The organism is Enterobacter cloacae complex sp. I1M, assembly GCF_014982425.1.
Classification (GTDB): Bacteria; Pseudomonadota; Gammaproteobacteria; order Enterobacterales; family Enterobacteriaceae; genus Enterobacter; species Enterobacter intestinihominis.
Map to the genome: position 1 here is coordinate 51,852 of NZ_JADCLG010000008.1, position 90,161 is coordinate 142,012.

General features: G+C 54.8%; 94 protein-coding genes, 1 tRNA gene and 1 other RNA gene (1 of these 96 only partly in view). 36 read left to right on the plus strand and 60 right to left on the minus strand.

Annotated features, from left to right (window positions below; all coding sequences use genetic code 11):
* Together phoQ and INF86_RS03675 are read left to right on the plus strand one after the other, a co-directional pair.
* Window positions 1–630, plus strand: the final stretch of a protein-coding gene (gene phoQ / locus INF86_RS03670; RefSeq protein WP_022647768.1) for a two-component system sensor histidine kinase PhoQ. Its footprint begins 834 nt before the window's first position; the window shows 630 of its 1,464 coding nt (coding positions 835–1,464); its start codon lies beyond the left edge, outside the window; its stop codon occupies window positions 628–630.
* Window positions 631–721: 91 nt separating this feature from the next.
* Window positions 722–1,843: a cupin domain-containing protein gene (locus INF86_RS03675; protein WP_022647767.1), complete on the plus strand. Its 1,122-nt coding sequence runs from the start codon at window positions 722–724 to the stop codon at window positions 1,841–1,843.
* 92 nt (window positions 1,844–1,935) lie between these two features.
* On the opposite strand, the gene INF86_RS03680 is transcribed toward INF86_RS03675, so the two are convergent.
* Together INF86_RS03680 and pepT are read right to left on the minus strand one after the other, a co-directional pair.
* On the minus strand, window positions 1,936–2,427 hold the full coding sequence (locus INF86_RS03680) for a transposase (RefSeq protein ID WP_022647766.1): 492 nt from the start codon (window positions 2,425–2,427) through the stop codon (window positions 1,936–1,938).
* Window positions 2,428–2,527: 100 nt separating this feature from the next.
* Window positions 2,528–3,751 carry a peptidase T gene (pepT, locus tag INF86_RS03685; RefSeq protein WP_032624465.1) on the minus strand — a complete coding sequence of 408 codons (1,224 nt, stop codon included), beginning with the start codon at window positions 3,749–3,751 and terminating at the stop codon, window positions 2,528–2,530.
* Window positions 3,752–3,988: 237 nt separating this feature from the next.
* Between pepT and potA the strand changes: the two genes are divergently transcribed.
* The 4 genes from potA to potD are packed head-to-tail and all read left to right on the plus strand — an operon-like array spanning window position 3,989 to window position 7,797.
* Window positions 3,989–5,137, plus strand: coding sequence for a spermidine/putrescine ABC transporter ATP-binding protein PotA (gene potA / locus INF86_RS03690; protein WP_164715803.1), 1,149 nt, complete (start codon window positions 3,989–3,991; stop codon window positions 5,135–5,137).
* Window positions 5,121–5,978: a spermidine/putrescine ABC transporter permease PotB gene (gene potB / locus INF86_RS03695; RefSeq protein ID WP_126314776.1), complete on the plus strand. Its 858-nt coding sequence runs from the start codon at window positions 5,121–5,123 to the stop codon at window positions 5,976–5,978. The genes potA and potB overlap by 17 nt, the downstream gene beginning before the upstream one ends.
* Window positions 5,975–6,760, plus strand: a complete 786-nt coding sequence (gene potC, locus INF86_RS03700) for a spermidine/putrescine ABC transporter permease PotC (RefSeq protein WP_063149004.1) — start codon at window positions 5,975–5,977, stop codon at window positions 6,758–6,760. Before potB ends, potC begins: the two co-directional genes overlap by 4 nt.
* 2 nt (window positions 6,761–6,762) lie before the next feature.
* A complete protein-coding gene (gene potD, locus INF86_RS03705; protein WP_126314775.1) occupies window positions 6,763–7,797 on the plus strand; it encodes a spermidine/putrescine ABC transporter substrate-binding protein PotD in 1,035 nt (344 codons plus the stop codon).
* 34 nt (window positions 7,798–7,831) lie between these two features.
* Here potD and cobB read toward each other — a convergent pair whose 3' ends face one another.
* Genes cobB through lolC form a run of 5 tightly spaced genes read right to left on the minus strand, consistent with a single transcriptional unit; the run spans window position 7,832 to window position 12,771 of the window.
* A complete protein-coding gene (gene cobB / locus INF86_RS03710) occupies window positions 7,832–8,653 on the minus strand; it encodes a Sir2 family NAD+-dependent deacetylase (protein ID WP_022647760.1) in 822 nt (273 codons plus the stop codon).
* A 14-nt stretch (window positions 8,654–8,667) separates the two neighbouring features.
* The gene (nagK, locus tag INF86_RS03715; protein ID WP_023299807.1) at window positions 8,668–9,579 is read right to left on the minus strand and encodes an N-acetylglucosamine kinase; all 912 of its coding nucleotides are present in this window, start codon (window positions 9,577–9,579) and stop codon (window positions 8,668–8,670) included.
* A 54-nt stretch (window positions 9,580–9,633) separates the two neighbouring features.
* Window positions 9,634–10,878, minus strand: a complete 1,245-nt coding sequence (gene lolE, locus INF86_RS03720; RefSeq protein WP_022647758.1) for a lipoprotein-releasing ABC transporter permease subunit LolE — start codon at window positions 10,876–10,878, stop codon at window positions 9,634–9,636.
* Window positions 10,878–11,579 carry a lipoprotein-releasing ABC transporter ATP-binding protein LolD gene (gene lolD, locus INF86_RS03725; RefSeq protein ID WP_032624471.1) on the minus strand — a complete coding sequence of 234 codons (702 nt, stop codon included), beginning with the start codon at window positions 11,577–11,579 and terminating at the stop codon, window positions 10,878–10,880. The genes lolE and lolD overlap by 1 nt, the downstream gene beginning before the upstream one ends.
* Window positions 11,572–12,771, minus strand: a complete 1,200-nt coding sequence (gene lolC / locus INF86_RS03730; protein ID WP_017384712.1) for a lipoprotein-releasing ABC transporter permease subunit LolC — start codon at window positions 12,769–12,771, stop codon at window positions 11,572–11,574. Before lolC ends, lolD begins: the two co-directional genes overlap by 8 nt.
* 256 nt (window positions 12,772–13,027) lie before the next feature.
* On the opposite strand from lolC, the gene INF86_RS03735 reads away from it, so the two are divergent.
* The 3 genes from INF86_RS03735 to INF86_RS03745 all read left to right on the plus strand — a co-directional run bounded on the left by INF86_RS03735 (window position 13,028) and on the right by INF86_RS03745 (window position 18,803).
* Complete coding sequence (locus tag INF86_RS03735; RefSeq protein WP_022647756.1) at window positions 13,028–14,101, plus strand: acyltransferase family protein; 1,074 nt, start codon at window positions 13,028–13,030, stop codon at window positions 14,099–14,101.
* A gap of 145 nt (window positions 14,102–14,246) precedes the next feature.
* Window positions 14,247–17,693, plus strand: coding sequence for a transcription-repair coupling factor (gene mfd, locus INF86_RS03740; RefSeq protein ID WP_023305875.1), 3,447 nt, complete (start codon window positions 14,247–14,249; stop codon window positions 17,691–17,693).
* A gap of 144 nt (window positions 17,694–17,837) precedes the next feature.
* Window positions 17,838–18,803, plus strand: a complete 966-nt coding sequence (locus tag INF86_RS03745; RefSeq protein WP_193543244.1) for a L,D-transpeptidase family protein — start codon at window positions 17,838–17,840, stop codon at window positions 18,801–18,803.
* A gap of 76 nt (window positions 18,804–18,879) precedes the next feature.
* Here INF86_RS03745 and bhsA read toward each other — a convergent pair whose 3' ends face one another.
* The gene (gene bhsA / locus INF86_RS03750) at window positions 18,880–19,137 is read right to left on the minus strand and encodes a multiple stress resistance protein BhsA (RefSeq protein ID WP_006809234.1); all 258 of its coding nucleotides are present in this window, start codon (window positions 19,135–19,137) and stop codon (window positions 18,880–18,882) included.
* Between the two features lie 245 nt (window positions 19,138–19,382).
* On the opposite strand from bhsA, the gene INF86_RS03755 reads away from it, so the two are divergent.
* Entirely contained in the window at window positions 19,383–20,018 is a 636-nt protein-coding gene (locus INF86_RS03755) for a TetR/AcrR family transcriptional regulator (protein ID WP_023305873.1), read from the plus strand.
* Window positions 20,019–20,079: 61 nt separating this feature from the next.
* Here the strand turns inward: INF86_RS03755 and INF86_RS03760 are convergent, their stop codons facing one another.
* The 8 genes from INF86_RS03760 to hinT form a co-directional block, all read right to left on the minus strand.
* Entirely contained in the window at window positions 20,080–20,619 is a 540-nt protein-coding gene (locus INF86_RS03760; protein WP_017384715.1) for a glycine zipper 2TM domain-containing protein, read from the minus strand.
* A 194-nt stretch (window positions 20,620–20,813) separates the two neighbouring features.
* Entirely contained in the window at window positions 20,814–22,118 is a 1,305-nt protein-coding gene (locus INF86_RS03765; RefSeq protein ID WP_017693633.1) for an NAD(P)/FAD-dependent oxidoreductase, read from the minus strand.
* Between the two features lie 236 nt (window positions 22,119–22,354).
* Window positions 22,355–22,897 (minus strand): alpha/beta hydrolase YcfP, encoded by a 543-nt coding sequence (ycfP, locus tag INF86_RS03770; RefSeq protein WP_022647750.1) that lies wholly within the window; start codon window positions 22,895–22,897, stop codon window positions 22,355–22,357.
* A 31-nt stretch (window positions 22,898–22,928) separates the two neighbouring features.
* Window positions 22,929–23,954: a beta-N-acetylhexosaminidase gene (gene nagZ, locus INF86_RS03775; protein WP_193543245.1), complete on the minus strand. Its 1,026-nt coding sequence runs from the start codon at window positions 23,952–23,954 to the stop codon at window positions 22,929–22,931.
* 11 nt (window positions 23,955–23,965) lie between these two features.
* Entirely contained in the window at window positions 23,966–24,790 is an 825-nt protein-coding gene (thiK, locus tag INF86_RS03780) for a thiamine kinase (RefSeq protein ID WP_023305871.1), read from the minus strand.
* Window positions 24,771–25,415, minus strand: coding sequence for a penicillin-binding protein activator LpoB (lpoB, locus tag INF86_RS03785; RefSeq protein WP_085929697.1), 645 nt, complete (start codon window positions 25,413–25,415; stop codon window positions 24,771–24,773). Before lpoB ends, thiK begins: the two co-directional genes overlap by 20 nt.
* A 13-nt stretch (window positions 25,416–25,428) precedes the next feature.
* Window positions 25,429–25,803 (minus strand): YcfL family protein, encoded by a 375-nt coding sequence (locus INF86_RS03790; protein WP_022647747.1) that lies wholly within the window; start codon window positions 25,801–25,803, stop codon window positions 25,429–25,431.
* 1 nt (window position 25,804) lies between these two features.
* A complete protein-coding gene (hinT, locus tag INF86_RS03795; protein WP_006809243.1) occupies window positions 25,805–26,164 on the minus strand; it encodes a purine nucleoside phosphoramidase in 360 nt (119 codons plus the stop codon).
* A 353-nt stretch (window positions 26,165–26,517) separates the two neighbouring features.
* On the opposite strand from hinT, the gene fhuE reads away from it, so the two are divergent.
* On the plus strand, window positions 26,518–28,707 hold the full coding sequence (gene fhuE / locus INF86_RS03800) for a ferric-rhodotorulic acid/ferric-coprogen receptor FhuE (RefSeq protein ID WP_032622149.1): 2,190 nt from the start codon (window positions 26,518–26,520) through the stop codon (window positions 28,705–28,707).
* Window positions 28,708–28,846: 139 nt separating this feature from the next.
* Here fhuE and ptsG read toward each other — a convergent pair whose 3' ends face one another.
* From ptsG to yceD, 14 genes are all read right to left on the minus strand, one after another.
* A complete protein-coding gene (ptsG, locus tag INF86_RS03805) occupies window positions 28,847–30,280 on the minus strand; it encodes a PTS glucose transporter subunit IIBC (RefSeq protein WP_006809245.1) in 1,434 nt (477 codons plus the stop codon).
* Window positions 30,281–30,578: 298 nt separating this feature from the next.
* Window positions 30,579–31,373 carry a metal-dependent hydrolase gene (locus INF86_RS03810; protein ID WP_023299800.1) on the minus strand — a complete coding sequence of 265 codons (795 nt, stop codon included), beginning with the start codon at window positions 31,371–31,373 and terminating at the stop codon, window positions 30,579–30,581.
* A 10-nt stretch (window positions 31,374–31,383) separates the two neighbouring features.
* Entirely contained in the window at window positions 31,384–32,388 is a 1,005-nt protein-coding gene (holB, locus tag INF86_RS03815) for a DNA polymerase III subunit delta' (RefSeq protein WP_022647744.1), read from the minus strand.
* Window positions 32,385–33,026, minus strand: a complete 642-nt coding sequence (gene tmk / locus INF86_RS03820) for a dTMP kinase (RefSeq protein WP_045622620.1) — start codon at window positions 33,024–33,026, stop codon at window positions 32,385–32,387. The genes holB and tmk overlap by 4 nt, the downstream gene beginning before the upstream one ends.
* On the minus strand, window positions 33,016–34,038 hold the full coding sequence (gene yceG / locus INF86_RS03825; protein ID WP_038415832.1) for a cell division protein YceG: 1,023 nt from the start codon (window positions 34,036–34,038) through the stop codon (window positions 33,016–33,018). Before yceG ends, tmk begins: the two co-directional genes overlap by 11 nt.
* A gap of 2 nt (window positions 34,039–34,040) precedes the next feature.
* Window positions 34,041–34,850 (minus strand): aminodeoxychorismate lyase, encoded by an 810-nt coding sequence (pabC, locus tag INF86_RS03830; protein ID WP_154051620.1) that lies wholly within the window; start codon window positions 34,848–34,850, stop codon window positions 34,041–34,043.
* A 120-nt stretch (window positions 34,851–34,970) separates the two neighbouring features.
* Window positions 34,971–36,212, minus strand: coding sequence for a beta-ketoacyl-ACP synthase II (fabF, locus tag INF86_RS03835; protein WP_022647740.1), 1,242 nt, complete (start codon window positions 36,210–36,212; stop codon window positions 34,971–34,973).
* Between the two features lie 91 nt (window positions 36,213–36,303).
* Window positions 36,304–36,540 carry an acyl carrier protein gene (gene acpP / locus INF86_RS03840; RefSeq protein WP_003857954.1) on the minus strand — a complete coding sequence of 79 codons (237 nt, stop codon included), beginning with the start codon at window positions 36,538–36,540 and terminating at the stop codon, window positions 36,304–36,306.
* 154 nt (window positions 36,541–36,694) lie between these two features.
* Complete coding sequence (gene fabG, locus INF86_RS03845) at window positions 36,695–37,429, minus strand: 3-oxoacyl-ACP reductase FabG (RefSeq protein WP_022647739.1); 735 nt, start codon at window positions 37,427–37,429, stop codon at window positions 36,695–36,697.
* A 12-nt stretch (window positions 37,430–37,441) separates the two neighbouring features.
* On the minus strand, window positions 37,442–38,371 hold the full coding sequence (gene fabD / locus INF86_RS03850; RefSeq protein WP_193543246.1) for an ACP S-malonyltransferase: 930 nt from the start codon (window positions 38,369–38,371) through the stop codon (window positions 37,442–37,444).
* A 15-nt stretch (window positions 38,372–38,386) separates the two neighbouring features.
* Window positions 38,387–39,340: a beta-ketoacyl-ACP synthase III gene (locus INF86_RS03855; RefSeq protein ID WP_032624477.1), complete on the minus strand. Its 954-nt coding sequence runs from the start codon at window positions 39,338–39,340 to the stop codon at window positions 38,387–38,389.
* A gap of 6 nt (window positions 39,341–39,346) precedes the next feature.
* Window positions 39,347–40,381, minus strand: coding sequence for a phosphate acyltransferase PlsX (gene plsX / locus INF86_RS03860; protein WP_152811225.1), 1,035 nt, complete (start codon window positions 40,379–40,381; stop codon window positions 39,347–39,349).
* Between the two features lie 81 nt (window positions 40,382–40,462).
* Window positions 40,463–40,636, minus strand: coding sequence for a 50S ribosomal protein L32 (gene rpmF / locus INF86_RS03865; protein WP_003857964.1), 174 nt, complete (start codon window positions 40,634–40,636; stop codon window positions 40,463–40,465).
* Window positions 40,637–40,652: 16 nt separating this feature from the next.
* Window positions 40,653–41,174, minus strand: coding sequence for a 23S rRNA accumulation protein YceD (gene yceD, locus INF86_RS03870; RefSeq protein WP_003857966.1), 522 nt, complete (start codon window positions 41,172–41,174; stop codon window positions 40,653–40,655).
* A gap of 140 nt (window positions 41,175–41,314) precedes the next feature.
* On the opposite strand from yceD, the gene INF86_RS03875 reads away from it, so the two are divergent.
* Window positions 41,315–41,899, plus strand: coding sequence for a nucleoside triphosphate pyrophosphatase (locus INF86_RS03875; RefSeq protein WP_032622147.1), 585 nt, complete (start codon window positions 41,315–41,317; stop codon window positions 41,897–41,899).
* A gap of 79 nt (window positions 41,900–41,978) precedes the next feature.
* Here INF86_RS03875 and rluC read toward each other — a convergent pair whose 3' ends face one another.
* A complete protein-coding gene (gene rluC / locus INF86_RS03880; RefSeq protein WP_041907418.1) occupies window positions 41,979–42,926 on the minus strand; it encodes a 23S rRNA pseudouridine(955/2504/2580) synthase RluC in 948 nt (315 codons plus the stop codon).
* 570 nt (window positions 42,927–43,496) lie between these two features.
* On the opposite strand from rluC, the gene rne reads away from it, so the two are divergent.
* A complete protein-coding gene (rne, locus tag INF86_RS03885; protein ID WP_063841144.1) occupies window positions 43,497–46,604 on the plus strand; it encodes a ribonuclease E in 3,108 nt (1,035 codons plus the stop codon).
* Window positions 46,605–46,644: 40 nt separating this feature from the next.
* Here rne and INF86_RS03890 read toward each other — a convergent pair whose 3' ends face one another.
* On the minus strand, window positions 46,645–47,583 hold the full coding sequence (locus INF86_RS03890; protein WP_022647733.1) for a LysR family transcriptional regulator: 939 nt from the start codon (window positions 47,581–47,583) through the stop codon (window positions 46,645–46,647).
* Window positions 47,584–47,692: 109 nt separating this feature from the next.
* On the opposite strand from INF86_RS03890, the gene INF86_RS03895 reads away from it, so the two are divergent.
* Window positions 47,693–48,904: an MFS transporter gene (locus tag INF86_RS03895; protein WP_022647732.1), complete on the plus strand. Its 1,212-nt coding sequence runs from the start codon at window positions 47,693–47,695 to the stop codon at window positions 48,902–48,904.
* 75 nt (window positions 48,905–48,979) lie between these two features.
* On the opposite strand, the gene flgL is transcribed toward INF86_RS03895, so the two are convergent.
* The 11 genes from flgL to flgB form a co-directional block, all read right to left on the minus strand.
* Window positions 48,980–49,933: a flagellar hook-associated protein FlgL gene (flgL, locus tag INF86_RS03900; protein WP_022647731.1), complete on the minus strand. Its 954-nt coding sequence runs from the start codon at window positions 49,931–49,933 to the stop codon at window positions 48,980–48,982.
* A gap of 16 nt (window positions 49,934–49,949) precedes the next feature.
* Entirely contained in the window at window positions 49,950–51,590 is a 1,641-nt protein-coding gene (flgK, locus tag INF86_RS03905; protein WP_154051624.1) for a flagellar hook-associated protein FlgK, read from the minus strand.
* 75 nt (window positions 51,591–51,665) lie between these two features.
* The gene (gene flgJ / locus INF86_RS03910) at window positions 51,666–52,619 is read right to left on the minus strand and encodes a flagellar assembly peptidoglycan hydrolase FlgJ (protein ID WP_063152019.1); all 954 of its coding nucleotides are present in this window, start codon (window positions 52,617–52,619) and stop codon (window positions 51,666–51,668) included.
* On the minus strand, window positions 52,620–53,717 hold the full coding sequence (locus tag INF86_RS03915) for a flagellar basal body P-ring protein FlgI (RefSeq protein ID WP_022647728.1): 1,098 nt from the start codon (window positions 53,715–53,717) through the stop codon (window positions 52,620–52,622).
* Window positions 53,718–53,729: 12 nt separating this feature from the next.
* Entirely contained in the window at window positions 53,730–54,428 is a 699-nt protein-coding gene (gene flgH, locus INF86_RS03920; RefSeq protein WP_108367746.1) for a flagellar basal body L-ring protein FlgH, read from the minus strand.
* A gap of 57 nt (window positions 54,429–54,485) precedes the next feature.
* Window positions 54,486–55,268 (minus strand): flagellar basal-body rod protein FlgG, encoded by a 783-nt coding sequence (flgG, locus tag INF86_RS03925; protein WP_000625853.1) that lies wholly within the window; start codon window positions 55,266–55,268, stop codon window positions 54,486–54,488.
* A gap of 11 nt (window positions 55,269–55,279) precedes the next feature.
* Window positions 55,280–56,035, minus strand: a complete 756-nt coding sequence (locus tag INF86_RS03930) for a flagellar basal body rod protein FlgF (RefSeq protein ID WP_022647727.1) — start codon at window positions 56,033–56,035, stop codon at window positions 55,280–55,282.
* A 20-nt stretch (window positions 56,036–56,055) separates the two neighbouring features.
* Window positions 56,056–57,264: a flagellar hook protein FlgE gene (gene flgE, locus INF86_RS03935; RefSeq protein WP_045622627.1), complete on the minus strand. Its 1,209-nt coding sequence runs from the start codon at window positions 57,262–57,264 to the stop codon at window positions 56,056–56,058.
* Window positions 57,265–57,290: 26 nt separating this feature from the next.
* Window positions 57,291–58,001, minus strand: a complete 711-nt coding sequence (gene flgD / locus INF86_RS03940; RefSeq protein WP_003857994.1) for a flagellar hook assembly protein FlgD — start codon at window positions 57,999–58,001, stop codon at window positions 57,291–57,293.
* 11 nt (window positions 58,002–58,012) lie between these two features.
* On the minus strand, window positions 58,013–58,417 hold the full coding sequence (gene flgC, locus INF86_RS03945; RefSeq protein ID WP_003857997.1) for a flagellar basal body rod protein FlgC: 405 nt from the start codon (window positions 58,415–58,417) through the stop codon (window positions 58,013–58,015).
* A gap of 3 nt (window positions 58,418–58,420) precedes the next feature.
* Window positions 58,421–58,837: a flagellar basal body rod protein FlgB gene (gene flgB, locus INF86_RS03950; protein ID WP_022647724.1), complete on the minus strand. Its 417-nt coding sequence runs from the start codon at window positions 58,835–58,837 to the stop codon at window positions 58,421–58,423.
* A gap of 157 nt (window positions 58,838–58,994) precedes the next feature.
* On the opposite strand from flgB, the gene flgA reads away from it, so the two are divergent.
* The 3 genes from flgA to flgN all read left to right on the plus strand — a co-directional run bounded on the left by flgA (window position 58,995) and on the right by flgN (window position 60,471).
* Window positions 58,995–59,654 carry a flagellar basal body P-ring formation chaperone FlgA gene (flgA, locus tag INF86_RS03955; protein WP_022647723.1) on the plus strand — a complete coding sequence of 220 codons (660 nt, stop codon included), beginning with the start codon at window positions 58,995–58,997 and terminating at the stop codon, window positions 59,652–59,654.
* A gap of 93 nt (window positions 59,655–59,747) precedes the next feature.
* Window positions 59,748–60,041: a flagellar biosynthesis anti-sigma factor FlgM gene (gene flgM, locus INF86_RS03960; RefSeq protein WP_003858002.1), complete on the plus strand. Its 294-nt coding sequence runs from the start codon at window positions 59,748–59,750 to the stop codon at window positions 60,039–60,041.
* A 4-nt stretch (window positions 60,042–60,045) separates the two neighbouring features.
* The gene (gene flgN, locus INF86_RS03965) at window positions 60,046–60,471 is read left to right on the plus strand and encodes a flagella biosynthesis chaperone FlgN (protein WP_022647721.1); all 426 of its coding nucleotides are present in this window, start codon (window positions 60,046–60,048) and stop codon (window positions 60,469–60,471) included.
* 58 nt (window positions 60,472–60,529) lie between these two features.
* Here flgN and murJ read toward each other — a convergent pair whose 3' ends face one another.
* The 4 genes from murJ to rimJ all read right to left on the minus strand — a co-directional run bounded on the left by murJ (window position 60,530) and on the right by rimJ (window position 64,365).
* Window positions 60,530–62,065 carry a murein biosynthesis integral membrane protein MurJ gene (gene murJ, locus INF86_RS03970; protein WP_193543247.1) on the minus strand — a complete coding sequence of 512 codons (1,536 nt, stop codon included), beginning with the start codon at window positions 62,063–62,065 and terminating at the stop codon, window positions 60,530–60,532.
* Window positions 62,066–62,194: 129 nt separating this feature from the next.
* Window positions 62,195–63,118 carry a Gfo/Idh/MocA family protein gene (locus INF86_RS03975; RefSeq protein WP_193543248.1) on the minus strand — a complete coding sequence of 308 codons (924 nt, stop codon included), beginning with the start codon at window positions 63,116–63,118 and terminating at the stop codon, window positions 62,195–62,197.
* A 2-nt stretch (window positions 63,119–63,120) separates the two neighbouring features.
* A complete protein-coding gene (locus INF86_RS03980) occupies window positions 63,121–63,771 on the minus strand; it encodes a YceH family protein (RefSeq protein WP_045307934.1) in 651 nt (216 codons plus the stop codon).
* A gap of 9 nt (window positions 63,772–63,780) precedes the next feature.
* Entirely contained in the window at window positions 63,781–64,365 is a 585-nt protein-coding gene (gene rimJ / locus INF86_RS03985) for a ribosomal protein S5-alanine N-acetyltransferase (RefSeq protein WP_161177296.1), read from the minus strand.
* Window positions 64,366–64,601: 236 nt separating this feature from the next.
* On the opposite strand from rimJ, the gene mdtH reads away from it, so the two are divergent.
* From mdtH to INF86_RS04030, 9 genes are all read left to right on the plus strand, one after another.
* Window positions 64,602–65,810, plus strand: a complete 1,209-nt coding sequence (mdtH, locus tag INF86_RS03990) for a multidrug efflux MFS transporter MdtH (RefSeq protein ID WP_063146117.1) — start codon at window positions 64,602–64,604, stop codon at window positions 65,808–65,810.
* A gap of 120 nt (window positions 65,811–65,930) precedes the next feature.
* Window positions 65,931–66,491 carry a lipoprotein gene (locus tag INF86_RS03995; RefSeq protein ID WP_022647717.1) on the plus strand — a complete coding sequence of 187 codons (561 nt, stop codon included), beginning with the start codon at window positions 65,931–65,933 and terminating at the stop codon, window positions 66,489–66,491.
* A gap of 128 nt (window positions 66,492–66,619) precedes the next feature.
* Window positions 66,620–67,669 (plus strand): dihydroorotase, encoded by a 1,050-nt coding sequence (pyrC, locus tag INF86_RS04000; RefSeq protein WP_063146118.1) that lies wholly within the window; start codon window positions 66,620–66,622, stop codon window positions 67,667–67,669.
* Window positions 67,670–67,744: 75 nt separating this feature from the next.
* Window positions 67,745–67,990, plus strand: coding sequence for a DNA damage-inducible protein I (gene dinI / locus INF86_RS04005; RefSeq protein WP_022647715.1), 246 nt, complete (start codon window positions 67,745–67,747; stop codon window positions 67,988–67,990).
* Between the two features lie 274 nt (window positions 67,991–68,264).
* Window positions 68,265–68,519 (plus strand): biofilm formation regulator BssS, encoded by a 255-nt coding sequence (gene bssS, locus INF86_RS04010; RefSeq protein ID WP_023299782.1) that lies wholly within the window; start codon window positions 68,265–68,267, stop codon window positions 68,517–68,519.
* Window positions 68,520–68,633: 114 nt separating this feature from the next.
* Window positions 68,634–69,752, plus strand: coding sequence for an N-methyl-L-tryptophan oxidase (gene solA / locus INF86_RS04015; protein WP_063146119.1), 1,119 nt, complete (start codon window positions 68,634–68,636; stop codon window positions 69,750–69,752).
* Between the two features lie 50 nt (window positions 69,753–69,802).
* Window positions 69,803–69,916, plus strand: coding sequence for a YceO family protein (locus INF86_RS04020; RefSeq protein WP_022647713.1), 114 nt, complete (start codon window positions 69,803–69,805; stop codon window positions 69,914–69,916).
* Window positions 69,917–70,142: 226 nt separating this feature from the next.
* Entirely contained in the window at window positions 70,143–70,709 is a 567-nt protein-coding gene (locus tag INF86_RS04025; RefSeq protein WP_058647108.1) for a cytochrome b, read from the plus strand.
* Window position 70,710: 1 nt separating this feature from the next.
* Window positions 70,711–71,289 (plus strand): YceI family protein, encoded by a 579-nt coding sequence (locus INF86_RS04030; RefSeq protein ID WP_063146121.1) that lies wholly within the window; start codon window positions 70,711–70,713, stop codon window positions 71,287–71,289.
* Between the two features lie 38 nt (window positions 71,290–71,327).
* On the opposite strand, the gene INF86_RS04035 is transcribed toward INF86_RS04030, so the two are convergent.
* Entirely contained in the window at window positions 71,328–72,377 is a 1,050-nt protein-coding gene (locus INF86_RS04035; protein ID WP_063146122.1) for a rhodanese-related sulfurtransferase, read from the minus strand.
* Between the two features lie 218 nt (window positions 72,378–72,595).
* Here INF86_RS04035 and INF86_RS04040 point away from each other — a divergent pair, with 218 nt between their 5' ends.
* From INF86_RS04040 to INF86_RS04050, 3 genes are all read left to right on the plus strand, one after another.
* Window positions 72,596–73,522 (plus strand): Kdo(2)-lipid IV(A) acyltransferase, encoded by a 927-nt coding sequence (locus tag INF86_RS04040; protein WP_023305852.1) that lies wholly within the window; start codon window positions 72,596–72,598, stop codon window positions 73,520–73,522.
* 141 nt (window positions 73,523–73,663) lie between these two features.
* Complete coding sequence (mdtG, locus tag INF86_RS04045) at window positions 73,664–74,899, plus strand: multidrug efflux MFS transporter MdtG (protein WP_193543249.1); 1,236 nt, start codon at window positions 73,664–73,666, stop codon at window positions 74,897–74,899.
* A gap of 79 nt (window positions 74,900–74,978) precedes the next feature.
* Window positions 74,979–75,353: a MysB family protein gene (locus INF86_RS04050; RefSeq protein WP_193543250.1), complete on the plus strand. Its 375-nt coding sequence runs from the start codon at window positions 74,979–74,981 to the stop codon at window positions 75,351–75,353.
* A gap of 7 nt (window positions 75,354–75,360) precedes the next feature.
* Here the strand turns inward: INF86_RS04050 and INF86_RS04055 are convergent, their stop codons facing one another.
* The 3 genes from INF86_RS04055 to mdoG all read right to left on the minus strand — a co-directional run bounded on the left by INF86_RS04055 (window position 75,361) and on the right by mdoG (window position 79,747).
* Entirely contained in the window at window positions 75,361–75,588 is a 228-nt protein-coding gene (locus INF86_RS04055; protein WP_003858030.1) for a YceK/YidQ family lipoprotein, read from the minus strand.
* A gap of 84 nt (window positions 75,589–75,672) precedes the next feature.
* Window positions 75,673–78,201, minus strand: a complete 2,529-nt coding sequence (mdoH, locus tag INF86_RS04060) for a glucans biosynthesis glucosyltransferase MdoH (RefSeq protein WP_022647707.1) — start codon at window positions 78,199–78,201, stop codon at window positions 75,673–75,675.
* A complete protein-coding gene (mdoG, locus tag INF86_RS04065; RefSeq protein WP_032622136.1) occupies window positions 78,194–79,747 on the minus strand; it encodes a glucans biosynthesis protein MdoG in 1,554 nt (517 codons plus the stop codon). Before mdoG ends, mdoH begins: the two co-directional genes overlap by 8 nt.
* A gap of 255 nt (window positions 79,748–80,002) precedes the next feature.
* On the opposite strand from mdoG, the gene mdoC reads away from it, so the two are divergent.
* Window positions 80,003–81,142: a glucans biosynthesis protein MdoC gene (mdoC, locus tag INF86_RS04070; RefSeq protein WP_022647705.1), complete on the plus strand. Its 1,140-nt coding sequence runs from the start codon at window positions 80,003–80,005 to the stop codon at window positions 81,140–81,142.
* A gap of 41 nt (window positions 81,143–81,183) precedes the next feature.
* On the opposite strand, the gene ymdB is transcribed toward mdoC, so the two are convergent.
* The 5 genes from ymdB to csgB all read right to left on the minus strand — a co-directional run bounded on the left by ymdB (window position 81,184) and on the right by csgB (window position 83,614).
* Window positions 81,184–81,720 carry an O-acetyl-ADP-ribose deacetylase gene (ymdB, locus tag INF86_RS04075; RefSeq protein ID WP_038415816.1) on the minus strand — a complete coding sequence of 179 codons (537 nt, stop codon included), beginning with the start codon at window positions 81,718–81,720 and terminating at the stop codon, window positions 81,184–81,186.
* An 80-nt stretch (window positions 81,721–81,800) separates the two neighbouring features.
* A complete protein-coding gene (locus tag INF86_RS04080; RefSeq protein ID WP_063146125.1) occupies window positions 81,801–82,121 on the minus strand; it encodes a type 1 fimbrial protein in 321 nt (106 codons plus the stop codon).
* 153 nt (window positions 82,122–82,274) lie between these two features.
* Window positions 82,275–82,607 (minus strand): curli assembly chaperone CsgC, encoded by a 333-nt coding sequence (gene csgC / locus INF86_RS04085; protein ID WP_023299776.1) that lies wholly within the window; start codon window positions 82,605–82,607, stop codon window positions 82,275–82,277.
* A gap of 56 nt (window positions 82,608–82,663) precedes the next feature.
* Entirely contained in the window at window positions 82,664–83,119 is a 456-nt protein-coding gene (csgA, locus tag INF86_RS04090) for a curli major subunit CsgA (RefSeq protein WP_003858043.1), read from the minus strand.
* 39 nt (window positions 83,120–83,158) lie between these two features.
* Entirely contained in the window at window positions 83,159–83,614 is a 456-nt protein-coding gene (gene csgB / locus INF86_RS04095; protein WP_023299774.1) for a curli minor subunit CsgB, read from the minus strand.
* Between the two features lie 743 nt (window positions 83,615–84,357).
* Here csgB and csgD point away from each other — a divergent pair.
* From csgD to csgG, 4 genes are read left to right on the plus strand one after another with little or no spacing between them, the layout of a single operon-like run.
* Window positions 84,358–85,008, plus strand: coding sequence for a biofilm master transcriptional regulator CsgD (csgD, locus tag INF86_RS04100; RefSeq protein ID WP_006809293.1), 651 nt, complete (start codon window positions 84,358–84,360; stop codon window positions 85,006–85,008).
* 4 nt (window positions 85,009–85,012) lie between these two features.
* Window positions 85,013–85,402, plus strand: a complete 390-nt coding sequence (gene csgE, locus INF86_RS04105) for a curli production assembly/transport protein CsgE (protein ID WP_003858052.1) — start codon at window positions 85,013–85,015, stop codon at window positions 85,400–85,402.
* A gap of 26 nt (window positions 85,403–85,428) precedes the next feature.
* A complete protein-coding gene (csgF, locus tag INF86_RS04110) occupies window positions 85,429–85,845 on the plus strand; it encodes a curli production assembly/transport protein CsgF (protein ID WP_003858054.1) in 417 nt (138 codons plus the stop codon).
* A 26-nt stretch (window positions 85,846–85,871) separates the two neighbouring features.
* Window positions 85,872–86,705, plus strand: coding sequence for a curli production assembly/transport protein CsgG (gene csgG, locus INF86_RS04115; protein ID WP_023299773.1), 834 nt, complete (start codon window positions 85,872–85,874; stop codon window positions 86,703–86,705).
* 43 nt (window positions 86,706–86,748) lie between these two features.
* Here the strand turns inward: csgG and INF86_RS04120 are convergent, their stop codons facing one another.
* The 4 genes from INF86_RS04120 to ghrA all read right to left on the minus strand — a co-directional run bounded on the left by INF86_RS04120 (window position 86,749) and on the right by ghrA (window position 89,662).
* Window positions 86,749–87,231 carry a DUF1097 domain-containing protein gene (locus tag INF86_RS04120; RefSeq protein ID WP_074169601.1) on the minus strand — a complete coding sequence of 161 codons (483 nt, stop codon included), beginning with the start codon at window positions 87,229–87,231 and terminating at the stop codon, window positions 86,749–86,751.
* 96 nt (window positions 87,232–87,327) lie between these two features.
* Entirely contained in the window at window positions 87,328–87,882 is a 555-nt protein-coding gene (locus INF86_RS04125; protein ID WP_045307924.1) for a molecular chaperone, read from the minus strand.
* 19 nt (window positions 87,883–87,901) lie between these two features.
* The gene (locus tag INF86_RS04130) at window positions 87,902–88,639 is read right to left on the minus strand and encodes a phosphatase (protein ID WP_022647697.1); all 738 of its coding nucleotides are present in this window, start codon (window positions 88,637–88,639) and stop codon (window positions 87,902–87,904) included.
* Window positions 88,640–88,723: 84 nt separating this feature from the next.
* Window positions 88,724–89,662, minus strand: coding sequence for a glyoxylate/hydroxypyruvate reductase GhrA (gene ghrA / locus INF86_RS04135; protein ID WP_063149018.1), 939 nt, complete (start codon window positions 89,660–89,662; stop codon window positions 88,724–88,726).
* A 229-nt stretch (window positions 89,663–89,891) separates the two neighbouring features.
* Between ghrA and INF86_RS04140 the strand changes: the two genes are divergently transcribed.
* Together INF86_RS04140 and INF86_RS04145 are read left to right on the plus strand one after the other, a co-directional pair.
* Window positions 89,892–89,979 (plus strand) — tRNA-Ser (locus tag INF86_RS04140).
* A gap of 44 nt (window positions 89,980–90,023) precedes the next feature.
* Window positions 90,024–90,160, plus strand: a non-coding RNA gene (locus INF86_RS04145) — RtT sRNA.
* Window position 90,161: the final 1 nt, after the last annotated feature.

Consider the following 90,161-nt stretch of genomic DNA (forward strand, 5'->3'; position numbering starts at 1 on the left):
CTGAAAACCCCGCTGGCAGTGATGCAAAGTACACTGCGTTCAATGCGCAGTTCGAAAATGAGCGTGGATGACGCCGAGCCGGTAATGCTGGAGCAAATCAGCCGTATTTCACAGCAGATTGGTTATTACCTGCACCGCGCGAGCATGCGTTCCGGAAGCGCCTTATTGAGCCGTGAACTGCACCCGGTAGCCCCGCTGCTGGATAACCTCACCTCTGCGCTGAACAAGGTTTACCAGCGTAAAGGGGTAAACATCAGTCTGGATATCTCACCGGAAATAAGCTTTGTTGGCGAGAAGAATGACTTTATGGAAGTGATGGGAAATCTGCTCGATAACGCCTGCAAATATTGTCTGGAGTTTGTCGAGGTGTCCGCGCGCGTAACGGATAACGAACTGCATATTATCGTTGAGGATGATGGTCCTGGCATTCCCCATAATAAACGCGAAGTGGTATTCGATCGCGGTCAGCGCGCCGATACGCTGCGCCCGGGCCAGGGTGTCGGATTATCCGTCGCCCGGGAAATTGTCGATCAGTACGAGGGCAAGATTGAAACCGGCGAAAGTTTGCTGGGCGGTGCCCGTATGGAAGTCATTTTTGGCCGCCAACAGCCCGTATTGAACGATAGTTAACCCGAAATGTGAAAAATACGCGGATCTCGCAGCCAGGGGTCGGTGCTTCCGTTATAATCCGTCTCAGTAAGAGCCTGCGGAATACAAAAATATGGATTATCAATTAACACTTAACTGGCCCGAATTTATTGAACGTTACTGGCAAAAACGCCCGGTCGTTCTTAAACGCGGGATCAGCAATTTTATCGACCCTATTTCTCCTGACGAACTCGCTGGTCTGGCGATGGAAAACGAGGTAGACAGCCGTCTGGTGAGCCATCAGGACGGGAAATGGCAGGTCAGCCACGGTCCCTTTGAAAGCTACGATCACCTGGGCGAAAGCAACTGGTCTTTACTGGTGCAGGCGGTCAACAACTGGCACGAACCCACCGCAGCCTTGATGCGTCCCTTCCGCGCCCTCCCAGACTGGCGAATGGACGATTTGATGATCTCCTTCTCTGTTCCCGGTGGCGGCGTGGGTCCGCATCTTGATCAGTACGACGTGTTTATCATTCAGGGTACCGGTCGCCGTCGCTGGCGAGTGGGCGAAAAAGTGCCAATGAAGCAGCACTGCCCGCACCCGGATCTGCTTCAGGTTGATCCGTTTGAAGGGATCATTGATGAAGAGCTGGAGCCAGGCGACATTCTGTATATCCCGCCAGGCTTCCCGCATGAAGGTTATTCCCTTGAAAACTCGCTAAACTATTCGGTTGGTTTCCGCGCGCCAAGCGGCCGCGAGATGATCAGCGGATTCGCTGACTATGTTTTACAGCGCGAGCTGGGCAGCCATCGTTACAGCGATCCGGATGTTCCGGCGCGTGAGCACCCGGCCGATATTCTGCCAGAGGAGCTGGATAAGCTGCGCGGTATGATGCTGGATCTGATCAACGAACCGGAGCACTTCAGACAGTGGTTTGGCGAGTTTATCAGCCAGTCGCGTCACGAACTGGACGTCGCGCCGCCAGAGCCGCCGTATCAGGCAGATGAAATTTATGATGCCCTCCAGCAGGGCGATAAGCTGGTTCGTCTGGGCGGATTACGTGTATTGCGCATTGGCGAAGAGGTATTCGTCAACGGCGAGCGCCTGGACTCTCCACACCGTCCGGCACTGGAAGCGATTGCCAGCCATATGGTGCTGTCTGCGGATACCTTTGGCGACGCGCTGGACGATCCCTCCTTCCTCGCCATGCTGGCCGCGCTGGTTAACAGCGGGTACTGGTTTTTTGAGGACTGAGTCATGATGTTTGCCGGGTGGCGGCTACGCCTTACCCGGCCTACAAAAGCCGTTCCCGTAGGCCCGGTAAGCGATGCGCCACCGGGCTTTTTTTACTTCCGCTCCCCCGCCGCAAAATCCTCAATCTCACCCGCCCAGTCTGCCGGATATAACCCCTCCCGCACGTCCCGATGAAACGTTGAATAGGGCCAGTCGACGACTTTCCCGACATAGCCATGCTTCAGCGGATTGATGTAGACGTAATCCATATGCCGCCGGTAATCCTGTTCATTGCGAATGGTGTGTTCCCAGAAACGCGGTTGCCAGACGTGGCGCATCTCAATGTTGCGGCTAAACATTTTTTTGATGTCGCGCCAGCGCGCCGAAAAGTCACTGTCCCCTTCCGGTAAGGTCCAGATACAGTGCATATGTTCAGGCAGGATAACCCAGGCGTTAATGGTGAAGGGCTTCGCATGCTTAACCGTGGCGGTAGCGGAACGCAAGCTGTCGATGTGGCGGGTAAGTAAATCGCTCTGGCGGTTTTGCAGATTGACGGTGAAAAACCAGGTTCCACCGGGGATGTAGTGGCGGCGGTAGTTTGACATTTGAACTCCCTGTTCATGTGCCGGGTGGCGGCTACGCCTTACCCGGCCTACAAAAGCCTTTACTGTAGGCCCGGTAAGCGCAGCGCCACCGGGCATTTTCTTACCGCTTCGCGGTTAACTCTGCTATCCGCACAATCACCTGCACCGCTTTTTCCATCCCTTCCAGCGTCACGAACTCATGCTTGCCGTGGTAGTTATATCCACCGGTAAACAGGTTCGGGCACGGCAGGCCCATAAATGACAGCTGCGAACCATCGGTTCCACCACGGATCGGTTTCATCACCGGCTCGATATCACAATCGCGCATCGCCTGCTGGGCGATATCAAGAATGTGCGGATGCTCCATCACCTTCTCGCGCATATTGTAATAGCTGTCTTCGATGATGAGCTCAATATAGCAATCCGGATGCAGCCCCTTGCCGACCTTTTTCGCGATCTCCATCATCTTACGCTTGCGCGCTTCAAAGGCTTTGCGGTCAAAATCGCGGACGATATAGTGCATCTGCGCGCTGTCCACGTTCCCCTTGATGCTGGTCAGATGATAAAAACCCTCATACCCTTCCGTCATCTCCGGGCTCTCTTCGGCAGGAACTTCCGCATGAATACGCGCAGCCAGCGACAGCGCATTCACCATCACCCCTTTCGCAGAGCCCGGGTGCACGTTATTCCCGACGATTTTGATCGTCACCGATGCCGCGTTAAAGTTTTCATACTCAAGTTCACCCACGCCGCCACCGTCGACGGTGTAGGCCCACTGAGCGTTAAACGCCTCGACGTCAAAATGTTTCGCGCCTTTTCCTACCTCTTCATCCGGCGTGAAGGCCACGCGGATATCGCCATGTGGGATATTTTTGCCCTTCAGCACCGCCAGCGCCGTCATGATCTCGGCGATACCCGCTTTGTCATCGGCCCCCAGCAAGGTTTTGCCGTCGGTGGTGATTAACGTCTGCCCCAGCAGCTGATGCAGTACCGGGAACATCACCGGCGACAGCACTTCGTCGCCAATGCCCAGCGCAATATCTCCGCCGCGGTAGTTTTCAACAATCTGCGGATTAACGTGTTTACCGCTAAAATCAGGTGAGGTATCGACATGAGAAATAAAGCCAATCGCCGGGATATCTCCCTCAACGTTGGCCGGCAGCGTTCCCATCACGGTCCCCTTTTCACTGAGCGTGACATCAACCAGCCCCATGGCCTCCAGCTGCTCTTTCAGCAGATTTAGCAGCTTCCACTGGCCTTCGGTGCTTGGCACCTGTCGGACCCCCGGCTTAGATTGGGTATCCAGCGAAACGTAATGTAAGAAACGCTCAAGTAGTTTATCCATGCAGTCACCCTCACTTTTTGTGACAACATTATCATTAAGCAGCAAAACGCAAATATTGCGTCAGGTCACTTTTATCCCGCAAACGAGAACTTTTTACGTTTATATCGTTCTGCGTTAATAAATGTAGCTTATGAATAAGTGAGAAGGATTGGCGATTCAATGGGTTTGCCGTAGAATGTCCGCCCTCATTACGAGTCACCAAGGTGGTTACACACAAACCCCGCTTCAGTCTGCTGCTTGAGGCGTCTATATGGGACAGCGCGAAAATTGAATACACAACCCCGTTCCCTTTCACCGCTGGTGCAACTGGAACGAATTCGTAAAAGTTTCGATGGCAAAGATGTCATTTCCGATCTTAATCTGACCATCAATGACGGTGAGTTTCTCACGCTGCTTGGCCCCTCCGGCTGCGGCAAAACCACCGTCCTGCGCCTTATTGCCGGGCTGGAAAGCGTCGATAACGGCCATATCCATCTTGAGAACCAGGACATTACCCAGGTCCCTGCCGAAGATCGCCACGTCAATACCGTCTTTCAGAGCTATGCCCTGTTCCCGCACATGACCGTGTTTGAGAACGTGGCGTTTGGCCTGCGGATGCAAAAAACACCCGCCAGCGAGATCCCGCCGCGCGTTACCGAAGCCCTGCGCATGGTGCAGCTGGAGGCATTCGCCCAGCGCAAGCCGCATCAACTTTCTGGTGGTCAGCAGCAGCGTGTGGCTATTGCCCGCGCCGTGGTCAACAAACCACGCCTGCTCCTGCTGGATGAATCCCTCTCCGCGCTGGACTACAAGCTGCGCAAGCAGATGCAGAACGAGCTGAAAGCGCTTCAGCGTAAGCTCGGCATCACGTTCGTGTTTGTCACTCACGATCAGGAAGAAGCGCTGACTATGTCAGACCGTATCGTGGTGATGCGTGAGGGCAAGATTGAGCAGGACGGCACGCCGCGTGAAATTTACGAGGAGCCGAAAAACCTGTTCGTCGCCAGCTTCATTGGCGAAATCAATATTTTCAACGCCACGGTGATTGAGCGTCTGGACGAGCAGCGCGTGCTCGCCAACGTGGAAGGCCGCGAATGCAACATCACGGTGAACTTTGCCGTGGAAAAGGGACAAAGGCTCAACGTTCTGCTGCGCCCGGAAGATCTTCGCGTCGATGAGATCCACGACACGGCTGACGCCGAAGGTCTGATCGGTTACGTTCGCGAACGCAACTACAAAGGGATGACCCTCGAATCCGTTGTGGAACTGGAAAACGGCAAAATGGTGATGGTTAGTGAGTTCTTCAACGAGGACGATCCGGACTTCGACCACTCGCTGGATCAGAAGATGGTAATCAACTGGGTAGAAAGCTGGGAGGTTGTACTGGCTGATGAAGAACACAAGTAAGTTCCAGAATGTGGTGATTGCCACGATCGTCGGTTGGCTTGTGTTGTTTGTCTTTCTTCCCAACCTGATGATCATCGTAACCAGCTTCCTGACCCGCGACGACGCGAACTTCGTCGCGATGGTCTTTACGCTGGACAACTACGCACGCCTGCTCGATCCGCTCTACTTTGACGTGCTGCTGCACTCGCTCAATATGGCGCTGATTGCCACCGTTGCCTGTCTGGTGCTGGGGTATCCGTTCGCGTGGTTCCTGGCTCGCCTGCCGCAAAAAGTGCGTCCGCTGCTGCTGTTTTTACTGATTGTGCCATTCTGGACCAACTCGTTAATCCGCATCTACGGGCTGAAAATCTTCCTCAGCACCAAAGGTTATCTGAACGAGTTTCTGCTGTGGCTTGGGGTTATTGATACGCCGATCCGCATTATGTTCACCCCGAGCGCGGTGATCGTCGGCCTGGTCTATATCCTGCTGCCGTTTATGGTGATGCCGCTTTACTCAAGTATTGAAAAGCTTGATAAACCACTTCTGGAAGCCGCGAGAGACCTGGGGGCCAGCAAGCTGCAAACCTTTATCCGCATCATTATCCCGCTGACCATGCCGGGCATTATTGCCGGATGTCTGCTGGTCATATTGCCTGCGATGGGTCTGTTCTACGTGTCGGACCTGATGGGCGGGGCGAAAAACCTACTGATCGGCAACGTGATCAAGAGCCAGTTCCTGAACATCCGCGACTGGCCGTTCGGCTCGGCCACCAGCATTACGCTGACGGTGGTAATGGGGCTGATGCTGCTGGTTTACTGGCGTGCCTCACGCCTGCTGAATAAGAAGGTGGAGCTGGAATGATCGGTAGACTGCTTCGCGGCGGTTTTATGACCGCCATTTATGCGTATCTTTATATTCCGATAATCATTTTGATCGTGAACTCCTTTAACAGTTCACGCTTCGGGATCAACTGGCAAGGGTTTACCACCAAATGGTATGGCCTGCTGATGAACAATGACAGCCTGCTACAGGCCGCTCAGCACTCGCTGACGATGGCGGTATTCTCTGCCACCTTCGCGACGCTGATTGGCTCGCTGACCGCCGTGGCGCTGTACCGCTACCGTTTTCGCGGTAAGCCGTTCGTCAGCGGTATGCTGTTTGTGGTGATGATGTCCCCGGACATCGTGATGGCCATTTCACTGCTGGTGCTGTTTATGCTGCTGGGCGTCCAGCTCGGTTTCTGGTCGCTGCTGTTTTCGCATATCACCTTCTGCCTGCCGTTTGTGGTGGTAACCGTCTACGCGCGACTGAAAGGATTCGACGTACGCATGCTGGAAGCGGCGAAGGATCTGGGAGCCAGCGAGATGACCATTCTTCGCAAAATCATCCTGCCGCTGGCGATGCCTGCCGTGGCAGCCGGATGGCTGCTCAGCTTTACCCTGTCGATGGACGACGTGGTCGTGTCCTCCTTCGTCACCGGGCCGAGCTACGAAATTCTGCCGTTGAAGATCTACTCAATGGTGAAAGTCGGTGTTTCACCCGAAGTGAACGCGCTGGCGACTATTCTGTTGGTGTTATCGCTGGTTCTGGTGATTGCCAGCCAGGTTATTGCTCGTGATAAAACAAAATCTCAGGGGACATAGAAATGAAAAAAATGCTTGCCGCTGCGGCACTGGTGCTCGGAATGGGTGCCGCGCATGCTGATGACAGCAAAACGCTCTATTTCTACAACTGGACCGAGTATGTGCCGCCGGGCCTGCTGGAGCAGTTCACCAAAGAGACGGGCATCAAGGTGATCTATTCGACCTACGAGTCGAATGAAACCATGTACGCCAAGCTCAAAACCTATAAAGATGGCGCGTATGACCTGGTGGTGCCGTCGACCTATTTCGTCGACAAGATGCGCAAAGAAGGCATGATCCAGAAGATCGATAAAACGAAGCTAACCTATTTTTCAAACCTCGATCCTGAGATGCTAAACAAGCCATTCGACCCGAACAACGATTATTCCATTCCGTACATCTGGGGCGCGACGGCAATTGGCGTCAACAGCGATGCCGTTGATCCAAAAACGGTTTCATCCTGGGCTGACCTGTGGAAGCCGGAATACAAAAGCAGCCTGCTGTTAACCGATGATGCGCGCGAAGTGTTCCAGATTGCGCTGCGTAAACTCGGCTACTCCGGCAACACCACCGATCCGAAAGAGATCGAAGCGGCGTATAACGAACTGAAAAAGCTGATGCCAAACGTGGCAGCGTTCAACTCGGATAACCCGGCTAACCCGTATATGGAAGGTGAAGTGAATCTGGGGATGGTCTGGAACGGCTCTGCGTTTGTGGCGCGTCAGGCCGGTACGCCGCTGGAGGTGGTCTGGCCGAAAGAGGGCGGCATCTTCTGGATGGACAGCCTCGCGATCCCGGCTAATGCGAAAAACGTCGATGGCGCCCTGAAGCTGATTAACTTCCTGCTGCGCCCGGATGTGGCAAAACAGGTGGCGGAAACTATTGGTTATCCGACACCAAACCTGGCCGCGCGGAAGCTGTTAAGCCCTGAAGTGGCGAATGATAAATCGCTTTATCCGGACGCTGAAACCATCAGCAAAGGGGAATGGCAGAACGACGTCGGTGACGCGAGCCGCCTGTATGAAGAGTATTATCAGAAGCTAAAAGCAGGCCGTTAATGCACAACGGGCGACGCAAGGTCGCCCGTTACCCTTACAGCCCCTTCAGGAGTTTATCCACAAAGGCTGGCACCACCTCGCTGGCCAGACCGTAATGCTTCTCTTCAAACTCACTCCCGACCTGGCTTGGCTCCAGATTAAGCTCCACCGTATGGGCACCTTGCAGTCGCGCTTCGTGAACAAACCCCGCCGCCGGATAGACATGCCCTGAGGTACCAATGGCGATAAAGACGTCCGCCATGGCCAGGGCGCTGTAGATCTCATCCATTCCCAGCGGCATTTCGCCAAACCAGACCACATGGGGACGCAGACGCGAAGGGAACTGACAGCAGTGGCAGCGGTCTTCGTCCAGCACGTCCTCTTTCCACTCCAGCACCTGCCCACTCCATGCACACCGCACCTTGAGCAGTTCGCCGTGCATGTGAATGATGTTGTGGTTTCCGGCTCTTTCATGAAGATTGTCGATGTTTTGCGTCACCAGCAGAAAACGATCCCCCAGCGCCTCCTCCAGCTTTGCCAGCGCCAGGTGCGCCGCGTTTGGCGCAATCTCCGGCTGCTGAAGCTGGCGACGACGGGCGTTGTAAAACGCCTGAACCAGCGCCGGATCGCGGGCGAAACCTTCCGGCGTCGCCACATCTTCTACTCGGTGTTCTTCCCACAGCCCGTCCGCCGCGCGGAAGGTCTGAATACCGGATTCGGCGGAGATCCCCGCCCCGGTCAACACCACCACTCTGGGTTTATCCATCGCTTCTGGCATCATCCTGTCTCTGAAAAAGATCCGCTGACGCAGGCGTTCACGTAAGCGGCGTTTATTTTTGCGAAAACGGCTGAGTCGACCCTGGCGACGCGACAGCATAGTAACCTCGTAAACTAATCGGTGAGATGAAGGAATGCGGCTCCGCGCATGCCTCCTGCGTCCCCGTGTCGCGCACGCTCAATGCGCGGCACGCGGGCGACCGGCAATAAATGTCGGGGCAAACGCCCGGACAGCTGTTCCGTAATCGCAGTGAAATTTGACAGCCCTCCCCCGATCACCAGCAGATCCGGGTCGACGATGGTCAGGATATTCCCCAGACACACCGCCAGCAAATCAAGATAGCGCTCAACGTGCTCACGCGCCTGCGCGTCTCCCTGCTCCCACAGCGTAATGATTTGAGGGGCCTCAAGTTTCTGATGATAGAAGTGTTCATAAAGCCATGCAAACCCGCGCCCTGAAAGGTAACTCTCAATGCAGCCGTGCTGACCACAGCCGCAGCGGGTAAGCGGGAAATCACGACCAACGACGTCCAGCGCATCCACCGGCAGACGGATATGACCAAATTCTCCGGTAATGTAGCTGCGCCCGGTAATGGGCTTACCGTTAATGACAATCCCGCCACCGACGCCCGTTCCGAGGATCAGCCCCATCACCAACGGATAGCGACGAAACTCGTCGTCCCAGGCCTCTGAGAGAGCAAAACAGTTGGCATCGTTGTCTAAGCGCACGTCGCGCTCAAGGAGAGCAGAAAGATCGGCACGCAGCGGTTTGCCGCTGGCAGCAGGAACGTTGGCGGCATACAGCGTGCCGTCGTCGGTTTCGGGCATACCCGGTATACCAATGCCGACGCTGCCTTTGACGCCAAAGCGTTCATCCGCCTGCGCCACCAGCGCGGCAATGGCGGTTAAAAATTCATCGTAGCTATCGCGCGGCGTAGGCACGCGGGTTTCCCATTGTAGCTTAAGGTCTTTATCGAACACGCCGAGCGCAATCTTGGTGCCGCCAATATCAAATCCGTAATACATGATGCATTCCTCTGTTTGATTCAGCGGCCAAAAGACCGCTAAACCATGACGAAATTACTGGCCACTTAATACCCTCGCCGGATCAATTCGGCTTGCGCGACGCGCCGGATACCAGCTTGCCAGCAGACTCAGTAAAAGTGCTGTAACCAGCACATAAATGACGTCCAGCCAGTGCAGTTCAGACGGCAGGAAATCAATAAAATAGATATCGCCTGACAGGAATTGATGGCCAATAAGCGCCTCAATCCCGTTGATAATCGGCGTCAGCTGAAGAGACACCACCACGCCGATGACCACGCCGCAGAGGCTACCAAACAGCCCCGCCAGCAAACCGTACCAGACGAAGATGGCGCGAATAAGACCGTCTTTCGCCCCTAAGGTACGCAGCACGGCAATGTCGCCGCTCTTGTCCTTAACGGCCATGACCAGCGTAGAGACGATATTAAAGCACGCCACGCCAATCACCAGCACCATCGCCAGATACATAATCGCGCGGATCATCTGGATATCACGGTACATATACCCGTAAGTGCCGATCCAGCTTTTGATGTAGACATAGTTATTGGTCACGCTGCCAGCGTCACGCACCAGAGTATTGGCGTTGAAAACGTCGTTAACCTTAATGGCAATGCCCGTCACGCTGTCGCTCATATCCAGATACTGGCGCGCATCTTCCAGCGGCACCATCGCGAAGCTGTGATCGAGCTGGCCGCTCAGCTGCAAAATACCGGTGACGTGCAGACGCACGCGCTTAGGCTGCTGCAATTTGTGATCAGCGCTGGCGTTCGGGATCATGATCGAGACCCAGTCGCCCTGCTTCACCTTCAGTGCATCGGCAACGCCTTTGCCCATGATGATCTGCTGTTCGCCAGCCTTAAAGTTTGCCCATGCGCCATTTTGCACATAGCGAGGCAGCGCGCTCAGACGCTCCTCCTGACGTGGATTCACCCCTTTCACCTGAATGGCGCGCAGGTTTACCCCGCTCTCTACCAGCCCGGTAAAGTTGATGTAAGGTGCAGCCGCCGCAATGCCGGGTACCTTTTCCACTTTGTTCAGGGCATCACGCCAGCTGGACCACGGCTGGTTAACCGGCTCGATTTCACCGTGGGGTACAACGGCCAGAATGCGGTTATTCAGTTCGCGCTCAAAGCCATTCATGGCGCTTAAGCCCACGATTAGAACCGCCACGCCCAGGGCGATACCGATGGTGGAGATCACGGAGATAAGGGAAACCATCCCGCTCCGGCGACGACCGCGGCTAAAGCGTAACCCAATGAGTAACGATAACGGTGAAGCCATTACTCCGCTCCCATCAGCGTCAGTTCTGCATTCAGACGACCGTCGCGCATTTCCAGCTGACGGCCCATCCGCTTAGCCAGCTGCAAATCGTGCGTGACCACCAGAAACGCGGTTCCCTGCGCGGCGTTCAGTTCGCCGAGAAGCTGGAAAATGCTGTCTGCGTTACGCGCATCGAGGTTACCTGTCGGTTCATCCGCCAGCACCAGGCGCGGGTTGTTGACCAGCGCACGGGCGATGGCCACACGCTGACGCTCGCCGCCGGAAAGCTCAGACGGACGATGATTCCCGCGATGACCCAGCCCTACCGCGTTTAGCATGTCGCTGGCGCGGGCATTGATTTCTGCGGGTTTCTTTTTACCAATCAGCAGCGGCATCGCCACGTTTTCCAGCGCCGTAAAGTCCGGCAGCAGGTGGTGGAACTGATAGATAAAACCCAGCTCACGGTTACGCAGCTCGGCTTTCGCCGTAGACGACATTTTACTCAGCGGCTGCCCGGAAAAGATCACATCGCCTTCGGTTGGCGTGTCCAGCCCGCCCAGCAGGTGCAGCAGCGTACTTTTGCCGGAGCCGGAGCTGCCGACAATCGCCATCATCTCGCCTTCACCCACGCTAAAGCTCACATTGTGCAGCACGTCGGTCTGCACAGCGCCTTCCTGATAGCGTTTGGACAGGTTGTCGCACTGCAACAGGATCTTATTCATAACGTAAAGCCTCAGCGGGTTGAGTGGCGGCAGCCCGCCAGGAAGGATAAAGCGTAGAGAGCAGCGCAATAGCCATCGCGGCCAGCGCAATACCGACCACCTGGAGCGGCTCGATAGCCACCGGCAGCGCCGCACCATCAAGCAGCGCGCCGATAATCGGCATGAGATTGTTGAGCTGGCTGGCGAGCAGCGCACCCAGCGCCGCGCCGAGCAGCGCGCCGATGATGCCAGCGCTGGCGCCCTGCACCATAAATACAGCCATGATCTGGCGCGGCGTCAGCCCCTGGGTTTGCAGAATGGCGACTTCGCCTTGCTTCTCCATCACCATCAGCCCGAGCGAGGTGATGATATTAAACGCGGCAACGGCCACGATCAGGCTCAGCAGCAGCCCCATCATGTTTTTCTCCATGCGCACGGCCTGGAACAGTTCGCCTTTGCGGTCGCGCCAGTCCTGCCATTTCGTTCCTTCCGGTAGCGTCTGCTGGCTAAGGGTATCCACCTTCAGCGGCGCATCAAGCCACAGACGCCAGCCGGTGATATTTCCCGCCGGGTAGCGCATCAGACGCGAGGCGTCCTGAATGTTAACCAGCATCTGGTAACCATCGACTTCGCTGTTCGCCGCAAACGTGCCAATCACGTTGAACAGGCGCTGGCTTGGCAGACGCCCCATCGGCGTAAACTGACTGGCTGAGGGCACCATCACGCGCAGTTGATCGCCACGGTTGACCCCGAGCTGCCCGGCAAGCTGCTCACCGAGGATGACGTTGTATTTACCCGCTTCCAGGTCGGTTTGTTTCACATTGACCAGGAACGGCGTCAGCGGATCTTTTTGCGCCGGATCGATACCCAGCATCACCCCGACCGCCACGCTGCGGGCGCTTTGCAGCACCACATCACCCGTCGTGAGGGGCGCAACGCGCGTGACACCCTGTAACTTCACCGCGCTTTCCGGCAGCTGTTGCGGGTTAACGGAGCCCTGAGTGGAAGAGAGAACGGCCTGCGGCATCAGCCCCAGGATATTGTTTTGCAGCTCGCGCTCGAAGCCGTTCATGACGGAAAGCACCGTCACCAGAGCCATCACGCCAAGCGTAATGCCAATAGTCGAAAGCCAGGAGACAAAGCGACCGAAGCGGTCCGCGGCGCGCCCACGCATGTAACGTAAGCCTATGAAGAGTGCGACAGGTTGATACATGAAATCCGTCTGTTTGCTGATAGCAGACCCACGAGTATATAAGCGAATCCGCTAAGCGTAAATGACTGAAACCGTAAGATTCGGTAATCATTTTTCCGAAAAATTCAGATAAATCATCATGCTACTGACTGAACTTCCGCCATACAGCCTCCACCTTTTCCGAAAATCGTCCTGATACAGACTGTTACCCGTTACATCGGGGTTTCATTTTACAACAATCGACCTTTCGTTTATGGCAACAAGGTCGTCACGCACAATGAAACAAAAAGCATTATGGATTAACCAGATAAAAGGGCTGTGCATCTGCCTGGTGGTGATTTACCACTCGGTGATCACCTTTTATCCTCACCTGGACGGGCTACAGCATCCGTTATCGGGCCTGCTCGCCAAATGCTGGGTCTACTTTAATCTTTACCTCGCACCGTTCCGTATGCCGGTGTTTTTCTTCATCTCCGGCTATTTGATTCGTCGATATATTGACGAGGTGAACTGGCGCACCAGTCTCGACAAGCGGATCTGGAGCATTGTCTGGGTGCTGGCCCTGTGGGGCGTCCTGCAATGGCAGGCGCTGACCCATCTGAATGCCTGGCTCGCCCCCGAGCGTGAACTGGCGACAGCATCCAATGCGGCCTACGCCGATTCCGTTTCAGGGTTTGTACTGGGAATGCTCACGGCCAGCACCAGCCTGTGGTACTTGTACGCTTTAGTGGTCTACTTCACGCTCTGTAAACTGCTGAGCCGCTGGAAACTGCCGATGCTGGGGCTTCTGGCGCTGGCAAGCATCGCCATTAACTTCCTGCCTTTACCATGGTGGGGAATGAACAGCGTGGTGCGCAACATGATCTACTACAGCCTCGGCGCATGGTACGGCGCGCAGTTGATGACGTGGATGAAAGGGATGAATTTGCGCCGCAGCTGGCTGGTACTTATCGCCTCTGGCGCGGTGTCGGTAGTGCTGTGGTTCGCTAATGTTCCTCTGCCGCTCTCACTGCTGTCGATCGTGGTCATCATGAAGCTCTTTTACAGCTTCGAGCAGCGTTATGCCGTTCATCCCAATAATCTGCTGAACGTCATCGGTTCAAACACCATCGCGATTTATACCACTCACCGCATTTTAATTGAGGCGTTTAGCCTGCTCCTGATTCGCGAAATGAATGCGGCGTACTGGCCGATCTGGGCGGAGTTAACGCTGATTCTGGTCTATCCGTTCGTCAGCCTGCTCGTCTGCACGCTGGTTGGACTGGGCGCACGTAAGCTCTCGACCGCCCTCTTTGGCGACCTTTTCTTCTCCCCTCCCGCACGGCTTACGCCACAGCTCGCCAGCCGCTAACCTACCCTGCCCCCATCCGGGGGCACTTTTCCTCTTGTGCGGTTACGATTTGCTTATGCATAACGATCGAGGATAATAAAGACATTGCGTATCAGTGATATGCCCCAATACTGTTGGTATATCCCCAAGAGACCCTGACATAGCCATGCCTGAACACTATCGTTTTTCCTTGCCTGTAAAAGCAGGTGACCAACGCCAGCTGGGCGAACTGACAGGCGCGGCCTGCGCTACGCTGGTGGCGGAAATTGCCGAGCGCCATCCGGGGCCGGTGGTGCTGGTTGCCCCGGACATGCAAAACGCCCTGCGCCTGCACGACGAAATTCGTCAGTTCACCGACAGTCTGGTATTCAGCCTGGCCGACTGGGAAACGCTTCCCTACGACAGTTTCTCTCCGCACCAGGAGATCATCTCCTCACGCCTGTCGACGCTGTATCAGCTCCCCACCATGCAGCGCGGCGTGCTGATTGTGCCGGTGAATACCCTGATGCAGCGCGTCTGTCCGCACAGCTATTTGCACGGCCATGCGCTGGTGATGAAAAAAGGCCAGCGCCTGTCGCGCGATGCCCTGCGCGTGCAGCTTGACGGAGCCGGTTACCGCCATGTCGATCAGGTGATGGAGCACGGCGAATACGCGACGCGCGGTGCGCTGCTGGATCTCTATCCGATGGGCAGCGACCAGCCGTATCGTCTGGATTTCTTCGATGATGAGATCGACAGCCTGCGCGTGTTCGACGCCGACACCCAGCGCACGCTGGAGGAAGTGGACTCCATTAATCTGCTGCCCGCCCATGAGTTCCCGACGGATAAAACCGCCATCGAACTGTTCCGCAGCCAGTGGCGCGACAGGTTCGACGTGAAACGTGATGCCGAACATATCTACCAGCAGGTCAGCAAAGGCACCCTTCCGGCCGGGATCGAGTACTGGCAGCCCCTGTTCTTTAACGAACCGCTGCCGGCGCTGTTCAGCTACTTCCCGGCCAATACGCTGATTGTTAACACCGGGGATATCGACGCCAGCGCCAGCCGCTTTGAAAGCGAAACGCGCGCCCGCTTTGAAAACCGGGGCGTTGACCCGATGCGTCCGCTGCTGCCGCCGGAAATGCTGTGGCTGCGTACCGACGAGCTCAACGCCGAGCTAAAACGCTGGCCGCGTATGCAGCTCAAAACCGATTCGCTTGCCGATAAGGCGGCGAACACCAATCTCGCGTTCCGGACGCTGCCCGATCTGGCCGTCCAGGCGCAGCAGAAATCCCCGCTCGATAACCTGCGCAAGTTTCTTGATTCCTTCACCGGGCCAGTGGTGTTCTCCGTTGAGAGTGAGGGTCGTCGTGAAGCGCTGGGCGAACTACTAGGACGGATCAAAGTTGCGCCGAAGCGCATTCATCGCCTGAGCGAAGCGACCGGAAATGGTCGTTACCTGATGATCGGCTCCGCCGAGCACGGATTTATTGATACGCTCAATAACCTGGCCTTGATTTGTGAAAGCGACCTGCTGGGCGAGCGCGTGGCGCGCCGTCGTCAGGACAGCCGTCGCACCATCAACCCGGACACCCTGATCCGCAACCTGGCCGAACTGCACCCCGGTCAGCCGATCGTTCACCTGGAACACGGTGTGGGTCGCTATCAGGGAATGACCACCCTCGAAGCAGGCGGCATCAAAGGTGAATACCTGATGCTGACCTACGCGAACGACGCCAAACTGTACGTGCCAGTGTCGTCCCTGCACCTTATCAGCCGCTACGCCGGTGGCGCGGAAGATAACGCGCCGCTGCATAAGCTGGGCGGCGACGCCTGGTCACGCGCGCGGCAGAAGGCGGCGGAAAAAGTGCGCGACGTGGCCGCCGAGCTGCTGGACATTTACGCCCAGCGCGCGGCCAAAGAGGGTTATGCGTTTAAGCATGATAAAGAGCAGTACCAGCTGTTCTGCGACAGCTTCCCGTTTGAAACTACGCCGGATCAGGCTCAGGCCATAAATGCCGTGCTGAGCGACATGTGCCAGCCGCTGGCGATGGATCGCTTAGTCTGCGGCGACGTGGGCTTCGGTAAAACCGAGGTAGCAATGCGTGCCGCTTTCCTGGCGGTGGAAAACAACAAGCAGGTGGCGGTGCTGGTGCCGACTACCCTCCTCGCCCAGCAGCACTTCGACAACTTCCGCGACCGCTTCGCCAACTGGCCGGTACGCATTGAGATGCTGTCGCGTTTCCGCAGCGCCAAAGAGCAGACGCAAATCCTGGAACAGGCAAGCGAAGGCAAAATTGACATTCTGATCGGCACCCACAAGCTGCTGCAAAGCGACGTGAAGTGGAAAGATCTGGGGCTGCTGATCGTCGATGAAGAGCACCGCTTTGGGGTGCGCCACAAAGAGCGCATCAAAGCGATGCGCGCCGACGTCGACATTCTGACCCTGACCGCCACGCCGATCCCGCGCACCCTGAATATGGCGATGAGCGGCATGCGCGATCTGTCGATTATTGCCACCCCGCCGGCGCGCCGTCTGGCGGTGAAAACCTTTGTTCGCGAGTACGACAATCTGGTGGTTCGCGAGGCGATCCTGCGTGAAGTGCTGCGCGGCGGCCAGGTATATTACCTGTATAACGACGTTGAAAACATTCAGAAAGCCGCCGACAGGCTGGCAGAGCTGGTGCCGGAAGCGCGCATCGCCATTGGTCACGGCCAGATGCGCGAGCGCGAGCTGGAGCGGGTGATGAACGACTTCCACCATCAGCGTTTCAACGTGCTGGTATGTACCACCATCATTGAGACCGGGATCGACATTCCGACGGCGAACACCATCATCATCGAACGCGCGGATCACTTCGGCCTGGCCCAGCTGCATCAGCTGCGCGGGCGCGTCGGGCGTTCGCACCATCAGGCCTACGCGTGGCTGCTGACGCCGCATCCGAAGGCGATGACCACCGACGCGCAAAAGCGTCTGGAAGCTATCGCCTCGCTGGAAGATCTGGGTGCTGGTTTTGCGCTGGCGACGCACGACCTGGAGATCCGCGGCGCCGGTGAGTTGTTGGGTGAAGACCAGAGCGGCTCCATGGAAACCATCGGTTTTTCTCTGTATATGGAGCTGCTGGAAAATGCCGTCGACGCGCTTAAAGCCGGACGTGAACCGTCTCTGGAAGATCTCACCAGCCAGCAGACCGAAGTGGAACTGCGCATGCCTTCCCTGTTGCCGGATGATTTTATTCCTGACGTGAATACCCGTCTGTCGTTCTACAAACGCATTGCCAGCGCGAAACGCGAAGGCGAGCTGGAAGAGATTAAAGTCGAACTGATTGACCGTTTTGGGATATTGCCCGATGCGGCGCGCAACCTGCTGGATATTGCCCGCCTGCGTCAGCAGGCGCAAAAGCTGGGCATTCGTAAGCTTGAAGGCAACGAGAAAGGCGGCGTAATTGAGTTTGCCGAGAAGAACCACGTCGATCCGATGTGGCTGATTGGCCTTCTGCAAAAACAGCCGCAGCATTTCCGTCTTGATGGCCCGACGCGTCTGAAATTTACTCAGGATCTGACGGAACGTAAAATCCGCATGGACTGGGTGCGTAACTTTATGCGTCAGTTGGAAGAGAACGCCATCGCATAACGGTTTCCCCCGCCAGCGCCCGGCTGGTGGGGGACAATTTACAAACTCTTTGCACTTCGCCCGATCTTCCCGACCATACATTCGCCATAATTATCATTAACGCCTTATAAAACAATAACCTTATCATTTGTATGGATTATGATAATGATGATTTCTTCGCGTTTTACCCGCTGGTTAACTGTGGTTGCGCTGGCCGCGACGGTTGCCGTCGCGCTCCCTGCTCGCGCCAATACCTGGCCTCTTCCGCCCGCCGACAGCAACGTCGTAGGTGAAAACCGCTTTCACGTGGTTGAAAACGATGGCGGTTCGCTGGAAGCGATTGCTAAAAAATATAACGTCGGGTTCCTGGCGCTGTTGCAGGCCAACCCGGGCGTAGATCCCTATGTGCCCCGGGCGGGCAGCGTACTGACGATTCCGCTGCAAACCATCCTGCCGGACGCGCCGCGTCAGGGGATTGTGATAAACCTCGCCGAGCTGCGTCTGTATTACTACCCGCCGGGCAAGAACGAAGTGACCGTTTACCCTATCGGTATTGGTCAACTGGGGGGCGATACGCTGACCCCTACCATGGTCACCACCGTCTCTGATAAGCGCGCTAATCCAACCTGGACCCCGACGGCAAACATTCGCGCCCGTTATAAAGCTCAAGGTATCGACCTGCCTGCCGTGGTGCCTGCTGGCCCGGATAATCCGATGGGGCACCATGCAATTCGCCTGGCGGCATATGGTGGGGTTTATCTTCTGCACGGAACGAATGCGGATTTTGGTATCGGGATGCGCGTCAGCTCCGGCTGCATTCGCCTGCGCGATGACGACATCAAAACGCTCTACCGCGTGATCGCCCCTGGCACGAAAGTGAATATCATCAATACGCCGATTAAAGTGTCTGAAGAGCCGGGTGGCGTCCGTCTGGTTGAGATCCACCAGCCGCTATCGAAAAACATTAATGACGATCCGCAGACGCTGCCGATTAATCTGAATGCCTCGATGGTGAGCTTTAAAACGAATGCAAACACCGATGGCGCAGTGATGGAGCGGGCGATGGAAGCGCGCTCGGGGATGCCAACCGATGTCACGCGGCATCATGAGGTTGCTCAGCAGTCAATGTAGAACGGTAATAACGACAAACGCCCTGCATTAGCAGGGCGTTTTTTTTGCAGTGGCATAACGGAGGGTTGCGTTACGCTTATTTGTAGATAACTGCGGTACCGTGCAGGGTGTTAGGACCGGTCACAGAGGTGATGCGGAATGATTTCGCACCCATTTCGTCAGCTTTTTGTGCCAGCTGATCTTCCAGAGAGCCGAGGTTAGTCCCGGCAGTGGCAGAGATGGTACCGACTTTCTGCTGGTCTGCTGGAGTGGATTGCACTTCAACAGCAGCGAAGCTTGCGAAAGAGAGTGAACTCAGAACGGCGGCAGCGATGAGGGTTTTAACGTTTTTCATGATTTTATACCTTTGGGCAGATGATGTAGTGGTCGTTAGTTATTTAGTTAACGATCGATAGGTAAATGATAGATGTGATCCAGGTCACACGTCAACCCATTTTTATAATGGTCGTTAAATTAATTTCATTTTCCTTATATTTCATAAAGATAAAATTAAATTATTTTTAAGAAATCACCGCTGGTCGTCGCAGACGTTTATTTTTATAATGACTATTCAACAAAACAACAGAGGACCAACGGCACATGACAACCGATGTCACGCGTTGCGCAAAGAAAAGCCGTGGCCGACCAAAAGTGTTCGACAGGGATGCGGCGCTCGATAAGGCCATGACGCTCTTCTGGCAGCATGGGTATGAAGCCACGTCGCTCTCCGACCTGGTGGAAGCAACGGGCGCGAAAGCCCCTACCCTGTACGCAGAGTTCACCAACAAAGAAGGCTTATTCCGGGCCGTTCTGGACAGATACATCTCGCGCTTCGCGGCAAAACACGAAGCCCAGCTATTCTGTGAAGAAAAAACGGTTGAGCAGGCATTGCAGGATTATTTCTGCGCAGTCGCAACCTGCTTTACCAGTAAAGACACGCCCGCGGGCTGTTTTATGATCAACACCTCCGCGACCCTCGCGGCATCGTCGAAAGAGATTGCCAACACGGTCAAATCGCGCCATGCGATGCAGGAGGAGACGCTCAGCACGTTTCTGGCTCAACGCCAGCAGCGCGGTGAAATTCCGGCGCATTGCCGTCCGCAGGAGCTGGCCCAGTATCTGAGCTGTATTCTACAGGGGATGTCCATCAGCGCCCGTGAAGGCGCGACGCTGGAAAAACTGCAGGGGATTACGCAAATAACGCTGCGCCTGTGGCCTGAACTTCTTAAACTCTGACGCAAAAAAAAAAGCTCCTCAGCCTGAGCGCATGAGGAGCTAAGTTCAGAGAACATCTTTTTTACACTTTGTTATTCAGTATCAGCTGACCATTACTGTCGAGAGGGATCTGCGTACCAGGATCTTTATCCATGCGGATTTTGCCCTGCTGATCGCCAATTTTGTAGGTTACGTCGTAGCCCAACATTTTTTCAGACTTGTCATACACGGTTTTACAGCGCTGCTGCGTTGTGGTGTAGGTATCATTTTCCTGCATCGCGCCCTGCACCTGGTTACCGGCATAACCGCCACCCAGCGCACCAACTACCGTCGCGACATCCTTACCACGGCCACCACCAAACTGATGACCAATCACCCCACCAGCAACCGCGCCCAGCACGGAGCCAGCGATACGGTTTTCATCCTGAACCGGACGACGATGGGTGACAGAAACATTACGGCACTCCTGACGAGGCGTCTTGACCGTCTCTTTGATCGGTGTAGCGGAAACCACCTGCGCATACTGCGGGCCACGATCAAGTACGTTCAGACTGGCAACGGCAGCCACACCTAACGCAGCTGCGACGCCAATCCCTATACCCGCCAACATTGATTTATTCACGGGACTTCCTCCTTTGTTGCAATTGGTAGCAATTTTGCAGCGCAATAAACGCTTCGCCAATAAGATAAAGGATCAAAAAACCGCGGGATGAGCTGGGATAGTGTCTGTTTAAGAGAACTCTTAAGCGTCAGGAGCGAAATGCACAGCATGATGTGCTAAGAATTCCCTCCGGAGAGCCCGGAGGGAGGGAGAAGTTAGTGCAGCTTCAGGCGTGGGCGGATAACGCGGTTGATGCGGCCGACCAGCATCATCAGGCCGGTTTTGAAGTAGCCGTGCAGCGCAATCTGGTGCATACGGTACAGAGAAATGTACACGAAGCGGGCGATGCGCCCTTCCACCATCATGGAGCCGCGCATCAGGTTGCCCATCAGGCTGCCCACGGTGGAAAAGTTTGAGAGCGATACCAGAGAGCCGTGGTCTTTGTAGACATAGGCTTTCATCGGTTTGCCTTTCATCTGCGCCAGGATGTTATGCAGCACGAGGCTTGCCATCTGGTGCGCGGCCTGAGCGCGAGGAGGCACAAACCCGCCTTCCGGACGCGCGCAGGAGGCACAGTCGCCGATAGCGAAGATGTCCGGATCGCGCGTGGTTTGCAGCGTCGGCTCTGTCACCAGCTGGTTAATACGGTTTGTCTCCAGCCCACCGATATCTTTCATGAAATCAGGCGCTTTGATCCCCGCAGCCCAGACCATCAGGTCGGCCTGGATGTATTCGCCGTCTTTGGTATGCAGTCCGCCCTCATCCGCGCTGGTCACCATGGTCTGGGTCAGCACGCGCACGCCCAGTTTGGTCAGCTCGTTGTGCGCCGCGCCAGAAATACGCGGCGGCAGCGCAGGCAGAATACGTTCACCTGCTTCCACCAGCGTCACATTCAGCGCTTCATTAGTCAGTCCTTTGTAGCCGTAGCTGTGCAGCTGTTTGACCGCATTGTGCAACTCCGCCGATAATTCAACGCCCGTTGCGCCGCCGCCCACGATAGCAATGTTAACCTTGCCGTTAGCACCCATGTTGTTGGTGTACTTCAGGAACAGGTTAAGCATCTCCTGATGGAAACGACGCGCCTGATGCGGGTTATCCAGGAAGATACAGTGCTCTTTTACGCCTGGGGTGTTGAAATCATTGGACGTACTGCCCAGGGCCATCACCAGCGTGTCATAGGCCAGCTTGCGCTCAGGAACCAGCAGCTCGCCTTTATCATCACGCAGCTCAGCCAGCGTGATGGTTTTATTTTCACGGTTGATGTCCACCACCGAACCCAGCTGGAACTGGAAGTGGTGGTTACGCGCATGCGCCAGATAGCTGAGCGCATCCACGCCCTCATCCAGCGACCCGGTCGCCACTTCGTGCAGTAACGGCTTCCACAGATGGCTGTGGTTACGATCCACCAGCGTGATTTTGGCTTTCTTACCGCGACCCAGTTTCTTACCCAGCTGCGTCGCCAGCTCCAGCCCGCCAGCTCCACCGCCGACAATCACTATCTTTTTCAATGGCGTAGTCAACGTGACCCCCTCAAATTATTAACCAATTGTTAATTAAAAGTTATATAAATAACCCTTAATTAACAACAGGTTACTGCGCTGAAACCATTCAGATTCATTGAGAATAGCACGTCAGGCGCATTGGTCATACCAAAATTGATATGTATCAAGTTTTGATGGTTTAAAAGTAGACAACTCTGACAAAAAAGAGGCCCGGCACGCTTTCACGTACCGGGCCTTTGTCAGGTTCAGGGAGTTCAGCCCAGCGTTTTAAAGGCCTTAATACGCTGCAAGTGCGGGGAAATATTTTTGAACTTGTGGGTCTGCTCTTCGTCCCAGACAATTTCGTAGTAATGATGCAGAAGTTCGGCAGCGCGGGAGCTGTCCAGCGCTTCATCGTTGCGGGAGAGGATCGCCAGACACCGGTCGCGGTTCTTTTCGCGGAAATTGCTCACGCATTTTGTTGCGATATCGGCGTACTCTTCCGGACGGTCAATCTTGCCTTCCATGTTTTCGTTTGGAAACAGGTTAGGATTAAAAATGACCTGACGGATATCGCACAAAAAACCGATGCGCTCTGCCCAGTATCCCCCCAACCCCACGCCGCAAATCAGCGGGCGATCGTCGATATTGAGCTGCAACATTTTGTCCACTTCTTTAAGCAGATGCTGCATGTCATGTTTCGGATGACGCGTGCTGTAACTGATCAGCCGGACATCCGGATCGATAAACTGCAATTGCAGCACTTTCTCATGGTTACCAGGACTGTTTGAGTCAAAACCGTGTAAATAAATGATCATCGTCTCACCACGCTACGCCTTCCGGGATGAATTAAAGGGCTGCTTTATGTGCCTGCCAGCGCTCGTTCAGGGCTTCAAGCCGGGCGTTTACCGATTTCCAGCGCGCCGAGTCCATCAGCTCCTGACGACTAAATGAACCTTTATGATACAATTGTGTAACACGTTCAGCATTGATCGGCGACAGGTTATCCAGCACGCTCACCGCCCCTTTACGATTATTGCAGACGAGGATCATATCGCAACCTGCATCCAGCGAAGCCTGCCCACGTTCGGCATAGCTTCCCATGATCGCCGCCCCTTCCATGGATAAATCGTCAGAGAAAATAACGCCATTGAAGCTCAACTCCTGACGCAGCACGGTTTTAAGCCAGTGCGGAGAGCCGCTGGCCGGACGCGGATCAACGTCACTGTAGATGACGTGCGCAGGCATAATAGCGTCCAGCTTGTTATCGGTAATCAGCGAGCGGAAAACAGACATATCTTTAGCGCGAATGTCTGCTTCCGGGCGCGGATCGCGCGGGGTTTCTTTATGGGAATCCGCCGTCACCGCCCCGTGGCCCGGGAAATGCTTGCCGGTGGTTTTCATGCCCGCATCGTGCATACCGTCAATGAAGCGCGTCGCCATTGCCAGCGCGATACGTGGATCGTCATGATACGAACGCTCACCAATTGCCGCGCTAATGTGTCCTACGTCCAGCACCGGGGCGAAGCTGATATCGATATCCATAGCGATCATCTCGCTGGCCATCAGCCAGCCTGCGTCCTGCGCCAGTTGACCGCCCTCTTCAGCACCCAGCAGCGCAGCAAAAGATTGTGCGGCGGGTAAACGGGTAAACCCTTCGCGGAAACGCTGCACGCGTCCACCTTCCTGGTCGACGGCCACCACCAGGCGATTGCGTGACGCCGCGCGGATCTGGCGAACCAGCTCGCGCAACTGCGCCGGATCGTGATAATTGCGGGTGAAAAGAATCAGCCCCCCTACCAGCGGGTGCGCCAGAATTTCGCGCTCTTCCGCATCAAGCTCAAACCCTTCAACATCCAACATTACTGGACCCACACCAACCTCTCTTATCCTTTCGTTTGTAACTGACGCCAGGCATCATTTGCCAGCGCAATAAATTGTTCGTCATCTGTCTGCTGAAGTCGCATTTCAAACCATCCCGCCATCAGCATCAGCACCCACGGACGCCAGCGCGCGACCTGCCGCGCAAGGGTGAGTACATTTATGTTGGCGTTTCGGGCATAGGCGGTTATCAGCTGCACGCGCGAAGCCTCATCAGGCATCCAGACCGCAGCGAGTTCAAGAGCCACGTCACCGTCCCCGGCATATTCCCAGTCGATAAGTTTCTCGCCCGCCGTGGTATGAACGATATTCCCCGCATGGACATCCATATGCAGCGGCGCCAGACGTAACGCCTTCGGCTCTCCCGCTTTACGCAGCCGCTTAAGCTGCGCCAGCCAGAAGGGCGTGCGTCGTCCAGGCGCAGCCTGCTGCCAATAGCTATCCAGTAATGGAAGTAACGTCACCTGCCAGCCCAGACGCGGCTGTCGATGCAGATGATACAGCATGGCTGCCAGCGTGGGCGTATCGGGAAGCTCGCTTTTGATCTCACCCGCAATAAACGCCACCGCCATCCAGTCCCTGATAAAGAGATGAGGTTTCGGGGCAAGGTCGGCGGGAAGGCGCTTCAGGGCGCGGAACTGGCGACGAAAATGGGCGGCAGGCGCGGCGGCATCGTGATGCTGACGTAAAACCAGCCGATGGTCGCCACGCTCAATAATGCAACTCGCGCCGCCAAGCCCGACGGGGGCTTGCGGCGCGATAACACGGTACTGGGGGAAATAACGCGTCAGGACATCATGACGCGTGCGCTTATTGTTGCGTAACGGCACCTTTACCTGACCAGATAATTTCGCCGGTTTGAACCAGCATTAACTGCATCTGCAACGACGGCGTGTTCACGTTGCCTGTCGCGTTAGAATAAAGGACATACTGCGCACCAACGTTGCGGGCGATACCAATCGCTTTACTGCGCGAACCCAGGCTGTCCTGAGGCGACAGACCAAGCTGTTGCTTGGCGACCGCGAGCTGCTGGGCTGAGACCAGCGTAAATTTACCGTTGTTTGCCAGCGCGTTGCGCAGGGTTTCCGTCGCTTCTCCCGCATTCAGGGAACCGTTTGTACGGTTGTTCACGCTGTCCACCAGCAGCACACTGCCAGGCGTAACGCCCTGTGCCTGCAACATTTTGCCCACCATCGGCTGCATCGCGCCGTTCCAGTCATAGTGCCGCACTCGCGGCGCAGGCTGCGCGGTATCGTCCGGATGTTCGATCGGGCCAGGCTGCGCCGGAATAGTCGGTACAGACGGCACGGTTGGAACAGGTTGCGCCGGTGTTGTTGGCTGTTCCGTTCCCGGCTTCGCCTGATCCACCGGTGCAGGTTCTTCCGTTCGCGTCACACAGCCTGCCAGAAAGAGTGCGAACGCACTCAGGAGCGCATAACGGCTCATTGTTTTAATCAAGGTTCACTCCTTACAAATAAAGATAAAGTCTCACCTTATGTGCACCCAGATAGCTGGCGCTGCCGTAGAGCGTGACCGACGATCTTGCCGGGACCGTCACGCTACGCGGCGCCTCAAGCGGGTGCATCTCAAGACCTCTCACGTCATACCAGTAGAAGCGATAATGCACCGTCACTGGCTCTTGCCTTTCGTTATAGAGCGTAGAGGAGGCAGAAGACTGGATTTCGCTTATGGTCAACGAAGGATTTTCCGCCGTGATGCCCGCAGCAAGCACTGAGGACTCCATCACCAGCGTCTGTTCTTCACTGACCGGGATGGCGGGACGCGCGCTGCACCCAACCATAACCAGCGTCACGATCAGCGCTGCAATACGCCCAGTTAACATATTAAAGACCTTTATGTGCCAGCATCGGTCCCAGTGGACGTCCACCCAGAAGATGCATATGAATATGATAGACTTCCTGGCCGCCATGGCGATTACAGTTCATGATCAAACGGTATCCATCTTCAGCAATCCCTTCCTGCTCAGCAATTTTCGCGGCCACCGTAAGCATACGGCCCAGCGCCACTTCATGCTCGGTTTTAACGTCATTGACGGTCGGAATCAGAATATTGGGAATAATAAGGATGTGCGTCGGCGCCTGGGGAGAAATGTCGCGGAAAGCCGTGACCAGTTCATCCTGATAGACAATATCCGACGGAATTTCGCGGCGGATAATTTTACTGAAAATCGTTTCTTCAGCCATGACCTTTTCCTTTTAAGTTTAATCTGGCGTCGTGCGTCCGTTGTTAACACACATTGTCTGTTTTACTGTGTGACACAACACAAGAGTATGAGCGAGTTTCTCCTGTCCTTTCAACCTTCTCCCGTGATTTCTTTCCTGATTATCGCCCATCTGGCTGAAGAGGCATCGCTTTAGGACATTTCTTTTCTGAAACCTGATTTCAGTTCATCCCGAAACATCTGTTTACAGCGTTAATCACAATGCGTATATTTCGCATTTGCATTTTCATGCGCATTTTTAACATAGAAAACGACGTCAGCCCGTGCTAGCGGGACTGTCGCGCACTACCTTCACCATTCACTAAGGGTTTGATGATGTCTTTCATTAATCACACCAGGGATGGGCAACGTCAGCCTGCCGCAACACCTTCGTTGTTGGCCGCCTGCATTGCTATGGCATTGACGCCAACCACCGCTTTCGCTGCTTCAACAGCCGAAGATACCGTCGTCGTTGATGGGGGTTTTGATAACACACAGGATCTTTCTGCCAGCCAGGATCAGGATTACAGCGTAAAAACCACCACCACCGGCACCAAACTGTTGCTGGTTCCCCGCGACATCCCACAGTCCGTCAGCGTTATCAGCCAGCAACGTATGGCTGACCAGAATCTGCAATCCATCGGCCAGGTGCTGACGAACACCACGGGCATTACGGCGCAGGTGCAGGACAGCGATCGTACCGTATTTTACTCACGCGGATTTTTCGTCAGCAACTACGCCTATGACGACCTTCCAACGTCCATCAGTGAAGTGTGGAACTTTGGTGATACGGCCGCCGATACCGCAATTTATGACCGCATTGAAGTGGTCCGCGGCGCCACAGGCCTGATGTCCGGGACGGGCAACCCGGCGGCGTACGTTAATATGGTGCGCAAGCATGCGGACAGCCAGGAATTTAAAGGCAACGTTTCCGCCAGCTACGGCAGCTGGGACAAGCAGCGTTACGTGCTGGATCTCCAGGCGCCGCTGGTGGAATCAGGTAAGGTACGGGGTCGTCTGATCACGGGTTATCAGGACAACGACAGCTTCGTGGATAACTACCACTACCGGAAGAAATTCCTCTACGGCGTGATGGATGCAGATGTTACCGACAGCACGACCCTCTCGGTAGGGTATGAGTATCAGGAAAGCCATACCGCCGACCCAACCTGGGGTGGGCTGCCGACCTGGTACAGCGACGGAAGTAAGACCAACTACAATCGCAGCCAGACCGTCGCGCCTGACTGGGCCTATTCAGATAAAGACAGCACCCGCATCTTCGCTAACCTGACCCAGCGTTTCGATAATGGCTGGGAAGCGCACATCAACGGCATGCATGCTGAAACCAACTTTGACTCTAAGCTGATGTATATGTCCGGTTATCCGGATAAAGAGACCGGCGCTGGCCTGGTGGGTTACGGCGGCTGGAACCGCGGGGAACGTAAACAGGATGCGGTCGATGCCTTCCTGCGCGGCGGCTTCGATCTCTTTGGCCGTCAGCACGAGATGATGTTCGGCGGCAGCTTTAGCCGTCAGCGTAACCATTACGACAACACCATGCCGGATGCAGTATACGGCATGGTTGATGTCGGCAACTTTAAGAACTGGAACGGGAACATTGCCGATCCGCAGTGGACGCCGTGGAAACTCTACAGCAAGGATGATATTCGCCAGTCTTCAGCCTATTCCTCTGCGCGTTTCTCACTCGCCGATCCGTTGCATCTGATCCTGGGGGCGCGTTACACCCAATACAACATACGCTATAACCCCGCTGGTTCGCCGAATACCCGTCTGGAAAGCACCAAAGATGATGTCACGCCGTATGCCGGCCTGGTGTATGACATCAATGAGGACTGGTCGACCTACGTCAGCTATACCTCTATCTTCCAGCCGCAGGATAAGCGCAATGCCAGTGGACGTTATCTCGACCCTACCACGGGTAAAAGCTACGAAGCCGGGGTGAAGGCAGACTGGTTTAATACCCGCCTCACCACCTCGTTGGCGATTTTCCGCATTGAGCAGGATAACGTGGCCAGCAACACGTATACCTACATGCCGAGCGGTGAGTCGATTTATGAATCGCTGGACGGGGTGGTCAGCAAAGGGGTCGAGTTTGAGCTCAACGGTGCACTGACCGATAACTGGCAGCTGACCTTTGGCGCGACGCGTTACATTGCAGAAGATAAGAATGGCAACGCCGTCAGCTCCGATCAGCCGCGCACAACCATGAAGCTGTTCACCCGTTATCAACTGCCAATGCTGCCGGAACTGACCGTGGGCGGTGGCGTAAACTGGCAGAACAAAGTGTGGACGGACGTGGAAGGCGGTCCGGCAGGACGTTCCCGCGCGGAGCAAGGCAGCTATGGGCTGGTGAACCTGTTCAGTCGCTATCAGGTCACCAAAGACTTTGCTGTTCAGGCTAACGTCAACAACCTGTTCGACAAAGAGTATTACGACTACGTCGGATCGTATGTAGTGTATGGCGCGCCACTGAACGTTTCGGTGAGCGCGAGCTACGATTTCTGAGTATTAAGCCCGGTGGCGCTGCGCTTACCGGGCCTACCCATCACGTAGGCCGGGTTAGGCGCAGTCGCCACCCGGCACCACAAACCGCAATAATAAAAAAGGCAGCCAATCGGCTGCCTTAGTCTCCCCAGATCACAGCTTAGTTGTTGCGGATGTACTCATCCATTTCGGTTTTCAGGTTATCGGATTTCGTTCCGAAGATTGCCTGAACACCAGAACCTGCAACAACGACGCCTGCTGCGCCCAGTTTTTTCAGACCCGGCTGGTCGACTTTCGCAACGTCGGCAACGCTCACACGCAGACGAGTGATACACGCGTCCAGGTTAGTGATGTTCTCTTTACCGCCGAAAGCAGCAACCAGAGCAGGTGCCATTTCGCTGGTCACACCGGCTTTGCTGTCTTCCGTTGCATCTTCACGACCCGGCGTTTTCAGGTCCAGTGCTTTGATCAGCACGCGGAAGACGGTGTAGTACACCACTGCGTAGCCCGCACCCACGATAGGGAACAGCCACAGCTTGCTGCTGTTACCGGACAGAACGATGAAGTCGATCAGGCCGTGAGAGAAGGACGTACCGTCACGCATACCCAGCAGGATACAGATTGGGAATGCCAGACCTGCCAGTACCGCGTGGATGATGTACAGGATCGGCGCAACGAACATGAAGGAGAACTCGATCGGCTCGGTGATACCGGTCAGGAACGAGGTCAGCGCTGCGGAGATCATGATACCGCCCACTTTTGCACGGTTCTCTGGTTTAGCAGAGTGCCAGATAGCAATTGCAGCTGCCGGCAGACCGTACATTTTGAACAGGAAGCCACCAGACAGTTTACCTGCCGTTGGGTCGCCCGCCATGTAGCGTGGGATGTCGCCGTGGAACACCTGACCTGCTGCGTTGGTGTATTCACCAATCTGCATCTGGAATGGAACGTTCCAGATGTGGTGCAGACCAAATGGTACCAGGCAGCGCTCAATGAAGCCGTAGATACCGAACGCCACAACCGGGTTCTGGTAAGCTGCCCACTGAGAGAAGGTCTGGATTGCCGTACCGATTGGTGGCCAGATGAAGGACAGGACCACACCGGTGAAAATCGCGGCCAGACCAGAAATGATCGGCACAAAACGTTTACCCGCGAAGAAGCCCAGATACTCAGGCAGCTTGATGCGATAGAAGCGGTTAAACATATACGCTGCAATCGCACCGGAGATGATACCACCGAGAACACCGGTGTCCGCCAGGTGCTTAGCGGCAATCTCTTCAGCAGGTAAATGCAGTACCAGCGGCGCAACCACAGCCATGGTTTTCACCATGATGCCGTAAGCAACAACGGACGCCAGAGCGGAAACACCGTCGTTATTGGTGAAGCCCAGAGCAACACCGATAGCGAAGATCAGCGGCATGTTAGCAAAAACAGAACCGCCTGCTTCGGCCATCACGTGGGAAACTACGGCTGGCAGCCAGCTGAAGTTTGCAGAACCGACACCCAGCAGGATACCTGCGATAGGCAGTACGGATACTGGCAGCATCAGCGATTTACCGACCTTTTGCAGGTTAGCAAATGCATTCTTAAACATAATTGAGAGTGCTCCTGAGTATTTGTGCTTTTTTTTACGTTTTCACGCATTGGCCCGGGGGGAGTACCGCGCCGTGGACAGGACATCTAAGCGCCCTTTATTTATTACACAGAGTAAAATAATTCCCTCTGAGTTTGTTTGACGGCTATCACGTTTCAGTTCAAGACGGCCAAAAAACTTGCAGATATTTACATAAAGCATGTCTGGATGTGTCTAAAAACGCCATCACCGCCCCGAATGAGGCGGTGAACTTTACTCGCTTTACTTATTAATTACGAGCCTAAAAATAACAGGTGTATCAGACAGATTGCAGGCGGGCGGGGTCAATATGGAACAGGCTGGCGAAGTTTTCCGTTGTCACGCGAGCCAGTTCTTCAATACTGACACCTTTCAGAACGGCCATATACTCAGCGACATCCCGGGTCATCGCTGGCTGGTTCTCTTTGCCACGATGAGGCACCGGCGCCAGGTACGGGGAATCGGTTTCCACCAGAATACGATCCAGCGGAACATAGCGCGCCGCATCACGCAGTTGCTCAGCATTACGGAACGTGACAATCCCCGAGAACGAGATATAAAAGCCCAAATCAAGCAGCTTACCCGCCGTTTCTCTGTCTTCTGTGAAACAGTGTAGTACGCCACCGCAATCCGTCACCTTTTCTTCCCGCAGGATACCCAGCGTGTCGGCACGCGCATCTCGGGTGTGAACGATAACCGGCTTATTCAGTTCCCGGCCAATGCGGATGTGGTTACGGAAGGATTCCTGCTGGCGAGGTTTCGTTTCCGGAGTGTAGAAATAGTCCAGGCCGGTCTCGCCCATCGCCACTACGCCCTCTTCTGCGGCAAGACGGCGTAAATCCTCAACGTCGTACGCTTCATCCTGATTCAGCGGATGCACGCCGCAGGAGAAGACGACATTATCGCGCTCGCCTACCAATTCACGCATGGAGCGGTAACCCGGCAACGTGGTCGCCACGGCCAGGCAAAATTTCACATCGCGCGCGGCGGCTTTCGCCAGCACGTCGTCTACATTTTTATGCAGGGATTGATAATCCAGGCCATCGAGATGGCAGTGTGAGTCGACTAAAAACATAATGTCTCTCTCAGAGGTGGGAAACCGGCGGTATGACGCCCGGTTGCAGGTAGTGTTCAATACGCAGTAACTGGTCGGTCAGTAAAAGCTCGCGATTGAGACCGGTTACCGTCAAAAGTTGTTCACGACTCTGGCAGATATCATGAAGGATAGCGTGCAGCGACTGCCCTGACAGGCGATTCGCCAGCGTGGTGACCAGCGCCCACACGTCAGGGTTAGTCAGAAGCGTAGCCCCCTGCTGAATTTTGAGCGCATCCAGCAGCAGCGCGGCCAGCCAGTGCAGCCGTTCCGGAGCCTGATCGCTGTTCAGCGCTGGCAGCACGCTCAACCAGTCATGGCTGTCGAGGGCTGATTCAACCGCACGACACAGCGTTTCACGCTGGGACCACACCTCGGGCTGTAATAAGGCCAGCGCAGCCGCAGGCGCACCGCTGCACAGGCGCAACGCTGAGAGCGCCGCGTCTTGTGACACCGTCACTTCCCGCTCAAGCCAGGCGAGTGCCCAGGATTCCTGAGGGACTGCAAGGTGGTGAAGACGGCAGCGACTGCGCAGCGTCGCCAGCAAGCGTTCCGGCTCGCGGCAGGAGAGGAAAAACCAGGTGTTTTCTGGCGGCTCTTCCAGGGTTTTTAACAGCGCGTTGGCTGCGGCTTCCGTGAGCAGCGCGGCGTCTTTCAGCCACACCACTTTCGCCCCCCCCAGACGCGCATATTCGTACAGTTTCTCACTGACCTCACGCACCGCGTCGATACCGAGCGTATTTTTGCCCTTCTCAGGTTCGAGGGTGTAATAGTCAGGATGCGTGCCCGCCTGCATGAGCTGGCAACCCCGGCACTTACCGCAGCTTTTATGTCCTTCCGGCTGTTGGCACATCAGAAAGCGGGTTATGGCGTAAATCAACGCATCATCACCCATTCCCGGCAGCGCCTGGATCAGTAACGCATGATGCCCCCGACCAACCTGATAGCTGCCGATCAGCTGTTCAAAGTGTGGGCGCAACCATGGATACCATTTCATGCCTGCTGCTCCTGTAGCCACTGCGTAACGGTCTGCTGAATATCACATGTAACGTCTTCAAGGGATTGCGTCGCATCGATGGTACGAATGGTCTTGTCCTGCCCGGCCAGTTCCAGATAACGCGCACGGGTGCGGTTAAAGAAATCAAAAGACTCCTGTTCAATGCGGTCCAGTTCGCCGCGGGCACGGGCGCGCTTCAGGCCCACCTCAGGGGTCACGTCCAGATACAGCGTCAGGTCAGGACGGAAATCGCCCAGAACCGCGTCGCGAAGCGTAGCCAGCATGGTCTGATCGATACCCCGGCCACCGCCCTGATACGCCTGGGTTGAGAGATCGTGGCGATCGCCAATCACCCATTTGCCTTCTGCCAGAGCGGGTTTGATCACCGTCTCCACCAGCTGAACGCGCGCTGCATAGAACATCAGCACTTCCGCTTTGTCGGTAATAACTTCATCGCCAACGGATTTGATATCCAGAACCAGGCTGCGCAGTTTTTCCGCCAGCTGCGTACCGCCCGGCTCGCGGGTGAAGACCATGTCGGCGACGCCAAGCGATTTCAGCGTATCCACCACCACGTTACGGGCGGTGGTTTTGCCCGCCCCTTCGAGTCCCTCAATGACAATGTATTTACTGCGCATTTTTTTCCTTAAGTGCCTTCAGATAGTCCTGAACGGAGCGATTGTGACTGGCCAGGTTGGTATTGAACGTATGCCCCCCTTTTCCGTCAGCCACAAAATAGAGATACGGCGTTTTGGCCGGGTGCGCGGCGGCCTTCAACGATGCTTCACTCGGCGTCGCAATCGGTCCAGGCGGCAGGCCGCTAATCACGTAGGTATTATACGCCGTTGGCGTTTCCAGATCTTTTCTGGAAATCCTGCCGTTGTAGTTTTCGCCCATGCCGTAGATGACGGTAGGATCGGTTTGCAAACGCATGCCGATGCGCAGACGGTTAATAAACACCGAGGCAACCTGGTCACGTTCGGCAGCAACGGCCGTCTCTTTCTCGATGATCGAGGCCATCGTCATGAACTGGTTTTGATCTTGATAAGGCAGGCCCTCTGCTCGCCCTTTCCAGGCAGCGTCTACCGCCGCGACCATTTTGTTGTGCGCTCGCTTCAGAATTGCCACATCCGTCGTGCCTGCCGTATACATCCACGTATCGGGCCAGAACCAGCCTTCCACCCACTCGGGATGTTCGAATTTTAAGGCGTCTGCCACGGTCTGGTAGCGGTCATCTTTCAGCGTATGCTTGATGTACGGCGCGTCACGCAGTTGCCTGAGATAATCGCTCAGACGCATACCTTCCACAAAACGCAATGGGAACTGGGCTTCTTTACCACTCTCCAGCAGTTGCAGCATCTCGCGCACGGTCATGCCAGGGGTGAAACGATAGGTACCGGCCTTGAAATGGGACAGGTCCGGCTGAATACGCAGCAGCCACTGGAATACGCGTGGACGATTGATAATTTTGTCGTCATACAGCTGCTGACCAAGCGCCTGCCGCCCGGTCCCCGCTTTCAGGGTAAAAATCGTCTCGTCTTTAATCAGGATCTGACTTTCAGCCAGCTGACGGACTTTCCACACTCCCGCTCCGCCAGCGATTCCGAACGCAACGATAAGAAGGAGGACAAAGCGTAACATTTTCTTCATGACTACCTGGTTTGCTCACATAACGGGGCCAGAAACTGGAACAGCTCGCGGGATGACCAGCACTTGCGGTCATAAGCGCGAACGGGGACAACGGGCATCAGCGCATTGCAGATAACAACTTCTTCGGCAGCCAGCAGCGCCTCTTCCTTAGCGTTAACTTCGACAACGCGAAAGCCTGCGCGTGCCAGCTGTTGCAAACAAAATTGCCGCATAATGCCGTTGACTCCGGCCTGCTCCAGCGAAGGCGTGAATACGTCACTGCCCTTCCGCCAGAGTAAATTAGCCGCACAGCATTCCGTAATGTACCCTTCGCTGTCAAGAACCAGCGCCTCTCCGGCCTCCGTCTGCTCAAGATGAGTACGAATAAGCACCTGTTCAAGACGGTTAAGATGTTTTATGCCAGCGAGCATCGGGTTTCGCCCCAGACGTACCGGGCTAAGCGCCAGGACTACGCCCTCTTCACGCCAGTGCGCGTAATGGGAAGGATAATCTGAAACGGAAAGGATCCGCGCAGGATGCTGGCAGGCAGAACCGCTATAGCCCCGACCACCGCTGCCGCGGCTGATAATGACTTTCAGGACGCCGCTTGCTTTCTCTGACGCCAGCCGACGCATTTCATTTTCAAGAATGTCCCACTGCGAGAAGGGGATCAATAATGCTTCGCAGGCTTTTTGTAAACGAAGGATATGGGCCCCGAGCAGGCACACGCCACCGTCGAGAATACGCGCGGTCGTGAAACAGCCATCGCCAAACTGGGTCGCCCGGTCGCTTGCCGGCAGCATTTCTTGCTCAAGGCCATTAATTAAAAACATAGTGGCTCCTTATGCATGGAGGCTCAGTCTGGCAGGATGTGGGTTGCCGGACAAGGGGATATCACCTAATAAAAAAGGCCCGGCAAGCGGACCTTTATTATCGTCAGCGACTAACCAGACTCAGACCTTTTTGAAGATCAGAGAACCGTTAGTCCCACCGAAGCCGAAGGAGTTACACAGGGTGTACTCCATACCGCTAACCTGGCGCGCTTCGTGGGGAACGAAGTCCAGATCGCAACCTTCATCTGGATTATCCAGGTTGATGGTTGGCGGTACAGCCTGATCGCGCAGCGCGAGAATAGAGTAGATTGATTCTACTGCACCCGCCGCACCCAGGAGGTGACCGGTCATGGATTTCGTGGAGCTCACCAGTACACGGCTGGCAGATTCGCCGAAGATAGACTTAACCGCCTGCGCTTCTGCTTTATCGCCCGCAGGGGTAGATGTCCCGTGCGCGTTAACGTAGCCAATCTGTGCCGGCGTAATGCCCGCATCACGGATGGCGTTTTCCATCGCCAGCGCAGCACCTGCGCCGTTCTCTGGAGGAGACGTCATGTGGTAAGCATCGCTGCTCATGCCAAAGCCAACAACTTCAGCATAAATTTTCGCGCCACGTTTTTTCGCGTGTTCGTACTCTTCCAGTACGATCATGCCTGCACCGTCACCCAGCACGAAACCATCACGGTCTTTATCCCACGGACGGCTCGCCGCCTGAGGATTATCGTTTCGGGTAGAGAGCGCACGCGCTGCACCGAAGCCACCGACGCCCAGCGGGGTACTGGCTTTTTCAGCACCGCCCGCAACCATAGCATCTGCATCGCCGTACGCGATGATACGCGCGGCCTGGCCGATGTTATGCACGCCAGACGTACAGGCTGTCGCGATTGAGATGCTTGGGCCACGCAGGCCGAACATAATGGTCAGGTGACCTGCCACCATGTTTACAATCGTAGACGGAACGAAGAACGGGCTGATTTTACGCGGGCCGCCATTCACCAGAGATGTATGGTTTTCCTCGATCAGGCCAAGACCGCCAATCCCGGAGCCGATAGCAGCGCCGATACGGGTAGCGTTCTCTTCCGTAATCTCAAGGCCAGAATCCTGCATGGCCTGAACGCCAGCGACAATTCCATATTGAATGAAGGCATCCATCTTGCGCTGTTCTTTGCGCGAGATGATCTCTTCACAGTTAAAATCCTTTACTAAGCCAGCAAATTTCGTTGCATAGGCGCTAGTATCGAAATGGTCGATTAGGCTGATGCCGCTCTGACCGGCAAGGAGAGCTTTCCAGGTGGACTCTACGGTATTGCCGACAGGAGACAACATGCCAAGTCCGGTCACAACTACACGACGCTTAGACACGTTTGTCCTCCAGGGAGGGATAAAAAAAGAGATTCGTGGGACTACAAAAGATAAAACTCAGGCGGTCGAATGACCGCCTGGAGATGTTCACTTACGCCTGGTGACCGTTGATGTAATCAATGGCAGCCTGAACGGTGGTGATTTTCTCAGCTTCTTCGTCCGGAATCTCAGTATCAAACTCTTCTTCCAGAGCCATTACCAGCTCAACGGTGTCAAGAGAATCTGCGCCCAGGTCTTCAACAAAGGAAGCGGAGTTCACAACTTCTTCCTGCTTAACGCCCAGCTGTTCGCCGATAATTTTCTTAACGCGTTCTTCGATAGTGCTCATACTCTTAAATTTCCTATCAAAACTCGCTTTCGCGATGGTTTTCGTAGTGTATAAAATGTTGAAAAATTTGCAACTAAATCCCGGCAGGTCTTACCACGATTTTACGTTATTTTGAGGCCATTTGCCCAAATAACGCAAATATTTTCGATCGTGATTAAACCATGTACATCCCGCCGTTGACGTGGAGGGTTTCACCAGTGATGTAACCCGCTTCGTCAGAGGCTAAAAATGCAACCGCGCTGGCGATTTCTTTAGGGTCGCCAAGACGACCCGCTGGAACTGCCGCCAGCGTACCCGCACGCTGATCATCGGTCAGCGCACGCGTCATGTCCGTTTCAATAAAGCCCGGAGCAACAACGTTTACAGTAATTCCGCGGGACGCGACTTCGCGCGCCAGCGACTTACTGAAACCGATCAGACCTGCTTTCGCCGCAGCGTAGTTAGCCTGACCAGCATTTCCCATGGTACCAACCACAGAACCTACAGTGATAATACGTCCATGACGCTTTTTCATCATAGCGCGCATTACCGCTTTTGACAGACGGAATACCGATGACAGGTTGGTTTCGATAATATCGTTCCACTCATCATCTTTCATTCGCATCAACAGGTTGTCGCGAGTGATCCCGGCATTATTGACCAGAATATCCACTTCGCCAAACTCTGCGCGAATATTTTCCAGAACAGATTCGATAGATGCTGGTTCAGTCACATTCAGTACCAGACCTTTGCCGTTCGCACCCAGATACTCGCTGATGGCCTGTGCGCCATTCTCACTGGTCGCAGTCCCGATCACCGTCGCGCCGCGCGCAACCAGTGTTTCAGCAATAGCACGCCCGATACCGCGGCTTGCGCCGGTCACCAGGGCAATTTTTCCTTCAAAACTCATGGTATTCCTCTTTTATTGCGAGAGTGCCGCTTTCATTGCTTCCGGCTCGTTAATCGCCGAGGCAGTCAGGGTGTCTACAATACGTTTTGTCAGACCGGTAAGTACCTTACCTGGACCGACTTCATACAGATGTTCAACGCCCTGAGACGCCATAAATTCAACGGTTTTGGTCCACTGAACTGGGCTGTAGAGCTGGCGAACCAGCGCGTTACGGATAGCCTCCGGCGCGGTTTCGCACTTCACATCGACGTTATTCACAACGGAAATCGTCGGTGCGTTAAAGGTCATTTTTTCCAGCTCAACCGCCAGTTTATCGGCAGCAGGCTTCATCAGCGCACAGTGAGACGGCACGCTCACCGGCAGCGGCAGTGCACGTTTTGCACCCGCAGCTTTACAGGCAGCGCCTGCACGCTCAACCGCTTCTTTATGACCCGCGATAACTACCTGGCCTGGCGAGTTAAAGTTTACCGGAGAAACGACCTGACCTTCAGCAGATTCTTCACAGGCTTTAGCAATAGAAGCATCATCCAGACCGATGATGGCAGACATGCCGCCCGTGCCTTCTGGCACCGCTTCCTGCATAAACTTACCACGCAATTCAACCAGACGGACCGCGTCAGCGAAGGCAATCACCCCTGCGCAGACCAGCGCAGAGTATTCACCCAGGCTATGACCCGCCATCAGCGCCGGCGTTTTGCCGCCCTGCTGCTGCCATACGCGCCACAATGCGACGGAGGCTGCCAGCAGTGCCGGTTGAGTCTGCCAGGTTTTGTTCAGCTCTTCAGCTGGGCCCTGTTGGGTCAGCGACCACAGATCATAACCCAGCGCGTCAGAAGCTTCACGGAAAGTCTCTTCAATAACCGGATAGTTTGCTGCCATTTCAGACAACATCCCAACAGTTTGTGAGCCCTGTCCCGGGAACACAAAAGCAAATTGCGTCATTTTTTAATCCTTATCCTAGAAACGAACCAGCGCGGAACCCCAGGTGAACCCACCACCAAAGGCTTCAAGCAAGACCAGTTGGCCCCGTTTAATTCGTCCATCGCGTACCGCTTCGTCAAATGCGCACGGTACCGATGCCGCAGAGGTGTTGCCGTGGCGATCAAGCGTCACCACAACGTTATCCATAGACATGCCCAACTTCTTCGCCGTCGCGCTGATAATACGCAGGTTAGCCTGATGCGGTACCAGCCAGTCGAGTGCGGCGCGATCCAGATTGTTCGCTTCCAGCGTCTCATCAACAATGTGAGCGAGTTCGGTCACGGCCACCTTGAACACTTCATTACCCGCCATTGTCAGGTAAATCGAACTGTCCGGATTAACGCGATCGGCGTTAGGCAGCGTTAACAGCTCGCCGTAGCGACCGTCAGCGTGCAGGTGCGTGGAGATGATGCCTGGTTCTTCGGACTGCCCCAGCAGCACCGCGCCCGCGCCATCGCCAAAAATAATGATTGTGCCGCGATCGGTTGGATCGCAGGTACGCGCCAGCACATCAGCACCGATCACCAGCGCATATTTTACGGCACCCGATTTAACATACTGATCGGCGATGCTCAGCGCATAGGTGAAACCCGCGCACGCCGCTGCAACATCAAATGCCGGGCAGCCTTTGATGCCGAGCATGTTCTGCACCTGGCACGCTGCGCTTGGGAAGGCATGCGTGGCAGATGTTGTCGCCACCACAATAAGCCCGATCTGTTCTTTATCAATGCCAGCCATCTCAAGCGCTCGCTGAGCGGCTTCGTAGCCCATGGTGGACACAGTTTCGTCTGACGCGGCGATACGACGTTCACGGATACCTGTGCGCGTGACAATCCACTCGTCAGACGTATCTACCATTTTTTCAAGATCGGCGTTGGTACGCACTTGTTTTGGCAGGTAGCTGCCGGTACCTAAAATCTTCGTATACATGTACGCTCAGTCACTTTTAGCTAATACAGATCCCAGGCGAGCGGCAATCCTCTGAGGGACTTGTCGCTGCACCGCCTGCACTGCCTGTTCAATCGCGACGGTAAATGCTCGCTGATTGGCGGCGCCATGACTCTTAATCACGATGCCGCGCAATCCTAACAGACAGGCGCCATTATACTGGTCGGGGTTGAGGTGACTGAACCGCCGCGTCAGGCTTTTTTGTAACCAACGCTTTAATAAAATCAGCCACCAGGACCTTTTTTTACCTTCTCCCTGCGATTTCAGCAGAGAAAGGAACATTCGTACGACCCCTTCCATGGTCTTCAACGTCACGTTTCCGGTGAAGCCATCACACACTAATACATCCGTTTTGCCCGTCAGCAACTCATTGGCTTCGAGATAACCAATATAGTTGATGGAGGGAACCTGTTTGAGTATTTCCGCAGCGTCGCGGATACTGTCCAGGCCTTTGGTCTCTTCTTCACCAATATTCAATAACGCAACGCGGGGATTGGTAATCCCGACCACGTCTTCTGCCAGCACCGACCCCATCACGGCAAACTGAGCCAGCATTGTACTATCACAATCTACGTTAGCGCCCAGATCGAGCACCACCGTTTTGCCCTTCTGCTGATGCGGTAACACCGTCACCAGCGCCGGACGCTCAATGCCCTCAATCGGCTTGAGCAATAATTTCGACAGCCCCATCAGCGCGCCAGTATTTCCCGCGCTGACGCAAGCCTGCGCTCGCCCTTCTTTCACCAGCTCCAGCGCCATGCGCATAGAGCTGCCACGGCTATTACGAATAGCCTGCGATGGCCGGGCATCACTGGCAATAACTGACTGCGCAGGAATAATCTGCAGACGCGAACGTTGTTCAAAGTCAGCTTTTGCAAGTAATGGCGTGATTGTGTCGGGATTACCGACTAAAAGAAGTGTGAGTTGCGAATTAGAATTCAGTGCCTGCAATGCTGCAGGCACTGTCACGGTAGGGCCAAAATCTCCCCCCATGACATCTAACGCCAGGGTTAGACGTGTCAAGGTATCGTCGCAGCCTGGTTCGGTAAACTCCCCGTTTTCACGGGGAAGTTCCTCACTAAGCCTAATCACGCTGACGCGTGATTACTTAGTGATAACCTTGCGGCCGCGGTAGAAACCGTCAGCGGTGATGTGGTGACGCAGGTGTTTCTCACCAGAAGTCTTGTCTACAGACAGGCTGGTAACTGCGGTCAGCGCGTCATGGGAACGACGCATGCCACGTTTGGAACGGGTTGGTTTATTCTGTTGTACGGCCATGGACCTTACTCCTCAATTACTTACGCTTTAAGCTGGCTAATACGGCAAATGGATTTGGTTTTTGCGCTTCATCAGGCAGTTCCCCAAAGACCATGTCCGCCTCGGACACTTCACAGTGTTCAGAATCATGCACCGGAACGACTGGCAGGGAGAGGATGACTTCATCTTCAACCAGCGCCAGAAGATCGATTTCACCGAATTCGTTAACCTCAATCGGTTCATACGCTTCCGGGAGTGCTTCAGCCTGTTCGTCAGAACGAACCGGACTGAAACAATACGTTGTGTGAACATGCTGTACAAACGGTTTCCCGCAGCGCTGACATTCGAGCGTTACCGTCACCTTTGCATCACCGGTTAAAACGGCGAGGCGCTGGTTGTCGATAGCGAACGACATGGAGCACTCTACATCACTGTCCACACTGACTACAGATTCGGCAATACGCTCAGCCTGATCGGAAGAATAGATTCCTTCGTAATCGAGGCGTTTTTGAGCCGTACGAACCGGATCAAGAGTCAGGGGTAATTTTACCTTTTGCATAGGGCGCGCATATTAACTTTGTAACGTCATAGAGTCAAAGAAAAAGGCAACCAGAGCTGCCTTTTGCCAATTATTCGCACACATTGCGGCCTGTAGTTTAAAATGGCTGGCATCGATACGCTATATCTGGTGATAAAAATATGCCAAATCTCGTCCTTGCTTCCACTTCACCTTATCGCCGAATGCTGCTGGAAAAGCTCGGGATCCCGTTTGAATGCGCCGCGCCGGAGGTGGATGAAACGCCACAGCCGGGCGAGTCACCGCGTCATCTGGTGACCCGTCTCGCGAAAGAGAAAGCACAGTCGCTGGCCGTACGTTACCCCGCTCATCTGATTATAGGCTCCGATCAGGTTTGTGTGCTGGACGGCGAAATCACCGGTAAACCGCATACGGAAGAAAACGCCTGCCAGCAGCTTTTGCGTGCGCGAGGCAGTATCGTGACCTTTTATACCGGCCTGGCGCTTTATAATTCGGCCTCCGGTCATCTGCAAACCGAGTGTGAGCCATTTGATGTGCACTTCCGTCATCTCAGCGAGGAGGAGATTATGGATTACGTACGTCGGGAACGTCCTCTGAACTGCGCAGGGAGTTTCAAAAGTGAAGGGCTGGGAATTGCACTGTTCGACAAGCTGGACGGGCGGGATCCCAACACGCTGGTGGGGTTGCCGCTGATTGCGCTGTGCCAGATGTTAAGGCGAGAAGAGTGTAATCCGCTGACGATGTGATTTTTGCCCAGCGGCGCTTCGCTTGCATGGGCCTACGGATTTCGTAGGCCGGGTAAGCGCAGCGCCACCCGGCACATAATCAACCGCGCAGAACTTTCAGGCAGCGTTTCAACTGATCATCCAGCGGCGCTTCAATACGGATAACTTCACCGGTATTAGGATGGGTAAACTTCAGCGCTGCCGCATGCAGGAACAGACGCGACAGCCCCGTACCCGCCAACTGCTTATCAAACTCGCGATCGCCATAGCGATCGTCGAACGCAATCGGATGGCCTGCGAACTGGGTATGGACGCGAATCTGGTGAGTACGCCCCGTCACCGGACTACAGCGCACCAGCGTGGCGAATTCGTAGCGCTCTTCTACTTTAAATCGCGTCTCAGACGGTTTCCCTTCCTGATTAACACGAACAATGCGCTCACCGCTTTGCAGAATATTTTTCAGCAGCGGCGCCTGCACCACTTTCACGTGGGACTGCCACTGGCCGCGCACCAGCGCCAGATAATCTTTCTGCATCCCTTTTTCGCGCAGCTGTTCATGCAGGGAACGCAGTGCAGAACGTTTTTTCGCCACCAGCAGCACGCCTGAGGTATCACGGTCAAGACGGTGAACCAGTTCGAGGAAACGCGCTTCCGGGCGCAGCGCACGTAAACCTTCGATCACGCCGAAGCTCAGACCGCTCCCCCCGTGTACCGCCGTTCCGGACGGTTTATTCAGCACCAGAATGTGGTCGTCCTCATAAAGGATAACGTCACTCAGGGCCGCGACTTTTTGCAGCTTCGGAGAAACGACCTCTTCTTCACGCTCTGCAACACGTACCGGTGGAATGCGGACTTCATCGCCCGCCTCGAGCTTGTACTCGGGCTTCACACGTTTTTTGTTCACCCGCACCTCACCCTTACGCAAGATGCGATAAATCATACTTTTTGGCACACCCTTCAATTGGGTGCGCAAAAAATTATCGATACGTTGCCCCGCCTCGTCGTCGGCGATGGCAACCATTTTTACGGCTGGAGTCTCTGTTTTCATGGTTGGCGATTCTAAATAGCGTCTGACATTAGCGCCACTCATTTTTCTATGCTTATATTTACTTTTATCCGGACCACTCCCCTTTCGCGCAATCGATTTGGTGGTTATTAAACCAATCACCCCGTTGAAGTGAAGAAACTGTGAGTAACCGGGTGATAATTGGTAAAAGTCATCTTGCTATAACCCGGCGAGCAGTGGAATAATGAATCCGTTTTCCGCGTTAAATCCGGGTTTTGTAAGGATGTCGACGGAATGACCAATTTTGTCTGACCGATCATCCACGCAGCAATGGCGTAAGACGTATTGATCTTTCAGGCAGTTAGCGGGCTGCGGGTTGCAGTACTTCCCGGTATAAGGATTGTTCTCTGGAGAGTTTTCCCAGGCAATTCCCCTGATAATTGCGCTGTGTTTCCCTATGAAATACAGGCAACCGACACTCTGCGCCTCTTAAGCGAGCGACAACCGTGAGGTTGGCGACGTGAATAGACACGAGGCCATCGGTTCATACCCCGGAAAGCGTCACCTTGCCCGCAGCTTTGTCGTCAATGTAAGAATAACGAGTAAGTTACGATGAAAAGAATGTTAATCAACGCAACTCAGCAAGAAGAGTTGCGTGTCGCCCTTGTGGATGGGCAGCGCCTGTACGATCTGGATATCGAAAGTCCTGGACACGAACAGAAAAAAGCGAACATTTACAAAGGCAAAATCACCCGCATTGAACCAAGCCTTGAAGCTGCATTTGTCGATTACGGTGCTGAGCGTCACGGTTTCCTTCCTCTCAAAGAAATCGCCCGCGAATATTTTCCTGCAAATTACAACTCCCATGGCCGTCCGAACATCAAAGATGTTCTGCGTGAAGGTCAGGAAGTTATCGTCCAGATCGATAAAGAAGAGCGTGGCAACAAAGGCGCCGCGCTGACCACCTTTATCAGTCTGGCAGGAAGCTATCTGGTATTGATGCCAAACAACCCGCGTGCGGGTGGCATCTCTCGCCGTATCGAAGGCGATGACCGTACCGAGCTGAAAGAAGCACTGGCAAGTCTTGAACTGCCAGACGGCATGGGCCTTATCGTGCGCACCGCAGGCGTTGGCAAATCTGCCGAAGCGTTGCAGTGGGACCTGAGCTTCCGCCTGAAACACTGGGAAGCCATCAAGAAAGCGGCAGAAAGCCGTGCTGCGCCGTTCCTGATCCACCAGGAAAGCAACGTCATCGTGCGTGCCTTCCGTGATTATCTGCGTCAGGACATCGGTGAAATTCTGATTGATAACCCGAAAGTGCTTGAGCTGGCTCGCCAGCACATCGCCGCGCTGGGTCGCCCGGATTTCACCAGCAAAATTAAACTGTACACCGGTGAAATCCCGCTGTTCAGCCATTATCAGATTGAATCCCAGATCGAGTCTGCCTTCCAGCGTGAAGTGCGTCTGCCGTCCGGCGGTTCTATCGTTATCGATACCACCGAAGCGTTGACCGCCATCGACATCAACTCCGCGCGTGCAACCCGCGGCGGCGACATCGAAGAGACCGCCTTCAACACCAACCTTGAAGCCGCTGATGAAATCGCCCGCCAGCTCCGCCTGCGCGACCTGGGTGGTCTGATCGTTATCGACTTCATCGACATGACCCCGGTTCGCCACCAGCGTGCGGTTGAAAACCGTCTGCGTGAAGCGGTGCGCCAGGATCGCGCGCGTATCCAGATCAGCCATATTTCTCGCTTTGGCCTGCTGGAGATGTCCCGTCAGCGCCTCAGCCCGTCTCTGGGTGAGTCCAGCCATCACGTCTGCCCGCGCTGTTCCGGTACAGGTACCGTTCGTGACAATGAATCTCTCTCCCTCTCTATTCTGCGTCTGATTGAAGAAGAAGCGCTGAAAGAGAACACCAAAGAGGTTCACGCTATTGTTCCGGTGCCGATTGCCTCCTACCTGCTGAACGAAAAACGTGCAGCGGTGAGCGCAATCGAAGCGCGTCAGGGCGGCGTTCGCTGCATCATCGTGCCAAACGACGAGATGCAAACCCCGCACTATCATGTGCTGCGCGTGCGCAAAGGCGAAGAGACAAGCACCCTCAGCTACCTGCTGCCGAAGCTGCATGAAGAAGAAATGGCGCTGCCGTCTGATGAAGAGCCTGCCGAGCGTAAACTGCCTGAGCAGCCAGCTTTAGCGACCTTTATCATGCCGGAAGCACCGCCAGAAGCGACGCTGGAAAAACCAGCGGAAAAACCTGCTGTGCAGAAAGTGGCTCCTGCCGCGCCAAAAGCGCAGCCTGAGCAGCCTGGTCTCCTGAGCCGCATCATCGGTGCGCTGAAAAAAATGTTTGCCGCCGAAGAAGTTCAGCCTGAGGAGCCGAAAGAAGCGCCAAAAGAAGCGAAACCAGAGCGTCAGCAGGACCGTCGTAAGCGTCAGAACAACCGTCGCGACCGCAACGACCGTGGCGATCGTAATGAGCGCCGTGATAATCGTTCCGATAACAACGAAGGCCGTGAACAGCGCGAGGACAACCGTCGCAACCGTCGCGAGAAGCAACAGCAGAACGTTGAAGATCGTGAGATTCGCCAGCAGGCGGGCGATGAGTCCGAGAAGAGCAAACAGCGTGACGAGCAGCAGCCTCGCCGCGAGCGTAACCGTCGTCGTAACGATGACAAACGCCAGGCTCAGCAGGAAGTCAAAAACCTGAATCGCGAAGCGCCTGTAGAACAGCAGGACACTGAGCAGGAAGAGCGTACTCAGGTTATGCCGCGTCGTAAGCAGCGCCAGCTGACCCAGAAAGTACGTATGGGTGTTGTTCAGGCCGAAGAAAACGACGTTATCGCGGTTGAAGCGGCTGAAAGCACAACGGGTACTCAGGTTGCGAAAGTTGACCTGCCAGCCGTAGTGGAAAATCAGGTTGAGCAGGACGAAAGCAGCGAAAACCGTGATAACGCAGGTATGCCGCGTCGCTCCCGCCGTTCTCCACGCCATCTGCGCGTGAGCGGTCAGCGTCGCCGTCGTTATCGTGACGAGCGTTACCCGACCCAGTCTCCAATGCCAATGACCGTGGCGTGCGCGTCACCTGAGATGGCATCCGGTAAAGTCTGGATCCGTTATCCGGTTGCACGTCCGGAGCAGGCTGTTGAAGAACAGGCTGTTACCGAAGAGGTGATTGCACCGGTCGTCGCGGTGGAAGACGTCGTGACTGAAGCGGCAACCGTGGTCGAACCGCAGGTTGTTGAAACAGCGCCGCCGCAGGCTGTGGAAGTGGAAACGACCCATCCTGAAGTGATTGCTGCGCCGGTTGATGCCGCACCGCAGATCATTGCCGAAGAAGATACCGTGGTGGCTGAAGAAGTCGCGGAAGACGCTAAGCCTGTATCCGCAGCAGAAGAGCCCGCAGACGTTGCCGTCGAAACGGTGACGGAAGAGGTTGTTCAGGACGTCGAGATTCAGGTTGAACCTGTTGTCGAAGAGGTCAAAGCGCCTGAAGTGAAATCTGAGCCGGTTGAGATCGTTGAAGCTGTAGCGCCTGCTCACATTGCTACCGCGCCAATGACTCGTGCCCCGGCACCTGAGTACGTGCCTGAAGCACCACGCCATAGTGACTGGGTTCGTCCGGAATTCAACTTCGAAGGTAAAGGTGCTGCCGGTGGTCACAGTGCGACGCACATGGCTACTGCCCCAGCTACTCGTCCTCAGCCTGTTGAATAACGCACGCTAAGACTGAAAGCCGACCTTCGGGTCGGCTTTTTTATGGCTGTTGCAGGGGCTTTCTCATCCCGGTGACCTCCGGCATTATCTGCCGCATCAGCTCCAGAAAACGCCGCAAACGCGCCGGATAATAGCGTGACCAGGGATAAACCAGATGTACCGGTAGCGCTGCTGGCTGCCACTCTGGCAGTAAATGCACCAGTCGCCCTTCCCGAATATCATCCTGTACCGTCCAGCTGGATACCACCGCCACGCCTAGCCCGGTGAGTGCCGTATTGCGCGCTACATACAGGCTGTCGGTACTCAGGCGTGGCGTAATGGTAACTCTCGCCGGGGTGGGTGTTGCCTCATGGAAGAGTTCCACATGGCGTTGATAAAAAGAGCTGATGGCAATCCAGGGGAGATGTTGCAGATCGTCCGGCGTGTTAACCGCGGGAAAACGGGCCAGGAGTGCCGGTGACGCTACCACCGAGCGCGGCACTTCAGCCAGTAGCACAGACACGGTTGCCGGATCGACTTCCACGCCCACCCGAATAGCACAGTCAAGGTTGTCGCCGAGGAAATCAACCGAGCGATCGTTAAGCATCCACTCAACAGAAAGCTGGGGATAGCGCTGCAAAAATTGGGTTAACGGTTTTAGTAGCTGATCCTGGCCAAACGCGTGAGGCGCGCGCACCCTCAGCACCCCGACCGGTTCATCTTCCGTCTGCCCCACCTCGTCTTCCAGCGCCAGCCAGCTGTCAATTACCCGTCGGGCATGCTGATAGCAACGTTCACCGTCATCGGTAAGCCGTGTGGTATGGGTTGTGCGCAGCATCAGGCGCACGCCCAGCATGGTTTCAAGCGACTGCAACCGTCGGCTCACCGTGGCCTGGGTTGTTGCCAGCTGACGTGCCGCCGCAGAAAGGGACCCCGCCTCCACAATGCGAACAAAGGTTCGCATCAGTTCTACACGATCTATACGCTCAGTCCGTTTCATATCATTTGCACCTATACGCTACACGTATAAGCGTTTTACCACCGCGCCCGCTACCGTCGCAAGGCGTACTGATAAAAAATAGCCGCACACGACGAATGAGGAACATCTTATGAACACAACCACCACCCGGGCCGTAAGCCGCTGGGTAATCTTAATGCTGGCGCTCGGTGCGGGCTTCAGCGTGGCATCCATCTATTATGCCCAGCCTCTGCTGCCGCTGATGGGCTCAGACCTGCACCTGAGCATCGAAGGCATGGGCATGGTCCCGACACTCACCCAGGCGGGTTATGCCTTAGGCATCCTGTTTCTGCTCCCGCTCGGCGATCGTTATGACCGCAGAACGTTGATCCTGATAAAAAGTGCAGCTCTGGCGCTGTTCCTGCTGGGTTGTAGCCTGACCGGACAACTGCATTCCCTGCTGCTCACCAGCCTGCTGATTGGCATGGCCGCCACCATGGCGCAGGATATTGTCCCGGCCGCAGCGATCCTCGCGCCGGAAGGCAAACAGGGAAAAACGGTCGGCACGGTGATGACCGGCCTGCTGCTGGGGATTTTGCTCTCCAGAACCGTGAGCGGCGTGGTGGGTGAAGCCTTTGGCTGGCGAGTGATGTATCAGCTGGCCGCCGCAAGCATTGCCTTTATCGGCGTGGTGATGTGGGCCGTACTTCCCCGCTTCGCCGTTCATTCCACGCTGAGCTACCCGGCACTGATGCGCTCCATGGAACACCTCTGGCGTCGCTACCCGGCGCTGCGTCGGGCTGCGCTGGCTCAGGGTTTTCTGTCGATCGCTTTTAGTGCGTTCTGGTCGACGCTGGCGGTCATGCTGCTGGAACGGTATCACCTTGGCAGCGCCGTGGCGGGTGGTTTTGGTATTGCCGGAGCCGCAGGCGCGCTGGCCGCACCGCTGGCAGGCGGTCTGGCCGATAAGCTGGGCGCCGGTAAAGTGACCCAACTGGGTGCCGCGCTGGTGACCCTCTCGTTTGCCCTGATGTTCCTGATGCCAGCCCTGGGTGTACACGGCCAGTTGCTCCTGATTGCCCTCTCCGCGGTCGGTTTCGATCTCGGTTTGCAGTCCAGCCTCGTGGCGCACCAGAACCTGGTCTACAGCCTTGAGCCGCAGGCCCGTGGGCGCCTTAACGCCCTGCTGTTTACCGTCATTTTCATCGGAATGGCGCTGGGTTCGGCATTAGGCAGCAATATCTATACGCTGGCAGGCTGGACGGGCGTGGTAGCACTGGCAACTCTGTGTGGTGCCATTGCGCTGGCTATCAGAGTGATTGAAAGCGCCCGGGTGGTGTCCGCTCAGGCAGAAAGTGTGTAAAAAAAATGCCCAACCCGGACGGGTTGGGCAGTCAAAACATGCCCAGTTTCAAGACATGTCAAACAGGTCAGAGTCTTATCTGTTCATCTGGAACAAAGACATACCCTGCATATCGCTAAAGGCTTTATACGAGGCCTGCAACGCCGCCTGCTGCATGGTGTAGGACGAAATCACCGAGTTCCAGTCTACGTCAACCAGGTCGCTCATCTGCTGAGTCTGGCCCAGCGCGCGGTCTTCACCCAGAGAATCCAGCTTGCCCAGCTCGTCCAGCTTGATGCCGAGGTCCGCGCGAACGGTCAGCACGTTGTTGAGGGAGTTGCTCAGGCCACGGTTGGCTTTATCAATAGCCGCCGTAAATGCTTCAGCCTTCGTTTCGTCATCGCCAATCGGCTTATTCAGCGCTTCAATTGCGGAGTCGAGGATCTTGAACAAATTCGTTTCCGGCGTACTACCATCTGGCTCTGGCTTCGCATTGCTGGTGAAGCTATCGAAAACTTCAGTGCCCGTATGGCTGATTTGCATCGTGCGCGCAGAGTCAACCTGCTGGCTGATTGGCGTTCCGCCGCCCTTATAATCACCCGTAGCCTGGTCGAAAGCCGCCGCTTCGGTTTTGTAACCGGAAAAAATATAGCGACCGTTACCGTCCGTGCTGTTAGCCAGGTTCATGAGCTGATCGCGAATACCTTGCAGGTTCGTTGCCAGCGAAGCGCGGTCATCGTCACTTAACGTACCGTTGCCCGCATTGACAATCTTTTCCTGAGCAGCCTGGATAGCGGTTGTCACTTGCGATAACACGTTTTCTTCCAGCGAGACTTTCGTCGTAGCGAAGGAGCGCGCCAGCGCATACTGGCTATTTTGCGTTTGGGCCTGAGAGAGCACAACGGCCTGCGAAGCGGCAATCGGATCGTCAGACGGACGGTTGATACGCTTCCCCGTAGACATCTGCTCGCCGTAGCTGAGCCAGAGGCTTTGGGAGTTCGTCACGCCGCGCATGCTTTGCTCATACATCATTTGAGTACTAATACGCATTTTTTATGCCTCAGCCTTAGCGGATATTGATCAATGCATCAAACAGCGTGCTCGCCGTTTGCAGCACCTGCGCATTCGCCAGATAGTACTGCTGATAGCGTTGCAGGTTGCCATACTCTTCATCCAGGTTAACCCCGGAGATTGACTGCTGTTGTTTGGTCAGCTGCGTAACAACGTTAACTTTGGTTTCGCTGCTGGTTTTCAGCGACGCCGTGGTGCTGCCCACCGTACTGACCAACGCGGCATAAGCATCGTTAAAGGTTTTGTTCCCCCCCACCAGCTTGGCGCTCTGCAAATCCAGCAGCTTTTGGCCATTGGTATTGTCGCTTTCGCCGCTTCCTTTCGCGGAAGCCATCGCCAGTTTGGATTCGTCGCTGATCGCAACGTCCATATTCACGATAACGTCATTCACCGGCTTCACGATAAAGCTGTCTTTATTATTGGCCGAGCCGCTAATGTTGACGTTGAGGCCATCAAACGACAGATTACCGCTGGTATCCGGCATAGCCGTGAAGCTGGTGTTATCTGACAGACGGGTGATGGTCCAGTCAGTACCGTTATACTCAACTTTGTAGTTTGTCGCCTGGACCTTGGTACTGTCCGTCATCGTTGCCGTCACGGACGCGCTTCCGGTGTTCTTACCGTTACTCAGCACTGCCGGGGAGCCAAAATCAAACAGCTTGCCGCCTTTATCCCCGTTGGCATCAAAGCCCGCCTGGTGCTGGGTATTCATGGCATCCGCAAACGCCAGCGCCATCTGGTTAAGCGTATTTCGCGCCTGATCCAGATCCTGAGAACGGAACGTTAACAGCCCCCCAAGCGACCCTGTGGTGATCTGTTTTTCTGAGATCTCCACGTTGCCTGCTGCGGCATCCACATACGCAATCGTTGTACGTGCAGGGTCCGCGCTGGATTTCACCGCAGCCAGCTGGCTGGCGTTGCTGCCCTGGACCAGGGTGTAGCCGTTGGCGATAGAGATGTTGTAGGTGCCGCTGTCCTGTACGGTCACGTCCACACCGACAATTTTGTTCAGTTCGCTCACCAGCTGATCGCGCTGATCGAGCAGTTCGTTCGGGGATGCGCCCGCCCCTACGCCAGTCAGCCGGGAAATCTGATCGTTAAGGTTGGCAATCTGCTTCGCATAGTTATTGATCTGATCGACGCTGGTAGAAATCGCCGTATTGACCTGCGCATCCTGATCGCGGAGATATTGATCGTTAGTTTTGAACTGGTTTACCAGACCATCTGCCTTCCCGAGTACCGTCTGGCGTGCAGCCGGATCTTCTGCGTTACTCACCAGCGTTTGCAGGCTTTTAAAGAAATCCTGGAGGTTGGCAGAAAGCGAGTTCGTGGTATCCGACAGCACGTCGTCAATTTTCGACATCTGCTGGTAGCGCGTGGTCAGGCCGCTGCTCTGGTTCTGCGCCGCGCGCAGCTGGTTGGTAATAAACGCATCATATTCACGCTGAACGCCGGAGACATAGACCCCGTTACCCACCCAGCCGCCGCCGGTCAGGGTGCTGTTTGATGCGCCCAGAATGGTAGTCTGGCGGGTATAACCTGCCACGTTGTAGCTTGAAATATTATTACTGACGGTATTGAGTGCCGACTGCGCAGCACTGAGGCCACTCATGGCGCTGTTAATCAAACTGGACATGGGGGTTCCTTTTATACGTTCAGACACGAGTCCTGATGAAGGTTATCGGCAACCTCCACCGGGACTTGAGAACTTTCAGAACAGATTTTCGAGATCTGTGCTATACGCTTTGCTGACCTTCTCAGACATGGATTTCAGCTGTTGGATCATGCTGGTCAGCTTGCGTGCATAGTTTGGATCGGTCGCGTAGCCGGCATTCTGCAATGCCTGAGCGCCCTGCTCTGGCGTGGTGGCCTGGGTCACGGCGGTGTAGCGCGGATTCCGGCTCAACAGCCCGACATAATCCGACAACGCTTCCAGATACGAGCTGTAGACGCGGAATTTGGCTTTCACCTTCACTGCCGCACCGTTCTCATATTCGGTGGTGGTAATTTCCGTGGTCGGCCCCTTCCAGCTGGAGGTGGCCTTCACGCCAAAGATGTTGAAGCTCGGCTCGCCGTTCTCCCTGCGGATCTGGCGTTGCCCCCAGCCTGACTCCAGCGCCGCCTGCGCCAGAATCAGATGGTGTGGCACGCCGCTTTCTTCACTGGCAAGACGCGCCGGCAGGGAGAGCTGCGCCAGGAAGTCTTGGCTGTCGCCGGAGAGCGGCTCGTCACGCGTTTCTGTCGGCTTCGGCATCGCCTTACGCACCATCTGCGTCAGCGCCTGATTTTGATAACTGGTCACCTTTTCCAGATCAAACTTCAGCGGCACCTGCGGCGGAGCCTCTTCAGGTGGCAGCCCCTGAGCGGCTGCGGTCTGTTTCACAATCATGTCCGCCAGGCCGAGCCCCTTTCCGGCGGTCATTTGCTGGGCAATCTGCTGATCGTACATGCTGGTGTAAAGCCGTGTGGAATCGCTGCTGAACATGCCATCTTTCGGCAGGGTTTCACGCATGCTTTTCAACATCATCTGCACGAACATGCCTTCCACCTGACGGGCAACCGGGCGGATATTCGCCGCCGGATCCTTGCCCGCTTTGGTTTTCAGCTCGTTGAGCGACTGGGCATCCCAGGCGGCACTGGTCAACAGTTTGCTATCGGTCAGCATTTAGATGATTTCCAGTTTAGCGCGCAGGCAGCCTGCACTTTGCATGGATTGCAGAATGGACATCAGATCCATTGGCGTTGCACCCAGCGCGTTCAGGGCACGCACCACGCTGTTCAGGTTGGCGCTGGAGCGCACGCTCTGCAACGATCCGCCGCTCTGTCGTAAATCAATCTGCGTTTGCGGGGTCACTACCGTCTGACCGCCACCAAACGGGGTATCCGGCTGGCTGACGTTGGCCGAGCGGTTAACCGTGACGGAGAGATTGCCCTGCGCCACGGCGCAGCTGTCCAGCGTCACTTCGCGGTTCATCACCACCGATCCGGTACGGGAGTTGATAATGACTTTTGCATCCTGCACCGACACGTTCACTTCCATATTCTGGATATCGGCCAGCATCCGCACCTGGTTGCTGCTACCGGTTGACGTGCGGATCTGCACGGTACGGGCATCCAGCGCGGTGGCGCTGCCGTAACCCCGGCTGCGGTTGATGGTGTCAGCAATCTGCTGCGCCATCGTGAAGTCTTCGTTATTCAGTTGCAGGTTAATGGTGTTGCCGGTGCCGAACTGGGTCGGCAGCTCACGTTCGATGATCGCGCCGTTAGTAATACGTCCCCCGTTCAGCTGGTTCACCTGCACGCTGCTGCCGCCCGCCGACGCACCTGCCCCGCCAACCAGAATGTTGCCCTGCGCCAGAGCATACACCTGGCTGTCGACGCCTTTCAGCGGCGTCATCAACAACGTACCGCCGCGCAGGCTTTTGGCGTTACCCATCGACGAGACAACCACGTCGATGGTTTGCCCCTGACGCGCAAAGGCCGGATAAGACGCGGTCACCATCACCGCCGCCACGTTTTTCAGCTGCATGTTGGTCCCCGCCGGTACGGTAATACCGAGCTGAGAGAGCATGTTGTTCAGGCTCTGGGTGGTGAACGGCGTCTGGGTCGTCTGGTCACCCGTCCCATCCAGCCCCACCACCAGGCCGTAGCCAATCAGGGAGTTTTCGCGCACGCCCTGCACGCTGGTGAGATCGCGAATGCGATCGGCCTGCGCAACGGTAGCGACCAGCGACAGCGCCACGGCGAAGAGAAATTTATACATAGGTCACCTCGCTTACATCGGCGATAAGTTAAGGAAGAAGCGTTGCAGCCAGCCCATATTTTGCGCTTCGTTGATGTAGCCGTTGCCGACGTACTCAATGCGCGCATCCGCCACCTGTGTGGACGGTACGGTGTTGGTGCCGCTGATAGTGCGAGGGTTAACCACACCGGAGAAGCGAATGAATTCCGTACCCTGGTTAATGGCGATCTGTTTTTCGCCCACCACGTGCAGGTTGCCGTTCACCAGAACCTGGTCAACCGTTACCGTCAGCGTTCCGCTGAAGGTATTGCTGGCGTTCGCGCCACCTTTACCGTTAAAGGTGTTGCCGCCGGAGGCTTCCACATCCGCACGGGCGTTGCCGAACAGCCCTTGCAGATAGCGCGGTACGGTGTCGAAGCCAAAATTGGTTTTGCCGTCGCGGCTGGCATTCGCCGACGAGCTCTTGCTCGCGCTGACGTTTTCCTGCAACACAATGGTCAGCGTATCGCCGACGTTACGCGGACGACGGTCTTCAAACAGCGGCTGATAACCGTAGTTAATCGGCTGCGCGGTCTGGAAAATAGAGCCGTTCACCACCGGCGCGGGGCCGGGAACGGGTTGGGCGGTAGTCGCACCCTGTACCAATGGTTTAGACGGGATCCAGGCACACCCGTTGAGGATGACAGCCAGAACAGTCAGGATCGGATAACGAAACGCCGCGTTTTTTTGCATTGCCTTCATCTTCGAAAACAGGGAGCCGGTGCGACGTTTACCGCACCGGGCTACACCTTAGAGTTGCGTCAGTTTTTGCAGCATCTGGTCGGTCGTCGACACTGCTTTACTGTTAATTTCATAGGCGCGCTGGACCTGGATCATATTCACCAGCTCTTCCGCCACGTTAACGTTCGAGGTTTCCACATACCCCTGGTACAGCAGCCCCGCACCGTTCAGGCCGGGGGTACTTTCATTTGGCGTGCCGGAAGACTGCGTTTCGGTGTAGAGGTTCTCACCGATGCTTTCCAGTCCGGTATCGTTCATGAAGGTCGTCAGGTTGAGCTGACCAACCTGAACCGGCGCGGCCTGACCTTGCTGAGTGACGCTGACGATACCGTCACGGCCAATGGTGATGCTCAGCGCGTTCGCCGGGATGGTGATCGCAGGCTGAACCTGGAAGCCGCCCGCCGTCACCAGCTGACCATTCTGATCCACCTGGAACGAACCATCGCGGGTATAGGCGGAGGTCCCGTCAGGCAGTTGCACCTGGAAGAAACCCTGACCTTTGATGGCAACGTCTTTGCTGTTGTTGGTCTGGGACAGGTTGCCCTGGCTGTGCAGACGCTCGGTAGCGACCGGGCGGACGCCGGTACCAATTTGCAGACCGGACGGCAGCGTGGTTTGCTCAGAAGACTGCGCCCCTGGCTGACGAATCGTTTGATAAAGCAAATCTTCGAAAACCGCACGCTGGCGCTTGAAACCATTGGTGCTGACGTTTGCCAGGTTGTTGGCAATTACATCCATATTGGTTTGCTGTGCGTCCAGACCGGTTTTCGCGATCCATAAAGAACTGATCATAGGGAGTCCTGTTAACTCATAGCCAGAAGTTGGTTAGCCTTGCCTGCGTTTTCATCGACGCTGCTGATGATTTTCATCTGCATTTCGAAGCGGCGGGCGCTGGCGATCATGTCGGTCATGGCTTCGACCGGTTTGACGTTACTGCCTTCCAGCACGCCGGACATCACGCGGATGGTCGGGTCGGCCTGTAACGTGGCGCCACGCGTGGCCTGCGCCGCCTGGGTCAGACGGAACATCCCGTCATCACCACGCTGCACTTCGTTGCCTTCCGCTTTCACCAGCTTCAGACGACCGACAGGCGCAACGGTGTTCGCCGGGTCGCCCGGATTCAACGCCGAGATCGTCCCGTCTGCCGCAATGGTCAGCTCTGACCCTTCCGGCACCGTCAGCGGACCGGCTTCGCCCATCACCGGATGCCCCTGAATCGTCAACTGTCCGGTGGCGCTCACCTGAATGTTACCGTTGCGGGTATACCCTTCTGCGCCGTCAGCCGTTTGCACCGCCAGCCAGCCGTCCTGCTGAAGGGCAACGTCCAGCGGACGCGCGGTGTAATCCATCTGGCCTGGCGTCATGTCGGCGCCCGGCGTGGAGGCGGTGACCAGCGTACGCGTGGGCAATGACAGCCCTTCTACCGGCACCGCACGCAGTGCGTTGAGCTGTGCACGAAAACCAGGCGTGGAGGCGTTCGCCAGGTTGCTGGCGGTAACAGCCTGCTGATTGAGCGTCTGGCTTGCAGCCCCCATCGCTGTATATATTGCGTGATCCATTGCGCTTTCCCGTCAGCCGCTTAACGCAGGTTAACCAGCGTGTTGAGGATCTGATCCTGGGTTTTGATGGTCTGCGCGTTGGACTGGTAGTTACGTTGCGCGACAATCATGTTCACCAGCTCTTTACTCAGATCGACGTTGGAGGCTTCCAGCGCGCCGTTGGTCAGCGTGCCGAAGTTACCGGAACCCGCGGTACCCAGCAGGGCAACACCGGAAGACTGCGTGGCAGACCAGACGTTATCCCCTTCGGACTTCAGGCCTTCGTTGTTGGCAAAGTTTGCCAGCACGATCTGGCCCAGCACCTGGGTCTGTTCGTTGGAGTAGTTACCGACAACGGTGCCGTCATCGTTGATCTGGTAGCTCACCAGATCGCCCGGCTTATAACCGTTCTGGCTCGTCGCCACGATGTTGTTCGCACCGGTGTTCTGCTGCATGGAGTTCGCGAAACTCATTTTGAAGGTTGCCGCCGTTGCACCAGTGATCTCCCCGGTCTCGATATCGACTTCCCCACCGCCGGTCAACACACCGCTCTCATTAAAGACCAATGTGGTTGCCAGTTTCGCTGCATCTCCCGCTACGCTGCCGTCCTGCGAATACACCTTCCAGGAGTTAGCTGGAGTAGCGTCTTTGACATAGAACAGGTTCATGTTGTGCGCATTACCCTGGCTGTCAAACACCGTCACGGTGCCTTTCTTGTTGTAAGAGTCAGGGTTGGCCGGGTCGAATGCGACGGTTGGCGCGGTATCGGTGGAGTTCAGGTTGATCTGCTGAGAAGCCGTGGTGGTGGACTTCGCCGCCATCAGCGTCGTTGGGATGGTGATCGCCTGCGGATTCGCACCGGTTTGCACCGTCGGCGGCGTGCCGGCAACCGGATAACCGGTTAACTGTAGCCCCTGCATGTTCACCAGGTTACGGTTTTCATCCAGCTTAAACTGGCCGTTGCGGCTGTAGAACACGGAACCGTTGGCATCCACCATACGGAAGAAACCGTTCTGGCTGATGGCGACATCCAGACCACGACCGGTGTTGGTGGTCGTCCCGTCGGTGAAGTCCTGGGTGATACCCGCAACCTTCACGCCCAGGCCCACTTTAGAGCCTGCAAACATATCTGCAAAAGACGCAGAACCGGATTTAAAACCATAGGTCGCGGAGTTGGCGATGTTGTTGCCAATGACGTCCAGGTTGGTGGCCGCAGCATTCAGGCCGCTGACCGCTTGAGAAAAGGCCATGACTTACTCCTGATAAGTATGAAGGCTTAGATAATCTGCCGAACTTCGTCGAGTGTGGTGGTACCGGAGGTACCCAAATCCAGTTTGTTGCCATCGCTACCTTTGATGACGCCCTGAACCAGGGCAAACTGTAGCGGCTGAGCCACCAGCTGCGTGGTGCCGTTGCTGGCGCTAATCGCAACCTGATACGAGCCGTTAGGCGCTTTAGTGCCGTCGGTCAGGCTGCCATCCCAGGTAAAGGTATGAACGCCCGCTTTAAGCTCGCCAATCTCAATCGTGCGCACCACGTTGCCGCTGGCGTCTTTGATGGTGGCGGTGACTTTGTCGGCCGGTTGCTGCAACTCAACGCCAAACGGCGTCGTGGTGGTGGTGGACGTGCCATCGGTGGTGCTGGTGCCCGCCAGAATCGTGGTCCCCGGGATCATCACCCCGTGACCGATCAGGTTGGCGGCCTGCAAGGACTGGCTGTTATCGATTTGACCGGAGACCGAGCCGAGCGTGGTATTCAGTTTCTCAATGCCGCTGACGGTACTGATCTGCGCAAGCTGCGTGGTCAGTTCGTTATTCTGCATCGGATTGGTCGGGTCCTGATTTTTCAGCTGTGCCACCAGCAGGGTCAGAAAGCTGCTCTGTAAATCGGAGGCATTGCTCCCGGTGAGAGAGCTGGAACCGGTTGCACTACTGGTGCTGTTGACGCCGGTATTTGTCGGGTCATTCACGTTTACGGCGATGGACATGCGTGTCTCCTTTACTGGCCGAGAGTGAGTGTTTTGAGCATCATGCTCTTCACGGTATTAAGCACTTCGACGTTTGCCTGGTAGCTGCGTGACGCGGACATGGAGTTCACCATCTCCCCGACCACATCCACGTTCGGCATTTTCACGTAGCCGCTGGCATCCGCGAGCGGGTTGCCTGGCTCGTAAACCAGCTTGTCGGGCGCCTGGCTCTCAACCACGTCCGCCACTTTCACGCCGCCCGTTGCCGCACCCGGTGCAGCATCAACCTGGAAGACGACCTGTTTAGCGCGATACGGTTGTCCGTCAGGGCCGGTCACGCTATCGGCGTTGGCCAGGTTACTGGCTGCCACGTTCAGTCGTTTGGACTGCGCCGTTAATGCCGAACCGGCGATATCAAAAATATTCAGCAAGGCCATTTACTAATTGCCCCCCTGCAGGACGGTCATCATGCCTTTGATTTGCCCGCCGAGTAGCGTCAGGCCTGTCTGGTATTGCAGGCTGTTATCGGCAAACTGTGTGCGTTCCCGGTCCATGTCGACGGTGTTGCCATCAAGCGAGGGCTGATCGGGGACACGATAAAGTAAGTCAGTTGATGGCGCGGTCATCGCCTGAGCGGGAATATGCCGTGAGGATGTCAGGGCAAGTGAGACACCCGTCCCTTCGGCACGTCCACGCTCCATCACTTTTTTGAGTTCACTGGAAAAATCAATATCGCGCGCCTGATACCCGGGGGTGTCCGCGTTGGCGATATTGGCGGCTAAAATTTCCTGCCGCTGGGCGCGTAAGTTGAGCGCTTCCTGCTGAAAACGTAACGCGGCGTCGAGTTTATCGAGCATGTCTCCTCCGCTGATGAGAAAATTTCAGTTCACAGCTTAAATCTCACCCCGTCTCCCCTATCGACGGAATAAGCGCAAAATGCGTCGCTATTTGTTGCGTTGATGGAAAACCACTGCGGGTAGAATTTGCTTAATTCTGGACATGGTGGAACGTGCGATGCGGACTTTTAAACGTGGCCTTGCGGCGACCCTGCTGCTTTTGAGCCCTCTTGTGCAGGCTGAGGGGTTAGAGAACCAGCTCAATGCATTCTTTGCGCAGAAGCTGGCCGGTTTTAGCGATGACGTACGCGTGACCGTACGCACCCCGCCTAACCTTTACCCTTCCTGCGAAGCCCCGTCATTTAGCGTGACCGGCAGCACCCGATTATGGGGCAACGTGAATGTGCTGGCGCGTTGCGCCAACGAAAAACGTTATTTACAGGTTGCGGTTCAGGCGACAGGCAATTATGTTGTCGCCGCCGTTCCCATTCCCCGGGGCAGCCTGCTGCAACCAGACAGCGTAACGCTGAAGCGAGGCCGTCTGGATCAGCTTCCACCGCGGACGATGCTGGATATTAACCAGGCTCAGGAGGCAGTCAGCCTGCGCGATGTCGCTCCTGGACAGGCGATACAGCTCTCTATGCTGCGCCAGGCGTGGCGGGTGAAGGCGGGACAACAGGTGATGGTAGTCGCCAATGGCGAAGGCTTTAGTATCAACAGTGAAGGAAAAGCGCTGAATAATGCCGCAGTGGCGCAAAATGCCCGGGTCAGAATGTCCTCAGGCCAGGTGGTCAGCGGCACGGTCGGTCCTGATGGGAATATTCTGATTAACCTGTAATCTTTTTAAAGATTTCGCGGCGACTGCCGATAAATATTCAACAAATGATGATGTCAGGCGCAAACGCCGCGAACCCTCGATGAGGACAACACTATGAGCATTGATCGTACATCAGCCCTGAAGCCGGTTAGCACTGTACAACCTCGCGAAACGAATGAGGCTGCCCCGCAAAAAACGCGTCTGGAAAAAACCTCGACGGCTAACAGCACCAGCGTCACGCTGAGCGATGCGCAGTCGAAGCTGATGCAGCCAGGCAGCAGCGATATCAACATGGAACGAGTTGAAGCGCTGAAAACGGCTATCCGTAACGGCGAACTGAAAATGGATACCAGCAAAATCGCTGATGCGCTGATTCAGGACGCACAGAGTTTCCTCCAGAGTAACTAACCGTATGAGTCGACTGTCAGAAATACTGGATCAGATGACGGTGGTCCTGAACGACCTGAAAACGGTGATGGACGCAGAACAGCACCACCTCTCTTCTGGTCAAATCAACGGCAGCGCGTTGCAACGCATTACTGAAGATAAAAGCTCGCTGCTGGCGACCCTGGATTATCTGGAAAAACAGCGACGCGCTGAGCAAGACACGAAACGCAGCGCCAATGATGAGATCAACGAACGCTGGCAGACCATTACAGAAAAAACCCAGCATCTTCGCGATCTCAACCAGCATAACGGCTGGCTGCTGGAAGGTCAGATTATCCGTAATCAGCAGGCGCTTGAGGTGTTAAAGCCCTATAAAGAGCCGGGGCTGTACGGTGCGGATGGTCAAACGGCCACGGCACGTATCACGGGCGGGAAAAAGATTTCGATTTGACGCACTAGCGGCATGTCATGAAGCGGGGAGCACCTTCTGGTGACTCCCCTTTTGGCGTTTATACCGTGCGGCGGGTAAACTCTTTCACCTTGAAGCCAAGCACCGCCAGCGTGGCAAAGTACGCCACCACCCCGACCACCACTACGGCCATCAGACGCATCAGGCGGTAAGGCATGGTGCCCTGCGCCCATTCAGGCATGACATACAACATGCCAACCAGCACGGCCGCCATCACTACTACCGCGATCGCCAGACGCAGCAGGAAGCTTGCCCAGCCCGGCTGCGGGGTGAAGATATCCTGCTTACGCAGCTGCCAGTACAGCAGCCCGGCGTTGAGACAGGCCGCCAGACCAATCGACAGTGACAGACCCGCGTGTTTCAGCGGACCAATAAACGCCAGGTTCATCAGCTGCGTCATGATCAGCGTCACAATGGCAATCTTAACCGGCGTTTTGATGTCCTGACGTGAATAGAAGCCGGGCGCAAGCACCTTCACGACAATCAGCCCCATCAGCCCCACCGAGTAGGCTACGAGCGCACGCTGGGTCATGGCGGCATCAAAGGCGGTGAATTTTCCATACTGGAACAACGACACCGTCAGCGGTTTCGCCAGGATCCCCAGCGCCACCGCGCTTGGCAGCGCCAGCAGAAAACAGAGACGCAGACCCCAGTCCATCAGGCGGCAGTATTCATCGTGGTTGCCGCTGGCGAAACTTTTCGACAGCGACGGCAGCAGAATAGTCCCCAGCGCCACGCCCAGCACCCCGGATGGAAACTCCATCAGCCGGTCGGCGTAGTACATCCAGGACACCGAGCCCGACACCAGGAAAGAGGCGAAGATGGTATTGATGATGAGCGAGATCTGGCTGACGGACACGCCGAGTATTGCCGGTCCCATCTGTTTGATAACGCGCATTGCGCCCGCATCTTTGAAATTAATGCGCGGCAGAACCAGCATGCCGATCTTTTTCAGGTGCGGGAGCTGGTAAGCAAGCTGTAACACCCCGCCGACGGTCACGGCCCAGGCCAACGCCAGCACCGGTGGGTTAAAATGCGGCGCGGCGAACAGCGCAAAGCCAATCATGCTGACGTTAAGGAACGTGGGGGCAAAGGCCGGCACGGAGAAGCGGTTCCAGGTATTCAGGATGGCACCCACCAGCGACGCCAGCGAAATCAGCAGAATATAGGGGAAGGTTATCCGCAGCAGTTGCGTCGTCAGGGCAAATTTATCCGCCGTGTCGGCAAAGCCCGGCGCCGTTACCATGATTACCCAGGGCGCTGCCAGCATCCCCAGTACGGTCACGATCGCCAGCGCCAGCGTCAGTAAACCGGAAACGTAAGCCACAAAGACGCGGGTGGCATCTTCGCCCTGCTTGCTTTTATATTCCGCGAGGATCGGGACAAATGCCTGTGAGAAAGCCCCTTCGGCAAAAATACGGCGCAGCAGGTTCGGCAGCTTGAACGCAACGAAAAAGGCGTCAGTCGCCATCCCTGCGCCAAAAACCCTTGCCACAATGGCATCGCGAGCAAAGCCAAGCACGCGGGAAAACATGGTCATCGAGCTGACGGCCGCCAGCGATTTTAATAAGTTCATTAACGTGAAGTTCCACAACCCTACGGATTTCCAGGACGGATAAGCGAAAGCGCCACCCGGCAAAGCCAACAAGCGGCGCTTAGTCTAACCGGATTTCAACGAATTACTATCGGCAGATGTTACAGCGAGTTATTCCGACATCGCTTCGCGCCAGAGTCGTTCCACGATGCGCTGCGCCAGAATGGCCTGCTCCCCGGACGTTTCAGGAACCGTCTGATTCTGCACGCAGGTAATGAAGTGACGCGCGCAGCCCACAAAGCCACGCTGCTCCAGGGTGCTCTGCCAGCCGGGAACGGGTAACGCGAGCACGCCATTGCCCTTCTCTTCCCGCCACTCACGCATATCGGTGACGTCATACAGCGCGCCATCCGTAACAGCCTGCACGGACTCGCGCTGGCTGCCCGCCCGACGATGCATGCTGGTCGTCACCTGTAAATGCTCAACGGCAAAATGATGTTCGGCGTAAACCATTTCACCCTGCTCGTTGGTCAGCAGCGTGCCGCTTTGCAGTTGGGCTTTTCCGTTACTCAGCCACAGGGCCGTATCCACGACGTGGAGATAATCATCCAGCAGCGTGAACCGCAGATCGTTCGGCCCCACGCTGTCGGTACGGTGCTTATCCATACGCAGAGAGGCAAACGAGCCGGCCTGCGCTTTAAGCTGCTGATAGAGCGGCGCAAAACGGCGGTTGAAGCCGACCATCAGCGTCAGCTTTTTACGCGCGGCCAGCTCAATCAGTCGTTCAGCATCCTGCACATTTTCCGCCAGAGGCTTATCAACGCAGACGTGAACGCCTGCGTTCAGCAACTCGCTCACCACCTGGAAGTGCGTCGCGGTTGAGGTATGCACAAATACCGCATCACATTCACGGGCTAAATCCTGGAGTGAGCCAGCATAAGGGATGCGCCAGGTTTTGCAGATGCGCTCTGCTTTCTCGCGAGTGGGCGACCACGCCCCTTGCAGCGTCCAGTCTGACGCGGCGCCTAAAACGGGCAGCCAGGCTTTTTGCGCAATCCCGCCCAGCCCCACCACTCCAATGCGTAATGTAGTCACGGTTAATCTCCCAGGTGTGCGAGTAAAGCATCCAGACGCTGCTTCAGCCCGGCAACCTCGTCTTCCAGGGCTGCCACGCGCGCAGTCAGGCTGTCGTTTGATGCTGGCGTGTCGGATTCGACGGCAAGCGTAGAGGACTCCACGTCGCCGCTAAACAGGTGCATGTAGCGGCTTTCACGCTTGCCCGGCTCGCGGGCCAGACGCACCACGTAAGGACCGTCCTCGCGTGAGGCTAATCCCTCCAGCGTCTGTTCAACGTCCTGCATATCCTGAAACTCATGCATGCGGGAGGCGCGTGTGCGCAGTTCACCCGGCGTCTGCGCCCCGCGCAGCAGCAGCGTGGTGATAACCGCCACTTCTGCGGCGCTGAGTTTTAAATCGCCAAATTCGGAATTACAAAAGCGCTGTTCATATTTAGTGACGCGATTACCGAAGCCGCTGACGGTGCGCAGGTAGTGGCGCTTCACCAGCTCATCAAGGATATCCTGCACCTCGTACTCGCCAAGGTTCATCACCGGCTCACGGTTCGTCTTTTGGTTGCAGGCCATCGTGACGGCATTCACGGAAAGAGGATACTGTTCCGGCGTCGTAACCTGCTTTTCCAGCAGGCAGCCAATCACGCGCGCTTCGGCGCCATTTAACTGATATTTCATCTTTTCTCCTTAACGACCCGCGGTCCACTCCTGCGTGGTGAGCGCGGTGAGGACATGGTCCCGCCACTCGCCGTCAATCAGCAGATAATCTTTGGCATAGCCCTCTTTCTCAAACCCCAGGCGGGCCAGCAGATCGCCGCTGCGCTTATTGTGCGGCATGTAGTTCGCCATAATGCGATGGATATGTTGCGTGCGCTGCATGTAGCGAATCGCCGCCGTCAGCGCCTCAAACATGAGCCCCTGCCCCTGCCATTTCTGGCCGATGGAATACCCGAGATAGCAGGCGTGAAACGACCCGCGTACTACGTTTGAAAAATTGGCAATGCCAACGATCTCTTTCTCTTCCGGATCGAGAAGCGCGAAATAAAACGCACTTCCCTGTTTGTGAAATTCCGCAATCATACTGAGGCGCGCCTGCCAGCCAGAGGGGTAGCAATGGCTCTCGTCCCGAACGGGTTCCCAGGGTTTTAAAAACTGGCGATTCTCGGCGTAATAATCCGCCAGACGCCAGGCATCACGCTCATGCACCAGACGAACGATCAGCCTGTCCGTCGTCAGACGCACTTTTGGCACATTACTGCGATAGCCAAACATCGATACCACTCCTTCCCGTCGCTTCTGCTCTGCCTGTTAGCTTTACTATACCTGCGCCTGTGCCTTCTGTGAAAACAGTGACATACCATTTTTATCGCTTTTCACATTTTTCGATGAGAACTCTCTATCAAAGCACCTTTTTGATAAAAAAATATTGTCGCCAGCAGGTATGTGAAAAAGCGCGGCGACACCGCAGAATATTAGCGTGCTCACCTTTTATTTTCCCTGGAGGGAAAATGTCCCGCGTATCACAGGCCAGGAGCCTGGGTAAATATTTCCTGCTCGTCGATAACATGCTGGTCGTGCTCGGCTTTTTTGTCGTTTTTCCACTTATATCGATTCGTTTTGTCGATCAAATGGGCTGGGCGGCGCTGATGGTCGGGATCGCGCTGGGCTTACGCCAGTTTGTACAACAGGGTCTTGGCGTTTTTGGCGGGGCAATAGCCGACCGCTTTGGTGCGAAACCGATGATCGTCACCGGCATGCTGTTACGTGCGGCGGGATTCGCCACGATGGCAATCGCTCATGACCCCTGGCTGCTGTGGTTCTCCTGTTTCCTTTCCGGGATTGGCGGCACCCTTTTCGACCCACCGCGTACCGCGCTGGTAGTCAAGCTGATCCGCCCACAACACCGGGGTCGTTTCTTCTCAATTTTGATGATGCAGGACAGCGCTGGCGCGGTGGTGGGTGCCCTGCTGGGAAGCTGGCTGCTGCAATACGATTTCCGCCTGGTCTGCGCCACCGGCGCGGTGCTGTTTATTCTCTGCGCGCTGTTTAACGGTCTGTTTCTGCCTGCATGGAAGCTGTCGACGGTAAAAGCGCCGGTGCGGGAAGGGCTTGACCGCGTGCTGAGCGATAAACGCTTCGTCACCTATGTTTTAACGTTGACCGGCTACTACATGCTCGCCGTGCAGGTCATGCTGATGCTGCCGATTATGGTTAACGATATTGCCGGCACGCCGGCGGCGGTAAAATGGATGTATGCCATTGAGGCCTGCCTTTCTCTGACTCTGCTCTATCCGATTGCCCGGTGGAGCGAGCGCCGTTTCCGGCTTGAGCACCGTCTGATGGCCGGGCTGTTGCTGATGACGCTGAGCATGATGCCCATCGGCCTGGTGAACTCACTCCAGCAGCTGTTTATGCTGATTTGCACCTTCTATATTGGCTCAATCATTGCCGAGCCGGCCCGTGAAACCCTGAGCGCGTCACTTGCCGACGCCCGGGCCCGTGGCAGCTACATGGGCTTCAGCCGTCTCGGACTGGCGCTTGGCGGCGCGCTGGGTTACACCGGTGGCGGCTGGCTGTTTGATGCCGGAAAAGCGCTCCATCAGCCGGAGCTGCCGTGGGTCATGCTCGGTATGGTCGGCTTTATGACGCTGATTGCCCTCTGGTGGCAGTTCAGTGATAAACGCAGCACCCGCGGGATGCTGGAGCCTGGCGCCTGACCTTCTGGGGGAGGATATTTACCTCCCTTCACTATCAGTTTTTTCTGCTGGTTTCTCCAGGATCACCCTGACATACTGGCGTATCAGGACAGATGCGCCGATTTTATGTTGAGGAACACCATGAAAAAGATCGTTATTGCCGCTGCGTTAATTGTCAGTGGGCTGCTGGTGGGATGTAACCAGCTTACGCAGTACACCGTCAGTGAGCAGGAAATTAATCAGGCGCTGGAAAAACATAATAACTTTTCAAAAGATATCGGCGTGCCCGGCCTTGCGGATGCACATATCGTCCTGACGAATCTCGCCAGCCAGATTGGACGCGAGGAGCCTAACAAAGTCACCCTGTCCGGCGATGCCAGCCTGGACATGACCTCGCTCTTCGGCAATCAGAAAGCGGATATCAAACTGAAGCTCAAGGCGCTGCCGGTCTTTAATAAAGAGAAAGGGGCAATTTTCCTGCAAGAGATGGAAATCGTCGATGCGGTCATCACGCCGGATAAAATGAAACCGGTGCTGCAAACGCTGATGCCTTATCTCAACCAGTCGTTACAGAACTATTTCAACCAGCAGCCCGCCTACGTTCTGAGCGAAGACAAGAGTAAGGGCGAATCTCTGGCGAAAAAATATGCCAAAGGGATAGAGGTGAAACCGGGTGAAATCATCATTCCTTTCACCGACTAAATACTCCGGGCGCTCAGGCGCCCGTTTTTTTTAACGGAATAGTGTGCAAACGAAAACGTTTCCGCTTATGATTTGTGTCCGGCAAAAACAGCCATCTTATGACTGATCCCTTTCAAGCCGGAGCTTCCATGACTGTACAATCCCAGGTTCTCAAAATCCGCCGCCCAGACGACTGGCATATCCATCTTCGTGATGGCGACATGCTGAAAACCGTCGTGCCGTATACCAGCGAAATTTATGGCCGTGCGATTGTTATGCCTAACCTGGTTCCGCCAGTCACCACCGTCGAGGCCGCGATCGCCTATCGCCAGCGTATCCTTGACGCCGTTCCGGCCGGGCACGATTTTACTCCGTTGATGACCTGCTATCTGACGGACTCGCTGGACCCCAATGAGGTTGAGCGTGGGTTTAACGAGGGTGTGTTCACCGCCGCGAAGCTCTACCCGGCAAACGCCACCACCAACTCCAGCCATGGGGTGACGAGCATCGACGCCATCATGCCCGTTCTGGAGCGAATGCAAAAACTGGGAATGCCACTGCTGGTGCACGGGGAAGTGACCCACGCTGACATTGATATTTTCGATCGCGAAGCGCGTTTTATCGAAACGGTCATGGAGCCGCTGCGCCAGCGTCTTCCTGGGCTGAAGGTAGTGTTTGAACACATTACGACCAAAGATGCCGCAGAGTATGTCCGGGATGGAAACGAATTGATTGCCGCCACCATCACCCCGCAGCACCTGATGTTTAACCGTAACCACATGCTGGTGGGTGGCGTTCGCCCACATCTGTATTGTCTGCCGATCCTCAAGCGCAATATCCACCAGCAGGCGCTACGTGAGCTGGTCGCCAGCGGCTTCCCGCGCGCGTTCCTCGGCACGGATTCCGCCCCGCATGCCCGTCACCGAAAAGAGGCGAGCTGCGGCTGTGCAGGCTGCTTTAACGCCCCGACCGCCCTGGCAAGTTACGCAACCGTCTTTGACGAGATGAATGCGTTAGGCCATTTCGAAGCCTTCTGCTCCCTTAACGGCCCGCGTTTCTACGGTCTGCCGGTTAATGACACGTTCATTGAGCTGGAGCGCAAAGAAAGCCAGGTTGAAGCGTCGATTGCGCTCACCGACGATACGCTGATCCCCTTCCTGGCCGGTGAAACCGTAAGCTGGACGGTAAAAAAAAGCTAAAAAATTGTCATCCCCCTGTTGTCAAACCGCCAATATAACTGTATAAATAAACAGTATATTACACAGGGGGCATTTATGCGTATTGAAGTCACCATTGCCAAAACCACCGTCCTGCCTGCTGGCGCACTCGACGCTCTGGCGGGTGAGCTATCCCGACGTATTAACAGCACTTTTCCTGAAAACGATGGCGCCATAACGGTACGTTATGCGACAGCAAACCATCTTTCCGTCATTGGCGGCGCGAAAGAAGACAAAGACCGCATCAGCGAAATTTTGCAGGAAACATGGGAAAGCGCCGACGACTGGTTTATCACTGATTAAAATTTGCTCCCTCATTGTGTTTTTTTGCCGGGTCGCCCCGGCTTTTTTTCGTTTCGTCTCCTGAAAGTTCAAAATATTTCAGTATCTTCTTAGAAAATCGTGAACAAGATGACGTTTTATTGTTCGAACAATCCTAAAAAGCAGAAAAATGTGTTGCTACCCGTTTATTTTTTCCTGCGGAACCCTTATTAATTGATATACTGAAAAAGCTTTCAGAAAAACATGCATTGAACCTCAAAGTCGTTGTCTTCTAACACGCATTAAGGGGGTTATAATGGAAAAGAATAATGAAGTCATCCAGACCCATCCACTCGTTGGCTGGGATATCAGCACCGTAGACAGCTACGATGCGCTGATGCTGCGTTTGCACTACCAGACCCCGAATCAGCTAAACCGTGACGAAGCGGAAGTTGGACAGACGCTGTGGCTTACAACAGACGTCGCCCGTCAGTTTATTTCTATTTTGGAAGCAGGCATCGCAAAAATAGAATCTGGCGACTACCAGGAAAATGAGTATAAACGGCATTGACCTTATGCCCCTTTTCCCTCAACAGGCACCCTCGCGGTGCCTTATTTATTTCGCTCTTGTATAAGCCCACATAGTTAATTACTCTGCTAACAAAGCGTTAGTAAAGAGAAGCCTATGAAATACGATTTGATCATTATCGGAAGCGGCTCCGTTGGATCTGCAGCCGGTTATTACGCTACGCAGGCGGGTCTGAATGTGCTGATGATTGACGCCCACCTTCCCCCTCATTCTGAAGGAAGCCATCACGGCGATACCCGTCTTATCCGTCACGCTTACGGCGAAGGTGAGCGCTATGTACCGCTGGTGCTTCGGGCTCAGACGCTGTGGGATGAGCTGGCCGCACTCACCGAAGAACGCATTTTTGAGCGCACCGGGGTTATTAATCTGGGGCCCGCCAACTCCACGTTTCTGGCGACGGTCGAGGAGAGCGCGAAAGCCTACCGCCTGGACGTAGAGCGTCTGGATGCGAACGGCATTATGGCGCGCTGGCCGGAAATTTCTGTTCCTGAAGACTACATTGGATTGTTTGAAGCCAATTCCGGGGTACTGCACAGCGAAACGGCCATTAAGACCTGGATTGATCTCGCCGCCAAAGCGGGCTGCGCACAGTTGTTTAACTGTCCGGTCACGGGTATCACCCACCATGCCGGGGGTTCAACCGTCACCACGTCTGAAGGTGAATATACCGCCACGCGCCTGCTGGTGAGTGCAGGAACGTGGGTGACGAAACTGCTGCCGGATCTGCCCATCCAGCCGGTACGCAAAGTCTTCTCCTGGTTCCAGTCTGACGGGCGTTACAGCAGCCAGAACAAATTCCCGGCGTTCACGGGCGAGTTACCTAATGGCGACCAGTACTACGGTTTCCCCTCGGAAAAAGACGCGCTCAAGATTGGCAAACATAACGGCGGACAGGTCATTTCCTCTGCGGAAGAACGCAAGCCGTACGGAGCCTATCCGCAGGATGGTTCCGAAGCCTTCACGTTCCTGCGTAATATTCTGCCGGGCGTAGGCGGGTTGCTTTATGGCGCAGCGTGCACCTACGACAATACGCCAGATGAAGACTTCATCATCGACACCTTGCCTGGGCACGACAACACCCTGATCGTAACCGGGCTCAGCGGTCACGGGTTTAAATTTGCCTCTGTGTTAGGTGAAATCGCCGCCCAGTTTGCTCAGGGGATTGCGCCTTCGTTTGATCTCAAACCCTTCGCGCTCTCGCGCTTTAGCCGATAATACCGCTACAGGCTCCGAATAACCGGAGCCTGATTTGCGAGAGGATCATGATGCGCAGACTGGTGAATTACCTTATCAATAACATCCGCGAGCATTTCATGCTCTACATTGTCCTTTGGTCGCTGCTGGCGATTGTTGACGTCATCTTTATTGTATTCTTCTGAAAACCATCACTGACGTTTATTGACACTCCTTTAAACTTATTTAACTTATAGTTTTTATAAAAAGTCATCTCAAATTTATTGAACGAAGCGATTGAAATACATTGCGGAAACACATTCAAATTCGCTGAAATAAAATAACTAAATAACATTATTCCTTTTTTTCAGTTGCATTATTTAATTAATCCGGCCATTTTTATTGCTCAGTCATTTGAGAACGGAAATTCATATGCAATGGCGTAACTCCTCCAGCCGCTACGGAATAATATCCATGTGTTTACACTGGCTATTTGCACTTGCTGTCTATGCCATGTTTGGTCTCGGCCTCTGGATGGTGACATTAAGCTATTATGACGGTTGGTATCATCAGGCCCCCGAATTGCACAAAAGCATTGGGGTTCTGCTGATGATGGGTCTGGTTTTTCGCGTGATCTGGCGACATCTCTCTCCGCCCCCTCCAGCCCCCAAAAGCCATGGCCGTCTTACCCGCATAAGCGCTGTTGGCGCACATATCGCACTCTATGCCCTGCTGTTCGCCATTATGATCAGCGGTTATCTCATTTCGACCGCAGACGGCAAACCGATCAGCGTGTTTGGGCTCTTTGACGTCCCTGCCACGCTGGCTGACGCCGGTTCACAGGCTGACACCGCAGGTGTGGTTCATCTGTGGCTGGCATGGAGCGTGGTGATCCTGTCTGTTCTGCATGGCCTTGCGGCCCTGAAACACCACTTTATCGATAAAGACGATACGCTGAAGCGCATGCTTGGCCGTTCGTCAGTTGACTCTGGAGCATAAAATGAAAAAACGCCTGTTGGGTATCGCATTAGGTTCGCTGTTATTTACCACCGGTTCGGCCATTGCCGCCGACTATAAAATTGATAAAGAAGGCCAGCATGCCTTCGTCAATTTCCGTATTCAGCATCTGGGTTACAGCTGGTTATATGGTACGTTCAATGATTTCGATGGCACATTTAGTTTCGACGAGAAAAACCCTGCTGTCGATAAAGTAAACGTCACCATTAATACTAACAGCGTCGACACTAATCACGCCGAGCGTGATAAACATCTGCGCAGCGCTGAATTCCTGAACGTAGGCAAATTCCCGCAAGCTACTTTCGCGTCGACAGAAGTGAAGAAAGACGGTGATAAGCTCGCTATTACCGGTAATCTTACGCTGAACGGCGTAACAAAACCGGTAACACTGGATGCGAAATTAATCGGCCAGGGCGACGATCCGTGGGGCGGAAAACGTGCTGGCTTTGAAGCCGCCGGCAAAATTCATCTGAAAGATTTTAATATCACCACAGATTTAGGACCGGCATCGCAGGATGTAGAGCTGATTATTTCGGTGGAAGGCGTTCAGCAGAAGTCATAAAACAGGCCCGGCAGGCTTTTACGCCGCCGGGCAATGTTTTACTCCGGGTCCGGAATACCCAGTTTGGTATTCAGTCGGCCCCGGGATTTATTAAAGATCTTATTCCCGTTCTCGCGCCCGGCACGGCGACGACGTTGCTCTTCTTCAGGCAGGATACTCTCTTCACTGCACAGCTCGCTACAGCAGCCATTAAACTTCTCGGCACATGCAGGACACTGAATAAACAGAAGATGACAACCGTCGTTTTTGCAGTTGGTATGCGTGTCGCACGGCGTACCGCACTGGTGGCAGTGAGCGATTACGTCCTCTGAAATTCGCTCGCCCATACGCTCATCAAACACAAAGTTTTTACCGATAAAACGCACCGGTAACCCCTGCTCGCGGGCGCGGCGGGCATATTCAATGATCCCACCCTCAATATGCCAGACTTTATTAAAACCGTTGTGTTTCATCCAGGCACTGGCTTTTTCGCAGCGGATCCCCCCGGTGCAATACATAACGATCTTTTTGTCTTTATGCTCCTGCATCATCTCAACCGCTTTCGGCAGCTGTTCGCGGAAAGTGTCGGCAGGAATTTCCATCGCATTCTCGAAGTGGCCCACTTCATATTCGTAGTGGTTACGCATATCGATGAACACTGCATCCGGATCGTCGAGCATCGCGTTCACTTCAGCGGCCTTTAGGTACTCCCCCACATTAGCGGCATTGAAGTTCGGATCGTCGATGCCATCCGCCACAATACGCTCACGCACCTTCATGCGCAGCACCCAGAACGATTTGCCGTCATCATCCAGCGCAATGTTCAGGCGTAAGCCGTTAAGCGCCGGATCAAAACCATAAAGGAGATCGCGGAAGGCGCTGACTTTGCTTTCCGGCACGCTGATCTGCGCGTTAATACCCTCACGCGCCAGATAGACGCGACCAAACACGTTCAGGGTGGTGAAAGCCTGGTAAAGCGCATCGCGGGTCGCCTGTGGATCGTTGATGGTAAAATATTTATAGAAAGAGATCGTTGTGCGCGGTTCGGTTTCGGCCAACATACGCGCTTTCAACATCTCATTCGAAACGCGGTTGTGTAACACTGGCATGGTGTACAAGTCCTGCAATCGTTGAGAAATAAAAATCGGTCGGCATGATATAGCAAACAAAGACAATTTACATCCACACAATTTACGCTACATTTCAGTCAACCTGATTAATCAGACTTAACACTTGCATATTCTTTCATGTTTCGATGACAGACATTTTGGCTATGCCTCAAAAAATGAGACAATAGCCCTTCAGGACGTTAGAACACAGGACAGACATGACCCAGTTACCGAAATTTACTGCCGCGCTTTTACACCCACGCTATTGGTTAACATGGTCAGGCATTGGCTTGTTGTGGCTAATTGTACAGCTGCCTTATCCCGTAATTTTCCGCATGGGTAAAGGACTGGGCCGCATTGCTCAACAATTTATGAAGCGTCGCGCCAGGATCGCGTATCGAAATCTTGAGCTTTGCTTTCCTCAGATGAGCGAATCTGAGCGTCACGACATGGTGGTTAAAAACTTCGAATCTGTCGGCATGGGACTGATGGAGACCGGTATGGCCTGGTTCTGGTCGGATAAGCGCATGGCGCGCTGGACGGAAGTGGCCGGAACCGGCATGGATCCGGTGCATAATCTCCAGGCCAACCAGACTGGCGTCCTGCTGATTGGCGTTCATTTCCTGACGCTCGAAATTGGCGCGCGCATGTTCGGCATGCAGGCACCGGGTATTGGCGTTTATCGTCCCAACGATAATCCGGTGATCGATTTGATACAGACCAACGGACGCATGCGCTCGAATAAAAGCATGATCGACCGCAAAGACCTTAAAGGGATGATCCGCGCCCTCAAATCAGGTGAAGTGGTCTGGTATGCCCCGGATCATGACTATGGCCCGCAATCCAGCGTGTTTGTCCCGTTCTTTGCGGTGGAAGATGCGGCGACAACCACCGGGACCTGGATGCTGGCGCGGATGTCCAAAGCCGCTATCGTGCCGTTTGTGCCGCGCCGTAAGCCGGACGGTTCAGGCTATCAGCTCATCATGCTGGAGCCGGAACTCACGCCGCCGCTGGATGATGCAGAAACCACCGCGCGCTGGATGAATGCTATTGTCGAGAAATGCATTATGCTCGCTCCCGAGCAGTACATGTGGCTGCATCGCCGCTTCAAAACCCGGCCTCAGGGCGTCCCTTCTCGTTATTAATCTGCATGCGGTCTTCCGGGCCGCAAGCTGTTTTAGCTTTAAAAGCTCCCCGTCATTGCGGCAATCATACCCCAGGCGCATAATTAGCAGGCTTATTACCTCACTGGTCACGGTGCCCTGCACCTCATTATGCGGATAGTTATGTCCTCCACAGATGCTCCCATAAACTGGAAACGCAACCTGACGGTTGCATGGCTGGGTTGTTTTCTTACTGGCGCCGCCTTTAGCCTGGTAATGCCCTTCCTGCCCCTCTACGTTGAACAGCTCGGCGTCACCGGCCATAGCGCACTGAATATGTGGTCCGGCCTGGTGTTCAGCATTACGTTCCTGTTCTCCGCCATTGCGTCGCCTTTCTGGGGTGGGCTTGCGGATCGCAAAGGCCGCAAAATTATGCTGCTGCGCTCCGCGCTCGGCATGGCGATCATAATGCTGTTGATGGGGGTGGCGCAGAATGTCTGGCAGTTTCTGATATTACGCGCGCTCCTGGGTCTGCTCGGGGGATTTATCCCCAATGCCAACGCCCTGATCGCAACCCAAATCCCACGCCATAAAAGCGGCTGGGCATTGGGTACGCTCTCCACTGGCGGCGTAAGCGGCGCACTGCTGGGTCCGCTGGCGGGCGGGCTGCTGGCCGACCACTACGGACTGCGGCCGGTATTCTTCATTACCGCCAGCGTGCTGTTCCTCTGCTTCCTCGTGACGCTTATCTGCATCCGCGAGAATTTCACGCCGGTAGCCAAAAAAGAGATGCTGCACGCCCGGGATGTGCTGGCCTCGCTGAAAAACCCAAAGCTGGTGCTGAGCCTGTTTGTGACCACCATGATTATTCAGGTGGCCACCGGTTCAATCGCGCCTATTCTGACGCTCTATGTCCGCGATCTGGCGGGAAACGTCAGCAACATTGCTTTTATTAGCGGCCTGATCGCCTCTGTTCCCGGCGTGGCCGCGTTGCTGAGCGCGCCACGGCTCGGTAGGCTGGGCGATCGCATTGGCCCGGAAAAAATCCTGATCTGCGCCCTGATCGTCTCCGTTCTGCTGCTGATCCCCATGTCGATGGTGAACTCACCGTGGCAGCTCGGCGTGTTGCGCTTCCTGCTGGGCGCAGCGGACGGCGCGTTGCTTCCTGCGGTGCAGACGCTGCTGGTTTATAACTCCACCAACCAGATTGCCGGACGTATTTTCAGCTACAACCAGTCGTTTCGCGATCTGGGTAACGTCACCGGGCCGCTGGTCGGCGCGGGGGTTTCGGCCAGTTTCGGTTTCCGGGCGGTCTTTATCGTGACGGCAGGCGTCGTGCTGTTCAACGCTGTTTATTCCTGGCTCAGCTTATCCCGGGCGCTACGCCCGGCGCGCATAACACTACATCGTGACGGCTAATTTACGCATTCATACTTGCAAAATCATATAATCAGCTATTCTTTCCCTGAATACCTTCACGAAAAACAGGGAGACACCAATGACCATGTACGCCACGCTGGAAGAAGCAATTGATGCCGCTCGCGAAGAGTTCCTCGCCGATAATCCCGGCATTGTGGAAGAAGATGCTGACGTGCAACAACTCAATATCCAAAAATACGTCCTACAGGACGGCGATATTATGTGGCAGGCCGAATTCTTTGCTGATGAAGGTGAAGACGGAGAATGTCTGCCGATATTGAGTGGTGAAGGTGCGCAGGCGGTATTCGACGGCGACTATGACGAAATTGAGTTACGTCAGGAGTGGCTGGAAGAAAATACGCTGCATGAATGGGATGAAGGTGAGTTTCAGCTCGAACCGCCGCTGGATACCGAAGAAGGTCAGGCCGCAGCGGACGAATGGGACGAGCGATAAGCTCTCGTTACTCGTAAGGGCCGTGGCTGGCATCGATGGGCAGCAGTAGCGTGTCGAAAATCAGCGAAAACGGCAGATCGAGCACGGTGAGATAGCGCCATGCGGAATCGCGGACATCCCACTGTACGCCGGGGTAGTACTGATTCCCGTGGCCCTGTCCGGGAATGGTGCGGCTGATGATGCTGCCGCAGCCGCTGAGCAGGCATGCCATCATGACGACGATGATTACTTTCATTTCTGACCTCTAAAAAAATACCGGCCTCACAGCCGGTATTTTATTTGGCAGGTGGCGCTTCGCTTACCCGCCCTACTTAACAACTTACTTCGTCTTCAGTGCCAGCGGATTCAGCTTCACGTCCTTGTAGTAGTTCACCCACGAAGAGTATCTCTCCGGAGAAGTCCACACGCGGTAGTGAAGCCGTGCCATCGTCACCGGATCGCTCAACAGCACCAGACGACGGTCGCGGTTAAGCTTTTCTGGCGTCTCGTTCAGCGCCTGCTCAACGTGGCGATCGCGGGCGATCTCCAGCACCTGGCTGGCGCGGTGACGCGCAGTCGCCATCGCGGTTGCCAGCGCGTTGAATGACGGGTTAAACACGGCGTGCATAAAGCCATCATCCAGCGTGCGTTTGCGGTTCTGCTCCAGATAGGTATCGGTATCCACCAGCACCTGCGGCGGAGAATACTCTTCCGGGATCAGGAACAGCTTCCAGCGTTTGGTACGCAGGCCCACCGTAGAACGGCTGGAGATCACCGACACAAATGGCGACAGGATCAGCGAGAAGACGATTGGCGCCAGCCAGAACAGGAAACGCAGATCCAGCCAGGCCATACCAACGGCCCACACCAGGCCCAGTAGTAGCTGAGAGCCGTGGCGCATAAAGGCTTCACTCCATGGCGTAGAGTCATCGTCACGCTGCGGTGAATTCCACACCACTTCCCATCCCAGGAACGCGCTCACCACGAATACCGTGTGGAACAGCATACGCACCGGTGCCAGCAGGACCGAGAATAGCACTTCCAGCAGCAGTGAAAGGGTTACGCGGCAGAAACCACCGTACTCCTTCGAACCTTTACACCAGATCAGAATGATACTGAGCAGCTTAGGCAGGAACAGCAGCACCATGGTCGACGCGAACAGCGCAATCGCCAGCTCCGGACGCCACTGCGGCCACACCGGGAACAGCTGGCGCGGTTGCAGGAAGTACTGCGGCTCCGTCAGGGCATGCACAACCTGCAACGCGGTCGAGAGTGCCAGGAACATAAACCACAGCGGCGCAGACAGATAGGACATGACGCCCGTCAGGAACACCGCACGGTGAACAGGGTGCATCCCCTTCACCAGGAACAGGCGGAAGTTCATCAGGTTACCGTGACACCAGCGGCGGTCGCGCTTGAGCTCATCCAGCAGGTTCGGCGGCAGCTCTTCATACGAGCCCGGCAGATCGTAGGCAATCCAGACGCCCCACCCTGCGCGACGCATCAGCGCGGCTTCCACAAAGTCATGCGACAGAATGGACCCGGCAAACGATCCTTCACCCGGCAGCGGCGCCAGGGCGCAGTGCTCGATGAATGGCTTCACGCGGATAATGGCGTTGTGGCCCCAGTAGTGAGATTCACCCAGCTGCCAGAAGTGCAGACCGGCAGTAAATAGCGGCCCGTAGACGCGGGTCGCAAACTGCTGGCAGCGCGCATATAGCGTGTCCATACCGGACGCTTTTGGCGAGGACTGAATAATACCCGCGTTCGGATTGGCTTCCATCAGACGGACCAGCCCGCTCAGACAGTCGCCGCTCATCACGGAGTCCGCATCCAGTACCACCATGTAGCTGTACTGGTTACCCCAGCGACGGCAGAAGTCATCGATGTTCCCGCTCTTACGCTTAACACGACGACGACGACGACGGTAGAAGATCTGTCCTTCGCCCTGCACTTCAGCAATCAGCTCCATCCAGGCTTTTTGCTCTGCCACGCAGATATCCGGGTTGTAGCTGTCGCTCAGGATGTAGACGTCGAAATGCGCCGCGTTACCGGTCGCCTTTACGGACTCCCAGGTGGCACGCAGCCCGGCGAATACGCGGTCAACATCTTCGTTACAGATAGGCATGATCAGCGCGGTACGGTGCTCAGGATTGAGGGGTTCATCCCCGACCGTCGACGCGGAAATGCTGTATTTGTCACGCCCCATCAGCAGTTGCAGGAAGCCCATCAGCGCCGTCCAGAACCCGGCGGAGACCCAACAGAACAGCACGGCAAACAGCAGAAGGATGCCGCTCTGTAAAATATACGGCAGCAGCTGCATGAAGGAGACCCAGATATCCTGGCCAATCATGTCAGCAGGGTTAATCAATGCCCAGCCCTGGTACGGCAGAATAGTTTTCATGTACCAGGTGGCGACAACCGTCTGTGCCAGCGTCAGCAGCAGCAGAATGTAACGACGAATCGTTCCCACGGTACGCCATTTCTGCTCGGACGCCTGCTGTTCTTTGGTCAGACGTGACAGATAGCGCGGCGTCACGTCACGCCCACGCAGGCGATCCCAGAAGCGACCCACCGGGTTGGTGCGCCACGGATCGGGGAACATAGAGGAACGCGTGGCCTTCGGCATCGCCTGTAGCTGGTCACGCCCTTCGTCATCCTTGATTAACTGCCCTTCTGCCAGCGAGTCTGGCCATGCCTGCTCCAGACGTGCCTTCACTGACCCCAGCGGCGTATCATCATCACGGGAAAAGTGACGATGTTCACCATCCAGCGCGGTGTGAACCGCGCGGATGTCGCTCGCAGGGAGTGCCGCTTTTTCAATGTCCGTTAGCGGCATGGCATCAATATATTCAGATGTATTATTCATTGGCAGGTAGCTGATAGCTCCAGGTTTCACTCAGCGGCTTATCGTTACTGACCAGCGCGGCGCGCATTTCAGTGGTCTGTTTCGGATCTTTCACCTTCACGCGCAGGGTCAAACGCCACCCTTTGGTGACCGGATTGTAACGCACAGCGTTCTCAACGATTTCACCGTTATCGCCAATGCTGGCCTGTGCCGTCACGGCAGTATCCGGCGCCAGTTTTTTCATATCCTGCCCGGTGAAGTCCACGATAAATGCCAGCGTGCCATCCGGCTGACGAATCAGGTTGGACTGCTTCACGTCCCCCGTAGAACGACGCGTCTGCATCACATACGCGTTATCCGGTGCGTGCAGTTTGTCTTCGTCACGGCTGAAGGTGATCGCATACTTGAAGTTCATCTCTTTACCGGCTTCAGGCAGCTGATCCGGTGTCCAGTACGCCACGATGTTATCGTTGGTTTCATCATTGGTTGGAATTTCAACCAACTCAACCTTGCCTTTACCCCAGTCGCCTTTCGGTGTAACCCAGGCGCTTGGGCGCAGATCGTAGCGGTCGTCCAGATCTTCAAAGCGGGAGAACTGACGGCCACGTTGCAGCAGACCAAAGCCCTGCGGGTTTTCCATCGCAAAGCTGCTGACGGCGAGGTGTTTCGGGTTGTTCAGCGGACGCCAGATCCACTCGCCGTTACCAGCATGAATGGAAAGGCCATTAGAATCATGCAGTTGAGGGCGGAAGTTAGTCGCCGGAGACGGCTGATTCGGCCCGAACAGGAACATGCTGGTCAGCGGCGCGACGCCCAGTTTGCCCACTTTATCGCGCAGGTAAACTTTAGACTGCACGTCAACCACCGTGTCACGCCCTGGCATGATCACGAAGCGATAAGCGCCTGTCGCACGAGGGGAGTCCAGCAGCGCATAAATTGTCAGACGTTTGTCGGTTGGTTTTGGACGTTCGATCCAGAACTCGCGAAAACGTGGAAATTCTTCACCTGATGGCAGCGCGGTATCAATTGCCAGACCGCGCGCAGAAAGCCCGTACACCTGCCCCGCGCCAATCACGCGGAAGTAGCTGGCACCAAGCATGCTGACGATTTCGTCGTTTTTATCTTTGCTGTTAATCGGGTAAAGCACCTTGAAGCCTGCGAAGCCGAGGTCTTTCACCGTGTCTTTATCGTGTTGCACATCGCCAAAATTGAAATAATCCGGGCTGTACTTGATTTTACGTACCGCGGTCGCCGTCACTTCATTGATGGCAACCGGCGTGTCGAAGTACATACCCTGGTGGTAAAATTCAAGCTTGAACGGGGTTTTAATATTGTTCCAGTACGCTTTATCGTGATTGAACTGGATCTGCTGATAGTCCGCGTATTTCATGTCGCGGAAAACGGAGGGCAGGTTACTTTTTGGCGCTTCGTAGCTCTTGCCCGCCATCGATTTAGCCTGTTTTGCGACATCATCGATGTTAAAGGCCAGTGCAGATGAGGTATACAGTGACAACAGCACTGCTACACCCAACCAACGCATTTTCATCATTTGTGGTTTATGTTTCATAATAAGTAAGCACTTCCCCCTTTGTGTGCTTATATCGATCCGATCCATTTTAATGGAAACTCAGGCAATCCGACAACATTATCACTGCTTTGTTCAGCTCGCTGGCTCATGGATTAAGCAAATGAAAGAACCCGCTTTTCACTTTGCGTGCTTATCCTGGAGACAGGGTGTCGGTCTTGGTGTAGGGTTGGCTCCGAATGTAACCATTATGAGCCTTAGGGATAAGGCGAAAAGTCTGAGAATGCGCAAAGTTATATGAGCACAACCCCTGTACAACGTGAATATTTCCTCGACTCGATCCGCGCATGGCTCATGCTATTGGGGATCCCTTTTCATATTTCACTGATCTATTCCAGCCACACCTGGCATGTGAACAGCCAGATGCCCTCCTGGTGGCTGACGCTGTTCAATGATTTTATCCATGCCTTCCGCATGCAGGTGTTTTTCGTCATTTCAGGCTATTTCTCTTACATGCTCTTCTTGCGCTATCCCCTCAAGCGGTGGTGGAAAGTACGCGTGGAGCGCGTGGGCATACCAATGTTGACGGCCATTCCGCTGCTGACGCTGCCGCAGTTCATCATGTTGCAGCATGTTAAAGGCAAGGCGGAAAACTGGCCTAATCTCTCGTTCTATGAGAAATACAACACCCTGGTCTGGGAGCTGATTTCCCACCTCTGGTTCCTGCTGGTACTGGTGGTGCTAACCACGGTGAGTTTGCTGATCTTCAGTCAACTGCGCCAGCGCGCGAGCGCCGCAACCTCGACCTTCTTCGCCAACATCACCCTGGGCAAGCTGTCGCTGCTGTTTCTTGCGCTGGGGGTCGCGTATGCCGCCGTCAGGCGTACGCTACTCATTGTCTACCCTCCCATTCTGAGCGATGGGCTGTTTAATTTCGTGGTGATGCAGACCCTGTTCTACATCCCCTTCTTCCTGATTGGGGCGCTAGCATTTATTCATCCCCGGCTTAAAGCGCTGTTTACCACCCCCTCCCCCTGGTGTGCGGTGGGTGCTGCGCTGGCCTTTGCCGCCTATCTTCTCAATCAGCGCTTTGGCAGCGGGGACGCGTGGATGTATGAGACAGAGAGCGTGATAACGATGCTGATGGGCCTGTGGATGGTTAACGTGGTGTTCGCCCTTGGCCATCGTCTGCTGAATTTTAAATCAAGTCGCGTCACCTATTTCGTTAATGCTTCACTGTTTATCTACCTGGTCCACCATCCGCTGACGCTGTTTTTCGGGGCGTACATTACGCCGCATATCAAATCGAATGCGCTGGGCTTCTTCACCGGTCTGGTCTTTGTGGTTGGCATTGCCATCGTGTTGTATGAAATCCACCTGCGGATCCCGCTTTTGCGTTTCCTGTTCTCAGGCAAACCTCAGGTTAAAGCGGGATAAAAAAACGGCGCCTCCAGAGCGCCGTTTTTGCTTTTCAGACATCAAAATGCCTGGCTGCGCGCGGTCAAAAGCCGCTGATACAGGTCGGCGGTGTGCTCATCGAAACAGACAAAAATGACTTTTTCCGGCATGGGTTTGAGGGAAAGGTAGTGATAAACGGTATTCACGGCGATCGTAGCTGCCGCTTCCTTTGGATAACCGTACACCCCGGTGCTAATGGCGGGGAACGCCATGGTCTTATAGCCGTTATCTGCCGCAAGCCGCAGGCAGTTACGATAAGCCTGCTCCAGAATCTCAGCCTCATGGCGGTCGCCACCGTGCCAGACAGGTCCAACGGTATGGATCACCGCTTTGGCCGGGAGATCGCCCGCAAGCGTAATAACAGCATGCCCCGGCGGGCACTCTCCCTGCTGCTGGCGCACGGTTTTGCATGCTTCAAGGAGCTGAGGGCCCGCGGCCCGGTGAATGGCACCGTCTACCCCGCCCCCACCCATCAGGGAGGAATTGGCTGCGTTGACGATCACGTCAACGTGCACCGTCGTGATATCGCCATGAATAACGTCGATTTGCGGTCTCATAAACACCCTCTGCAACCCGCCTTTTTCATCAGTGTATCGCAGAGGGAGAAGGAGAAAAACTGTCGCGAAAAAAACGGCGGTTAACGGTAATCCACCTGAACGACCGCAAGCGTTTTCTTTTCATTCAGATATTTCATGGTGACAGCGGCCAGCTCTGAGTGAGGATGATGGCCCCGGAGCGCCTCGTCATAACTGATGGTATGCGTTTTCATACGGTTATTTTCCGGGCAGGAAATTGCAAACTGCTGATGCCGGGGCGTGACTTCGCACGGGTCAGCGACCACCGCGCCACGAAAATGAATCACCCCACCATTCTCTATAGTTGCTGAATAAGCCGGAGGAAAAAAAGAGGACAGGATCAGTCCCAGACCAGAAATAATACACGCTGCGGATTTGAACATTATTTGTACTCCTCAATGAAATTCGTCCTTGAGGGGTAAAAACGCTCCGTTATGACGTATCAATTTAAGCAACCCGTTTGCTGGGTTCTTGATATCAGCATAGCTTACCTGTGCAGCGCCGCCACTTTATTAAATCATTGATTTTATGAATGATTAAAGCGTACTTGCCGGTGCGTTCCACTGCTGTGATAAATGAAGCGATTTTCCATCGGAAACGGTGACGATTATTTTTACCGCATCCCCTGAGCGAATATTTAAACTGATTCGCGTTAGATCAATCGGCTGATTAGCGGGTATAAAAAGAGTATTTTTCTGCCGCGATGTACTTTGTCCCCCCTGCCCCTGTCGGACAGATAACACCTCAACCTGACATTCGCAGGCGTCTGCCAGCGTGACCTGAGGAATAATGGTTGTCACATTTGCCTGCTGTGAGGTGCTGAACGTTATCTGGCTGGCAAGCGCGGCAAGGAGAATGAAGGTGCTCATGAGATCCTCCCGAAAAAAAACAGGGCGCATGCCCTGTTTTTTGGTACAGAAATGAATCAGTACTGGTGTGCGGTCGCGTTGTTGCCGAAGCCAACCTGGTGCACAGTCACCGTTGAGCCGGACGCTGTCTGGTCTACCGCCGCGCCGTTGCCGCCGCCGAACTGTTTCACGTTGATAACAGAATCTTTGCTATTCCACTGGTCGATGGTGGCGCTGTTACCAAAGCCTTTTTGCAGCAGATCGATAGAACTGTCATCAGAGCCCTGGCCAACGTCTGCGCCGTTACCGCCACCATGCTGGGTAATGGTCAATTCAGAATCTCGGGCGTCCGTCTGCAAAGCAAGCGCGGAGTTACCGCCGCCGTACTGGTAAATGCTCAGGGTTGAGTCAGGGCCGTTATTGCCGCCACCCCAGCCACCACCGTGACCGCCGCCAAATTGTGGTACCGCACCTGCGAAAGCACTGCCAGAAACTACGATTGCTGCAATAACTGCCACTTTGAAAAGTTTCATGGTAAACCCCCATCGGATTGATTAAGGCGTCACACATCGCTAGCGTTGAATAACGCGAATAGCCATCTGCGACTGTCTCTGTACTACAACTGCTGTTTTCTGCGTACCATACTGCGTTATATTCGCCCTGTTACCCGAGCCTTTCTGGATAATCATGGCGGTGTTGCCAAAAGCGCCCTGCTTAATACTCGCATCGTTGCCGTTGCCGGTCTGATCGATATAAGCAAGGTTATACGTCCCTGACTGATCAACATTCGCGCGGTTATTCCCGCCCTCCTGGGAAATAACGGACAGCAATTTAGAACCGCCCTGGCGTACATCAGCATTATTTCCTGAACCCTGTTGACCAATAATGGCTGCCTGATTGTATGAAGCTTTACTTAATTCATTTATCGCAAAATTATATTCAGAACTGGCTAAATCTGAATCACCTGCGATTACAAACCCAGGCGCACCCAGTAATGTAAACATCATAAACAACGTTTTGTTTTTCATGCTGTCACCCTGGACCTGGCTATAAAAAATGTATTCCTTACTCCGTTAACGCGATTCGTTTTGTTAACGCCGCGTTACGGAAAAGAGTATGTCTGCCGAAACATGTTTAATATCTCACCCGTGCGCCTTATTTTTATATACCCCTTCACCACAAAGTCGTAAATCTCGCCTGAAACGACGGGATACTCGCCTAAAGCAGAAACCAAAAATGTCTTCCTGCGCTTGTACAACAGCGAGACAGGCTGTCCAACCTGTACCGGCTTCTTCAGACAAAAACGACAATGCCCTTTGTCACGCGCGTGACACGAAGCAAGTTTTCTTAAGAAAAAATTCCGGCTTAGGGAAGTCTTATGTTTTTAGCAGAGTTCATACTTTTTACCGGCTGGCTTACAATAATAAAAAACCAGATAATACAACTCATTATAATATACCGTATGGTTTTTAAAATCTGTGCACGTTTATACACCTGTACAACTTTCCCCTTATCTTAAAATCTATTAACCCCGCAAAATACACAAATAAATATCGAATTTTACATTCTGTTACACGATTAACACTTGCTTTAAAGTTTGCAATAGCTAGATTGAAAACAGCAGTACGTTATTTGTTTTTAATTTTACCGCCTCCTTTGGAGGAAGGTTTTTTAACTACACACAGCAGTGCCACACCTGCAGTACTTCTGGTGCCCTTTTCAATAATACGAGGGCAGCTGCCGGGTGTCATAAATAACGTGGGGTTTCATCATGTTTAATGAAGTCCATAGCTTACCCGGTCATACATTATTGTTGATCACAAAACCTTCCTTACAAGCGACAGCGTTATTGCAGCATTTAAAACAATGCCTGTCACTTAACGGGAAACTTCATAACATTCAACGTTCTTTTGATGATATCGCTCCTGGCAGCATCATTCTTCTCGATATGATGGAAGCGGATAAAAAACTGATTCATTACTGGCAAGATAATTTAAGCAGGAAAAACAATAATATCCGCGTGTTGTTATTGAATACGCCTGATGAGTATCCTTTCCGCGAAATTGAGAGCTGGCCGCATATTAACGGTGTGTTTTACGTTACAGAAGAAGAAAACCGTGTCGTGGAGGGTTTGCAGGGCATATTGCGGGGGGAGTGTTATTTCTCGCAAAAACTGGCCAGCTACCTCATTACCCACTCCGGAAATTATCGCTATAACAGTTCGGAATCGGCCCTTCTGACGCACCGTGAGAAAGAGATCCTGAACAAACTGCGTATTGGTGCTTCAAATATTGAAATCGCCCGTTCGTTATTTATCAGCGAAAATACGGTTAAGACGCATCTTTATAATCTTTTCAAAAAGATAGCTGTTAAAAATCGCACGCAGGCGGTGTCGTGGGCAAACGATAACCTCAGGCGTTAATAGCATGAAACGCACTCTAAGTTGGATTGCCGCCGCAGGCATTATGCTTGCTGCCGGAAACCTTCAGGCTGTTGAGGTGGAAGTTCCTGGACTGTTGACCGACCACACCGTCACCTCTGTCGGACACGATTTTTATCGTGCCTTCAGCGATAAGTGGGAAAGCGATTATCCGGGTAATTTAACCATCAACGAACGGCCCAGTGCGCGGTGGGGAAGCTGGATCACAATAACCGCTAATCAGGACGTTATTTACCAGACTTTTTTATTCCCAACGAAAAGAGACTTCGATCAGAACGTCGCTTTCGCACTGGCACAAACAGAAGAAGCTATTAACCGCCTACAGTTAGATAAAGCCCTTTTGAGCACAGGCGATTTAGCAAAAGATGAGTTCTAGCAACGACACCTATTTCGGAGGCTGTAATGCGTCTCGCACACACAGTGATTTCGTTAATGCTCATTGCGCCGTTGAGTTGGGCCGGAAATATGACATTCCAGTTCCGCAACCCTAATTTTGGCGGCAACCCGAATAACGGAGCCTTTATGCTTAACCAGGCGCAGGCTCAAAACTCCTATAAAGACCCCAGCTATGACGATGATTTCGGTATCGAGACCCCGTCAGCTCTGGATAATTTTACTCAGGCCATCCAGTCGCAAATATTAGGTGGCTTATTAACCAACATTAATACCGGAAAACCCGGCCGGATGGTCACTAATGACTTTATCGTCGATATTGCCAATAAAGACGGGCAGCTTCAGTTAAATGTGACGGACCGAAAAACCGGTAAGACGTCGACAATCCAGGTTTCCGGTTTGCAGACCAGTTCAACTGATTTCTAAACAACCCCGAAATAAGGACAATTATTATGCAGCGCTTTTTTATTTTAGTTGCAGTGTGCTTATTAAGCGGTTGTTTAACTGCCCCGCCAAAAGAAGCCGCTAAACCCACCCTAATGCCCCGTGCCCAGAGCTATCGGGATCTGACGCATCTGCCGGGCCCTACCGGGAAGATATTCGTCTCGGTCTATAACATTCAGGATGAGACGGGCCAGTTCAAACCGTATCCGGCCAGTAACTTCTCCACGGCCGTACCGCAGAGCGCCACCGCGATGCTGGTTACCGCCCTGAAAGATTCGCGCTGGTTTATCCCGCTGGAACGCCAGGGGCTGCAAAACCTGCTTAACGAACGAAAAATCATTCGTGCTGCACAGGAGAATGGTACCGTTGGCGTCAATAACCGCATGCCGCTACAGTCTCTCACCGCAGCCAATATCATGGTTGAAGGCTCGATTATCGGCTACGAAAGTAACGTGAAATCGGGCGGCGCGGGTGCCCGTTACTTTGGTATCGGGGCCGACACGCAGTATCAGCTGGATCAGATTGCCGTCAACCTGCGCGTGGTTAACGTGAGCACGGGTGAAATTTTATCCTCCGTGACCACCAGCAAAACGATTCTCTCATATGAAGTGCAGGCGGGGGTATTCCGCTTTATCGACTACCAGCGTTTGCTGGAGGCTGAAATTGGCTATACCTCTAACGAGCCGGTCATGCTGTGTCTGATGTCGGCCATCGAAACCGGGGTGATTTTCCTGATTAATGACGGTATCGATCGCGGCTTGTGGGATCTTCAGAATAAAAGTGACGTGAGTAATGCGGTGCTGGTGAAATACCGTGAGATGTCGGTTCCGCCGGAGTCATGATTGGCGGCGTATAAAAAGGCGAGATTTTCGTCTCGCCTTTTTTTTATTTACCTACCACAGGAACGTTCTGGCTCTTCACGCGTCGGGCTGCAAGCCAGAGACCGCTGTTCTTCATAGCGTAGCCAAACAGTAATCCCAGCATGAGCGAAGGGACCACCAGCTTCCAGTCCCCCTGGCCTGCAAAGGTCGCGCAGGCACCCATGAACGTGCCGGGCACAAAGGACAACAGCAGATGTTTTGCCTGAACGCACATCAGGAAAGCCACAATACCGGTCATGAGGTACCCCAGGATTTCCACATGCGGCGCCAGCGCGCTGCCCTTCATAATGATCAGCGCCCAGACCACGCCACTCAGTAACGTGCTGCCTGAAATAAAGAGCCCTTTAAAACCACCCTGCGGACAGGCGAAATAGGCCGTGCAGCCAAGAAAACCGGCCCAGCTCAACAAACCGAGAGATACCGCCACCCAACCCCAGAGGCCGGAGAGGATGCCAGTCGTGATTGCAATACAAAGTAATATGTTCATGGTGCGCATCTTAGCAGATGCGCACCCTAGAAATGAGATCAGAAGCACGTTACGTGCAAGTTGAAATGTATCGTTGCAGGATTTTTGTGATTTAAATCACTCTTCACTCTCTTCTTCCAGCTCATCCCACATGGCAGCGATAGCGTCACGCGTCAGCGGAGCCAGCGTTCTCCAGAACGGAGAGGTGGCGTGGGCTTCAACTTTACCCAGGAAGGTTCCGACCCACGGCAGCAGATACGTTTCGAACAGGGTTTCAATCGCCTCATTCTCATCATCACCTGCTTTATCTTCAATCCATGAGGCCGCCAGCAACAGGGTACCGATATGATCGGCAGGCATATCCGTCAGCGGCATGCCGCGTTCTGAAAGAAACGCCCGAACTTCCGCTTCGGTCGCACCTTCCTGCCAGGCAGAACGATACGGCGACACGCGACACTCTTCCCCCACGAACAGCGCGTTGTAATCCGTTGAAATCTGCTGCATATCGCAATTTTTTTGCAAGCGTTCCAGCAACTCATCCTGTTCCAGCGGCCAGCTCTGCGCCAGTTTACCTTCACGAATCAGGGTAAACAGCGGAACCAGCAGCGGATCCTGCGGCTGGCGGTAATATAAGGTGCCCAGCACGCGGCAAAGGATGGAAAACTCATTCATGTTTTTATTCCGTTATTAATTAAAGATCGGCAAATTCATCAATCGGCGCCATGCCGCGCGACTCAAGGAAGTCGAGCATACGACGCGGCGTGACGTTCAGGATCTGTTCTTCCGGGAAATTCACGTCCCGCAATATTTTCAGGCACTCGCTGAAATCACCCAGCGTGAAGGCCGTGTGTGAATCAGAGCCCAGCGCCACCATTCCGCCCGCGTCACGCACGGCCGCCGCAACGTCGCGGCAGTTGGCCTCACTGCCCTTACGCGAATGCACGAACGAGGAGTTGTTGATCTCCAGCGCCACGCGGTGCTTCGCTGCGGCCTGTGCCACGGCCTGAATATCGATCGGGTATTTCGGATTTCCCGGGTGGCTGATAATGTGCACATTGCCGCTGGCAATGGTGGCAATCATCGCCGCGGTGTTGGTCTCTTTATCCTGGGGCGCAAAGACCGGCTCGTGGAAGCCGGCGAGGATCAGATCTAACGAGGTCAGCATCGGGCCGGTGCAGTCAATTTCACCGTCGGTATTTTTGATGTTCGCTTCGATGCCTCGCAGTATCCCGATACCGTCAACCAGACGTGGCCAGATACGCATATTCACAAAATGCCAGTAGTGCGGCGCATCCGCCATATCCGGACCGTGATCGGTTATCGCAAACAGCTTGATGCCTTTCAGCTTCGCCTGAGCGATATAATCATGGAGGTTACTGTAAGCGTGAGTACTGGCGACGGTGTGCATATGCAGGTCAACGGGATACATCTTTCTCTCCTCTGCGGTTTTTCCAAAGGATAGCAGTTATCAGCGGCGAATATTAGCAAAAACCCGGCGAACGCCGGGTTTCTCTCAGTAGCCTCGCTGTCTGTCGACCTGTCCGGTCACCGCGTTGCCCTTCTCTATTTCGCTGATGGTATGCGAGATATACGCCACGGCCTCCGCCGGGCGCGTCACGGCCGCAATATGGGGCGTCATCGCCACGCGCGGATGTGCCCAAAGCGGGCTGTCTGTCGGCAGCGGTTCGCGGCTATACACATCCAGCATTGCGCCTTTCAGTTTACCGCTATCCAGCGCTTTCAGCAGATCGTCTTCCACAACGTGTACCCCGCGCGCCAGGTTCATTAAGTAGCTATCTTCTGCCAACTGGTTGAGGAGCGTGCCATTGATAATGCCGACCGTTTCCGCCGTATTCGGCAGCAGGTTAATGAGAACGCGTGTCCCTTTCAGGAACGCCGGGAGTTCGTCCGTTCCGGCAAAGCTCTCGACGCCCGGATAATCCTTACGGCTCCGGCTCCAGCAGCGCAGTGGGAAGCCCCACGGGGCGAGCGCTTCGGCGACTTTCGAACCCAGCACACCCGCCCCGAGGATGCCGATGATGAAATCTTCACGCTGATAATCCGGGAGAGGTTCCCAGTGGGATTGCTGTTTAAACGCCTGATAATCGTCGAAGCGGCGGAACCAGTGCAGCACCTGGCTTACGGCGTATTCCTGCATCTGCTCCCCCATACCGGTATCTTCCAGACGAAACAGGGGAATATCTTCCGGCAGCATTTCAGGGTGAGCCTTCAGCTTACTGAGAATGGAATCCACCCCCGCACCAAGAGCAAACACCGCCTTCAAACGGCGTCCCTGAAGCATTTCGACCGGGGGATGCCAGACCAGCGCGTAGTCGGCATGTTCATTATCGCCCTGTTTCCATTCGCGAACGCGTGCGCCAGGCAGTGCCGCCGTGAGCGCCTTAATCCAGTAAGCCGTATCAAAAGTGGGGTGATAGAAGATAATATCCATAGTCATTGCCTTTTATTGCGCTGTTTTATTTTCATTTTCAACTGGCTTGTCAGCATAACAAATTTATCGCTAAACCGCGTTGCTGATAAAAGAGACGCTTTTCGCACATTTCGAAATCAGGTTGCCTGAAGTTTGTCTAAACACGCTAAATTACTGAAAAAGTGGGTTGACGGCAGTACGGCTTTTCCTTACATTAGCGCCCGTCCCGACAACAACGGGATGACAATATGGTGAGGTGTCCGAGTGGCTGAAGGAGCACGCCTGGAAAGTGTGTATACGGCAACGTATCGGGGGTTCGAATCCCCCCCTCACCGCCATATTCAAGACGAGAGCTCGTACGAAAGTACGGGCTTTTTTCTTATATATTCTCCGCAAGGGGGGGATGAGAACCCCCGACCGGGGTTCGACAACTGGCGCAGCCAGTTGGACAGACTGAGAGCGAAGCGAACAGGCTGCCCGCAGGGCGAGCGAAGCGAGTCAATCCCCCCCTCACCGCCAT

What these genes read in the sequence shown, in the direction of transcription:
- INF86_RS03675 (WP_022647767.1), top strand. Translation starts at nt 722, where the DNA reads ATGGATTATCAATTAACACTTAACTGGCCCGAATTTATTGAACGTTAC.
- INF86_RS03680 (WP_022647766.1), bottom strand. Translation starts at nt 2,427, where the DNA reads ATGTCAAACTACCGCCGCCACTACATCCCCGGTGGAACCTGGTTTTTC.
- pepT (WP_032624465.1), bottom strand. Translation starts at nt 3,751, where the DNA reads ATGGATAAACTACTTGAGCGTTTCTTACATTACGTTTCGCTGGATACC.
- potB (WP_126314776.1), top strand. Translation starts at nt 5,121, where the DNA reads ATGAAGAACACAAGTAAGTTCCAGAATGTGGTGATTGCCACGATCGTC.
- potC (WP_063149004.1), top strand. Translation starts at nt 5,975, where the DNA reads ATGATCGGTAGACTGCTTCGCGGCGGTTTTATGACCGCCATTTATGCG.
- potD (WP_126314775.1), top strand. Translation starts at nt 6,763, where the DNA reads ATGAAAAAAATGCTTGCCGCTGCGGCACTGGTGCTCGGAATGGGTGCC.
- cobB (WP_022647760.1), bottom strand. Translation starts at nt 8,653, where the DNA reads ATGCTGTCGCGTCGCCAGGGTCGACTCAGCCGTTTTCGCAAAAATAAA.
- nagK (WP_023299807.1), bottom strand. Translation starts at nt 9,579, where the DNA reads ATGTATTACGGATTTGATATTGGCGGCACCAAGATTGCGCTCGGCGTG.
- lolE (WP_022647758.1), bottom strand. Translation starts at nt 10,878, where the DNA reads ATGGCTTCACCGTTATCGTTACTCATTGGGTTACGCTTTAGCCGCGGT.
- lolD (WP_032624471.1), bottom strand. Translation starts at nt 11,579, where the DNA reads ATGAATAAGATCCTGTTGCAGTGCGACAACCTGTCCAAACGCTATCAG.
- lolC (WP_017384712.1), bottom strand. Translation starts at nt 12,771, where the DNA reads ATGTATCAACCTGTCGCACTCTTCATAGGCTTACGTTACATGCGTGGG.
- INF86_RS03735 (WP_022647756.1), top strand. Translation starts at nt 13,028, where the DNA reads ATGAAACAAAAAGCATTATGGATTAACCAGATAAAAGGGCTGTGCATC.
- mfd (WP_023305875.1), top strand. Translation starts at nt 14,247, where the DNA reads ATGCCTGAACACTATCGTTTTTCCTTGCCTGTAAAAGCAGGTGACCAA.
- INF86_RS03745 (WP_193543244.1), top strand. Translation starts at nt 17,838, where the DNA reads ATGATGATTTCTTCGCGTTTTACCCGCTGGTTAACTGTGGTTGCGCTG.
- bhsA (WP_006809234.1), bottom strand. Translation starts at nt 19,137, where the DNA reads ATGAAAAACGTTAAAACCCTCATCGCTGCCGCCGTTCTGAGTTCACTC.
- INF86_RS03755 (WP_023305873.1), top strand. Translation starts at nt 19,383, where the DNA reads ATGACAACCGATGTCACGCGTTGCGCAAAGAAAAGCCGTGGCCGACCA.
- ycfP (WP_022647750.1), bottom strand. Translation starts at nt 22,897, where the DNA reads ATGATCATTTATTTACACGGTTTTGACTCAAACAGTCCTGGTAACCAT.
- INF86_RS03790 (WP_022647747.1), bottom strand. Translation starts at nt 25,803, where the DNA reads ATGTTAACTGGGCGTATTGCAGCGCTGATCGTGACGCTGGTTATGGTT.
- hinT (WP_006809243.1), bottom strand. Translation starts at nt 26,164, where the DNA reads ATGGCTGAAGAAACGATTTTCAGTAAAATTATCCGCCGCGAAATTCCG.
- fhuE (WP_032622149.1), top strand. Translation starts at nt 26,518, where the DNA reads ATGTCTTTCATTAATCACACCAGGGATGGGCAACGTCAGCCTGCCGCA.
- ptsG (WP_006809245.1), bottom strand. Translation starts at nt 30,280, where the DNA reads ATGTTTAAGAATGCATTTGCTAACCTGCAAAAGGTCGGTAAATCGCTG.
- INF86_RS03810 (WP_023299800.1), bottom strand. Translation starts at nt 31,373, where the DNA reads ATGTTTTTAGTCGACTCACACTGCCATCTCGATGGCCTGGATTATCAA.
- holB (WP_022647744.1), bottom strand. Translation starts at nt 32,388, where the DNA reads ATGAAATGGTATCCATGGTTGCGCCCACACTTTGAACAGCTGATCGGC.
- tmk (WP_045622620.1), bottom strand. Translation starts at nt 33,026, where the DNA reads ATGCGCAGTAAATACATTGTCATTGAGGGACTCGAAGGGGCGGGCAAA.
- yceG (WP_038415832.1), bottom strand. Translation starts at nt 34,038, where the DNA reads ATGAAGAAAATGTTACGCTTTGTCCTCCTTCTTATCGTTGCGTTCGGA.
- pabC (WP_154051620.1), bottom strand. Translation starts at nt 34,850, where the DNA reads ATGTTTTTAATTAATGGCCTTGAGCAAGAAATGCTGCCGGCAAGCGAC.
- acpP (WP_003857954.1), bottom strand. Translation starts at nt 36,540, where the DNA reads ATGAGCACTATCGAAGAACGCGTTAAGAAAATTATCGGCGAACAGCTG.
- fabG (WP_022647739.1), bottom strand. Translation starts at nt 37,429, where the DNA reads ATGAGTTTTGAAGGAAAAATTGCCCTGGTGACCGGCGCAAGCCGCGGT.
- fabD (WP_193543246.1), bottom strand. Translation starts at nt 38,371, where the DNA reads ATGACGCAATTTGCTTTTGTGTTCCCGGGACAGGGCTCACAAACTGTT.
- INF86_RS03855 (WP_032624477.1), bottom strand. Translation starts at nt 39,340, where the DNA reads ATGTATACGAAGATTTTAGGTACCGGCAGCTACCTGCCAAAACAAGTG.
- rpmF (WP_003857964.1), bottom strand. Translation starts at nt 40,636, where the DNA reads ATGGCCGTACAACAGAATAAACCAACCCGTTCCAAACGTGGCATGCGT.
- yceD (WP_003857966.1), bottom strand. Translation starts at nt 41,174, where the DNA reads ATGCAAAAGGTAAAATTACCCCTGACTCTTGATCCGGTTCGTACGGCT.
- INF86_RS03875 (WP_032622147.1), top strand. Translation starts at nt 41,315, where the DNA reads ATGCCAAATCTCGTCCTTGCTTCCACTTCACCTTATCGCCGAATGCTG.
- rluC (WP_041907418.1), bottom strand. Translation starts at nt 42,926, where the DNA reads ATGAAAACAGAGACTCCAGCCGTAAAAATGGTTGCCATCGCCGACGAC.
- rne (WP_063841144.1), top strand. Translation starts at nt 43,497, where the DNA reads ATGAAAAGAATGTTAATCAACGCAACTCAGCAAGAAGAGTTGCGTGTC.
- INF86_RS03890 (WP_022647733.1), bottom strand. Translation starts at nt 47,583, where the DNA reads ATGAAACGGACTGAGCGTATAGATCGTGTAGAACTGATGCGAACCTTT.
- INF86_RS03895 (WP_022647732.1), top strand. Translation starts at nt 47,693, where the DNA reads ATGAACACAACCACCACCCGGGCCGTAAGCCGCTGGGTAATCTTAATG.
- flgL (WP_022647731.1), bottom strand. Translation starts at nt 49,933, where the DNA reads ATGCGTATTAGTACTCAAATGATGTATGAGCAAAGCATGCGCGGCGTG.
- flgK (WP_154051624.1), bottom strand. Translation starts at nt 51,590, where the DNA reads ATGTCCAGTTTGATTAACAGCGCCATGAGTGGCCTCAGTGCTGCGCAG.
- flgJ (WP_063152019.1), bottom strand. Translation starts at nt 52,619, where the DNA reads ATGCTGACCGATAGCAAACTGTTGACCAGTGCCGCCTGGGATGCCCAG.
- INF86_RS03915 (WP_022647728.1), bottom strand. Translation starts at nt 53,717, where the DNA reads ATGTATAAATTTCTCTTCGCCGTGGCGCTGTCGCTGGTCGCTACCGTT.
- flgH (WP_108367746.1), bottom strand. Translation starts at nt 54,428, where the DNA reads ATGCAAAAAAACGCGGCGTTTCGTTATCCGATCCTGACTGTTCTGGCT.
- flgG (WP_000625853.1), bottom strand. Translation starts at nt 55,268, where the DNA reads ATGATCAGTTCTTTATGGATCGCGAAAACCGGTCTGGACGCACAGCAA.
- INF86_RS03930 (WP_022647727.1), bottom strand. Translation starts at nt 56,035, where the DNA reads ATGGATCACGCAATATATACAGCGATGGGGGCTGCAAGCCAGACGCTC.
- flgE (WP_045622627.1), bottom strand. Translation starts at nt 57,264, where the DNA reads ATGGCCTTTTCTCAAGCGGTCAGCGGCCTGAATGCTGCGGCCACCAAC.
- flgD (WP_003857994.1), bottom strand. Translation starts at nt 58,001, where the DNA reads ATGTCCATCGCCGTAAACGTGAATGACCCGACAAATACCGGCGTCAAC.
- flgC (WP_003857997.1), bottom strand. Translation starts at nt 58,417, where the DNA reads ATGGCCTTGCTGAATATTTTTGATATCGCCGGTTCGGCATTAACGGCG.
- flgB (WP_022647724.1), bottom strand. Translation starts at nt 58,837, where the DNA reads ATGCTCGATAAACTCGACGCCGCGTTACGTTTTCAGCAGGAAGCGCTC.
- flgA (WP_022647723.1), top strand. Translation starts at nt 58,995, where the DNA reads ATGCGGACTTTTAAACGTGGCCTTGCGGCGACCCTGCTGCTTTTGAGC.
- flgM (WP_003858002.1), top strand. Translation starts at nt 59,748, where the DNA reads ATGAGCATTGATCGTACATCAGCCCTGAAGCCGGTTAGCACTGTACAA.
- flgN (WP_022647721.1), top strand. Translation starts at nt 60,046, where the DNA reads ATGAGTCGACTGTCAGAAATACTGGATCAGATGACGGTGGTCCTGAAC.
- murJ (WP_193543247.1), bottom strand. Translation starts at nt 62,065, where the DNA reads ATGAACTTATTAAAATCGCTGGCGGCCGTCAGCTCGATGACCATGTTT.
- INF86_RS03980 (WP_045307934.1), bottom strand. Translation starts at nt 63,771, where the DNA reads ATGAAATATCAGTTAAATGGCGCCGAAGCGCGCGTGATTGGCTGCCTG.
- rimJ (WP_161177296.1), bottom strand. Translation starts at nt 64,365, where the DNA reads ATGTTTGGCTATCGCAGTAATGTGCCAAAAGTGCGTCTGACGACGGAC.
- mdtH (WP_063146117.1), top strand. Translation starts at nt 64,602, where the DNA reads ATGTCCCGCGTATCACAGGCCAGGAGCCTGGGTAAATATTTCCTGCTC.
- INF86_RS03995 (WP_022647717.1), top strand. Translation starts at nt 65,931, where the DNA reads ATGAAAAAGATCGTTATTGCCGCTGCGTTAATTGTCAGTGGGCTGCTG.
- pyrC (WP_063146118.1), top strand. Translation starts at nt 66,620, where the DNA reads ATGACTGTACAATCCCAGGTTCTCAAAATCCGCCGCCCAGACGACTGG.
- dinI (WP_022647715.1), top strand. Translation starts at nt 67,745, where the DNA reads ATGCGTATTGAAGTCACCATTGCCAAAACCACCGTCCTGCCTGCTGGC.
- bssS (WP_023299782.1), top strand. Translation starts at nt 68,265, where the DNA reads ATGGAAAAGAATAATGAAGTCATCCAGACCCATCCACTCGTTGGCTGG.
- solA (WP_063146119.1), top strand. Translation starts at nt 68,634, where the DNA reads ATGAAATACGATTTGATCATTATCGGAAGCGGCTCCGTTGGATCTGCA.
- INF86_RS04020 (WP_022647713.1), top strand. Translation starts at nt 69,803, where the DNA reads ATGCGCAGACTGGTGAATTACCTTATCAATAACATCCGCGAGCATTTC.
- INF86_RS04025 (WP_058647108.1), top strand. Translation starts at nt 70,143, where the DNA reads ATGCAATGGCGTAACTCCTCCAGCCGCTACGGAATAATATCCATGTGT.
- INF86_RS04030 (WP_063146121.1), top strand. Translation starts at nt 70,711, where the DNA reads ATGAAAAAACGCCTGTTGGGTATCGCATTAGGTTCGCTGTTATTTACC.
- INF86_RS04035 (WP_063146122.1), bottom strand. Translation starts at nt 72,377, where the DNA reads ATGCCAGTGTTACACAACCGCGTTTCGAATGAGATGTTGAAAGCGCGT.
- INF86_RS04040 (WP_023305852.1), top strand. Translation starts at nt 72,596, where the DNA reads ATGACCCAGTTACCGAAATTTACTGCCGCGCTTTTACACCCACGCTAT.
- mdtG (WP_193543249.1), top strand. Translation starts at nt 73,664, where the DNA reads ATGTCCTCCACAGATGCTCCCATAAACTGGAAACGCAACCTGACGGTT.
- INF86_RS04050 (WP_193543250.1), top strand. Translation starts at nt 74,979, where the DNA reads ATGACCATGTACGCCACGCTGGAAGAAGCAATTGATGCCGCTCGCGAA.
- INF86_RS04055 (WP_003858030.1), bottom strand. Translation starts at nt 75,588, where the DNA reads ATGAAAGTAATCATCGTCGTCATGATGGCATGCCTGCTCAGCGGCTGC.
- mdoH (WP_022647707.1), bottom strand. Translation starts at nt 78,201, where the DNA reads ATGAATAATACATCTGAATATATTGATGCCATGCCGCTAACGGACATT.
- mdoG (WP_032622136.1), bottom strand. Translation starts at nt 79,747, where the DNA reads ATGAAACATAAACCACAAATGATGAAAATGCGTTGGTTGGGTGTAGCA.
- mdoC (WP_022647705.1), top strand. Translation starts at nt 80,003, where the DNA reads ATGAGCACAACCCCTGTACAACGTGAATATTTCCTCGACTCGATCCGC.
- ymdB (WP_038415816.1), bottom strand. Translation starts at nt 81,720, where the DNA reads ATGAGACCGCAAATCGACGTTATTCATGGCGATATCACGACGGTGCAC.
- INF86_RS04080 (WP_063146125.1), bottom strand. Translation starts at nt 82,121, where the DNA reads ATGTTCAAATCCGCAGCGTGTATTATTTCTGGTCTGGGACTGATCCTG.
- csgC (WP_023299776.1), bottom strand. Translation starts at nt 82,607, where the DNA reads ATGAGCACCTTCATTCTCCTTGCCGCGCTTGCCAGCCAGATAACGTTC.
- csgA (WP_003858043.1), bottom strand. Translation starts at nt 83,119, where the DNA reads ATGAAACTTTTCAAAGTGGCAGTTATTGCAGCAATCGTAGTTTCTGGC.
- csgB (WP_023299774.1), bottom strand. Translation starts at nt 83,614, where the DNA reads ATGAAAAACAAAACGTTGTTTATGATGTTTACATTACTGGGTGCGCCT.
- csgD (WP_006809293.1), top strand. Translation starts at nt 84,358, where the DNA reads ATGTTTAATGAAGTCCATAGCTTACCCGGTCATACATTATTGTTGATC.
- csgE (WP_003858052.1), top strand. Translation starts at nt 85,013, where the DNA reads ATGAAACGCACTCTAAGTTGGATTGCCGCCGCAGGCATTATGCTTGCT.
- csgF (WP_003858054.1), top strand. Translation starts at nt 85,429, where the DNA reads ATGCGTCTCGCACACACAGTGATTTCGTTAATGCTCATTGCGCCGTTG.
- csgG (WP_023299773.1), top strand. Translation starts at nt 85,872, where the DNA reads ATGCAGCGCTTTTTTATTTTAGTTGCAGTGTGCTTATTAAGCGGTTGT.
- INF86_RS04120 (WP_074169601.1), bottom strand. Translation starts at nt 87,231, where the DNA reads ATGAACATATTACTTTGTATTGCAATCACGACTGGCATCCTCTCCGGC.
- INF86_RS04125 (WP_045307924.1), bottom strand. Translation starts at nt 87,882, where the DNA reads ATGAATGAGTTTTCCATCCTTTGCCGCGTGCTGGGCACCTTATATTAC.
- INF86_RS04130 (WP_022647697.1), bottom strand. Translation starts at nt 88,639, where the DNA reads ATGTATCCCGTTGACCTGCATATGCACACCGTCGCCAGTACTCACGCT.
- ghrA (WP_063149018.1), bottom strand. Translation starts at nt 89,662, where the DNA reads ATGGATATTATCTTCTATCACCCCACTTTTGATACGGCTTACTGGATT.